The following is a 113470-nucleotide window of genomic DNA, read 5'->3' on the forward strand; positions in this document are numbered from 1 at the left end:
CCGTGGGTTACGGACGGGGCGTGGGGGGGGGAGGTGGTGGGGGCGGGGTTTTAGGGTAGGCGTGCGGCCCCGTGCACCCCGGCGGCGGGGTGACCCTCCCCCCCTCCCCCCCCCCACGGGGGTGCCGGTCCTCCGGGGCGATGGGTCGCCGGCCGTCGGTGGTGTGTTCAAGTCAGCCGTCCCGGTCGGGTGGCGGTGCCGGCCCTCCTTTGTGAAGGGTCGCCGGCCGTGGGTGCGGTCATGCCGATCGTCCGGTGCGTGGTTGTGCCGGCCGTGCCGGACGGCTGCGCTCCGATCGCCTGCGACGCGCGATGGCACCAGCGCGCGGCGGCTCCCGGTGTGCGGTGGCTGCGCTCCAAGGCCGTCCATGGCGCATGCCGGTGGTTCGCTGTGGTTCACGGCGTGCGACGGCCGGGGTCCGCGGTGGCCCGCGGCGGGCGCCGCCGCCGTGGGGTGGTCCATGACCTGTGGTGGCTGCGGTCCGTGGTAGTCCAAGGCACGCGGCGGCGACGCGACCCGTGGTGACCGCGGTCCGTGGCAGTCCTCCAAGGCGCGCGGCGGCGCCGCGACCTGTGGTGGCTGCGGTCCGTGGCGGTTCAAGGCACGCGGCGGCGCCGCGACCTGTGGTGACCGCGGTCCGTGGCAGTCCTCCAAGGCGCGCAGCGGCGCCGCGACCTGTGGTGACCGCGGTCCGTGGCAGTCCTCCAAGGCGCGCAGCGGCGCCGCGACCTGTGGTGACCGCGGTCCGTGGCAGTCCTCCAAGGCGCGCAGCGGCATCGCGACCTGTGGTGACCGCGGTCCGTGGCAGTCCTCCAAGGCGCGCAGCGGCATCGCGACCTGTGGTGGCTGCGGTCCGTGGTAGTCCAAGGCACGCGGCGCCGAGATGCGGTGGTCCACGGCCTGCGACGGCGGGGGTTCCCGATGCTCCGCGAGCTGTGGTGACTGCGGTCCGTGGCGGTTCGCGGCGTGTGGTGGCAGCGGTTCTGAGTGGTTCGCGGTGCCAGGTGGCAGAGGTCTGTGGTGGTCCGAGGGGTGTGATGGCCGGTGTTCGCGGTGGCTCACGGCGATCGGCGGCTGGAGGTCGCGGTGGTCCCCGTCCTGCGCCGGCTGCGGTCCGCGAACGTCGACGACGTGCGGCGGCAGAGATTCGTGGTGGTCCGTGAGTTGTGCCGGCTGCGGTCCGCGCCCGTCCACCAGCTGGTGGTCCGTGGCTCGTGGTGGCGGGAGTTGGCAGTGGGTCGCGGCGGTCCGCGGGCCGGGTGTCTGCGGGGCGGTGGTCATGCGGAGCGGCCGAGGGACTTGGCGGCGCGTTCGAGTTGGAGGCGGGCTATCTGGATGGCGACCTGGTCCATGGTGGTGTTGCGGCGGGCGGGAGCGATCACCTGGGCCGACCCGACCACGTCCTCGATGCGGATGAAGATGATGACGCCCTCGGCGGTGGTGCGGCCGTCCTGGGTCTGGCGGATCTCGACCGAGAGGACCTCGGAGTCGGTGACGTTGCCGTTGGGGCGGAGGAGCTCGATCTCGGTGAAATACAGGTCGATGCCGCCGCCGGCGTCGACCGGGTCGTCCTCGCAGTCCTGGACGTTGTCGCGCAGCTCGTCGAGGAAGTCTTCGGCGTCGTCGGAGTCGGTGTATGCGGCGAGGGACACCGATGCCTGTGTGACGGGGCTGCCAGGGTGGTCGAACTTGCGGACCGCGGTCGCGTCGGCGGAGGTGGCGGGCTCGTCGTCGCACGGCCAGACGCCGGTGTCGCCGGTGCCGCCGAGGGTCTTCCAGCCGGGCCCGATGTCGTCGGCGGCGATCAGGGCCTTCGTCAGGTCGCGCTCGGTGAGCTCGGACCGCGCCGGCCGGGTCTTCTTCTTCGCCGGAGACGGAGACGGAGACGCAGACGGAGAAGCAGCCGGCGAACGGGGAGCGGCGGACGATGCACGGGGAGCGGCAGACGCAGAAGCAGGAGCAGAAGCGGAGGGGGATGCGGGACCCGGCGGACCGGACCCGCACCCCGCCAGCAGCATGACAGCGCACAGCACACGCACGGGCATCTTCGGCCTCCCCACCGTCAAGGCACCGCGATGCCTCGACGGTAGAGCACAAAATCGACCGCCGTACACACTGCGAACGTCTGGTCACCCAACGTCATACAGCTATCTGTCGGTGCCGAGATGGGCCATCATCGGGGCCGGGTAGCGGGTCCCGAGAGCCGAGTCGGCGGGCACGGCCGCCTCGACGGCCGCGAGGTCCTCGGCGGTGAGGGAGACCGGCGCGAGGGCCTCGGCGAGCCGTTCGCGGGTGCGGGCGCCCACGACCGGGACGATGTCGGAGCCCTGCGCGGCGACCCACCCGATCGCCAGCTGCGCGACCGTGACGCCCTTCGCGTCGGCGACCCCGCGCAGCGCCTCGACGAGGGCGAGGTTGTGCTGCACGTTGCCGTCGGCGAAGCGCGGGCTGTGCGCCCTGAAGTCACCGGCGGCGGCGGGACGGTCGGCGCGCCAGTGGCCGGACAGCAGGCCGCGGGACAGCACGCCGTAGGCGGTCATGCCGATGTCGAGCTCCCGCAGCGTCGGCAGAATGTCGTCCTCCACGCCGCGGGACATCAGCGAGTACTCGATCTGCAGGTCCGCGATCGGGTGCACGGCGTGGGCCCGGCGGATGATGTCGGCGCCGACCTCGGACAGGCCGATCTGCCGGATCCAGCCCTCCTTGACCAGGTCGGCGAGGGCACCGATGGTCTCCTCGATCGGGACCGCGGGGTCGAGGCGGGCCGGCCGGTACACGTCGATGTGGTCCACCCCGAGCCGCACCAGCGAATACGCCAGAAAGTTGCGGATCGCGGCCGGTCGCGTGTCGACGCCGCCCCACTCGTTGGACGGGCCGCGCAGCGCGCCGAACTTCACGCTCAGCTTGATGCGGGAGCGGTCGCCGGAGCGCAGCGCGTCGCGGATGAGCAGCTCGTTGTGGCCCATGCCGTAGAAGTCGCCGGTGTCGATGAGGGTCACGCCGGCGTCGATCGCGGCGTGGATGGTGGCGATGCTCTCGGCGCGGTCGGACGGGCCGTACGCGCCCGACATGCCCATGGCGCCGAGGCCGATGTTCGTCGTCACTGAAGTCATGCCTGAAGCCTGCGCCGCCGGGGACGGAACAGGCAGCGAGCGGTCTTCGTAGGAGCGCCGGTCCCTGGCTGCGCGCCCCCGCGAGCGGCCAGGATGGAGGTATGCAGCGTGACGATCTCGCCGACTTCCTGCGCCGCCGCCGGCAGGCGATCCGCCCCGCGGACGTGGGCCTCGCCGAGGGGCCGCGCCGGCGGACCGCCGGGCTGCGCCGCGAGGAGGTCGCCATGCTCGCGGGCATGTCCACCGACTACGTCGTCCGCCTGGAGCAGGGCAGGAGCGCGCAGCCGTCGGCGCAGATGCTGTCGGCCCTGGCCCGGGCGCTGCGGCTGACCGAGGACGAGCGCGACCACCTCTACCACCTCGCCGGGGTCACCCCGCCGAGGACCGTCGGCGGGGTCACCCACCCGCGGGCCGGGCTGCTGCGGATGCTCGACCTGCTCGGCGACACCCCCGCCACGGTCGCGTCCGACCTGGGGGAGACCCTGGCGCAGAACAGGATGGCCATGCTGCTGCTCGGCGACCAGACCCAGTTCCGGGGCGACGAGCGCTTCCACGTGTGGCGCTGGTTCACCGATCCCGACTGGCGGCAGCTGTACCCACCTGAGGACGCCGACCATCATGGCCGGGTGTCCGTCGCCGACCTGCGGGCCACCGCCGCCAGGCGGCACGGCGACCCCGACGTCGACGGTCTGGTCCGCCGGCTGCTCGAGGCCAGCCCGCAGTTCGCGCGGGTGTGGAGCGAGCACGAGGTCGCCGTGCGCCGCTCGGACCGCAAACGGATCGTCAACCGGCAGGTCGGCGTCGTCCATGTCGACTGCGAGACCCTGGTGACCCCGGACCTCGGGCAGAAGCTCCTGGTGCTCACGCCGCAGCCCGGCACCGACGCCGCGGAGAAGCTCAAGTTGCTCTCAGTGGTCGGATTGCAGCATTTCAGTGCGTGAATACCCGCTGGTACAGACTTTCTTCGCGACGAAGATTGACATCTGACAGTTAGCTTTCCTATCGTTTCAGCCACCTGTCATCGTGCCGGTGGCACCGCCTTCGTTGGTCGCGGGTATCCCACCCTGCCCGTCCGCCGCCGGCCGACCATCCGAAGGAGCACCTCTTGTCCTCCTCGTCGTCGGAATCCGGGGCCGCCCGCCCCGGACGCCACCGGGCCCGCCGCTCGGCCTTCGCCGCCGGTGCGCTCGCCCTCGCCACCGCCGCCGTCGGTGGCGTCTTCGTCCTGGCCAGCTCGCCCGCCGCGGACGCCGCCGTCCTGCCCAACGGGTTCCGCAGCGTCGGCTACATGCCGTCGTGGGCCGGCAGCGCCAACAGCATCCAGTACAGCAAGCTGACCCACATCAACTACGCCTTCGTGCTGCCCAACTCCAACGGCAGCCTGCAGGGCCTCGACAACCCGAGCAAGCTGCAGTCGATCGTGTCGCTGGGCCACGCGGCCGGCGTCAAGGTCTCCATCGCCGTCGGCGGCTGGAACGACGGCAACGACTCGGGCTTCGAGGGCCTGGCCGGCAACGCGACCGCCCGGACCGCGTTCGTCAACAACATCGTGAACCTGGTCAACCAGTACAACCTCGACGGCGTCGACATCGACTGGGAATACCCGGACCCGGGCACCTCCGGCAACAACTACACCGCGCTCATGTCGCAGCTCAGCACCGCCATGCACAGCCGCGGCAAGCTGCTCACCGCCGCGGTCGTGTCCGAGGGCGGCACCGCCAACGGCGTCCAGCCGGCCGTGTTCGGCTACGTCGACTGGCTCAACATCATGGCCTACGACGGCGGCAGCCCGCACGCCAACTACGACTGGTCGATCAACGCGGTCAACTTCTGGAAGGGCCGCGGCCTGCCGGCCAACAAGGCCGTCCTCGGCGTGCCGTTCTACTCGCGGCCCGGCTACTACACGTACGCCGACCTCGTGGCCCGCGACCCGGCCAACGCCAACCGCGACTGCACCACGATCAACGGCGTGCAGGAGTGCTACAACGGCCTGCCCACCATCCGCCGCAAAACCACCTGGGCGATGGCCAACGCGGGCGGCATCATGAACTGGGAGCTGTCCCAGGACGCGACCGGCGCCAACTCCCTCGTGAGCGCCATCTACACCACGGCGACCGGCGGCACCCCGCCGACCACCACCCCGCCGAACGGCCGCACCGGCCGCATCACCGGGATCGCCGGCAAGTGCGTGGACGTGGCGGCCGCCTCGTCCGCCAACGGCACCGCGGTCCAGATCTACACCTGTAACGGCACCAACGCCCAGAACTGGACCGTCGGGTCGGACGGCACGCTGCGCGCCCTCGGCAAGTGCATGGACGTCACCAGCGCCGGCACCGCCAACGGCTCGAAGATCCAGCTGTGGGACTGCAACGGCTCGGGCGCCCAGGTCTGGCAGGCCCAGTCCAACGGCACCCTGCGCAACCCGAACTCCAACAGGTGCCTCGACGTGACGGGCAACGTCTCCACCGACGGCACCCGCCTGCAGATCTGGGACTGCTTCGCCGGCGCGAACCAGCGCTGGGTCCTGCCGTAACCGCTCCACGATGAGATGGCCGGCCCCCGGGCCGGCCATCTCGCGTTTCAGCGCAAGTGGACCGGCAGCGTCGTGGTGCCGTGGATGAGGACGCCGGGGCGCCAGATGAGCTCGGAGGCGGGGACGGCCAGGCGCATGTCCGGGAACGCGGCGAGCAGGTCGCGGAACGCGATCTGCGCCTCGAGGCGGGCCAGGGGAGCGCCGAGGCAGTAGTGGATGCCGTGGCCGAACGCCAGATGCTGGTTGTCGGGGCGGCCCAGGTCGACCGCCGACGGGTCCGGGAAGCGATCCGGGTCGCGGTCCGCGCTCAACAGCGAGATCGCGACGACGCCGCCCGCCGGGATGGTGACGCCACCGTACGTGACGGGCTCCATCGCCACCCGGAACGTGGCCGTCTCCACCGGGGACTCCAGCCGCAGGAACTCCTCCACCGCGCTCGGGATCAGCGCCGGGTCGGCGAGCAGCCGCCGGTGCTCCTCCGGGCGGGTCAACAGGGTCCACATGCCGTTGCCGATGAGGTTGACCGTGGTCTCGTGCCCCGCGATCAGCAGCAGGAACACCATCGACGTGAGCTCGTCCTCGTCGAGGCGGTCACCCTGGTCGGTGGTCGCGATCAGCGCACTGAGCAGGTCGTCGGCCGGCTCGGCCCGCTTCGCGGCGATCAGGTCCCGCAGGTAGTGCAGGAAGCTCGCGGCGGCGGCCGGCACACCGGACCGGTCGACCGAACCCGCAACGAGGATCCCCGTCCAGTGCCGGAACTCCGCCTGATCCTCCTGCGGGATGCCGAGCAGCTCACAGATGACCTGGATCGGCAGCTGGACCGCGTAGTCGTCGATCACGTCACCACGGTCGCCGGCGGCCATGCCGGCGATCAGGGCGGCGCTGAGCTCCTCCACCCGGCCGCGCAGCTGCTCCACCCGCCGGGCGGTGAACGCCTTCGCCACCAGCCGGCGCAGCCGGGTGTGGTCCGGCGGGTCGTTGGCGAGCAGGTGCCGGCTCAGCGGCGCGCTGATGGCCGGGGTGAGGACGCCGGCGTTCTGGGTCGCGCCGCCGCGCTTCGACAGCCGCGGGTCACCGAGCGCGGACCTGGCGTCCGCATACCTGGTGACCAGCCACATCTCCGCGCCCGTCGGCAGCCGTAACCGGTGCACCGGCGCCTGCTCGCGCATCGCGGCGTACATCGGATGCGGATCGTCCCAGAAGTCCTGCGTGAACATCGGCTTACCCGGCGCGGTAGTCACCCATTCACGGTAGCCACTCATCACGCGTTCCGGTGTCCCGCTGACGGTGGGTAATCACGCGCCCGGGTGTGCATACTCGAAACCATGGTCGACACGCGGGACGCCCTGCCGGTGCTGGTCATCGACGGGGCGCGGTTCTCGGACCTCGACGGGTTCGCCCGGGAGTTCTCGGCGCTGCTCGGCGGGGTCGCGTGGAACGGCAACCTGGACGCGTTCAACGACCTGCTGCGCGGCGGGTTCGGCACGCCCGAGGGCGGATGGGTGCTGCGGTGGGTCAACGCCGACCTGTCCCGGGCCGCGCTCGGCCACGAAGCGACCGTACGACGGCTGGAGCGCCTCCTCGCGACGAGCGCGCCGGAGAACCGGGCGGACTTCCAGGCGAGGATCAGCAGCGCGCGGCTCGGGATCGGGCCGACGTTGTTCGACGAGATCGTCGGCATCATCCGCCGGCACGGCGACGGCGGTGCGGAGGCCGAGGACGGCGTCGTGCTGGAGCTGCGGTAGCGGGTCAGGACCTGCCGAGCCAGTCGCCGAAATGGATGGCGCCGAGGCGGGCCGCCGGGCCCGGGGTCAGTGACGTGTCGTCCAGCTCGGCGCCGAAGTAGCGGGCGCGCGGGTCGGTGACCACCTTCCGGACCGGCTCGCTGCCCTCGTGCGCCGCGAGGAACCGGCGGACCAGGTCGTCCATGCCGACGGGCTCGGGGCCGCCCAGCTCGACGACGCCGTTGACCGGGGCGGCCTGCGCGACGTCGGCCAGGGTCGCGGCGACGTCGTCGGCGGCGACCGGCTGGAACAGGGCCGGCGGGAGGTGGATCGCGTCGCCGGCGACGGCCGACTGGGCGATCGCGTGGGTGAACTCGAAGAACTGGGTCGCCCGCAGGATCGTGAACGGCAGGCCGGCGGCGGTGATCGCGGACTCCTGGGCCACCTTGGCCCGCAGGTAGCCGCTGTCGGGCAGGCGGTCGGCGCCCACGACCGACAGGGCGACGACGTGCGAGACCCCCGCCGTGCGGGCGGCGGCCAGGACGTTGCGGGCCGAGGTCCGGAAGAACTCCAGGACGGCGGTGTCCTCGAACGACGGCGAGTTCGCCACATCGACGACGACCTGCGCGCCCTCGAACGCGGCGGGGAGGCCCTCGCCGGTGATCGTGTCGACGCCGGTCGACGGTGACGCGGCGAGGACCTCGTGACCGGCGGCGCGCAGCAGGTGGACGAGCTTGCCGCCGATGAGGCCGCTCCCGCCGATGACGACGAACTTCATGACCGCACTCCTCAGAACGTTAACTCGGACAAGTTTTGTCCGGGACGATGTCATGACCATACCCGGACAACATGTGTCCGAGTCAAGTAGGATGGGTGGGTGAAGATGTCGGGCGGGGTCGAGTGGGCGTTGCACTGCTGCGTGGTGCTCACCGCGGCGCCGGCGCCCGTGCCCGCCGCGCGCCTCGCCGAGCTGCACGACGTCTCCGGCAGCTATCTCGCCAAGCAGCTGCAGAGCCTGTCCCGCGCCGGCCTGGTGCACTCGGTGCAGGGGCACGCCGGGGGATACGTGCTGACCCGCTCGCCACGGGAGATCACCGTCCTGGACGTGGTCGAGGCGGTCGACGGTGCGCAGCCCGCGTTCGTGTGCACGGAGATCCGGCAGCGCGGACCCCTCGCCACGCCGGCGGAGGCGTGCACCGCGCCGTGCGCGATCAGCCGGGCGATGGCCGGCGCCGAGCGGGCGTGGCGGGAGGCGCTGCGCGCGGTCACGATCGCCGACCTCGCCGACAGCGTCACCGGCGACTACGGCCCCGCGACGTTCGACGGCATCCGCGCCTGGCTGTAGCGGCGGGCACTGCCGGCCGGCCGCGCGTGTGGAGCGCGGCCTGACATCGTTGACACACGGCGCATCGATGCTCTTTGCTGTACGCAGTTCGTCGGCCCGGTCCGCCAACCGCCCGATCAAGGAGCCTCTCCGTGCGTCTGCTCAGCCGTGCCCTGACGGCGGTGGTTGCCCTCAGCGCCGCCGCCGTCGTGCTGCCCACCGCCGCCGAGGCGGCCACCCCCGTCAGGATCATGCCGCTGGGCGCGTCGATCACCTGGGGCACCAGCTCCACCGACGGCAACGGCTACCGGGAGCTGCTGCGCCGGCACCTCGCCGACGACGCCGGCGTCGCCGTCGACATGGTCGGGTCGCAGCGCTCCGGCACCGCCGCGGACAACGACAACGAGGGCCACCCCGGGTACCGCGTCGACGCGGTCGCCGCCGGTGCCGACGCGTGGGTCGCCGCCGCCAAGCCCGACGTGGTCCTGCTCAACGTCGGCACCAACGACATGCTGCAGAACTACGACCTGCCGAACGCGCCGGCCCGGCTCAGCGCCCTGATCGACCAGATCCTGCGGGCCGCGCCGGCCGCGACCGTCGTGGTGTCCACGCTCGTGCCCAACCCGGACGCGACGGTGGAGGCGCGGGTCCGGCAGTACAACGGCCAGATCCCGGGCATCGTCCAGGCGAAGGCCGCGGCGGGCAAGAAGGTCCGCCTCGCCGACTTCTACGGCAACCTGACCCTCGCCGACATCGGCCCCGACCGCATCCACCCGACCGACGGCGGCTACGCGAAGCTCGCCGACGTGTGGTTCTCCGCGCTGCAGCCGGTCCTCGGCGCCGGCAAGGCATGGCCGCTGTTCCGCACGGACTTCGGGGCCGCCGCGCCGCCGCTCACGTGGACCAGCACGGTGCAGGCGTCGCTCAACGTCACCGGGTACTGCTGCGGCCTCACGTCCATGGAGTCCGCCCGCCGGGCCGAGATCGCCCGCGGCACCTACGCCCTCATGTACTCCGGCACCGACACCAGCGCGGCCGGTTCCTACTCGTACAACCGGATCTTCGACGTGCACCTGAAGCTGACGACCGGCACGACGCTCACGTACTGGATCTACCCGCAGTCGGTCAACGGCACCTTCGTGGCGCTCGACCTGGCGCTCACCGACGGCCGGTCGCTGCGCGACTCCGGCGCCGCCGACCAGTTCGGCGTCCGGGCCCACCCGCAGTTCCAGGGTGAGGGCCGGCGCCTGGTCGTCGGCCAGTGGAACCAGGTGCGGGTGAGCCTCGCGGCCCTCGCCGGCGGCACCGTCGACCAGATCCGCGTCGGCTACGACCAGCCGGGCGCCACGGGCACCTTCCGCGGCTACGTCGACGACATCCAGGTCGTCAACGCAGCCCTGTGAGCACCTTCGGCAGCGCCGACCGGGTGACGGTGACCAGGCGGTCGCGCAGGTCCTGCTTCTGCGCGGCCGTCCAGCCGGCCTTGTCCTGGCGGTCGACGGTGAGATGGGCCTCCCAGACGAGGTTGCCGTCCCGGACGCCGAGCCGCAGCGTCGTCATGGTCCTCGCCTGAGCGGTGGCGCCCTTCATCTCGAAGACGACCGCCTCGTCACCGAGGTCCGGCAGCTGTACCGGTTGCTCGTTGAGCGCGGCGTCGCCGCTGACGCGTTGCCGGTAGTCGTACTCGGCGGTCGACTGTTCCGGCGTGACCCGGACCTCGGCGGAGAAGGTGGCCCGCACGACCCCGTTGTCGTGCAGCCGCACGGCCTGGCACGACGAGCTGCCGGCCGCCGCCATCACGTTGCGCCGGGGCGAGGGGGCGGAGGCCTCCCGCTCGTACAGGGCGAAGAACGGCGACAGGTCGATGCTGTCGCAGAGGTTGTCGGGCACCTTGGCGAGGTCGTAGCGGGCGGCCGCGCCGGACGGGCCGTTCGACGGGTCGTCGTCGCCGTCGGAGGGCAGCTGGGTGAGCAGCACCGCGCCGGCCGCCACGAGGAGGACGGCCGCGGCCATCCCGGCGAACAGGCGCTTGCGCGACCGCGGGCGCCGACCGGCCATCGCCGGGACCCGGACCGTCGGCTCCTCCCCGAGGATCGGTCCGGCCGGAACCCCGGAAGGAGCCACGGAAGGAGCCACGGAAGGAGCCACGGAAGGAGCCACGGAAGGAGCCACGGAAGGAGCCACGGGACGGGCCGTGGCACGCGGGGCGGCGGCGATCAGGGCGCCCTCGGCGACCACGAGCTCCGGCTGCTCCGCCACGACCGGCGGGATGCCCAGCGCCTCGTGCAGCATCGTCGCGACGAGCGGGATCCGGCTCGACCCGCCCACCAGGAACAGCGCCGTGATCTCCGCGGGCCGCACGCCGTCCTCGGCGAGCAGCCCCTTCACCATCGCCACGCTGGGCCGCAGCACCGGCCGCATCAGCCCTTCCAGCTGCTCCCGCCCGAGCGGCACCTCCCGCCCGAGCGACGGGACCATGATGACGGTGCCGCTCGCCCGGGACAGCATCTCTTTCGCCGAGCGCACCTCGTCCCACAGCCGCCGCCGGGTCGCCGCGTCGGTCCACAGCCGCCCGTACGTCGCCTCCAGGAAGCCGACCACGGCCGCGTCGACGTCCAGGCCGCCGAGGTCGTTGAGCCCGGCGGACGCGAACGGCTCGAAGCCGTCCGGATGCCGCCGCAGCAGGGTCGCGTCGCAGGTGCCGGCGCCCAGGTCGTACACCATGACGCAACCGTGGACGGGGATCTCCCGCGTCGTGGCGAGGAACGTCGCGGCGGCCACGGGCTCGGGCACCAGACGCACCTCGCCGAACCCCGCGAGGCGCGCGGCGTCGGTGAGCAGCGCCCGCCGGCCCGCGCCCCAGTCGGCGGGGTGCGTGAGCGTGACGTCGTCGACCGGCCCGGCGACCCTGGCGGCCTCGGCCGCGACCCGGAGCAGTACCGCCGTGACGAGGTCCCGGACGCCGACCTCCGCGTCGCCGAGCAGGACCCGGCCGTCGTCGACGCGCCGCTTCGGGTTGGGCTCGAGCCGCTCCGGGAAGCTGTGCGCCAGGTGCGCCGCGTCGCGGCCGGTGTGCAGGCGGCCGTCGGGGCCGAGCAGGACCGCGGAGGCCAGCAGCGGCGAGGAGTCGAACAGCAGCTGCTGCACGCGCCCCTCGGGCCGCCGCAGCACCGCGACCGTGGTGGACGTGCCGAAGTCGATGCCCAGCCGGAACCGCGGCGCCTCGAAGCCCGCGGACGAGCCGTGCGAACCCGTCATGGCGCGCGACTCTAACGCATCCGGTGCACGGTTCGGCATACTGCAGCCATGGATCATGTGGCGCAGCGCCGGGAGATGGCCGACGCGGTCGGTGAGCAGGTCGGACCGGGCCGTGCCGTCCGCCACGTGCGGGACCTGGACGCCGGCGGGGTCCCGGTCCGGCTGTACCGCGACACCGACGCGACGACCCCGGTGATCCTGTTCGCGCACGGCGGCGGCTGGGTCGCCGGCGACCTCACCACCCACGACGGGCTGTGCCGGCTGCTCGCCGCGGAGACCGGCTGGGCCGTCCTCGCGGTCGACTACCGCCGCGCGCCAGAGGCCCCGTTCCCGGCCGCGTTCGAGGACATCGACACGGTCTCCGGCTGGCTGCGGGAGCACGGCCGGGAGCACGCCGTCGACCCCACCGCGGTCGTCGTCGCGGGCGACTCCGCCGGTGGCCTCCTGGCCGCGGTGACCGCCCGCCGCGAACGCGACGCCGGCCGGGACCTCCTCGCCCAGGTGCTCATCTGCCCCGTCCTGAGCCCGGCACTGGACTTCCCCGACCTCGGCAACGACGGCCTGCAACCCGACGAGATGGCCGGCTACTGGGACGCGTTCGCCCCGCCGGGCGTGGACCGGCACCAGCCCGACCTGGACCCGTTCCTCGCCGACCCGGCGGGCCTGCCACCGGCGGTCATCGTCACCGCGGAGCTCGACATCCTGCGGGCCGAGGCCGACCGGTACGCGACCTGGCTCGCCTCGGCCGGGGTGCCCGTCATCGCCACCCGGTGGCAGCGCACGTTCCACAACTTCCCGCGCAAGCTCGCGCTGACCCGGGACGCGGCGGTCGCCGTCGCCCACATCGCCGCCGCCCTGCGCGCACTGACGAATCCGGGGCACCCGGACGGGCGGTGCCGGCCGTAGCATCGACGGCGTGCGCTACTGGGGCGTCGTCATCGTGCTCTTCGCGGGCCTCGTCGGGGCGGCCCTCTACTTCGGCGACGAGGTCGGCCCGCCGGAGACCCGGCACCGCCCGACCGCGTATTCGGACCTCGGCGAGGGCGGCGACCCCAACACCATCATGATCGGCTTCCCGTGGACGCTCGACGGCTGGTGCTCCGGCCAGTTCTCGGTCACCGCCGCCGAGTCGCCGACCGAGGTCCGCGTGTACGACGTCGTCAGCCGCACCCCGCGGGGCGACGGCAACTGCGCCGGGCTCGGCGCCAGCAACTCCATGGCGTGGGAGGGCCTGACGCTGTCCGCCCCGCTCGGCGACCGCAGGGTCGTCTACGCCGGGGACGGTGCCGCCCTGCCGTACGCGCGACGCGGCCCCGGCTGACAGCCGCGGTTGGCATGAACGTGCGAGTCGCCCGGGCCGCGACCGGACGATGCTCCTCGGTATGGCTTACCCCACTTACCCCGCATACCCGCAGCAGCAGGCATACGCTCCGCACCCGGTGCGGACGACCGCTCCCGCCTCCCTGCACGTCGTCGCGATCTTCCAGTACCTCGGCGGCCTGCTCACCCTGGGCGTGGCCGCGCTCTTCGTCTTCGCCGCCTCCGAGTTCTCCGCGCAGCTCGGCGACCGGCTCGGGACCTACGGCTCGACGCTCACCCCGGCCGTCGCGGTCGTCGCCGGCGTCCTCGCCCTGATCGGCCTCACGGCGATCGTCCTGGGCCGCAAGGTCCAGCGCGGCCGCAACTGGGCCCGGATCGTGCTCATCGCCCTCAACGTGCTGAGCCTCGCGTCGGTCGCCTGGCAGGTGTACAGCACGTCGCTGCTCACCCCGTCGACGATCCTCAGCGCGGTCCTGCCGGCGCTGTTCCTGATCCTGCTCAACACCCGCGCCGCCCGCTCCTGGTGCCGCTACCGCACCTACTGACCGCCCACCCCGCTGGGAAATCGGTCGCCCCGGGACGGGACCGGGCGGACCATGGACGGCTTGAGCGGCTGGTACTACGAGCGACCGACCACCGTCGTGGGGGCGCTGCAGCACGGTCTCGGGCGGGGCGCGGCGCAGGCCGCCCAGGTGCCGGAGGCGGTCCTCGCCTGCGTCCGGCGCGACCACCGGTGGTTCTGGGGCGTCGACGAGCGGGCCGTGTACCTGGCCCGGCTCGTCCGCGACCTGCGGCTGCCGGTCGGGGACCTGCTCGACCTGCTCGGTGCCGGCGGCGAGGACAACGCCTTCGGCAACGCGCTCGAGGTCCTGTGCGTCCTGGCCCGGGGCGGTGACCAGGTCGCGGTCGACGGGCTGCGCGCGTACGCCGGCACCGGCCCGCGCTGGACGGACGTCCTGCAGCAGGTCGCCCGCGAGCTGCCCGCCGAGCTGTGGGACGACCTGCTGCCCGTGGCCGGCAGACGCCTCGGCCCCGGCGACGCCCTCCTGGCGACGCGCCCGTGGACGGACTGGGCCGCCCGCGACGACCGGATCGCCGCGTCGGTCGCCGCGGCCCGCCGCCCGGACCGCCGATGCGGGTGCCGCGACGACACCGACGAGCAGCTCCTCACCAGGGTCCGCACCGGCACCGCCGAGGAACAGCGGCACGCGCTGCGGGCGCTGCGGCGGCGCGGCCCGCGACCGGCGCTGCTCGACCTCGCCGACACCCTCCCGGCCGGCCTGCGCGGCCCGCTCGGCGGCGCCCTCATGGACCTCGGCGCCACGGCGGTGCCGCTCGCCCGGACCTGGGCGGCGCGGCCGCCGCACCCGATGACGTGGACCGCGTACCGGATCCTCGCCGCGCACGGCGACGAGGACGACGCGCCCACCCTGCTCGACGCGTGGGCGTGGCTGGACCGGCGGGAGGGCGACCTGTGCGGCTACGACACGCTCGCCGCCGGGCTCGCCCGCACAGGGTGTGCCGCGGCGGTGCCGAAGCTGCGCCGGGCCTGGTTCACGCCCCACTCGTTCGAACGCGCCGCCACGCTCAGGGCGTACGCGGCCCTGGACCCCGAGGGTGCGCAGCGGCAGCTGACCGAGGGGTTGTGGGACTGCGAGGCGGATGTGCGCCGGTTCGCCGTCGAGCTGGTGCCGCTGAGCCCGGCGATCCTGCACCGGATCGCCGTCCTGCGCGACGACGCCCTCGAGACCCCCGAGGTCCGCGCGGCGGCGAGGGCGAGACTGTGAAGCGGTACGGGTACGTCGGCCCGGCCGAGCACCGCGACCTGCCGCCGGTCGACGTGGGCGTGATCCGGTCCCGCGACGACCTCGGCGCGTGGCTCGCGGTGCGGTCCGCCGGCGACCTCGCCGAGCCGTTCACGTACGTCGTCGACGTGCGCGGCACGCTGCGCCTCGCACCGCGTCGCAGCGAGCACGTCGCGTGCGCCGCCGGTGAGCCGGTCCTTGCCGCCGGTGAGATGGGGTTCGCCGGGTGCCGGGTCGACAGGGTCAGCAACCAGTCCACCGGCTACTGCCCCGGCCCGGAGTGCTGGGCCGCCGTCGCCGGGGCCCTCGACGCGGCCGGCGTCCCGCACCCAGGCGGCTTCACGGACGTCGTGGTCTTCCGCCGTTGTACCGGCTGCGGCCAGCGCAACATCGTCCACGACGGCGACTACGTCTGCGCCGTCTGCGAGGCGCCGCTTCCGGGGTGACGGTGGCGGGGTGACGGTGGCGGGTCAGCCGACGGTGGCGGGGTCGGTGGCGGTCAGGTGGGTGAGGAGCTGGTCGGCGGGCATCGGGCGGCCGAAGTGGTACCCCTGGGCGTAGCGGTAGCCGATCCGGCGCAGCACCTCCGCCTGCTCCGGCGTCTCGACCCCCTCGGCGACCGCGCGCAGGCGCAGGCCGTCGCTGATGCCGATGAGGGCCTCGGCGATGACGGACCGCTCGCCCTGGTCGGTGATGTTGTCGATGAAGGACTTGTCGACCTTCAGCAGGTCGACGGGGCAGGTGCGCAGCAGGCCGAGGGACGAGTGGCCGGTGCCGAAGTCGTCGAGGGCGACGTTGACGCCGAGGCGTTTGAGCTGGTGCAGCTCCTCCAGGCCGGGGCCGCCGTCGAAGACCGCGGTCTCGGTGACCTCGACGGTGAGGTGGCCGGGGTGCAGGCCGGTGCTGCGCAGGGTGGCCTGGACCTGGGCGGCGAAGCCGGCCTCGCGCAGCTGGCGCGGTGACACGTTGACCGACACGTATTCGAGCGCGCCGTGCTCGTCGCGCCAGCGGGCGGCCTGGCGGCAGGCCTCGGTGAGGACCCACTGGCCGACGGGGACGATGAGACCGGTGCGTTCGGCGGCGGGGATGAACAGGTCGGGGCGGATCATGCCGCGCTCCGGGTGCTGCCAGCGTACGAGTGCCTCGACGGCGACGGTACGCCCGTCCGACAGCCGCACGATCGGCTGGTAGTGCAGCCGCAGCTGCCCCGTGTCCAGGGCGACCCGCAGGTCGGCGGCGGTGCGGGCCTGCTCGGCGCTGTGCCGGTCCATGCACGGCTCAAAGGTGACCCGGCGGCCCTTCCCGCGGGCCTTCGCCGCGTACATGGCGACGTCCGCGCGGCGCAGCAGCTCCTCCGACGACGTGCGCTCGCCGGCGCCGAGGGCCAGGCCGATGCTCGCCTCGACGACGAGCGCGTGCCCGGCCGCGTCGAGGGGGCGGCGCAGCTCCGTGGTCACCCCCGCGAGGACCTGCAGCGCATGGGGTTCGCCGGTGGTGCGGAACACGAGCGCGTACTCGTCGCCGCCGAGCCGGGCGACGAGGCCTCCCGCCGGGCGCAGCTGGGTGAGGCGTTTGGCGACGGCGGTCAGCAGCGCGTCGCCGACCGCGTGGCCGAGGTCGTCGTTGATGCCCTTGAAGTCGTCGACGTCGACCAGCGCGACGGCGACCGCGTCCTCACCCGCCGCTGAGACCGCTGACAGGATCTCGCCGGTGTACTGCATGAGCAGCCGCCGGTTGGCCAGCCCCGTCAGCGCGTCGTGGGTGGCCTGCCAGGCGAGGGTCTGCTGGTACTCCTCGAGCTCGTGCAGCCGGCTGTCGAGGGTGTCGACGAGGATCGCGTTGTCGCGCAGGGCGGCGGCCTGCCGGGCGGCGACGAGCAGCACCAGCACCACGGTCCCCAGCGCGACGCCGAGCACGTCGTCGCCGCCGTCGGCCGCGTCGGCGAGCAGCAGGACCCCGGTGGCGAAGACCGCGAGGTACGGGACGAACGGCCGCCGCTGCCGCCGCGCCGACACGGGTGGCTCGACCCCGGCGGCGCGCCGCTGCCGGTCGGCCGCCAGGCACAGGACGAAGCAGGTGAGGGGCAGCACGACCGGGGTGCCGTTGAGGTGCGGCCGGTCGGTGAGCAGCGGGGTGAGGGCGCCGCCGGTCGCGCCGCCGCCGCCGGCGAGCGCCAGCAGGTAGAGGGCTCTGCGGTCGAGCGGGCCGGTGCCGGTGAACGCGACCTTGACGAAGGCGAACACGCACACCGACCCGGTGGCGATCAGTGCGAGGACCGCCCAGGTGCCGGTGGTGTTGCCGCCGGACCAGCGCTCCCAGTGCCGGAAGATGAAATGCCAGGCGAAGGTGATCACGGTCACCAGGACGGTGGCGGTGTCCAGGCCGAAGCGCAGCCACTCGCCGCGGGTGCGCTGGGCGCCCGGGATCCGCAGCAGGCCCCACAGCATGACCAGCAGGCCCATCAGGTACACGGCCGCGGTGATGCCGCTGACGTGCTGCGGAGCGACGCGCTCCAGGAGCATGTCGGCGGCGTTGCTGACGCCGCCGAGCCCGATGAAGACCATGCCGAGCCCGATGTGCCGCCAGAAGCGTTTCGCGGCGGGGGCGAGGTCCGGCGCGACGCTCGTCGCCCAGCACGCGCGCACCGCCAGCCCCACGGCCAGCGGCAGCGCGATCCAGCTGACCAGCGGCGGGGTGTGGCGGGTCAGGCCGACCCCGAACCAGGCCTGCGACAGGACCAGCACGGCGGCGGCCCCGAGCAGCACGCCTGTCGGACGCCAGCCGGTCACGCTTCTCACACTGGTCGGCATCGGCACGCGGAACCCGATCGTGAATGAAAACTCAGCCGGCACTCAGCGGATCCACAGATTCGTGACGCACAGTTGAGGAAATGTCCCGCCCGGTCACTGGAGGCGTCCAATGGGTCTCGTTCTCGGCATCGTGAGTCTGGTGCTGCTGCTGGTGCAGCTGTTACTGGTCGCGCGGGCCATCCTCGACTGGAGCGTGGTCCTGGCCGGCCCGTCGGCCGAGGGCTCGGTCCGCTCGCGGCTGACGGCCGGGGTGTTCGCGGTCACCGAGCCGATCCTCGCGCCGGTGCGCCGCGTCCTGCCGCCGCTGCGGCTCGGCGGCGTCGGCATCGACCTGGCGTTCATCGTCGTCTTCCTGGCGATCATCGTCCTGCGGGCGGTCATCGGCCTGATCTAAGGGGTTCACCCGCAACGCCCGCCCGCCACCCGGCGCGGCGGGCGTTTCTGTGTCCGGATCGATGCCCATGGCAAATGTCAAGTATTGACAGAACTCGGGGGAGCGACCAACCTCTCCAGCAAGGAAGCCTCGCAACCTTCCACCAGATTCGATCGAGCTCGACTCCACCCCGGCGATCGGCGCGCCGGGACAGCGGCACGTCCCCCGTCCCCCCGCCCAACCCACCGAACCAGCCGCACACGCCACGGCGCACCGACGCGGGTGCAGCCGGCGGTCGCGGCTCGCCGGGTGGCACCTGATCGGAGCGTTCGTGAGCAGACTGAGGTTGAGGACCCTGTTGGTAGCGGTCGCGGCGGCGGTCGCCGGCCTGCCCGCGCTGCCCGCCGTGCAAGCGCAGGCGGCCGTGCCGGCGGACCTGACCACGCTGGTCAACCCGATGATCGGCACCCAGAAGGAGGGCAACACCTTCCCGGGTGCGGCGCTGCCGTTCGGCATGGTGCAGGTCAGCCCGGACACCGGGCACGGCACCGGGTACAACTACGACCACGGCAAGGTGTGGGGCTTCTCCAACACCCACCTGTCCGGCGTCGGCTGCCCCGTGCAGGGCGAGGTGCCGCTCATGCCGACGATCGGCGCGGTCAACTCCGCCGACCCCAACACCTACGGCCAGACGCTCAACCACGCGCAGGAGCAGGCGACCGCCGGCTACTACCGCCTCGCCACGCCCAACGGGGTCACCACCGAGCTGACCGCGACGCTGCGCAGCGGCTGGCAGCGGTACACCTTCCCGTCCAGCACCCAGGCCAACGTGCTGTTCAACACCGCCCAGGCCCGCGGCAGCGGCACCGGCGCGCAGTCCTCGTCGATCTCGATCGTCGGCAGCGACACCGTCGAAGGGTCCGTGACCACCGCCGGGTTCTGCGCCAACGCCCCCGCGCACACCGTGTACTTCTCGGCGAAGTTCAGCCGGCCGTTCGCGTCGTTCGGGACCTGGTCCGGCACGACGTTCACCGGCGGCAGCCGCGCCTCCAGCGGCACCGGCGCGAAGGGCGGCTGGGTCCGCTTCGACACCTCGTCGGACCGGGTCGTCACCGCGAAGGTCGGCCTGTCGTACACCGGGATCGCCGGCGCGCAGGCCAACCTCACCGCCGAGACCAGCGCCGCCGGCTTCAACTTCGACACCATCCGCAACGCGGCCCGCGACACGTGGAACGCCAAGCTGCACAAGGCCGAGGTCGACGGCGGCAGCACCGACCGGCAGGTCGCGTTCTACACGTCGCTGTACCACTCGCTGCTGCACCCGAACCTCGCCGGCGACGTCAACGGCTCCTACCGCGGCTTCGACAACGTGGTGCGGACCGCGTCCGGGTACACGCCGTACCAGACGTTCTCGCTGTGGGACACCTACCGGGCGCAGAACCAGCTCGTCGCGCTCCTGGAACCACAGGTCGCCCGCGACTACGGGCTGTCGCTGCTCGCCGTCGACCGTGAGCTCGGCTGGCTGCCCAAGTGGTCCCTCGCCAACACCGAGACCAACACGATGACCGGCGACCCCGTCACCCCGTTCCTCGTCGACCTGTGGGCGCGCGGGCTGCTGGGCGGCTACGAGTCGCAGGTGTACACCGCGCTGCGCAAGAACGCGATGGGCGTACCGACGAACATCAACGGCCGCAACGGCAACCCGTACTACATGTCGCTGGGCTACATCCCGACCGGCGTCCAGTGCGGCCCGACCCTGCCGATGGACCACGACTGCAAGTTCCCGAGCTCCGCCACCCTGGAGTACGCCGCCGCCGACTCGTCCCTGGCGATCATGGCGCGGGCGCTGGGCAACACCGCCGACGCGACGATGTTCGAGGCGCGCGGGCAGAACTACCGCAACCTGTTCGACCCGTCGATCGGCTTCTTCCGGCCGCGCAACGCCAACGGCGTCTGGGGCCCGTCCTACTCGCCGACCGACGGCGCGCACACCTTCCACGAGGCCGGCGCCTACCAGTACCAGTGGCTCGTCCCGCAGGACCCGGACGGCCTCGTGTCGCTGCTCGGCGGCAAGACCGCGGCGAACAACCGGCTCGACCAGTTCTTCGCCTACAACAACCTGCTGACCGACCCGTCGGGGACCGCGCACAACACGTGGGTCAACGGCGCCTACGACTACTACAGCTTCACCACGTACAACCCGAACAACGAGCCCGACCTGCTCGCGCCGTACACGTACCTGTGGACCGGGCAGCCGTACAAGACCTCCACGGTGCTGCGGGCCGCCTACACGCTGTTCACCAACGGCCCCAACGGCGTCACCGGCAACGACGACCTCGGCACCATGTCGGCGTGGTACGTGTTCTCCTCGCTCGGCCTGTACCCGCTGATGAACGGCGCCAACTTCTACGGCGTCAGCACGCCGCAGTTCCCGTCGGCGAAGGTCACGATCGGGTCGTACGGCAGCCAGCAGGGCGGCGTTCTCAACATCACCGCCCCGTCGGTCAGCGACAGCAACCGCTACATCGCCTCGGCGTCCCTCGGCGGCAGCGGCTTCAGCCGGACGTGGCTGTCCCAGTCGGACATCGCGCACGGCGGGAACCTCGCCTACACGGTGTCCAGCACGCCGGGCTCGTGGGGCACCGGCGCCGGCGACACCCCGCCGTCGTCGAACCACACGTCGCCGCCGGCCCCCGCGGTGAACCTGGCGCTGAACAAGGCGACGACGGGCTCCACGGCGTGCGCCGCCGACGAGTCGGCCGCGAAGGCCGTCAACGGCAGCGTCACCGGCGGCAACCCGGACAAGTTCTGCTCCACCGTCGCCGGCTCGTTCCTGCAGGTCGACCTCGGCTCCGCCGCGTCGGTGAACAAGGTCGTCATCAAGCACGCCGGCGCCGGCAACGAGCAGGCCGCCTTCAACACCAAGGCGTTCAACGTGCAGCTGTCCACCGACGGCAGCAGCTGGTCGACCCCGGTCACCGTCACCAACAACGCGGACCCGGTGACCATCCACCAGTTCGGGTCGACCACGGCCCGGTACGTGCGGGTCAACGTCACCACGCCGACGCAGAACACCGACGGCGCGACCCGCATCTACGAACTGGAGGCGTACGGCTCGGCGACCGTCCCGACGAACCTCGCCCTGAACCGGCCCGCCACCGGCTCCACGGCGTGCGCCGCGGCCGAAGGCCCCGAGAAGGCCGTCAACGGCAGCACCGGCGGCGGCAACACCGACAAGTTCTGCTCCGGTGTGGCCGGCGCGTGGCTGCAGGTCGACCTCGGCTCGACCCGGGCGCTGAGCCGCTTCGAGGTGGCCCACGCCCAGGCCGGCGGCGAGTCCGCGGACTACAACACGAAGGCGTTCACCATCCAGGTGTCCACCGACGGCACCAACTGGACCACCCCGGTGACCGTCACGAACAACACCGCGGCGAACACCACCCACCCGGTGAGCGTCTCCGGCCGTTACGTCCGGCTCAACATCACCACCCCGACGCAGACCGCCGACACCGCGACCCGCATCTACGAGCTGCGGGCCTTCGGATAACCGGACCCCCTGGGGCGGGGGAACGCCCCGGCACGATCCACCTGGATCGTGCCGGGGCGCCTCCGTCCGTGGGTCAGAGCGTGCCCTCGCGGCGGGCGCGGGTGACACCGAACGCGGCGAGCCCGGCCGCGAGGAGACCGCCGAGACCCATCAGGGCGAGGACCCCGGTCCGCGTGCGGTTGCCGCCACCGGTGCCGCCGGCGGCCGTCTCGGTGGTGGGCGCGGCGGCGGTACCGTCGGGGAGGCCGAGCAGATCGCCGAAGCTACCGGCCGTGCCGTGCTGCTGGCCGGCGGTCGCGGGCTGTGCGGTGTCGCGGCTCTTCTCGTTGCCGGTGGCCTTGCCGGTGGCCTTGCCGGTGGCGTTGTTCCGGTGCGCGGAGTCTTCGGCGGTCCGCGCGGGCGGGCCGGCCGGGTCGCGGCGGGTGAGGTCCGGGGCGACGATCTTCACGCCCGACCGGGCCTGGGCGGGCCGGGCGTCCACCGACGGCGGGGCTGCCGGGCTGGCTTGGGCTGCCGGGCTGGCCGGGCTTGCCTGGGCTGCCGGGCTGGACAGGGCGGTGCCGGCGGCGTTGAGCGCCGCCGGGGCGGACGTCTCGCTGGGCTTGGAGACGCCGGCGCCGGGGACCCCGACCGCGCGGACGACGAACGTGTAGGTGGTGCCCGCCGCCAGGCCCTTCACGGTGCAGCTGGTCGCGGCGTTGGTCGGCGTCCGGCAGGTCCTGGACCTGTCCTCGGCGGCGGTCGCCTCGAAGTGGTCGACGATGCCGGTCGCGCTGACGTCGACGCTCCACGACACCGTCAGCGCCGACGGGCCCGACACGGTGACGGTGACCGCCTTCGGCGGAGCCGGCGGCCCGACCGACACCGGGGCCATCGGCGCCACCGAGTTGTTCGGGTCGGTCGAGCTCGCGGTCCCCGGACCGCCCACCGGCGATCCGCTTGCCGACCCGCTTGCCGACCCGCTTGCCGACCCGCTTGCCGACCCGCCTGCTGAGCCGGTCGCCGAGCCTGTTGCCGCGCCGGTCGTGGGGTTGGTCGCCGGGTCGGTGGCGGCGGCCGGTGGGGTGGTGGAGGCGATCATGCCGTCGGAGGCGGGCGGGTTCGCCGCGGGCGCCTTGTGCGGGGCCTTCCACGTGGCCTTCGGCTTGGCCTTGGCGACGACCTTGTTCCGGGCGGCGACCTGGGCGTTCATCTTGGCCTTGGCCTTGGCCTTGGCCTTGGCCTTGGCCTTGGCCTTCGCCTTCGCCTTCGCCTTCGCCTTCGCCTTGCTCGTCTTGCTGGCCTTGGCGTCGGGCTTGGCGTCGGGCTTGACGTCCGCCTTGGCGTCGGCCTTGGGGCGGGCGGGTGACTTGCCGGCCTTGCGGTCGTTGGACTGCCGTTCGCCGTCCGCCGCGTGTACGCCGTGCGTCCGCACCGTCGGGCCGCCGTCCGGGCTGGGACGGTTGTACGCGAACGCCGTGCCGCCGGTCGCCCCGACGACGACGATGCCGGCGGCCGCGAGGGCGAGACCCGCCCGGACGGCTCGCCCGGGCCCGAGGAGGCCGCGGCGGGCGGGGCGCGGGACGGATCTGGTCAGCACGGGAATCGGTCCCCCTCGGGAGCATTCTGGACAATCACCTACTTACAGCAATGTAGTAGTTACTCAACGTGTCTGGGATGCATTCGCTCCTGCTGGTGCCAGAGTGAAAGGATCCGTGCCGATCGGGGTCACCATCGGGTAAAGGACGCAACCCGGGTCCGGTGCCGGAGGTCAGAGCCGGCATGAGACGCATCGGGCTGGCCATCGTCGTCGTCCTCGCCGGCTGCGGCGGCACCCCGCAGGCCCCGGCGGTGACCGCACCGTCCTCCGGCAACGCCGCGCAGGCGGCGCCGAGCCCGACCGACCGGCGCTGCGCGGACCCGGAGCTCAACGACAAGCAGGTCGCGTTCCCCGGCACCGGCGGCCACCTGACCGGCGTGCTCCTCGGCACGGGCGGCACGGTGCTCGTCCTGGCGCCGCAGGCGAGCGCCGACGCGTGCTCCTGGCTGTCCTGGGCCAAGCAGGAGGCCGCCGCCGGCTACCGGGTCCTGGCCTTCGACTTCTCCGGGGAAGGCCGCTCCCAGCGCGGCACCGGCACCGCGCCCTCCGGCGACGTGCTGTCGGCGGTGGCGTACACGCGGACCCTCCAGGGCGTGCAGCGGATCGTCCTCGTCGGTGCCTCCCGCGGCGGCACCGCCGTCCTCGTCGCGGCCGCCGCCGCCACCCCGCCGGTCACCGCCGTGGTGAGCCTGTCGGCGCCCGACACCTACGCGGGGGAGAACGCCGCCGCCGCGGTGCCGAAGATCGCGGCGCCGGTGCTGTTCGTCGCCGCGACCGGCGAGTCGTCGTTCGCGGCCGCGGCCCAGACGATGTACGACGCCACCACCGACCCGCGCCGCCGCATCGCCCTCGTCCCGGGCAGCCTGCACGGCACGTCACTGCTCACCATCGCCGCCGACGGCGCCCCGGAGGCGGCGAAGGCGGTCAGCGACTTCCTGACGGCCAACGCCGCCGCGTAGCCACGACGGCGGTCAGCGACTTCCTGACGGCCAACGCCGCCGCGTAGCCACGACGGCGGTCAGCGACCTTCTGACGGCGACCGCCGCCGTGCGGCCACGGCGGCGGTCAGCGACTGGAAGCGGCGCTCGCCCACCGGCACGACGTGGAAGTCGACGACGTCGAATCGGCGGCGGGCGAAAGCGAGGAGCTCCTCGTCGCCGCGCCACGAGAAGAACCGCGGCGGCTCGTGCTCGTCGTCCTCCACGTGCCCCTCGCCGGGCGCGGGACCCGCCCACACGCCGGCGAAGAGCAGCCCACCGGGGCGCAGCACCGCCGCGACCGCGTCCAGGACCGCCGGCAGGTCCCGGTTCGGCACGTGCAGCAGGCAGTTCATCGTGTACACGGCGTCGAACGAGCCGCCGGGGAAGCCGAGCGACAGGACGTCCCGCACGTGCGCGTCGAGGCCCTTCGCCCGGCAGTACGCCACCATCGCCGGGGACAGGTCGACGGCGACGACGTCGAGGCCCTGCCCCTGGAAGAACACGCTGTCCTGGCCGGTGCCGGCGCCGACCTCCAGCAGGCGCGCGCCGGTGGGCAGGCGGCCGGCGAACGCGGCCCGCTCGGCGACCTTCCACGGCACGGCGGCGAGGCCGTCACGCCAGCCGGCCGCCCCGTCGTAGGCGGCGCGCAGCGGGCCGAGGACGTCGCGGTACCGCATCATGCCATTGTGTCCCGGACGGGCGGGATCGGTTGCCCCATGTGGCTTGGGACAGTGGCCCGGCACGCTCACCGCCATGGACAACGTCATCGCACAGACCCGCATCCGGCCCCGGCGCGCGTGGGCGCTCACCGGCGCCGCCGGCGGGCTCGCCGGGTTCACCGGCCTCTTCCTCGGATCCAACCTCACCGCCGATGTCGACGGCAGCGCAGAAGGTCTCAAGGACAACGCCTCGCTCGTGGCGGCGATCGTCGCGCACCGGGACCTCGTCTGGGTGTACCAGGTCAGCAGCGTGATCGCGGCGGCGTGCCTGATCGTGTTCGCCGCCGGGCTGCGCCGCCACCTCGCCGTGCAGGAGCCCGCCGGCAGTCTCGTGCCGGGGGTCGCGGCCGCCGGCGTCGGGCTCGCCGCCGTGGCCGCGTTCGTCGGCGGCGGCCTGTGCACCGAGCTGTACTGGGCGCTCGGCGAACCCGACCGCTGGGACCCCGACACGATCGCGGCCATGGTCGAGATCTACAACACGATCGCCTGGCTGTGGGCGGGTGCCGGGCTCGCCGCCGCCGCGGTCGCCGCCGGCGGGTTCCGGCACGGGTCGGTGAGCCGCTGGCTGGCCGGCGTCAGCGTCGTGCTCGCGGTGCTCGTCGCCGCCACGCAGGCGTTCCCGGCGCAGTACGCGGCGCTGTTCCCCGCCGCACTGTGGGTGGTCGTCGCCGGACTGGGGCTCGGCGTGGGCGGGACAATGTCCCGGGACGCCGGGACACCCTGATCGCTAGGGTCTGAGGCGATGCACCGCGCAGCGTGGGCCACCCTTGCCGTCGCCGGTGCGGCGGGCTGGCTGGCCATCGGCAACGGCGCACCGCCGGCCGGCGTCAGCCACCTGCTGTCCGTCGCCGCCTGCGCGGTCGCCGGCGGGCTGGTGCTGCGGCGGCGGCCGGCCAACCCGCTCGGCCGGCTCCTGCTGCTCGGCGCCGCGTGCTTCGTGCTCCTGGAGGCGTTCGGCCAGTACGCGATCCGCGGCCTGCCCGGCGCGACCGCGGCGGCGTGGCCGCAGACCTGGCTGTGGGTGCCGGCGAACCTCGCCCTCGCCGCGCTGCCCGCGTTCTTCCCGTCCGGCCGGCCCGGGCGGTGGATGACGCGGGCGCTGTGGGGCGTCGCCGGGCTCGGCGCGGCCGCCGCCGTCGCCGGGGCGCTGCGGCCGGGGCACAACGACCAGGTCGGCCCCGACGGGCTGGCCAACCCCCTCGGCGTCGCCGGGTTCACCGGCGTCGCGGACGTCACCGAGGCGGCGTTCACCGTCAGCGCCGGGCTGCTGTTCGTCGCCGGCGCGGCCGGGGTCGTCGGGGCGGCCGCCACCGCCACCGGGGTCCGGCGGGCGCAGGCGCGGTGGCTCGCGTACTCGATCGGGCTCGTCGCGCTCGTCGTCGTCGGCCGGCTCGCCGCCGGGCTCACCGACGCGGACCCGGACCGGGTCTGGCCCGCCGAGGCCGGCTGGTGGGATCTCGCCGGCAGCGTCTCCCTCGCGTGCATCCCCGCCGGGATCGGCGTCGCCGTGCTGCGCCACCGGCTGTTCGACATCGACCTGCTGATCAGCCGGACCGCCGTGTTCGTCGTGCTGACCGGTGGGGTCGGCTGCGCGTACCTCGTCATCGTCGGCTGGCTGGGCGCCTCCTCGGTGGTCGCCGCGGTCGCCGCCGCCCTCGTCTTCGGCACGGCCAGGCAGCAGGTGCAGCGGCGCGTCAACCTGCTGGTGTACGGCGAACGCGACGACCCCTACACGGTCCTCGCCCGGCTCGGTGAGCGGCTCACCCAGGTCCAGGACCCCCTCGCCGTCCTCGCCACGAGCACCGCCACCGTCCGGGAGGCGTTGCAGCTGTCGTACATCCGCATCGACACCGACGACGGCCGCTCCTACGAGCTCGGCAACCGGCCACCGGCCCCGGTCGAGCTGCCGCTCGTCGCCGGTGGGGTCACCGTCGGCGCGCTGCTCATCGGCCCGCGCCCCGGCGAGGCGGCGCTCGGCCCGCGGGACCTGCGGCTGCTCACCGACGTCGCCCGGCACATCGGCCCGGCCGTGCAGGCGGGGCGCTTCGCCGCGGACCTGCAACGCTCCCGCGAGCAGCTCGTGCAGGCCCGCGAGGAGGAGCGCCGGCGGCTGCGCCGCGACCTGCACGACGGTCTCGGCCCGACCCTCGCCGGCCTGACGATGCGCGCCGAGGCGGCCCTCGCGATCGGCGCTTCCGGGGCGGCGCAGACCCTGCTCGAGGAGATCGTCCGGGACGCGGAGACCGCGGTCGCCGACGTGCGGCGGCTCGTGGAGGGGCTGCGGCCGCCGGCCCTGGACACGCTCGGGCTGCCCGGTGCCCTGACCGCCCACCTCGCCGGGTGGCCGCCCGGCGGGCCGCAGGTCGGCGTCGACGCGGTCGCGGAGCTGCCGGCGCTGCCCGCCGCGGTGGAGGTCGCCGCGTACCGCATCGCCGTCGAGGCCCTCGCCAACGCCCGGCGGCACGCGGGCGCGACCTCGGTCCGGCTAGGGTTGCGGCTGGACGGCGGCCGGCTGCGGGTGTCGGTCACCGACGACGGCCGGGCCGCGGTCGCCGCCGCCGGCGAAGGGGTGGGCATCCACTCGATGCGGGAGCGCGCCGCCGAGCTGGGCGGCACCCTCGACATCGCCTCGACCGCCGCGGGCACCACCGTCACCGCGCGGCTGCCGCTGGGACCGCCGCAGGAGGAGCCGTGACCGTACGGGTGCTGATCGTCGACGACCACGCGCACTTCCGGGCCGGGCTGCGGGCGCTGCTCGCCACCACCGGCGAGGTCGAGGTCTGCGGCGAGGCGGCCAGCGGCGAGGAGGCGCTGACCGCCCTCGCCCGCGCGCAGCCCGACGTCGTCCTGCTCGACCTGGCGATGCCCGGCATGGGCGGGATCGCCGCCACCCGGCGCATCCTGGAGACCAACCCGCACATCCGGGTGCTCGTGCTGAGCATGGCGGACGACGACGACTCGGTGTTCGCCGCCCTGCGCGCCGGCGCCCGGGGGTACGTGCTGAAGGGCGCCAGGCGCGTCGAGATCATCCGGGCGGTCCGGGTCGTCGCCGACGGCGAGGCGATCTTCGGCCCGGCGATCGCGACCCGGCTCATGGGGTACTTCACCAACGTCGACCGCGACCCGCCCGCGCCGAGCATCCCCGGACTCACGTCCCGGGAGCAGGAGATCCTCACGTTCGTCGCGCAGCACCTGACGAACCCGCAGATCGCCGCCCGGCTCGGCCTGAGCCAGAAGACGGTCCGCAACCACGTCTCCAACATCTTCGCGAAGCTGCAGGTCGCCGACCGGTCACAGGCCATCGACCTGGCACGCGAGGCCGGTCTCGGCTGACCTCAGGGCTCGTCGATTCTCAAGATCGGCGGGTGGTGGCGCCGGTAGGCTCGCTGGTGCCGGCTCCCTCCCCCTGGTCTGGACCTCGACCCACCACCCCGGAGGTCTTTGAAGCCATGCACACCGCAGCCTCGACCCCGAACGCCAACTACGGCTATCCGGTCCCCGGTCCGCAGCAGCCGACCGGCCAGGCCGTCATGGACAACGTCTTCTTCGTCGGCGCCGACGACTGGGAGCGCATCCGCGCGCAGGAGCGCTTCGACCACATCGTCATCGGCACCGGCCACTGCGGTCTCGCGTTCGCCGAGCAGGTCCTGCAGCGCCGGCCCGACGCCCGGATCCTGATGCTGGAGCGCGGGACGTTCTTCCTCGCCGAGCACTTCCAGAACCTGCCGCTGCCGTACGAGCAGACCCTCGGCGGACTGTCGGAGACGTTCCCGTGGACGCTCTCGTCCCGCACCGTCAACGGCAAGCACATCCGCTGGCAGCACGGCATGGTGCCGTTCGTCGGCGGCCGGTCCATCATGTGGAGCGCATGGTGCCCACGGCCGACGGAGGCGGAGATGGCCGGCTGGCCACGGCCGGTCATCGACGTCGCCCACGAGTACTTCGGGTCCGCGGAACGCCTCCTCAACGTGGTGTCCGCGAACGACATCGACAGCGGCCCGACGGCACCGCCGCCCGGCTCCCGGCCCGTCTTCGGCGTGCTGCAGCACCGGCTCACCGAGCGGCTCGGCGCGGAGCTCGGCCGGATCCCGGCCGCGACCCGGGTCATGGCCGCGCCCTTGGCGGTCGGCGCGCCGCAGCTGCACGGGCTGGACTTCGACAAGTTCGCCACGCCCGGGCCGCTGCTCGGGCTGGTCGACAAGCAGCGCAAGCTCGCCGTCGAGGGGCACGGCAGCCCGCTGCACATCCTCACCGACTGCACCGTGCGGCGGGTCGTCTCGCAGGACGGCCGGGCCACCGCCCTCGACACCAGCCGCGGCATGATCACCGTCGGCGACGCCGACGTCGTCCTCGCCATGGGCACGCTGCCGCCGACGACGCTGCTGCTCAACTCGTTCCCGCAGCTGCAACGGGCCGGGGAGCGCTTCACCGCGCACTTCATCAGCGCCGTCGTCGCCCGGGTCCCGCGGCAGGACTTCCCGTACGCCGACGAGATCGGCGACCTGGAGCTCGGCGCCATCTACCTGGCCGGCCTCGACGAGGGCAGCCAGGGCCAGTTCCACGTGCAGCTGACCGTCCTCGCCGACCGGGACCCGCAGAAGAACGCGCAGACCGCGGCCCGGCACATGCCGGACGTCGTCGCGACCGCCACGCCCGAGCAGCTGCGATCGTCCACCGAGCACGTGGTGTTCGTGTGCGCGGTCCTCGGCGAGCTCGACGCCGACAACCCCGACAACTGGCTGCACCGGCACCCCGACGGCCCCAACGCCGCCGACCCCACCACCAACGTGCTGCTGCAGGTCGTGCAGAACGACCGGGACGGCTCCACGTGGGACACGATGGACAGGGCGACGTTCGCGATGCTGGAGGAGGTCCTGTCGGCGAAGGGCCCCGGCCGCGTCGAGTACTGGCACGTCGACCCCGACGGCCGGCACGGCCGCTGGCTGCCGCAACGACCGTCCACGGAACAGATCCGGGTCCCGGCGCTGGTCCACGAGGGCTCCACGCTGTGGATCGGCGAGCACGACGACGCGCCCGTCGGCCTGGACTACCGCCCCCGCGGCGTCGACAACGTCTACGTCACCGGCGGGTCGCTGTGGCCGCGCAGCGGGTCGTGGAACCCGACGATGACGATGGTCGCGCTCGCCCAGCACCTCGCGGACCTGCGCACCGACGAGGCGAAGAACCGGGCCCGCGACCCTTACGGCTCCCTCGAACAACGGCACACCCCGTACACGATGAGCTGAGACCCTTATCCTGCAACGGTGAACTGGCTCGATGTCATCGGATGGGCCGGGTCGGCGGTGCTCGTCTGGTCGCTGTCCCAGGCAAGGCTCCTGCGCCTGCGCATCCTCAACCTCATCGGGTCCGTCATCCTGGTCGCCTACAACGCCGCGTTGAGCGTCTGGCCGATGGTCGGCCTCAACGCGGCGATGACCGGGATCAACGCCTGGCACCTGTACCGGATGCACAGGACCCGGCACGACGAGGCGACCTACACCGTCGTGCAGGTCGGCACCGACGACACGTTCCTCGCCCACGTGCTGCGCGTGCACTGGGCGGACCTGGCGAAGTTCAACCCGTCGTTCAGCTTCGATGACGCCCCCGGCCGCGCCGCGTTCCTGATCACCCGCGGCGACGAGGTCGTCGGCGTCCTCATCCTGCGGCCCGAGTCCCCGGGCGTGGCGCAGATCGAGCTCGACTACGTCACGCAACGCTTCCGCGACGTCAGCCCCGGCGAGTTCGTCTTCCGCAGCAGCGGCCTGCTCACCGCGCTCGGCTACCGCCGCGTCCTCACCCCGCCGGGCATGGTCGCCCCGTACTACGGCCGCCTCGGCTTCCAGCGCTCGGGCGACCACTACGAACTGGAGATCGTCGACTAGCCTTCCACCCGACGCGATCGGGGGAGGACGTCTGCATGATCGCCGCACGGGCACGAGCGGCCGTGGCGCTGCTCATCGGGTTCTACGCGATGGTCCTGGTGCTGCTGGCCGGGCTCCTCGTCGCCGGGCTCCTCGCGCTGCGGTGGTCGTCGTTGCTCTTCTGCCTCGCGTTCGCCGTCGACCTGGGCATCCTCTTCGCGGCGACGCGGGTGCTCGTGGCCCGGCCGCCGTCGCCGACCGGGGTGCGGCTCACCGAGACCCGGGCGCCCGAGCTGTGGCGGATCGTGCGCGCCCTCGGCGGCCGCGCACCGGACGAGATCCGCCTCGTGGCGACACCGAAGGTCAGGACCGTCGAGGAGGCCGGGCTGCTCGGCCTGCGCGGCGGCTGGCTCACCCTGGAGCTCGGCGCGCCGCTGCTCACCGCGACGACCGTCACCGAGCTCACCGCGACGATCGGCCACGAGCTGAGCCGCCGCACCCGCCACCGGGGCGCTGTCGCCGTCGCCCACCGCGGCCGGGTCATCGTCGACGACATCGCCGCCGTGCGGCCCCTCTTCCTGGTGTTCGCCAGGCTGTACAGCCGGATCGCCGCCCCGATCGACCAGCTGCTGGACCGCGAGGCCGACGCGGCGCTCGCCGCCCTCGCCGGGAGCGCCGCCGCGGGCACGCTGCGCCGCACCGCCTCGGTGGAGGAGTCCTGGCGGGAGTACCAGGACTTCGTCGCCCCGCTGCGCGACCGCGGCTACGTGCCGGCGGACATGTTCGACGGCTTCGCGGCGTTCACCGCGGCCCGCGCCGCACCGCCGCTGCCCGCTCGCGTCCTCGACCGGATCGCCGCGCTCCCGCCGTCCTCCGCCACCGTCGCCGCGGACACCCGCCCGGCCCGGGACCTGATCAGCGAGGACCGCGACGAGGTGCTCCACCGGCTCGAGGCCGGCGCCTTCCAGGACACGGGCTACCGCGTCATGCCGTGGCCGCAGCTGTCCGCCCAGGCCGCCACGAACGCCGCCCAACTGGCCGCCAACCGCCTCCTGGAGCCGGCCGCCGGCGACCTCGACACCGTCCTGCGCCTGTTCTTCGAAGGGCGCCCGCCACTGGCCACCGGCCTGCCCGAGGCCCTGCGCGGTCTCATCGCCGTCACCCTGCTGAACACCGGCGCCGCCACCTGGCGCCACTCATGGGCCGGCCCGCCCGACCTCGTCGACCACACCGGCCGCCCGGTCCCGCTCGACACCCTCGCCGCCCAGGGCCTCGACCCCACCACCGTCCCCGCGCTGGCCATCGCCCTGGCCGGCGCCTGACCCCGCGCCCCGCGCGTCGGCGAGCTCCTGTGCGGAGCTGACCGTGAACGGGTGCTCGTCACCGAACGCCTCCCGTCGCCGCCGCAGCACGTCCTCGAAGATGCGGATCGCGTCCTCGTGGCGTCCGGTCGCCAGACAGGCACGGGCCAGGCAGCTCGTCGTGGTGAGGGTGTCGGGGTGCAGGTCGCCCAACGCGCGCCGGTAGTCGGCGACGAGCTGCTCGTGCCGCTGGACGACACCGGCCCCGCCGAGGCGGAGCTCGATGCGGAGCAGCGTGTTGCGGCACGCGAGGGTGTCGTCGTCGTCCTCGCCCTTGACCCGCCGCAGCACGGTGAGCGCCTCCCTGGCCAGGTCCGCCGCCTCGGCCAGCCGACCGCCGTCGTCCAGCGCGTTGACCAGGTTGCCCTGCGCCGCGAACGTGTCCTCATGGTCCGGGCCCAGGACCCGCAGCCGGACGGCCAGCACCTCCCGATGCATCGCGATCGCCTCGTCGGCCCGGCCCGCGTACTGGTACGCGTACGCGACACCGATCATCGTCTGCAACGCCTCCGGCCCGTCGGTGCCGCCGGCCGCGGCGAGGGTCGCCTCCAACAGGCCGATGGCCTCGTCGAGTCGCCCGGTCATCTGGTACGCACCGGCCAGGCCGCGCCGTGACCGCAACACGAGCGGGTCGGCGCCGCCGAGCGTCGCGAGCCGCCCTTCCAGGATCTGTTCGAACATGCCGACCGCGTCGTAAGCCCGGCCGTTGAACAGCCGGAACGTGGCGCCCTCCTCGGCGAGCTGATGCAGTCGCGGGCTTCTGTCCCGGACAGGGACGTGGGACAGCAACGCATCCAGGTGCGGCAGCAGGTCGGTCCAGCGCCGCCGGCCGTCCGCGTCGTTGACCGACTCCGCAGGGACCGCGGCCGCCAGCAGCGAGACGGCGCGGTCGGCGACGGCCGGGTTGCGGCCCCAGTCGGCGGCTCTGGTCGTGGCCTGCACCAGCCGGTGGATGCTCACCCGGTCGGCGGCCACCGACACCAGGCTGTAGGACGCGAGCGCCGCGACGGCGTCGCCGACATCGGCGGGATCGGCGGCGATCGGGGTGAGGACGCCGAGCGGCAGCCCGTCCGGTCCGAGTGACGACAGCACGGCGAGGACGGTGCGGGCGAGGCCGGACCGCCCGGCGACCGCGCTGGTGCTCACGTCCCAGACGGCGAGGATCGAGCGACGTTCGTCGCCCTGATGCGCGGCAACCCGGTCGAACCGTGTCGCCAGCAGGGTGCGGTACCCCCGCAGCGTCAGGCCGTGGTGTTGTGTGACGTACGCGGCCGCCTGCTCCAACGCGAGGGGAAGGTCGCCGAGGTCGGCGGCGAGCCCGTCCGCGTCTGCCTCGTCGTCCGTCAGGCGGCGGAGCAGCTCGACGCTCGCGGCGCGGTCCAGGACGCCGAGCGGAGAACGGGCGAGGCCCGCACGTCGCCAGATCGCGGTGCCGAAGTCGCGGCGCGTGGTGAGCAGGAGGTGGCCACGGCGGCCCGCGTGCCCGAGGAACCGCTCGACATCGGCGAGGCGCTCGACGTTGTCCAGGATGAGCAGCCAGCCGGAGTTCGCCTGCAGCCAGCCCATGGCCCAGGCGGGTGCCTCGGCGAGCGCCGCGGCGGGATGTAGCCGGCGGGTCAGGTCGGCCAGACCCGCCTCGACGTTCGGGGCGGTGTCGGCGGTGACCCACCACACCAGGCTGTAGTGGCCGAGCATGCCGGCCGCGTACTGCAGGGCGAGCTCGGACTTGCCGACACCGCCGAGGCCGTGGATCGCCGCGGCGCCCTGCTCGTCGAGCAGGCGGCGCAGCGCCGGCAGGTCCCGTCCGACGAAGACGGCGGCAGGGGCGGCGAGGTTGTGGACCGCTGTGCCGTCGCCGACCCGCTGCACCGGCAGGGTCGACGCGTCGACGAAGACGTTCTGCTGGACGTTGCCGTCACCGACCTGGACTCCCGAACCGCTGACCTGCACGGCGGGCGGGTCAGGACTCGCGGGGGGCGGGGAGGCCGGCGGCGTCGGCGGCCTGGCGGGCGTGGCCGTCGAAGAGGGCGTCGCGGCCCGCCTCGTCGATCCAGTCGAAGTGGCCGAAGGCCTCCAGGGCGGCGAAGCCGTGCAGGGACGACCAGGCGTGCAGCATCGCCTGGAAGGTCTCGGGGGAGACGGGGACGCCGGTCTGCTGGTGTTTCTGCTCGGCGCAGGCGGCGATCGCGGGGTGCACGTCGCGCAGGCGGGGGCGGCCGAGCACGCCCTGGGCCTGGGCCTCGAGGAAGAGCGACGACAGCTGTGCCATGGCGCGCTGGGCGGCCTCGGTGGTGGGGCCGTCGACCGGGGCGTGGTAGCCGGCCACGGGCAGGCCGAGGATCAGCGCGAACTGCTGCGGCTCCTGCCGCGCCCACCGCCGGTAGGAGCGGGAGACGGCCATGAAGCGCCCGCCGACGTCGTCGGCGGGGACGGCGTCGCGGGCCTCGGCGACGCAGCGGCCGAGGTCGTTGTAGGCGTCGGCGATGAGGACGCTGAGCAGCTCGTCACGGTCGGCGAAGTAGCGGTACAGCGCGGGCGGGGTCATCTGCATGGCCCTGGCGATGTCGGCGAAGCGGATGTCGACGGTGCCCTGCTCCCGCATGTGTTTCAGGGCGGTGAGCTTGATCTCGTCGATGGTCGCCGCGCGCGCCTTCTCCCGCCTGGGTGTGGTGTTCATGCGTCCTCCCGATGACCGTTGCGTTAAGCATCGTTACAGAAGTGAAGGTGCTTGACAAGTGACGTGCCGTCGTGTTGGTTAATAGTCGTAACGCTACTGATGCCCATTCACGGCTGAGCCAAAACCTGAGGCAGGAACCATGACCGACCTCCCAAGCCCCGCGCTCGGACCGCTCGGGCGGCTCGCCCGGGTGACGTACCGGCGCCGCGGCCGGACCGTCGTCGCGTGGGCCGTCGCGCTCGTCGCGGCCTTCGCGCTCTCCTCGTTCTTCGGCGGCGAGTTCGCCGCCGACTACTCCGCGCCCGGATCCGACTCCAAGGCCGCGACGCAGCTGCTCGAAGAGCGTTTCACCAGCCAGTCCGGCGCGACCGTCACCGTCGTCGTCCGCGCCGACAACGGCGTCGAGGGCGCGAAGGCCGACGTCCAGGCGCTGCTGGCGAAGCTCGCCGCGGCCCCGCACGTCGCGGGCGTCGCCGACCCGTTCGCCGCGCCCGGCGGGATCTCCGCCGACGGCCGCACCGCGGTCGCCGACCTGCGCCTCGACGTCGTCAACCCGGACGACATGCCGGTCGAGGACAGCCAGCGCCTGATGGACCTGGCGAGCGAGGCCGGCCGGGACGGGCTGACGTTCGCGCTCGGCGGGCAGAGCATCCAGCGCGCCGAGCAGGGCGAGATCGGCTCGGAGGGCATCGGCCTCGCCGCCGCCATCATCATCCTGCTGCTCATGTTCGGCTCCGTGGTCGCCGCCGGCCTGCCGGTCGTCGTCGCCGTCGCCGGGCTCGCCGTCAGCGCCACGCTCACCGGGGTCCTGATCCGCTTCGTCGACGCGCCCGACTGGTCCACGTCCCTCGCGACGATGATGGGCATCGGTATCGGCATCGACTACGTGCTGCTGATGGTCACCCGCTTCCGCGAGTGGCGGGCCGCCGGGCTCGAGCCGGAGGCGGCGACCGTCGCGACCCTCGACACCGCCGGCCGCTCGGTCATGGTCGCCGGCAGCACCGTCATCGTCAGCATGCTCGGCCTGTTCGCGATGGGTCTGTCGTTCATGCGCGGCGCCGCGCTCGTCACCATCCTCGGCGTCCTCGTCACCCTCGTCGCCAGCGTCACGCTCTTCCCGGCGCTGCTCGGGTACCTCGGCAGGCACGTCGACCGGCTGCGCCTCCCGCTGGGCAAGGGCGCCACGGTGACCGTCGCGGCCGGTGGGCACGTCGAGCCGGGCCGTGGCTGGCTGCGCTGGAGCGGCCTGGTCCAGCGGCACCGCTTCGTCTCCGCGCTGCTCGGCGTGGTGATCCTGCTCGCGCTCGCCGCGCCGTTCCTCGGTGTCAGGTTCGGCTTCCCCGACGCGGGCAACAACCGCGCCGAGACCACGACCCGGCAGGCGTACGACATGGTCGCCGAGGGCTTCGGCGCCGGTGCCAACGGCCCGCTGGTCCTCGCCGTCGAGCTGCCCCGCGCCGGGGACCGCGCCGCCCTGGACAAGCTCGCCGCCGCGCTGCCTGGCGTCGACGGCGTGGCCGCGGCGATGCCCGCGCAGGTCAACCAGGACGGCACCACCGCCGTCGTCACCGTCCTGCCGCGCACCGGCCCGCAGGACGCCCGCACCGAGGACCTCGTCGAGCGGCTCCGCGAGATTCTGCCGCAGACCCTCGCCGGGACCGGCGCGACCGTCCACGTCGGCGGCATGACCGCCACCGCCATCGACAGCACCGCCAACATCGCCCGGCGGATCCCGCTGCTCATCGGCGGTGTGGTGATCCTGTCCATGCTGCTGCTCCTGGTGTCGTTCCGCAGCGTCGCGGTGGCCCTGAAGGCCGCGGTCATGAACCTGCTGTCGGTTGCCGCGGCGTACGGCGTGGTCGCCCTCGTCCTGCAGGGCGGCTGGGCCGGCCGGCTGGTCGGCATCGACACCGAGACGCCGCTGCCGGCGTTCGTCCCGGTCCTGATGTTCGCGGTCCTGTTCGGCCTGTCGATGGACTACGAGGTGTTCCTCGTCAGCCGGATGCGTGAGGTCTGGACCCGCACCGGCGACAACGGCCGCGCGGTCACCGACGGCCTGGCCGGCACCGCCCGCGTCATCACCGCCGCGGCCGCCATCATGATCGCCGTGTTCGCGGCGTTCATCCCGAGCCCCGACCTGGTCCTGAAGGTCATCGGCGTGGGCATGGCCGCCGCGATCCTGCTCGACGCGACCGTCGTGCGGCTCCTGCTGGTGCCCGCCGTGATGCACATCCTCGGCCGGGCCAACTGGTGGATGCCGGCCTGGCTGGTCCGGGTCCTGCCCGAGCTGCACGTGGAGGGCAAGGCCCAGGACCACCTGCCGGCCGAGCACAAGGAGCTCGTCTCCGCCTGACCGCTGGGTGCCCCCGCGACCCCGTGCCCCGGGGTCGCGGGGGCCTCAGCCTTTGGTGGACCCGAGGGCCAGCCCGGCGATGAACTGTTTCTGCAGGGCGATGTAGACGATGAGGGTGGGGATCGCGGCGATGAGTGCGGCGGCGGCGATCATGTTCTGGTTGGCGACGAATTGGCCTTGGAGGTTGGCGAGGGCTGAGGTGACGGGGCGTTTGTCGCCGGTGGAGATGAGGGTGATGGCCCAGAAGAAGTCGTTGTAGATCCAGGTGGTGAGCAGTGTCGCGAGGGCGGCGAGCGCCGGCCGGCACAACGGCAGGATGAGCCGCCAGTAGCGGGTCCAGACTCCGGCGCCGTCGACGATGGCGGCTTCGTCGAGTTCGTGTGGGAGGGCTTTCATGTAGTTGGAGAGGACGAAGACGCAGAAGCCGAGTTGGAAGGCGATGTTGATGGCGATGAGGCCGAGGTAGGAGTTGTACATGAGTTCGCTCTCGCTGAGCCAGTGCGGGAGCGGGATGGCGAGGTACAGGCGGAACAGCGGCGTGATGATGACCTGTTGCGGCAGCAGGTTCCCGGCGGTGAACAGGACGAGCAGCGCGATGTTCCACCGGAACCGGAGCCTGGACACCACGTAAGCGAACGACGACGCCAGGAACAGGGTCAGCAGCACCGCCGGTACCGTGACGATCAGCGAGTTCACGAAAAAGCGCCACATGTCAGATTGCGTCCACGCGGCGCGGAAGTTGTCCAGCGTCAGCCGGTCCGGCAGTGAGACGTAGCCGTGCGCGTTCGTGTCCGCGATCGGCCGCAGCGCCACGTACAGCGAGAACAGCACCGGCGTGAGCCACAACGCGATCATCGCGATCATGAAGACCTGCGCGAGCACACGGGAGGGTTTCATCGTGGTGCCTCCTCGCCCCGGAATGCCTGGACCAGGAAGATCGTGATCGGGATGAGGGAGATGACGAGGAGGATCACGCCGAGGGTGGAGCCGAAGCCGATCCGTTGGGTCTCGCCGACGATGTTCTGGGTGACGGCGACGGAGAGCAGTTCGAGGCCTTTGAGCGGGTTGCCGCCGGAGGTGATGTAGACGAGGTCGAACGCGCGCAGGGATTCGATGACGGTGACGACCATGACGACGATGTTGATCGGCCGCATGGCGGGGAACACGACCCGCCAGAAGGTCTGCCAGGCTGAAGCGCCGTCCATCAGTGCCGCCTCCCGCAGTGCTGGGTCGACGGCTTTCAGGCCGGCCAGGTAGAGGATCATGACGTAGCCGGCCTGCCGCCAGCTCGCCTCGACCAGCAACGCCCACAGGTTCAGCGACGGGTTGCCGAGCCAGTCGATGAGGTTGTCGTCGCCGGTACGGCCGAGCACCGAGTTGATGAGGCCGTAGTTGGGGGAGTAGATCAGCTCCCAGATGATCCCGATCAGCGCCAGGGACAGCATCACCGGCAGGAACAGGATGCTCTGGTAGATCCGGGAGCCGCGGATCCCCCGGTCGATGACGACCGCGAACAGCATGCCCAGGGGCGTCGCGAAGCACACGAACACCAGCAGCCAGATGATGTTGTGCTGGACCGCCGGCCAGAAGTCGGGGTAGGTGGTGAACGCCTGCTCGTAGTTGCGCACCCCGTTGAGGCAGCCGGGTTGCGGGATGCCCGGCGCCGACGGCAGCGAGTCGCAGGACTGCAACCGCACCCCGCCGACGCCGGTCCACTTCGTGAACGACAACCCGACCGAGGCCAGCGTCGGCCCCCAGATGAGGGCCGCCTCCAGCAGCAGGGGCACCCCGATCATGGCCGCGACGACGACGCCGTCGCGGCGGGTCAAGGTCCTCACTTGGTGAAGATCGTCTTCGCCTGGTCCTCCGCGCTCTTCAGGATGGAGGTGACCGTGGCCGGGCTCGGGTCGTCGATGAACGTCTGGATCAGCTTGATCATCGCGGTGGCCATGTCGGGGACGGTGTCACGGTCCATGAACTGGGAGACGTTCTTGCACTTGGCGATCTCGGCGACGGACTTCTTCTGGATCTCGTTGTACGTGGGAGCGACGAGGCCGTTGGCGAGGCCGACGTCCCAGTGGTCGTTCTCCAGGAACTTCGTCTCCGCCTCGCCGGTGCCGATGTACTGCAGGACGGTCTTCGCCGCGGCGCTGTTCTTGCCCTTCTTCGGCAGGATGAACCCGTCGGTCGGCGCGTCCATGAAGTCCTGCTTGTAGGCGGGGTTGATCTCCGGGTAGACGAAGAAGTCGAGGTCGGCGAGGTTGCCCGGGGCGTAGTTCGCGGCGACCTGGTTGGAGCCCTGGAACATCATCCCGGCCTGCTTGTTCTCCAGGGTCTTCGCCGCGTCCTGCCAGGTGCGGCCGTTGGCGCCGTTCTGCACGTACGGCATCAGCTCGCGCCACTTGTCGAACACCGCGGCGACCTTCGGGTCGGTCCACGGGACCTCGTGCTTCATCAGGGACATGTGGAAGTCGTAGCCGTTGATCCGCAGGTTCAGGATGTCGAACGTGCCCAGCGCCGGCCAGCCGTCCTTCTCCGCGAACGCGATCGGGATCAGCCCGTCGGTCTTCATCTTCTGGCACAGCGCGACGAACGCGTCCCAGGTGGTCGGCACCTGGTAGCCCTTCGCGGCGAAGACGCTCTTGTTGTAGAAGACGACCCACGGGTAGTTGTACAGCGGCACCAGGTAGTAGTGCCCGTCGATGCCCTTGGAGAGGCTCTTCGCGGCGTCGTTGAAGGTGCCGCCGATCTTCTCCCACACGTCGTCGAGCGGGGTCAGCAGGCCCTGCGCGGCGAAGAACTGCAGCCGGTACCCGGCGAACCAGGTCGCGAGGGAGTCCGGGGTGCCCTGCAGGTAGCTGCTGATGTTGTTCTGGAACGTGTTGTGGTCGGTGGTGTTGACGGTGACCGGCACCTTCGTCGCCGACGTCGCGGCCGCGCACAGCGCCGCGAACGCCTGCTTGGTGGCGTCGTCGGAGTAGTTGGAGCCGAACGTGATCGGGTCGGTCGGGGCGCCGGAGTCGGCGGTCTTCCCGTCGTCGTCATCGCCGCACGCGGCGAGGAGCGTGGGCGTGGTGAGGAGCGCGGACGCGGCGGCGAGACCCTTGAGTGCGCTGCGGCGGGACAGTCGGGCGTCTGGCATGTTCGCCTCCTGGCGGGATCCGGCGAAAAAGCAACAACTTCCAACGCGGATGCTCACAAGCCATCACAGCAAAGCCGGTCGATGTGACAGTTGTCAAGCATCGATCAACATCGCATGATCACGACGTTCAGCCGGGGTTCATCCGGCGTTCACGGCGAATCTGGGTGGCCACTCCCAGCCGGTTCCGAGGTTCGTCCGGTGACCTGTCCCCGTGCGGCTGAGCTTCGACCGGGCCGGGCACGCGTTGCGGGCGCCGAGCCTCAGCATGGAGTCGATCCGGGGCGGCGCGCTGACCGAGCTCATGTACACGGTCCGGCTCGCCAAGGGCAAGGAGCCGACCGACCTGATCGCGGCGCTCAGCGAGCGGACCGCGGGTCAGCGGGTCACCGTCCTCGCCGGCTACGACCAGACCGACCTCTGATGCGCCGGCGGCTGGTCCGGCGCATCCCGGTGCGGGTGCGGCAGTACTGGAAGCTGCTCGCCGCCTGCGCCGCGTTCCTGGCCGAGCTGACGCTCGTGTTCGGCACCGACCGGGTCCGGCCGTTCGTGACGAGCGTCGCGGCTGCCGGCGACACGTTGAGCGTCGACGTCGCCGGCAGCCGCGACCTCTTCGACCCGACCGTCGCCCACACGGTCCGGCTCACGTTCCGCGACGCGGACTACCAGCGGATGCTCGACGCGTACTTCGCCGCCGGGGAGAAGGAGTACCTGGAGGCGGACCTCGTGGTCGACGGGGTCGCGGTGCCGAGCGTCGGCATCCGCCTCAAGGGCAACTCGACCCTGGCCGGCCTGACCAGAAACGGTCAGTCCCGCCCGGGCGGCTTCCGCTCCGGCGGGGGAGGTCCGGGCGGCGGAGGTCCGGCTTTCGGCGATCCGGGCGCCGGTCCGATGCCGCAGGGCGGGCGGATGGGTGGCGGGTTCGGGCGGACCGCGCTCAAGGCCGAACAACCCGAGACCCTCCCATGGCTGATCAATTTCGACACATACGTCGACGGCCGCCGCTTCCAGGGGCACAAGGAGATCGCCGTCCGGGTCGCCGGCATGGGCGGCGGGTCCGCGGTCCTCAACGAAGCCCTCGCGCTCGACCTGCTCAAGGCGTCGGGCGAGATGACGCAGCGCTACGCGTACGGCGGCTTCACCGTCAACGACCGCCCCACCACCGCCCGCCTGCTCGTGGAGCTGCCCGCCGCGCCGGGCAACGGGCGCGGCGCGCTGTACAAGGCGCTCAGCACCAGCCAGTTCACCGACCAGGGCGACGACCCCGTCGCCTACCAGGACGACTTCAAGCAGGTCAGCGGCAAAGGCGGCTGGGACCTGCAGCCCGTCATCGGCGCGTGTACGCCGGCGCCCGGGCACTGTCCACACTGGACGCCAGCACGAAGGTCCTCGGCACGGTCGGCGGCAACGACCCGGCCACCACCGCCGCGGACGCCGAACGGCTCCGCACCCTCCTGGTCGCCCGCACCCAGAGCCTCGCCACCCACCCGGTGACCGCCGGCTGAAACCGGCCCGGTGGGTACCGCTACCTATCCCGCGGTGAGTAGCCGCACGCTGTCCCCGGCGCCCGCGGGGCGGGAGGGTGTGCGGATGAGTTCCTCGCGGAGCATGGTCCGGTGGTGGGCGACGGTCGTGGTGGGTGCCGCGGCGGCGCTGTTGTTCGCGTGGCTCGGCCGGGTCGCGGGCGTGTCCCTGCGGACGCTGGTGACGGTCGGCGCCGGGCTGGCCGCGCTCATGTGGACGGTCCTGCTCGTCACGTGGCCGTGGAACCTGTACTTCGACGCCCGTCTCGTCACGGCCGAGCAGGAGGTGTCCCGGTCGCGGGGGATCAAGGTCCCGGCCGCGCGGGACGAGGAGGCGCGGCGGATCGCCCGGTGGATGCTGCGGTTCGCGATCGCCGGGCACCTCGGCACCGCCGCCGTCACCGCAGTCTTCGCCGCCGTGACCGGGGAGCTGGTCGGGTACTGGCTCGCCGGGTTCTACCTGCTGTCCACGCTGGTGCGGCCGGCCGCGGCGTACTTCGGCCACCTGCGGGCGCGGATCACGTCGCTGCGGCGGGAGAGCACCCACCCCCGCGACGACGTCGTCACCCTCGACGCGGCCGTGGCGACACTGACGGCGGCGGTGGAGCGGATGCGGCAGGACCTCGACGAGGCCCGCACGAGCGCCGCCGGCGACCTCGCGCACCTGCGCCGGCAGACGGGCACCGACCTGACCCGCATCGAGGACGCGCAGGCCGCCGACCGGGCCGCCGCCCGCGACCGGGACGAGGCGCTGAAGGCCCGGATCGAGCAGATGGCCCGCCGCGTCGAGGGCACCCTCGACGGCATCAGCGATCACCAGGAGCTGCTCACCGGCATCCGGGCCCTGGTCCGGATGATCAGGACCGATCCGGTGTAGCCGTTCCCGGCGTCGTGAGACCGGCCGTCTGGCCGGCCGTGAAGTCCCGCCAGGCCTGGACGACGGCGGGGAAGTCGGCGTGGCCGGCGTCGGCCAGGTGCCGCAGCTTGTGCCTGGCCAGGGCGAGCCCGAGCTGGATCCCGTCGTTCAGGCGGGTGCCGTCCCCGTCGGCGAGCGCGACGATGACGCCGGCGGCGTAGACGTCGCCGGCGCCGGTCGCGTCCACGACCCGGTCCGCCGGCAGCGCCTCCTGCGGGTGGAAGCGGGCCCGCAGCAGCGGACCGGACCGGGCGAACGTGGTGACCCCCGAGGGGCGCTTCACGTGCACGACCCGGCCGGGCCGGCCGGTGCGCAGGATCCGGTCCGCGGCCCACGTGTCGTCGCCGGTCGTGCCGAGCGCCTGCAGCTCGCGCTCGTTGAGCAGGACGTGGTCGGCCATCGTGGCGAGGGCGGCGACCGGGGCGCCGCCGGTGCCCGCCCACACGTGCCCCGGGTCGAACGTCAGCAGCGTCTCCGGGCTGCGGTCCCGGACCGCGGCGAGGACGTCGGCGAGGACCGCCGGCGTGCGCGGGTCGAGGAACGACGTCACGTGCACGATCCGGGCCGCCGACAGGTATTCCACGACCGCGTCGAACTCGACCTCCAGGTGCGCGGCCATCCGGTCGTTCGCACCCGGGTGGACGAGCAGCGTCCGCTCGCCGTCCTCGACCAGCGACAGGCACACGCCGCTGAGCTCGCCGGGCTCCTCGAGCAGCAGCTCGGTGTCGACGCCGGCCTTGCGCAGCCGCTCCGCGACCGCGGTGCCGGGCACCGGCAGCCGCCCGGCTACGCCGACGTAGCCGAGCCGCAGGCCGATGCCCGTCCGCGCGAGGGCGGCGACCGTGTTGTACGCGGACCCGCCGACAGCGTTGCGGACGGCGGCGGCGTGGACCGTCCGCATCGCCGCGTCGACCGTGGCGGCGCCGACCCGGCACTCGGCGCCCCAGTCGACGGCGCCGCGCAGCAGGGACCGCGCGGCCGGCGAGACCGGGGCGATGGAGTCGAGGTTGAGGGCCCCGACCCCGACGACGTCGAACCTGAACCCCACCCGGCTCCTCAGCTCACCACGGCGACAGGTGCGGCCGACTCGACCGTGACCCGCTCCATCTCCAGGGCGAGGGCCTGGATGTCGGCGGGTGAGAGCCGGTGCGTGTCCGCGCAGATCGACACGTCGACGGCGTCCGGCGCGGCGTCGACGCTGATGTTGAGCGCGGCGTCGAGGACCTCGACCTTCCGGCTCCACCAGCTCTTCGACAGCGGCAGCGCCGCCGTGACCTGATGCGGCGCCGGCGGCTCGGCGGGCGCCGTCGCGCCGTCCCGGGTCCTGCGGTCGTTGACGATGATCGAGAAGTCTACGTCGCCGCGGTCGGCGCGCACCCGCTCCAGCAGGGTGGTCAGCGCGAGCGGGTCGAAATGCCCGTGCATGTACGCGTTCGTCGCCGCGTTCCAGGCCCGGCCGACGACCTCGTCGAACGTCGCGCCGGCCACGTCGACCGCGCAGATGCTCAGCTGCGCGAGCTGGCTGACCGAGTCGGCGCAGCCGGGCCGGAACCTGTTGCTCACCACGAGCTGCGCGACGCTCGGGTTGTGCCCGGTCAGCCCGGCCAGGGCGACGGCGTAGGCGGCGAGGACCACGTAGCCGACGCCGGCGCCGGTGCGGTGCGCGATCACCTGCATCGCCAGGTGCATGGCCGGCGAGCGGTGGGTGATCTCCCAGTACCGCGGCTCGCGGGGGTCGTCGGACGCGCGGAACCGTTGCGCCGGGATCGCCCGCAGGATCTGCTCCCAGTGCCGCAGCGACTTGTCGCTCTGCCGCCGCCCCGACGCGGTCGTCTGCTTCGCCGCCATCTCCAGCGGGGTCAGGCCCGGCACCGGCGCGCTCGTGGTCCCGGTCGCCGGGTCGAGGTTGGCCATGTCCCGGACGATCGCGTCGATGCCGAACCCGTCGACGGCGACGTGGCAGTAGATCACGACGACGTGGGTCACCCAGCCGCCGTGCCGCACCACACCCATCCGCACGGGCCATTCGGTCTCGTAGGCGAAGGGGGCTTCCTCGTACCGGCGGCGCAGCTCCTCGGCGGCCGCGGCCGGGTCCTCGCCGGCGTCGACGACGTCGAGCGGCACCTCGCCGGCCTCCGACACGACCTGGACGACGCCGCCGCCCTCGAACCGCAGCCTGGTCCGCAGCGCCTGGTGGCGGCCCACCAGATACCGCAGCAGCGTCTCCATGTCGTGCACGGTCGTGCCCGCCGGCATCGGCACGGTCCCGCCGATGTTCATGCTCAGGCCCGTGTCGCGCATCGTCTGCCAGATCCCGAGCTGCGCCCACGTCAGGTCGGCGGTCCCGGCACCCTCACCGTGGAACGGCACGAGGATGCGATTTGTGCTACTGCCCATTCGCAATGGTTCCCTTCGACGACCGCCCAGGGAAATTGTCGGCACGCATCCGGAGAAGTCAATGGCCTGAACCGGTGTCCCGCCCGCCGCCCGGGCACGGGGTGACGCGGGAGCGCGGCGCCTGGCACACTTGGCGCCATGTTGCGGGGAATGCGGTGGGTTGTCGTGCCGGCGATGGCATTTGTGGCGATTGTGGCGCTGCCCTCGGCGGCAGTCGCGTCACCGGCGGGCGGCTCCGGCGCCGCCTCCTTCATGTCCGAGCTGACCCTGCGCGACCTGACCCTGATGGTCGCCGGCGTCGGCGTCTTCGGCGTGCTCCTGATCGTCATCGGCATCCTGGGCCTGCGCCGCTCCCGCGCCGCCCGCCGGGCGTCCATCGCCCCCTGAGCCTGCGGCTGCGCCGTCCATGAGGTCGGCGGCGGTGGGGAGGGCGGTGCGGGCGCCGACGGCGCGGGTGGCGAGGGCGCCCGCGACGCACGCGAGCCGCACCGCCTCCTCCAGCAGCCTGCCCCCGTCCAGGGCCCACGCGAGCGCGGCGCAGAAGGCGTCGCCGGCGCCGGTGGTGTCCACCGCGTGGACCGGGTGCGCCGGGACGTCGGCCGTCCCGCCGGGGCGGTGCACGCGGCAGCCGGCCGCGCCGAGCGTCACCACGACCGCGCCCACGCCGGCCGCGAGCAGGTCCGCCGGCGCGCCGAGGACGGCGAGCTCGTGCTCGTTGGGGACGAGGACGTCGACGTCGCGCAGCAGCGACGGCGGCAGCGGCACCGCCGGCGCCGGGTTCACCACCACCGTCCAGCCCGCGGCCCGGGCGAGCCGGGCGGCCGCCGCGACCGTGTCCAGGGGCACCTCGAGGCTGGCCAGGAGCACCCCGGGCGGGCCGGCCGGCAGGGTCACGTCCGCGGGGGACAGGTTGGCGTTGGCGCCCGGCACGACGGTGATCGCGTTCTCGCCGTCGGCGGCGACCAGGACGACCGCGAGCCCGGTGGGCGCCGCGTCCCGGGCGACGGCGGCGTGCACGCCGGGCAGCGAGTCCGGGTCGAAGTCGGCGCCGACCCTGGCGGCGAGGGAGACGGCACCCCCGAGGCGGGCCACGGCCACGGCCTGGTTGCCGCCCTTGCCGCCGTGCCCGGTCGACGAACGGGCGGCGATGACGGTCTCGCCGGGCGCCGCGATGCGCGGCGTCTCGATCACCAGGTCGACGTTCACGGCACCCACCACGAGGACGGTCATGCCGCGATCATCCACCACCGTGAGTGCCCGGGTCATCCACCCGGCGAGGTTGCCGGGGCCGGTTCGTCGATCCCTGCGAGCGCCGGCCGGCCCGCGGCCACCCGGGCCGGCCGTCTCGCTTCCGGTGAGCTTGTGCGATCGCATGCTTCGCTTCCGGTAACACCAGTCTCAGCAATACACACGCGCACGCGGGCACGAACCGCCGCAACACCACCCGATCGATGGGACCTATCCCACCTTGAGTCCTCCGACGGTGGCGGCGAGGTCACCGGCGAGCCGATCCAGGTGGGCGGTGAGCTCCTTCGCCCGGAGGACCGTCGCGTGCGCCTCCCGGCGTTTGCGGGCGACGGCGGTCATCGTGTCGGCGATCTCCGCGGCGCCGGTCGCGGCCCGGTCGATGCCCCCGGTCATCGCCGCGGTGGTCGTGCTCTGCAGGTGTACCGCCCGCGCGATCGCCGACTGGTGCCCGCTCACGTGGCCGATCACGTCGGTGACGCGGCCGATCGCCTGGACCGCGCCGGTGGTGTCGGACTGCAGCGCGGCGATGCGGCGGGTGATGTCCTCCGTCGCGGCCGCCGTCTCCCGGGCCAGGTTCTTGACCTCGCCGGCGACGACGGCGAAGCCTTTGCCCAGCGCGCCGGCCCCGGCGGACTCGATCGTGGCGTTGAGCGCCAGGAGGTTCGTCTGCTCCGCGATCGACGTGATGACCTTGATGACCGCGCCGATCTCCGACGACGACTCGCCGAGCCTGGCCATGGTCCGGCCGGTCGCGCCGGTGACCCGGACCGCGTCGGCGGCGGCCGCCGCGGCCTCGCCGCTGCTGCGGGAGATCTCGCCGATGCTGCCGTCCAGCTGCCGCGCGCCGTCGGCGACGCCCGCGACCTGCGCGTGCACGTCCTTCGCGGCGTCCAGGACCCGTTGCGACGCGGCGACGGACCGCTCGGCCCCGACGACCATGTCCTCGACGATCCCGCCGAGCTGCCGGCCGGCGGCGCAGAGCGCGGCGGCCGACGCGGTGACGTCGCGGACCGTGCCGGCGACCCGGTCGAGGGCGCCGTTGACCGCGGCCGCCACCTCGGGCGCGCCCCCGGCCGAGACGCGCGCGGTGAGATCGCCGCCGGCGGCGCGGCGCAGCACCTCGGCCACCGCCTCCCAGCCGCCTGTGCGGCGCCTACCCGCCGCGAAACCGGCGGCCGCGCCCAGCAGCGCGCAGCCCAGCATGATCAAAGTTGTCACAGTCGCCTCCCCGGCACCTGTCATCGGCGGCGCCGGGCGCGGGAGCAGGGGTTCGCGGTGCCGCCGCCGGGAATGTGACCCGCGGCACGCGGTGCGCCCCCGCTGCGCGTACTTCTACCTATGAATAGTCGTTGATCAATGGTCGGCTGGGTGCATGACCAGTGAATCCACGCACGCGGTGGTCCTCGGCGCCAGCATCGCCGGGCTCCTCGCCGCCCGCGCGTTGAGCGACACCTTCGACACCGTGACCGTCCTCGACCGTGACGACCTCACCGGCACCGGCGTCCGCAAGGGCGTGCCGCAGGGCCGGCACGCCCACATGCTGTTCGCCAAGGGCCGCGAGATCCTCGAGGACCTGTTCCCGGGCCTCACCGACGAGCTCGTCGCCGCCGGCGCGCTCACCGTCGACATCCACAACGGCTTCGCCTGGCACAACGGCCCGCGGCCGATGGCCCGCGCCGCCTCCGACCTGACCGTCCTCGCCGTCAGCCGCCCCGCGCTGGAGGACTACCTGCGCGCCCGCGTCGGCAAGATCGCCGGCGTCGAGATCCGCGGCGGCCTCGAAGCGACCGGCCTGCTGCACGCACCCACCGCCACCGGCGCACGGGCCGGCACCGTCACGGGGGTCCGTGCCGTCGCGGTGGGCGACGGACCCGGTGGCGCCACCCAGGACCTGCGCGCGGACCTCGTCGTCGACGCCACCGGCCGCGGCAACCGGGGCACCACCTGGCTGGCCGAGCTCGGCTACATCCCTCCGGAGCAGGACAGCGTCATGGCCGGCGTCGTGTACGCCACCCGCGAGTACGAGCGCGCCCCCCTCACCAGCGGCATGCTCGGCGTGCTCACCGGCGTGACGCCGAAGCACCCGTTCGGCGCGGCGCTGCTGCCGATGGAGGGCGACCGGTGGATCCTGACCCTCGCGGGGTTCGCCGACGACCTCCCGCCGACCGACGAGGCCGGCTTCGCCGCCTACGCGACCCGCCTGCCGATCGACGACCTCGCCGAGGTGGTGCACCGGTCCCGCCCGCTCGGCCCCGCCCGGCGGTTCCGCGTCCCGGCGAGCGTGCGCCGGCGGTACGAGCGGATCCCCGGCCATCCGGAAGGGTTCCTCGCGTTCGGCGACGCCATCTGCGCCTTCAACCCGATCTACGGGCAGGGCATGACCGTCGCCGCGCTCGAGGCCGTCGAGCTGCGGGCGGCGCTCGCGGGCGGGCTCGCCGGGCTGCCCCGGCGGTTCTACGCGAAGGCCGCCACGGTGATCGACACGCCGTGGGACATGGCGGTCGGCGGCGACCTCGCGTTCCCGTCGGTGCCCGGGAAGCGGACCGCGAAGGTGCGGTTCTTCAACTGGTACATCGCGAGACTGCTGCGCGCGGCGGAGACCTCGGCGCAGGTCGCGGTCGCGTTCCACCGCACCGTCAACCTGACGGCGCCGCCGGAGACGCTCTTCGCGCCCGCGATCCTGCGCCGCGTGCTCTTCCCCGGCAGTCGGTAACGTCAGCCGAACGCTCGGATGGTGCGGTCGCCGACGAGGACGAGCCGGCCGGCGGCGAGCATGAGCTCGGCGGACGTGTCGTCGTACGCGGCGAGCCTGAGCCGTCGCACGACGTGCCCGTCGGCGGCCCGCAGCACGACGAGCTCGGTGAACTCCGACTCCGGGGTGAAGTTGCCGTGCCGCACCGCCGCGTACACGTGCCCGCCGCCGCTCACGAGCGCCGCGTGCAGCGCGTTGTACTCGTAGCCCGGCAGCGCCAGGGGAGTGGACCAGGCGGCGGTGCCGGACTCCGGGTCGTAGCGGCGCACGGTGCCGGTGAGCCCGTAGCCGAACAGCGCGCCGCCGCCGGCGGACAGGCCGTCGACCCACCCGTCGGCGGCCGCGGTCCCCCGGCACCAGCGGACCGCGCCGGTCCCCGGGTGCAGCGAGCACAGCGCGTCGCCGCCGGCGCCGGCGGCCAGCAGCGACCCGCGGTGCCCGACGAGCGAGAACCCCGGCCGGGCCCGGGTCCACAGGCGCAGGCCCGTCCTCACGTCGAACGCGAACAGCAGGCTCGCCCCGCCGCTGCCGTCACCGGTCCCGCGCACCGGCCCGTAAGCGCCCTGCACGACGGTGTCGCCCTGCACGGCCGGTGCGCCGCCCGCGTCGCCGTCCACCGCGCCGGTCCACGCGAGGGTGCCGTTGCGGACGCGGTACGCGCGCAGGTGATAGCCCGTGCACAGCTCCCGGCACTTCGGCCCGCTGGTCACCAGCACGTGGCCGGCGGCGACGGTGAAGGGCAGGATCGCCTCGTCCTCCGGCAGCGTCACCTCCCACCGGCGGTTGCCGCCGCGGTCGTACGACGCGAGCCGGCTCCGCGTGCCGTCGGCGTCGAGGCTGCGGACGTACAGGGCGCCGTCGACGTCGGCGAGCTGCAGCGGGCGGCGGCCGTGCAGGGTGCCCAGGACGGCCACGGCGCCGGTGCGCACGTCGACGCGGCGCAGCGCGCCCTTGCCGTAGGCGACGGTGAGCTTGCCGCCGGCGATCGCCGCGCCGCCGACGGAGTCGTCGCCGCCCGCCTGCCGCTGCCACACCTGGCGCCGCACGTCGAGCTTGCCGACGCCCGACTGGTAGTTGTCGTTGGCGGCGCCACCGCCGTGCTGCGGCCAGTTGCCGGGGGTGGCCGCCGCCGCGGTGCCGCCGACGCCGGCGACGAGCGCTGCCACGCACGCGGCGACGGCCGCCATCCTGCTGATCATGGGATCAGCGAACCAGGGTGAGGTTGCAGGGTGGTGAGAACCGCCGCACCTCACCCGCCCGTGTGGCCATGACCAGCGGCGCGTGCCATCATCGAGGGCGTGGCGGCGCGCGCACCGCGTCGTCCCGGACGAGTCACGTCGTACCCGGCCCGACAAGACGGCGTGGTGTCCGGGAGTGTGCCATGTTCGTCCAGATCCTCGGTTCGCTGTGCGTCCTGCTGCCCTTCGTGCTCGTGCAGCTCGGCAGGTGGTCGTCCACCTCCCGCCGGTACGTGTGGCTCAACCTCATCGGCTCCACCACCCTCGCGGTCGAGGCGGCCATCGGTCGCGACTGGGGATTCCTGCTGCTGGAGAGCGTGTGGGCGATCGTGTCCCTGCGCTCGCTGCTGCGATCCCGTCAGGATGACGCCCGTGTCCCGGCCGGCGCGTCGACTCCTGCCTCCGGCGCGTAGCTGCCGCGCCGGGACCACCGCGCCGGGCAGCCCGACGACGGGGCAGGCCGGGCCGCCTGGCGCGGTGGGGCGCGCTGCCCGGCGCGCGGTGGAGTCAGCCGTGTGGGGCCGACCTGCTCTGATTGCGATGCGTGCCGGTCCACACTCGGATGGTGACGACGATCGGCCCCGACCCGGCGACGGCTCCGCAGCAGACGCAGGGACCACGTCCCGCGCTCACCGGTCCGGCCGTCGCCCCGGGACCCGCGCTGCCCGGTGCGAACGGACCGGGCACCGTTCCACGGGCCGCGGACGGACCGGGCGCCGGGGCGTTCCTGACGATGCCGGCGCTGCGCCTCCTCCTTGCCGAGACGCTGCGCCCGGGCGCCCTGGCTACAGTCGTGGACGAACTGGTCGCGCACCTGCAACGGCTCCCGGCACGCGCGGGCGGAGCACCTCCGACGGCAGCGCCCGTCCCGCCCCCTTCCACGCCGCTGCCTTCCACGCCGTTGCCCGGTCCTGGCCAGCCGACCGTTCCAACGCCGCCGGGTGCTCCCGTGCCACCGGGGCATCTCGTGCCGCCGGACCGTGCCGCGCCGGGCCTCCCCGTGCCGCCCGGAATTCCAGCGCCCCCGGGCTCTGTGGCGCCGCAGGTGTGGGATGTGCTCCGGCAGGGCGCTGTTCCGAGTCGCTTGCTGCCCGCGCCCGGGACCGCGCCGCCGCCAACGGCACCGCCGTCTGATGGAACGCCACCGCCGGTGCCCCCGTCGTCGCCCGGGACTGCGGCGCCGCCGGCCGGACCTGTTGCATCACCGTCACCACCTGCGGGCCCGTCGTCGCCTGCGGCCCAACCGTCCGGGCCGACCCCAAGCCCGACCCCGCCGCAGCCTCCGGCGACGGGGCCGACGCCGCTGCCCGCTGTCCCGGTGCCAGGGTCGGCCCCGCCGCCCCCAGTTCCGGCGGCCGGGCCGGTGCCGCCGCCTGCTCCGGGGGCGCCGCAGTTGCCTGGGAACTTGCCGCCGGTGGGGATCTTGCCGGCGCCGTCGCCCGGGGGTTCGCCGGTGCCCGGGGGTTCGGTGCTGCCCGGGGAGCAGGTGCCGTTGCCGGGTGGGGGGTCGGCGCCGGTGCTGCCGCAGCGTGACGCGGGGCCGGTGGGGGCCGCGGTGCCTGCCGGTGGGGAGCGGGGGCGGCATCCCGTCGACGATCTGCGGGCGTTGCTGCCGGGTGAGCCGGCGGCGCAGCGGGAGGTGCTGCGGGAGGCGGTCGGGTGGCTCGTCGAGCACGTCGACCAGCCGCAGGTCCTCGCGGCCCGGTGTGCGGAGCTCGGGCCCGTCGTCGCGCAGCTCGGGGTCGCGCCGCAGCGCCTCGACAACCTTGCCGTGCTGCTCGTGGACATGTTGCGGGCCAACCCGCCGGGGGTGCACGTCCGGCGGGATCAGGAGGAGGCGTGGGCCACCACCGGGCGCCTGGTGTCGCGGTGGCTGGCGGACGGGGCCGCGGCCGGCGGTCATGAGCCGGCGGAGTGGAGCGGGCGGGTGGTGCACCACGAACGGCGGGGGCAGGACGCGGCGGTGGTGGGGGTGCGGACGTACCTGCCGTATCCGTGCCTGCCGGGGCAGCTCGCCGTGGTGGGGTCCCCGTGGCTGCCGGGACACTGGCGGCGCTGCTGGGTCGGCAACGTCCCCGCCGCCGGCAACGTCGTCGAGCTGCACGTCGTCCCGCACGGCGTCGATCCCGTCGCCGCGGCGCTGGTCGAGCGGACCGGGGTCGGCGGCGTGGTGTCGCTGCGGCCGGCGTACGGGCCGCCCGCCGTCGACCCGTCCTCCGCCCGGCCGCTGCTGGTGGTGGCGGCCAGGGACGCGGTCGCTCCGGTGCGGGCGCTGCTCGGCGCGCTGCGCGGAGCCGGGGACCGGCGGCCGGTCACGGTGTTCTGGCCCGCGGCCGTGGAACGCGACCTCTACCGCCTCGCCGACCTCTCGGCGGAGGGCACCGTCGTCGTCCGGGACCGGTTCACCGCGGCCGGCGGGGACGACTGGACCGGCCACGACGCGTTCGTCGCGGGAGACCCGGCCGCCGTCGCCGACGGCGTCGCCCGGCTCCTCGCGGCGGGCATCCCGGCGACCGGCATCCGCACCGCCGAGGCGTGAGCCACCGCCGAGCGGCGGCCGGCGTCTGCACGCCCGAGGCGTGAACCGCCGCCGGACCGTGTGCGGCACCCACACGTGGTCCCCCGAACGGGTGACGTCGGCGGCCGGAAGGAGGCGCGGTAGCGCGTGTCGTAGCGCAAAAATCGCCCGGAAATGCGAGTTTTGTCAGATTGGTGTCAGCGACAGGGCGGTCCTTTAGTTTCGGCTCATCTGCCCTACTTCGTGGAGGTGAGATGGGAATCCGGAAGGGTGTCGCCGTCGCCGTGGTGGCGGGCGCCGTCGCCGCGGGAGCTGCCGTGCAGGCGGTGCCGGCGTTCGCGGCCGACTACGGCGTGATCCGCGGCGTGGTTTCCTTGACCAACAGTGCACGTGCCCGGGCGGGCTGCGGGCCGGTCACGTTGAGCCCGCGGCTGAGCTACGCCGCGTGGCTGCACTCGAGGGACATGGCGGACCGTGGCTACTTCTCGCACGGCTCGCCACGGGGGAGCGGTCCGGGCAACAGGGTGGCGTCCGTCGGCTACCGGTGGTCGACCTACGGCGAGAACATCGCCTGGGGCCAGCGCAGCGCGCGCGAGGTCATGAACGACTGGATGAACAGCCCCGGTCACCGGGCCAACATCCTGAACTGCCGGTTCCGCAACGTCGGGGTCGCGGTGGCGTACAACGGCCGCGGGGTGCCCTACTGGACCCAGGACTTCGCCAGCCCACGCTGAGGAGCGGGACGAGTGTTCCCGCGGGCACCGACGACCGCCCGCGGGAACCTCGCAGGTGTCAGAGGCCGAGCTGCGCCGACGCGAGCGCCACACCTTCGACCCGGGCCTGGATCTTCCGGAAGGCGATGTCCCGGGCCGCGTCGGGCGAGCCGTGCTTCGGCTTGTGGTCGGTGCTGAACGGGGAGAAGCCGCAGTCGTCGGTCGCGCCGAGCCGCTCCCGCGGGATCGACGCGGCGGCCGTGACGAGCGCGTCGCGGACCTGCTCGGGCGTCTCGACGACCGGGTTGAGCGGGTCGGTCACGCCGATGAAGCAGACCTGCGAGTCGGTGCTGTGCTCGCCGATCAGCTGATAGACCCGCTCCTTGTCCTTCTCGCTGGCCAGCTGGATCAGGAAGTAGCCGGCCCGCATGCGGAACATGTGCGGCAGCAGCTCGGCGTAGTCCACGTCGCTGCTGTGCGCGGAGTCCAGGTCACCGCCGGGGCACGTGTGGATGCCGATGTCGCGGCGCTCCTCGGCGGTGAAGCGGTCCAGGACGCGGTTGTTGAGGTCGATGAAGCCGCCGAGCAGGTCGCGGCCGGTCCACGGGTTGCGGGGGTCGTTCTTGCGGGCGAGGCGGCCCTCGGTGAAGTCCATCGAGACCCGGGCGGCGCCCGCGGCGAAGCACTGCCGGATGTCCTTCTCGCACTCGTCGACGAGGTCGTCGTGGAACTGCTCCCGCGAGTAGCCGTCCACGGTGGCGTCGAGGGGATACAGCAGGGAGAGCATCGACGGGGCGATCACGGCCTGTTTCAAGGGTTTCGTCGCCATCGGCACCGACTGCCGCAGGTAGTCCGCGGCGTACGCGCGGTAGCGGAACGGGCCGCGCGCGAGGCGGGGCAGGTGCCGGTCGTGGCCGTCGTCGAAGATCGCGAAGCACTGCCCGCCGCCGGCGAGGGTGTCGGCGAGGCCGGTGCCGGCCAGGGTTTCGGTGAGCGGATAGGTGGCGAAACTCGACACGCGTTGCTCCCCGTCGGACACGACCGGCGCGCCGGTCGCCTCCATCCGGGTGATCGAATCGCGGCACGCGGCGTCCTGCTCGGCGTGCAGCTCCTCGATTCCGATCTCGCCGGCGTCGTATTGCGCGATCTTTTCCTGCAGGCGCATCGGGCGAGGCAGGGAGCCGACGTTCTCGGTGGGAATTGGCATGACGCACTTTCCTCCAAACGTCGCCGAATCGGCGTTGAGAAAGCAACGAGAAAACCATAACAGTCGATCTTGTTTGAGCACGACAGTGGAATTGGCGGGGACCGCAAGATCTGTAAGACCGAAGGGGTTGCGCGGGAGATCTTGCTGCATTCAGCCAGTTCACAGCCAGGGTTCACCACGTGTTGCCCGGCCGGGCTGGACAGAACGGGCGCCGGGCCGCCTAATGGAATGCACCCCGCCGGCCCGCAACCCGGCGGTCATCGCAACACACCCGCCACACCCGCACACCCCGCCGTTCGCCGCCACCACAGCCGCAGTTTCCAGCGTTTCGCGCATCGGATCGACCATGCCGTCCGCGGGCCCCGCCGGCCCGCCGGACCGGACAACCGAATCCCGTGCCGCACGCGTCACTCAAGTCAACCGCAACACCACCCTGGGTAGCACGCACCCTTTGAACGGGAGGCCGCAGTGAACGACATCCTCACCGAGGCAACCGCCGCCGCGTATGTGGCCGCCGCCGGGTTCCGGGTCGGTCCTGTCGGGCGCGTCGGCGTCGAGCTCGAATACTGCGTGCGGGACCTGAGCAAGCCGATGCACCGGCCCGAGCCCGAACGCCTCCTGAGCATGCTCGCCCACCTCGGCAACCCCCTGCCCGGCGGCAGCGGCGTCACGATCGAGCCCGGCGGCCAGCTGGAGCTGTCCTCCGCCGTCGGCGCGTCGATGGCCGACTGCGTCGCCGCGCTCGCCGGCGACCTCGCCCTCGTCCGCGCCGTCCTCGCCGCCAACGGCCTGGTCCTGGACGGCACCGGCCTCGACGACGTCCGGGCGCCGCTGCTCGTCACCGACCACCCGCGGTACGTCGCGCTCGCCGAGTACCACGAGCGGGCCGGGTCCAAGGGCATCACCGTCATGTGCAACTCCGCGTCGATCCAGGTGTGCCTCGACGCCGGCAGCGACGACCCCGAAGACTGGAGCCACTACCGGCGCCGGTGGTGGCTCGCCGACGCGATCGGCCCGGTCGTGCAGGCCGCGTTCGCCAACTCGCCGCACCGCTCGAAGTCCGGCCGGCGCTGGGTGTCGCACCGGCAGGGGCTGCGCTTCGGCACCGACGCCAGCCGCACCCGCGCGCCGCGCCGCGACGACGACCCGCGCGCCGCCTGGTCCCGCTACGCCCTCGCCGCGAAGGTCGCCATGGTCGCCGGTCCCGGCCGCTGGCACGTGCCGGCCGGGCTGACGATGCGCGACTGGCTGCGCGGCCACGGACCCCGCCCGGTGACCCTCGACGACCTCGAGCGCCACCTCGGCACCCTCGTCCCGCCGGTGCGCCCCCGCGGCTACCTGGAGCTGCGGATGATCGACCAGCAGGCCGGCGACGGCTGGGTCGTGCCCGTCGCGGTCGTCACCGCCCTGCTCGACGACCGGGACGGCGCGGAGGCCGCGGCCGCCGCGACCGAGCCGCTGCGCTCCCCGCTGCGCCGGCACCGCGACTGGGTCGGCGCCGCCCGCGAAGGCCTCGCCGACCCGGCGCTCGCCGCCGCGGCCCTCGCCTGCTTCACCGCCGCGGGTGACGTCCTGCGCCGGCAGGGCGCGCCCCTCGCGGTCCGCGACGCCGTCGCCGAGTTCGCCGACCGGTACGTCGCCCGTGGCTCCTGCCCAGGCGAGGACCGTCGCGAGCAGAGCCGGAAGGTTCGCGTCGGCGCCGGCGGATGACCGGTGCGCCGTGTGGTATCAAGGGCATGAGGAGAGCCCGACCACAGCTAGGAGCCGGACCAGTGCGGGACATCGCCGTGTTCAGTGGCAGCGCCCACCCCGAGCTGGCGGAGGAGATCTGCCACCAGCTCGAGGTGCCGTTGCTGCCCGTGCGGGTCGACCGCTTCGCCAACGACTGCCTCGAGGTGCAGCTGCAGGCCAACTGCCGCGAGCGGGACGTGTTCCTGATCCAGCCGCTCGTCCCGCCGGTGCAGGAGCACCTGGTGGAGCTGCTGCTGATGCTCGACGCCGCCCGGGGCGCGTCCGCGGCCCGCACGACCGTCGTCATGTCGCACTACGCCTACGCCCGCTCCGACAAGAAGGACGAGCCGCGCATCTCCATCGGCGGGCGGCTCGTCGCCGACCTGCTCAGCGCCGCCGGGGCGTCGCGGGTGCTGACCCTGACCCTGCACTCGCCGCAGGTCCACGGGTTCTTCAGCGTGCCGGTGGACCACCTGCACGCCCTGCGGGAGCTCGCCACCCACTTCCGCGGCCTCGACCTCACCAACAGCGTGGTCGTCTCGCCGGACCTCGGCAACGCGAAGGTGGCCTCCGCGTTCGCGCGGCTGCTCGGGGTGCCGGTCGCCGCCGGCGCCAAGCAGCGCTTCAGCGACGACCGGGTGGTGATCAGCGCCGTCATCGGCGACATCGAGGGCAAGGACGTCATCGTCCTGGACGACGAGATCGCCCGCGGCAGCACCGTCGTCGAGCTCATCGACCGGCTCCGCGAGCGCAACGTCGCCAGCATCAGGGTCGCCTGCACGCACGGCCTCTTCACCGACGGCGCCCTCGACCGGCTCGCCGACCTGCCCGACGTGCTGGAGATCGTCTGCACCAACAGCGTGCCCATCCCGAAGCAGAAGTGGGTGCCGAAGCTGCGCGTGCTGTCGATCGCGCCCGCGATGGCCGAGGCGATGCGCCGCATCCACAACGGCGAGTCGGTCAGCTCGCTGTTCCACTGAGCCCGCTCATGCGCACAGAACAGTCCGGCACGCCGGTCGTCGGGGTCCTCGGGCCGCTGCGGGCCGGGATCGGCGGGCGGCCCGCGGACCTCGGCGGGCCGCGGCAGCGTGCGGTCCTCGCCCGGCTCGTCGCCGCCGGCGGGCACGTCGTGCCGACCGACCGGTTCGTCGACGACCTCTGGCAGGGCGTGCCGCCGCCGAAGGCCCTCGCCGCGCTGCAGGTGTACGTGTCGAACCTGCGCCGCGCCCTCGAACCCGGCCGCGCGCCGCGCACCCCGGCCACGGTCCTGGTCACGGCCGCGCCCGGCTACGCGCTGCACCTGCCGCCGCCCGCCGTCGACGCGTGGCGCTTCGAGGCGCTGCTGCGGGAGGGGACCACCCTCGCCGAGCGCGACCCCGGGCGGGCCGACGGGCTGCTGCGGGAGGCGCTGGCGGCGTGGGAGGGCCCGGCGTATGCGGAGTTCGCCGACGAGCCGTGGGCCGTCCCGGAGGCCGGCCGCCTGGAAGCGCTCCGGCTCGCCTGCGTGGAGGCCGGGGGCCGGGTCGCGGTGCGGCTCGGCCGGGCCGCGCTGGTCGTGCCCGCCCTGGAGCGGCACGTCACCGCCCACCCGCTGCGGGAGGAGGCGGTGCACCTGCTGGCTACCGCGCTGTACGCCGCGGGCCGGCAGAGCGACGCGCTCGCCGCGCTGCGCGAGGTGCGGGCGAGGCTGGCGGGGGAGCTGGGCGTCGACCCGGGGCCCGGGCTGCGGGCACTGGAAGCCGACGTCCTCGCCCACGCGCCGCACCTCACGCCCGCCCAGCCGGTCGTCGGCGCGCAGGGCGGCGCGGCGGCCGTCGCACCGGATGGACCGTCGCGGGAGGAAACCCTCGGCACGGATCCGTCCGGGACGTCACCGGGGGCGTATCCGTCCGAGCCGGTGGGCGGTACACCTGCCGCCGACGACAAACCGGGAGCGTTCGGGCGGGACGTGGAGCTCGCGACCCTGGGCCGGGTCGCCGAAGAGGTGTCGCGGGACGGGTTGCGGGTCGTCTGGGTCGGCGGGGAGGCGGGCGCCGGGAAGACGACGTTGCTGCGGATGTTCGCGGCGCGACTCGGGTGGCGGGTCGCCTGGGGCCGGTGCCCGGAGGTGGACGGCGCGCCGCCGGCCTGGGCGTGGAGCGAGGTGCTGCGCGGCCTGCCGGGCGACGGCGACGACTCGCGGCTCGCCCCGCTGCTGGCCCAGTCGTCCGGGCCCGCCGCGGCCGGTGGCGGGCAGTTCGCGCTGGCCCAGGCGGTCGGGGAGCGGCTGGCCGGGTCCGGTCCGCTGCTGGTCGTGCTCGACGACGTGCACCGCGCCGACGGGGAGACGCTGCAGGTGCTGCGGCACGTGGCGGTCGCGTTCGCGGAGCGGCCGCTGCTGCTCGTCGCCACCCACCGGCCGGGGGAGTCCCGGCCCGACCTCGACCCGGTCCGGGCGGCGCTCGCCGGGCACCGCGCCGTCGACATCGACCTCGGCGGGCTCGACGCCGACGCGGGCGCGGCGCTGCTGCGCCACCTCGGCGTGCCCGGCGACGCGGTCGGCGTCGTGGTCGAGCGGACCGGGGGCAACCCGCTGTTCCTCACCGAGACCGCCCGGCTCGTCTCCGCCGAGGGCGCCGACAGCGCCGTGCGCGCCATCCCCTCCGGGATCGGGCACGTGCTGCGCCGGCGCCTCACCCGGCTGCCCGCCGTCGCGCAGACGGTGCTGCGGCACGCCGCGGTCCTCGGCCGGGACGTCGACATCGACCTGCTCGTCGCGGCCGACGGCGGCGGTGAGGACGCCGTCCTCGACGGCCTGGAGGCCGGCGTCGTGTCAGGGCTGCTGGAGGAGCCGGCGGCGGGACGGGTCAGGTTCACCCACGCGCTGCTGCGCGACGTCCTGTACGACGACATGCCGCTGCTGCGCCGGCGCCGCCTGCACGCCCGCATCCTCGCCGCGCTCGAGGAGCAGGCCGGCGAGCCGACCACGGCCGGTCAGCACGGTGCACCCGCGGAGCATGCGCTCACCGCCGCGCTCGGGCACCACGCGCTCGCCGCCGCGACCCCCGCCACCGCGGCGAAGGCCGCCGGGTACGCCGCCGCGGCCGCCCGCCAGGCCGCCGCCCTGTACGCGCACCGCGAGGCCGCGACCCTCTTCCGGGGCGCGCTCGACGCCGGACCGCTGCCGCCGGCGCAACGCCACGACCTGCTGTGCGGGCTGACGTCCGCGCTCGCCAACAGCGGTGACGTCCTCGCCGCCCGCACCGCCCGGGCCGAGGCCATCGCCGCCGCCGCGCTCGCCGGGGTGCCCGCCGAGACCGCCCTGACCGCCTACGACGCGCCGGTCGCCTGGACGATCCGCACCGACCGCGCCATCGACACCGGCCTCGTCGCCGACCTCGAAGCGGCGCTCGGCTCGGCCGCCCCCGCCGTCCGGTGCCGGCTGCTCGTCGCGCTCGTCTACGAGCTCGAAGGCGACGACCTGGAGCGCTGCGACGCGGCCAGCGCCGAGGCGCTCACCCTCGCCGGCGACGACCCGCTGCTGCGCTGCCACGCGCTGAACGCCCGCTACTTCGCGGTGCTCAACCCGGCCCGCCGGCACCAGCTGCCCGCCATCGGCGCGGAGCTGCTGGAGGTGGCGACGGCGGCGGGCCACGTGGAGTTCCAGGCGCAGGCGCACCACGTGCTGTTCCAGGTCGCGCTCGAACGCAACGACCTCGCCGCCGCGCAGGACCACGTCGACCGGGCCGTCCGGCACGCCACCGCCGGGCAGCTCGGCGTCGCCCTGTCGGTGATGGCGCTGTTCGCCGCGGTCCGGGCCGTCTTCGCCGGGGACCTCGGCACCGCCGAACGGCTGTACAACGACCTCACCGCCCGCATCGCCCGCACCGGCCAGCCGAACGCCGCGCTCGTCGGCGTCGCGGGCGTGTTCTTCGTGCACCTCGCGGACGGCACGACCGACACCCTCCTGCCGATGCTGCAGCCGGTGTACGACCGTCTCCCCGACGCCCTCAACGACTTCATGGTGCGGGCGCTGCTGGACGCCGGCCGGACCGAGGAGGCCGGAGCGCTCTGGACCCCCGGCACGGTCGCCGTCCGCGAGGACTACTACTGGCTCGCGTGGACGGGCCTGCGCGGGCTCAACGCCACCGACCTGCGCGACGTGCCACGGGCCCGCGAGTACTACCCGGCGCTGCTGCCGTGGGCGGGCCAGTTCGTCGGCCTGGCCAGCGGATCCCTGACGGGTCCGCCGGTCGACCTGGTCCTCGCCGGTCTCGCCGACGTCCTCGGCGACACCGCGGCGGCCGCCGGGCACCGCGCGGCGGGACACGCCCTGGCCGCCGCGGCGGGGGCCGTCCCCTGGAGCGCGGCACCGTAGCGCCGCGGCGCGCAGGCCGTGGACGGCGCCTCAGGCCGCGCCGAAGATGACGGCCTCACGCTTGGCGAACCCGCGCCTGGTCGCCGCGAGCAGCACCCGCAGCATCGGCCCCGCCATCCGCTTGAGCTCGGCGAGCTCGGCCGGGGTCGCGTACCGCTCGATGCGGGGCAGCTCGAAGCCCATCTTGCCGCCCTTGCGCACCGCGGTCTCGACCTTGTTCCAGTCGGCGTCGGACACGTACCGCAGGATCACCGGGAACACGGTGCGCTCCTCGTCGTCGATGTGCTCGTCGAGGATGTCCCGCAGCGTGCCGAGCGCCCCGGCGAGCCGCTCCGCCGCGTCCCGGTCGCCCGGCGCGGCCGCGAGCGCCCGGGCGTCCCGGCGGATCGCGTCGAGCAGCGGGTCCAGCTGCCGGTGGTCCTCGGTGAGCTCGCGCAGGTCGACCTCCGCCCCGGCGCTGGCCTCCAGGACCGGCCACAGCACGTCGTCCTCGGCCTGGTGATGGTGGTGGATCCCGTCGCACAGCGTCTCCAGGTACGCGGCGACCGCCTTCGCCCGCGCGGGTGTGTTCGGCGTCCGGCCGTCGGCGATGTCCCGCAGCAGCCCGGCGAACCGGCGCGCGTCGCCGCGCATCGAACGGTGGTTCACGGTGATCCCGACAAGGTTCGGCATGATGGCTCCTCTGATTGAAGTGCCTTCAGCACACCGCGCCGCACTTGGCCGCGACTTAACGGCGGCCAATAGACTGCCGCCATGGCGGAGCTGGCCTTCCCCGACCCGGAGCTCGGCGACGGGTTCGTGCTGCTGCGGCCCTGGCGGCGGCAGGACGCCCCGCAGCGGTTCGCGGGGTTCTCCGACGAGCTGTGCCTGCGGTTCTCGTGGCCGGGGGTCGAGCCGCCCACCGAGCAGGACGTGCTCGGCGCCTATGAGCGCAACGAACGGGACCGCCTCGCCGGGCAGTCCCTGAACCTCGCCGTCGTCGACGCCGCGGACCCGGCCCGCGTCTGGGGAGCGGCGTCGGTGTACGACGTCAGCGCCCCGGACGAGCGGGCCGCCGTCGGTTACTGGGTCGCGCCCTGGGCCCGTGGGCGCGGCGTCGCGACCCGGTCGCTGCGGCTCCTGGCGGCGTGGGCGTTCGACGGGCTCGGCGTGCGGCGGCTGGAGCTGACCTGCGAGCCGGCCAACGTCGCGTCGGCGCGGGTCGCGCAGCGGTGCGGGTTCGTGCGCGAGGGCGTCCTGCGCTCCAACGTCCGGTTCAAGGACGGCCGCCGCGACACCGTCATGTACGGCCTGCTCCCCGGCGAGCTGACCGGGCTGATTTAGGCGCGGGCCAGCTGCCCGGCCGTGCCGGCGAGGTCGAGGAGGTCCTCTACGGAGGTACGGATGCCGAAGCGGAACGCCCGGTCGAACACCGCGCCCGGCAGCTCGGCGTGCAGCGCCTCCTCCGTCGCCTGCCGGGCCGGCAGCTCGCAGGCGGGGGTCGGTGCGCCGATCTCGTGCCGGATGACGTCGGCGGCGCCGAGCAGGGCGGCCGCGTGCGCCGGGTCGCCGAGCCGGCGGCGGGCCTCGGCGAGGGCCTCCAGGACGCTGGCGGAGCGCCACCGGTCGCCGACCCGCCGGTGGATCGACAGGCTGGCCCGCAGCCGCTCCGCCGCCGAGGCGACGGCGGAGTCCGCGAGGTCGACCCGGCCCAGGAGGTCCTGCGCCCAGCCGATCCCCTCCGGGAACGACAGCTCGGTGTAACGGTCCAGGGCGTCGACCAGGTGCCGGCGGGCGCCCGGCTGGTCGCCGCCGAAATGCGCGACGGCGCCGAGATGGGTGAGGGTCGAGGCGACCGACTCGTCGTCGGCGAGGTCGCGGAACGCCACCAGGCTCGCGTCCAGCAGCGCCGCCGCGCCGGCCAGGTCGCCGGACAGCCACGCGGTCGCGCCCGCGAGCTGGGCCGCGCGGCCCTCACCCCAGGCGTCGCCCGCGTCGCGGTACAGGGTCAGCGCCTCCTCCAGGAAGTGCCGCGAGCGGCGGTAGTCGGCGCGTTCCCGCTCGACACTGCCGAGCAGGGTCAGCAGCCGCCCCCTCGCCGGGCCGCCGGGCGAGCCGCCCAGGGCCTGCTCGGCGAGCGCGGCGGCGGCCGGGTAGTCGCAGTCGAGCATCGCGAGGGTCGCGGCGGCCGCACCCGCCGCGGCCCGCAGCTGCGACGGCGCGTCCGGCCGGCGGTCCAGCGCGCCCGACAGCCAGTCGCGGCCCTGCCGGTACACCCCGGTGAAGTGCAGGAAGGGGGCCAGCGCCGTCGCCAGGCGCAGGTCCTCGGCGCCGGGGCGGGTGGACAGCCAGGTCATCGCGGCGCGCAGGTTGTCCTGCTCGACGGTGAACGTGCGCAGCAGGTCCCGCTGGCCGGGGCCGCGGATGCCGTCGGCGGCCCGCTCGGCGAGGTCGAGGTAGCAGCGGGCGTGGGCGTCTCGGGCGGCGGCGGCCTCGTCGGGGACCTCGGCGAGCCGGGCGGCCGCGTACGCCGCGACGGTCTGCAGCATCCGCCCCCGCGGGTCGCCGGTCGTGTCGATCAGGCTCCGCTCGGCGAGCGCGGCCAGGAGGCCGGGCCCGTACGCAGGGAGCGTCGTCGCCGCCGCCGGGCTCCACCCACCCTGGAACACGGCGAGCTGCCGCAGCATCGCCTGCTTGTCCGGCGACAGCAGCTCGTAGGACCAGTCGAGCGCGGCCCGCAGCGTGCGGTGGTGCTCGGGCCCTTCGGTCTTCGCGTCGGCCAGGACCCGGAAGCGGTCGGCGAGCAGCCGGCGGACCTCCGGCACCGACAGCAGCGCGGCCCGGGCGGCGGCCAGCTCGACCGCCAGGGGCAGGCCGTCCAGGGCGCGGCAGATGGCGGCGGCGCCGGCCCGGTGCCCGTCCGGCAGCGGCCGTCCGGTCCGCTCGAACATCCGGGTCTCGAACAGGCGCAGCGCCGTCCCGCCGTCCAGCGGGGCGACCGGCGTGACCGTCTCGCCGGCGAGTCCGAGCGCCTGGCGGCTGGTGACGAGGAGCGTCAGGGCCGGGGCCGCGTCGAGCAGCCGGGCGGCGAGACCGGCGACCTGGGTGGTGACGTGCTCACAGTTGTCGAGGACGAGCAGCGCGGGCGCCTCGCCGAGCGTGGCGAGGAGGGTGCCGGTGGCGTCGAGGTCGGGCCTGCGCGCCACCGCGAACGCGTCCAGGACGAAGCCGGCGGCGTCATCGGCCTGCATGGTGGTCAGGTCCGCGAACCAGACGGGGGTCGTCACCGCCGCACCGACCGCGATCGCGAGCCGGGTCTTGCCGCTCCCGGCCGTCCCGACCAGCGAGATGAGTCGATGGCCGGCGGCCAGCAGCCGGACCGTGCCGCGCACCTCCGCGTCCCTGCCGACCAGGCTGGTCAGCGGGGCCGGTAGCGCCGCGGCGGACTCCATCCGCGCACTGTACCGGCCACATCCAACCCACTGGCATCATCGAACCGGCTACCTCACCAGGCGAAACGGCCGCGCCTGCGGGTGTGGCGGCCGCTGGCTGGGTACCGTCGGGACCGTGGCCTTTCTGGTGGAGATGCCCGACGGTGGTTTCCTGGAGGTCGAGGAGCGCGTCGACGTGGCACCCGACGACCTGTCGGTGATCGGCATCCTGGGCGCGTCGCCCCTCGAGGGCACGGGGCTGATCACGTTCGGCGCGGTGATCCGGGCCGGTCTCGACGAGGACCAGCAGGACGAGTTCGCCGACTGGATCTTCGACCGGGTGCTGCTGTTCGCGGAGCTCGGCGGCGAGGCCGACGGCTGGGAACGCCTCGACGACGGCACCTGGCGGGTGGAGTCCCGCCGCCCGTGAGCACGGTGCGCATCGGCGCCGCTACAGGCGCGATGCAAGTTTCGGTTGCGTGCCGACGGTGAGGTGTCCGGCACATGAACCCGGGTCTCTTTCGGGGCCGCCCCGGGTTACGCTCAACGTCGATGACGATCGAGGTCCAGGGCGCCGGGCGCCTACTGCAGGTCGGCACCGCCACCGACATCGGCCGGCGGTATCCGGCCAATTTCGACGTGCTGCACACCGCCGAGCTGCAGCGCCGCCCCGGCCTGTGCGCGGTCGTCGCCGACGGCATGGGCGCCGGTGAGGGCAGCCGCACCGCCGGCCGGACCGCCGTGGACATCTTCACCACCGCCGTGCAGGAGCACCGCGGGCCGTTCGCGCCGCCGCCGCTCTTCGCCGCGGTCGCCGACGCCCAGCGCCAGGTCCGCGCCGCCGGCAAGACCCTGCGGGAGCTGACCGGCTGCACCCTCACCGCCCTCGTCGCCGACGCGACCGGCGCGTGGGTCACCCAGATCGGCGACTCCCGGGTGTATCGGCTGCGCGGCGGCCTGCTCGAGCTGCTCACCATCGACCACACCGAGGCGTGGCTCGGGGCCGTGCACGGCTGGTTCCCCGCCGACTCGCCGCAGGCGGAAGCGGCCCGCTACCAGCTGCACCGCTTCATCGGCCACCCCGGCCTGCCCGAGCCCGACGTCCTGAGCGTCACCATGTTCCCCGGCGACGTCTACTGCCTGTGCACCGACGGGATCGCCGAGCAGGTGCCGTATCAGCGGATGGAGGCCACCCTGAGCTCCGGCGCGCCCCCGGACGCGATGGCCTCGGCCCTGGTCGCCGCCTCCCTGGAGGCCGGCGGCCGGGACAACGCCACCGCCGTCGTCGTCAAGGTCTTCTAGCCCGGCATCTCTCAGGGTCCTCAGATGACGAGCTCGGCGGCGGGGCGCTCGGCGGTGACCGTCAGCGCCTCGACGTGCCGGTGCGGCGCGGGCCCGTCCGCGTCCGGTGCGGCCTCGGCCTCCCCGGCGACGACGTCGAGCGCGTCCCACAGCGCCGTGAGCGCCTCGGCGGACCCGCTGACCTCGAGCGTCGGGCCGCCGCGCAGCGCGACCCGCACCGGCCCGCCGGCCCGCAGCTGCGTCAGGGCGCCGTTGAGGATGCGCTGCTCGAACACGTCACCCGCGGCCCGCAGCCGGGCGCCCAGGTCGCGCAGCGCGGCCGGCGGCCCGGCCAGGTCGAACACATCACCCGCGACACGCAGGCGGCAGGCCAGCTGATCATCCACGCCGACCAACCTAACCCACGGCCCCGCGCCACCCGATGCGGCGGTCCCGGCCGGCCAGCACCGCGAACACGGCGGTGACCGCGATCAGGGCGCACAGGACGGTCATCGGCAGGGTCCAGGACCCGCCGGCGTCGTGCAGGGCGCCGAAGAGGACCGGCCCGGTGGCCGCGAGCGCGTACCCACCGGTCTGCGCCATCCCGGACAGCGTCGCGGCCTGGGCGTGGTCGGCGGTGCGGAGGCTGAACAGCGACAGGCACACGACGAGGACGCCGCCCGCGCCGAACCCGGCGACGACGACCGAGACGAGGGTCCACGCCGGCGTCCACGGCAGCCACTGCAGCCCGGCGGTGCCGAGCCCGATGCAGGCGACCCCGGCGAACCCGACGAGCCGCTGGTCCCGCCCCCGGTGCAGGGCGACGGGCGCGGCGAGGTTCGCGACGACGGCCGCGGCGAGGTAGGCGAACAGGTGCCACCCGGCCGCCTGCGCGGGAATGCCGTGGTCCCGCTCGATCGACGGCAGCCACGTGATGAGCACGTAGAACGCCAGGGACTGCAGTCCCATGAACACGGTCACCTGCCATCCGAGCGCCGTCCGCCACGGTTTCCTGGGGCTTCCCGGGTCTGCCGATGCCGCGCCGGTACCGGCGGCAGCGGCGGCAACGGGCAGCGGGCGCAGCACGCGGGGCAGCCAGGCGGCGGCGGAGCCGGCCACGAGCGCGAGCCAGCAGGCCAGCGCCGCGCGCCAGCCGCCGGTGAGCGCGGCGAGGGGCACCGCGGTGCCGGACGCGACGGCCGCGACGACCGCCTGCGCCGCGGAGTACCCGCCGGACAGCTGCGCGACCCGCGCCGGGTGGTCGCGCTTGACGAGGCTCGGCAGGAGCACGTTGAACCCGGCGATCGCCGCGCCGACGGCCGCCGTGCCCAGCCACAGCGCGGCCGGCACCGGGGCGGAGCGCACCGCGATGCCCACGGCGAGGACGGCGACCGCGAGGCCGAGGGCGCGCTCCAGGCCGATCCGCCGGGCGGCGAGCGGCGCGACGGGGGAGAAGCCGGCGAACGCCAGCAGCGGCAGGGTGGTGAGCAGCCCGGCGGCGGCCCCGGACAGGTGCTCGGTGGCGCGGATGTCGGCGACGAGCGGCCCGACCGCGGTCAGCGGCGCCCGGCCGATCGCGCCCAGCAGCAGGATGCCGCCGACGCGGCGGGTCACAGCGACGCGGCGATCATCCGCAACGCCTCGGCGAGGTCCCGGCCGCTCGGCGCCCGTGAGGGGTCGATCAGCCACTGGGTGAGCACGCCGCTGATCAGGGCCTGGTAGAACGAGCCGAGCTGGAACGCCTTCTCCGGCTCGGCGACGGGGTCGATCCCGTGGAACACCGACGCCCACAGCCCGCGGGCGTCCTGCATGCCCTCGGAGATCATCGTCCGGATCGCGGGGGCGTGCTCCATCTGCACGAACGCGTCGAACGACGCCATGAACGCGGGCCGGTGCGTGGCGAGCGAGGCGATGACGCTGCTCCAGTACGCCTCGAAGCGCTCCAGGCCGGCGAGGCCGTCGGCGTCGGTGGCCAGCAGCGCGGTGGCCATCTGCATGCCCCAGTCCTCGAGGGCCTTCTCCAGGGCGGCGTTGAGCAGCGCCTCGGTGGAGCCGTAGTGGTAGCCGATCGAGCCGAGGTTGGTGCCGGACGCGGCGACGATGTCACGGGCGGTGGTCCGCCCGTAGCCCTTCTCGTAGATGCAGCGCACGGCGCCGTCGAGGAGGTCCTCGCGATGTCCCATGGTCCAGATCCTAGGGTCTATACAAGCGTATAAGACGAATGTATATTTCCGTGCCATGGACATCCTCATCTCCGGCGCCAGCGTCGCCGGTCCGTCCCTCGCCCTCTGGCTGCACCGGCTCGGCCACCGCGTCACCGTCGTGGAGCGGGCGCCGGCGCTGCGCGGCGGCGGCTACGCGGTCGACTTCCGCGGCCGGGTCCACCTGGAGGTCCTGCGCCGGATGGGCCTGCTCGACGCGATGCGGGCGAAGGCCACGCACATGGGCGACATCGCGATCGTCGACCGCGACGGCCGGCGGAAGGCGGCCCTGCCGTCGGCGATCTTCAGCGGCGACCTGGAGCTGCTGCGCGGGGATCTCGGCGCCGTGCTGTACGACGCCACCCGCGACCACGTCGAATACGTCTTCGGCGACTCGATCGCCACCATCGCCCAGGACCCCGACGGCGTCGACGTCGCCTTCGGGCACGCCCCGCCGCGGCGCTTCGACCTGGTCGTCGGCGCCGACGGGGTCAACTCGAAGGTCCGCGACCTGGTGTTCGGCCCGGTCCCGAAGCGGTCGCTCGGCGTGTACGGCTGCATCTTCACCATGCCGAACGAGTTCGGTCTCGACCGCACCGCGCTCATGTACAACGAGCCGCGCCGCACGGTCACGATCGGCGGCGTCACACCCGACAAAGCCGTTATTTCATTGTTTTTCACATTGGAGCGGGAGCCGGTGATGAGCCGGGAAGGGGAGCAGCAGCGGCGCATCGTCGCCGACGCGTTCGAAGGCGCCGGCTGGCGGGTGCCGCGGCTGCTGGAAGCGATGCGCGACGCGCCCGACTTCTGGTTCGACTCCACCACGCAGATCCGGATGGAGCGCTGGTCGCGCGGCCGGGTCGGGCTGCTCGGCGACGCGGGCTACGCCGGTGGGCCGGGCGGCAACGGCACCGGCCTCGCGGTCGTCGGGGCGCACGTGCTGGCCGGTGAGCTGGCCACGCAGCCGTTCGACCGGGCCTTCGAGGCGTACGAGCGGCGCCTGCGGCCCTACGTCGCCACCTGCCAGCAGTAGGCGTCCGGCGGCGCGGACTTCCTCGTCCCGTCCACCGACCGGAAGATCGCCCAGCGGGACCGCTTCTTCCGCGTGATCCGCTACCTGCCACCGGTGAAACACCTGTTCAAGCACCTTGCGACGCGGACCGCCGAGGCCTTCGACCTACCGGACTACGGTGGCCTGGGTCACATGCGGGACCTTTCTGGGAACAGAGGGAACGCTTTGTAACTTAAGCCTGACACGCTCAACCTCATCCTGATGGCAGGTGTCAGACATGGCTACTCTCCCGGTTCTTCCACTGACCGACGACGTCCTGCTCCCCGGCATGGTCATCCCCGTCACGCTCGACGCCACCACGCAGGCGGCCGTCGACGCGGCCCGTTCCACGGGTGACAAGCGGGTCCTCGCCGTCCCGCGCGTCGACGGCGCATACGGCTCGTTCGGCGTCGTCGCCGTCCTCGAGAAGGTCGGCCGGCTGCCCAGCGGCGAGCCCGCGGCGGTCGTGCGCGGCGTCTCCCGGGCCCGCATCGGCGCCGGCGTCCCCGGCCCCGGCGCGGCGCTGTGGGTCGAGGCCACCCTGCTCGACGAGCCCACCCCCGCCGGCAGGGCGAAGGAGCTCGCCCGCGAATACAAGGCGCTCGTCATCGGCGTGCTCCAGGAGCGCGGCGCGTGGCAGGTCATCGACACCGTCGAACGCATGACGGACCTGTCCGAGCTCGCCGACTCCGCCGGCTACGCGCCGTGGCTCACCCTGGAGCAGAAGATCCAGCTCCTCGGCGCCCCCGACGTCACCGCCCGCCTGGAGCTGCTCGTCGAATGGGCCCGCGCCCACGCCGCCGAGCAGCAGGTCAACGAGAAGATCAACCACGACGTCCGCGAGGGCCTGGAGAAGACCCAGCGGGAGTTCCTGCTGCGCCAGCAGCTCGCCGCGATCCGCAAGGAGCTCGGCGAGGACGAGCCGTCCGGCTCCGCCGACTACCGCACCCGCGTCGCCGAGGCCGTCCTGCCAGACGTCGTCCGCGAGGCGGCGGAGCGCGAGGTCGGCCGGCTGGAGCGGGCCAGCGACCAGTCACCCGAGGCCGGCTGGATCCGCACCTGGCTCGACACCGTCCTCGAGATGCCGTGGGACGTCCGCACCACCGACAACACCGACCTGGCGCAGGCCCGGGCGATCCTGGACGCCGACCACGCCGGCCTCGCCGACGTGAAGGACCGCATCCTGGAATACCTGGCCGTGCGCAACCGGCGCGCCGCGCTGGGCAAGGAGGTCGTCGGCGGCCGTGGCTCCGGCGCCGTCCTCGCCCTCGCCGGCCCTCCCGGGGTCGGCAAGACCAGCCTCGGCGAGTCCGTCGCCCGGGCGCTGGGCCGCAAGTTCGTCCGGGTGTCCCTCGGCGGCGTGCGCGACGAGGCCGAGATCCGCGGCCACCGCCGCACGTATGTCGGGGCGCTGCCCGGCCGGATCGTCCGCGCCCTGCGGGAAGCCGGCTCGATGAACCCGGTCGTGCTCCTCGACGAGGTCGACAAGCTCGCCGTCGGCTACGCCGGCGACCCGGCGGCGGCCCTGCTGGAAGTCCTCGACCCGGCGCAGAACCACACGTTCCGCGACCACTACCTCGAGGTCGACCTCGACCTGTCCGACGTGCTGTTCCTGGCCACCGCCAACGTGGTGGACACCATCCCCGGCCCGCTGCTGGACCGCATGGAGCTGGTGACCCTGGACGGCTACACCGAGCAGGAGAAGATCGCCATCGCCCGCGACCACCTGTGGCCCCGCCAGCTCGACCGGGCCGGCCTCACGCCCGCCGAGGTGAGCATCTCCGACGCGGCGCTGGGCGCGATCGCCGGGGAGCACACCCGTGAGGCCGGCGTCCGCCAGCTGGAGCGGGCCCTGGCGAAGGTCCTGCGCAAGGTCGCCGTCGCCTACGACGACAGCCCGGTGCACGTCGACGACGTCGTCAAGTACCTGGGACGGCCCCGGTTCACCCCGGAGTCGGCCGAGCGCACCGCCGTCCCCGGCGTCGCGACCGGCCTCGCCGTCACCGGCGCCGGCGGTGACGTGCTCTTCATCGAGGCCACCTCGATGGAGGGCGAGCCCGGCCTGACCCTCACCGGCCAGCTCGGCGACGTCATGAAGGAGTCGGCGCACATCGCGCTGTCCTACCTGCGCTCCAACGGCCGGCGCCTCGGCATCGACCCCAACGAGCTCGCCGGCCGCCGCATCCACCTGCACGTCCCGGCGGGCGCGGTGCCGAAGGACGGCCCCAGCGCCGGCATCACGATGGTCACGGCCCTCGCGTCGCTGGCCACCGGGCGGCCGGTGCGGCCCGAGTTCGGCATGACCGGCGAGGTCACCCTCGCCGGCCGGGTCCTGCCGATCGGCGGGGTCAAGCAGAAGCTCCTCGCGGCGCACCGGGCCGGCCTCACCGAGGTCGTCATCCCGAAGCGCAACGAGCCCGACCTCGACGACCTGCCGGAGGAGGTGCGGTCCCAGCTGACCGTGCACGCCCTCGCCGACGTCGCCGACGTGCTCGCCCTCGCCCTGCGCCCCGCGGACGTCTCCACCCTGGTCCCGTCCGCCTGACCCCCGACCGGACCCGCCGCCTCCCTACAGGGGCGGCGGGTTCGTCGTGCGGATCTCCTCCAGCATCCGCCGCCGTCTCCCGGGCTCGAACCCGCGGGCGTCCGTGGTGACCATCGACCAGGGGTCCGGGCAGTCACCCTCGTGCGACGCGTCCGGGCACAACGCGTCGACGATCCGGTCCGTGAGCGCGTCGAGCTCCGCCGGGTTCACCAGCACGTTGATCCGGATCTGGTACAGCCGGTGCCCCGGCGGGACCGCGTGCGCCTCCGGACGGGTCCGCGGCACCCGCTGCTTCCTCGCCATGTGCGTCCTCTCGCCCTCGCGGTCCGCCGACGGTAACAGCCGGGGCGCCCGCGAGGCGGACCTCCGCGACGGCTCCGGCGACGTAGGCTCGTCACCGTGCCGAGCCGGAACACGACCCCAGCAGCCGAGCCCACCACCGCAGCGCCCGTGAAGAAGGCCGTGGCGAAGAAGGCCGTGGCGAAGAAGGCCGCCGCGCCGAAGCAGGCGATCGCCGCCAAGGCCGTGGCGAAGAAGGCGACCCCGGTCAAGAAGCCCTCGAAGACGGCCGTGGTCCACGTGCCGGCCGGGCCGGACCTGGAGAAGACCAGACAGGCGCGGCGCATCCTGCGGCTGCTCACCGCCAGATACCCGGACCCGGTCCTCGAGCTGGACTTCGCGTCGCCGCTGCAGCTGCTCTTCGCCGCCGTCCTCGCCGCGCAGACCCTCGACGAGCGGGTCAACCTCGTCACCCCGGTCCTGTTCGCCAAATACCCGACCGCCGCCGACCTCGCCGCCGCCGAGCCCGCGGAGATGGAGGAGATCCTCCAACCGGTCGGGTACTACCGGAAGAAGACCCAGATCGTCATGAAGCTGGCCGCGGCCCTCGTCGAGCGGCACGACGGCGAGGTGCCCGGCACGTTCGAGGAGCTCGTCGAGCTGCCCTGGGTCGGCCGCAAGACCGCCAACATGGTGCTCGGCAACGCGTTCTCGGTCCCGGCGATCTCCGTCGACACGCACGTCGAGCGGGTCGCGCACCGGCTCGCCTGGGGGCCGGAGCGCGACGTCGAGGGCACCGAGACCGACGTGGCGGCGCTGTTCGACAAGAAGGACTGGGTCTCGGTCAACCTGCTGCTGATCCTGCACGGCCGGCGCACCTGCCACTCCCGCAAGCCCGCGTGCGGCGCCTGCCCGCTCGCCGAGGAGTGCCCGTCGGCCGGTCTCGGCGGCAAGGGCGAGCTCGACCCCGAGAAGGCCCGGGCGCTGCTGAAGTGACCGCCGGTGGCAGACTGCTCCGGTGCGATTCGCCGACTTCGACGTCCTGCTGCGGCAGGCGTTGCGGCGCTACGCGGCCCTCGAGCGCGACGGTGACGTCGCCGTCTTCGACCACTGGCGGGCCACCGAGGCGGACCTGGTGCGGGTCCAGCGGCGGCTCGGCGTGCGGCTGCCGGAGCAGTACCGCGGGTTCCTGCTGCGGTACGGTGCCGGCCGCTTCCTCTTCGTCGAGCTGCTCCCCGCCGACGAGGGCCGCCGCTGGGTGGAGACGCTGCTCGGCGCCAACGAGCCCGCCGACGAGCACGGCAGCGGGTTCGTCGCGGTCGCGCCCGTCGGCACCGGCGACTACTGGGGCTTCGTGGTCCACAACGGGATCTGCGAGGACGCCGTGAGCTTCCGCTACCACGAGGACGGCGACGTCGAGCACGCCGCCGACGACTTCCTGGAGTTCGTCGCCGCGGAGGGCCTGCGCGTTGGCCGGTGAACCGTTCGGCATCGGCTCCGACGTGTGGCCCGGCGTGGCGAAGGTCGCGGAGGAGGCCGGCGAGCTGCTCCAGGTCGTCGGCAAGCTGATCGCCACCGGCGGCCGTCCAGCGCACCACGACGGCTCCGACCTGCGCGAGCGGCTCGTCGAGGAGTGCGGCGACCTGCTCGCCGCGATCGGGTACCTCACCGCCGCCAACGGCATCGACGACGAGGTCGCGCGGCGTGCGGCGGCCAAACGCGAGACCTTCGAGCGCTGGCACCGGGCCGGCGGGTGATCGTCGGGCCCCCTCGTTCCTGACGATCACCCGGCCGGTCAGCGGTAATCGATGTACGAAGACCAATGACCTCCGAAGCGGAAACCGGGTTGCGTCGCAGGTCCAGAACGACACAGCATTGGCATCGGCCGCTATCCCAGGGCGGGCTGGCGTGACTCGCGTTGCGCCGACTCCACCACCTCACCGCGCGTGTCGCCGAGCCACACGACCGAGCTGACCGGCGTGCCGACCCGGCTGAGCAGTCCTGTCTCGTCGGTCCACGCGACCAACGGCACCGGCTGCACGTGCTCGGTCTGCCAGCCGATGACCCGGCCGGCCTGGATCTGGTCGTCGGCGGCCGTGGCCAGCCACAACACCTGGGTCTGCGCAATGATCGTCATGCTGTGAGTGATTCCCCTGCCACGGAAGGTGCAACCACGTCATGCCAGAGTTCGAGACGCTCCTCGCCGAAGGCGCGACCGTGCCCGTCGAGGGCTGGGACTTCTCCTGGTTCCACGGCCGCGCGACCGAGGAGCGGCCACCGTGGGGGTACGCGGACCTGCTGTCCCGGCGTTACCGGACCGCCGGCGCCGCCCTGGACGTGCAGACGGGCGGCGGGGAGGTCGTCACGTGGGCCCTGCGCCGCGCCGGCACCACCCCCGAGGTCCTGGCCGCCACCGAGTCCTGGGCCCCGAACGCCGCACTCGCCGCGCGGGCGCTCGCCCCGTACGGCGGCACCGTTGCCCACGTCGCCGACGAGGACCCGCTGCCCTTCGGCGACGACACGTTCGACCTCGTCAGCAGCCGGCACCCGGTCGTCACCGGCTGGCCGGAGATCGCCAGGGTCCTGCGCCCGGGCGGCGCGTACCTCGCCCAGCACGTCGGCGTGGGCAGCGTCCACGAGCTCACCGAGGCGATGCTCGGCCCGACCCCGGTCGGCCAGGGCCGCCACCCGGACGCCGCGGCGGCCGCCGCCCGCGCCGCGGGACTGGCGGTGAAGGAGCTCCGCGAGGTGAGACTGCGGATGGAGTTCTCCGACGTCGCCGCCGTCGCGGTCTTCCTCCGGAAGGTCATCTGGATCGTGCCGGGCTTCACCGTCGACGCCTACCGTGAGCAGCTGCGCGCCCTGCACGACCGCATCCAGGCCGACGGCCCGTTCGCCGCCTCCACGAGCCGCTACCTGATCGAGTGCTACAAGCCACATCAAAACGGCGGTGAGTGAACGGTCGTTGGGGGCCAGGGATAGTTTGTGGGGACAAGCACACCCGCCGCTGCCGCAGGAGAAGTCTGATGAGCGAGTCCGTGAACGTAACCGTGACCGGTGCCGCCGGCCAGATCGGCTACGCGCTGCTGTTCCGCATCGCGTCCGGTCAGCTGCTCGGTGCCGACACCCGGGTGAAGCTGCGCCTGCTGGAGATCCCGCAGGCCGCCCGCGCCGCCGAGGGCACCGCGCTGGAGCTGCAGGACGGCGCGTTCCCGCTGCTCGCCGGGGTCGACGTGTTCGACGACCCGAAGCAGGCGTTCTCCGGGGCCAACGTCGCCCTGCTCGTCGGCGCGCGGCCCCGCACCAAGGGCATGGAGCGCGGCGACCTGCTCGAGGCCAACGGCGGCATCTTCAAGCCGCAGGGTGAGGCGATCAACGCCGGCGCCGCCGACGACATCCGGATCCTGGTCGTCGGCAACCCGGCCAACACCAACGCCCTCATCGCCCAGCGCAACGCGCCGGACGTGCCGGCCGACCGCTTCACCGCGATGACCCGCCTGGACCACAACCGGGCGGTCGCGCAGCTGTCGCAGCGGCTCAGCGTGCCGGTCTCGGAGATCCGCAAGGTCACCATCTGGGGCAACCACTCCGCGACGCAGTTCCCGGACATCCTGCACGCCGAGGTCGCGGGCCGTAACGCCGCCGAGGCCGTCGGTGACCAGCAGTGGTATGCCGACGAGTTCATCCCGCGGGTCGCCAAGCGCGGCGCGGAGATCATCGACGTGCGCGGCGCGTCGTCGGCCGCGTCGGCGGCGTCGGCGGCCATCGACCACGTCTACGACTGGGTGAACGGCACCGCCGAGGGTGACTGGACGTCGGTGGCGCTGCCGTCCGACGGCTCCTACGGGGTGCCGGAGGGCCTGATCTCCTCGTTCCCGGTCGTGTCCCGCGGCGGCAAGTGGGAGATCGTCCAGGGTCTGGAGATCGACGACTTCTCCCGGGCCCGGATCGACGCGTCCGTCGCCGAGCTCGCCGAGGAGCGCACCGCGGTGGAGCGGCTCGGCCTGATCTGATCTGATCTGATCATTTCGTGCACGCCGGCCCGCTCACCCCGCACGGCGAGCGGGCCGGCGCGTCTTCGCGGCGCGCCGCGTGGTCCCGCGTGGCTCCGGCGCGGCGCGCGGCATCGGCGAGGCGAGGCGCGTGGTGTCAGTGCGGAGTGCGGCCGAGCTCGTGCCAGCTGTGCTCCGACAGCTCCACCTCGTAGTGCTTCGCCGCCACCGTGAGATTCGCGAAGGCGAGGTCGCGGTCCTTGTCGTTGACGCCGCGGACCTGGTCGAAGCGGGCGACCGCGTTGCGGACGTGCTTGGCGTCGGTGAGCGGCAGTTTACGCTGCTCAGGGAACGCGTAGACGCTGTCGGGCAGGCGCTCGCGGGTCTCCTCCGACAGCGTGCCGTGTGCCTCGAAGGGCCTCCATGTCGTCTCCATGCCCGTATTTCTTCCCTGGTGACGCAGTCGTGACACACCGATCCCCGGCATCGTTCGCCGTGGGCTGCTCGGGACGGTACCGTCTGGTCCGACGGACACAGGCCGAAGGAGATCACGAGTGAAGGTGGATGCCGAGGCGAGGCAGCGGTTGACCGCGTTCCTGGCCGCGCACGAGGAAGCGATCGTGCGGCATTGGACGGAGATCGCGACCCGCACGCTGCGCGGCCGGCTCACCAGCAACGAGCTGACCCGGCAGGTGCGCGACATCCTCGGTGCGCTCCAAGCGGTGCTGAGCGAGCAGGGTGTCGGCGACGTCGCCGGCACGGACAGCGGCGAGTCCCGGGCGGCGCTGGCGGACCTGTCCCGGGCGTGGGCGCGGCAGGGCTTCACGCCCAGCGAGACCGCGAGCCTCGTCTTCGCCGTGAAGGAGGTCGTGCTCGGCCTCACCGAGTCCGGCACGGGCGACCTGGCGACCACCGACTTCCTGCTGCTGTCGCTGGTCGTCGACGACATGGGGCTGTTCACGTTCGAGAGCTACACCAAGACCCGCGAATCGGTGATCGCCGACCAGACCGAGCAGCTGCTGGAGCTGTCGACGCCGGTCGTGAAGCTGTGGGACGGCGTCGTCGCCGTGCCGCTGGTCGGCACGCTGGACTCGGCCCGCGCCCAGGTGGTCATGGAGAAGCTGCTGCAGACCCTGGTCGACACCGGCTCCGGCTACGCGATCGTCGACATCACCGGCGTGCCGGCGGTCGACACGCAGGTCGCCCAGCACATCCTGAAGACGGTCGTGGCGGCCCGGCTGATGGGCGCGGAGTGCATCATCTCCGGCATCCGGCCGCAGATCGCGCAGACCGTCGTCGCGCTCGGCATCGAGTTCGGCGACATCGTGACGAAGTCCAACCTCGCCGACGCGCTGCTGCACGCCCTGCGTGCCAGCGGCGTCGAGGTGGTCCGCCGGGCGAGCCGCGACAAGGCGGTCTGATGGACCGCGTGCCCGTCCTGAAGATCGGCGAGATCCTGCTGGTCTCGATCCAGATCGACCTCGACGACCAGACGGCGCTGCAGCTGCAGGAGGACCTGTCCGACCGGATCGTGGAGACCGGCGCGCACGGCGTGGTCATCGACATCTCCGCGCTGGAGATCGTCGACTCGTTCATCGGCCGGATGCTGTCCACGATCGCGTCGGTGTCCCGGGTCCTGGACGCGGAGACCGTCGTCGTGGGGATGCGCCCGGCCGTCGCGATCACGCTGGTCGAGCTCGGCCTGTCGCTGCGCGGGGTACGCACCGCGCTCAACGTCGACAAGGCGCTGGAGATCCTCGCCGAGGCCAAGCAGGTCCGCGGCGTGGGCGTGCTGAGCGTCCGCGGCTCCGACGACGTGCCCCTATGACCGATCATGAGTCGCAGCGGCTGCCGATCACGGACGACAAGGACGTCGTCCGGGTGCGGCAGGCCGTCCGGGTGATCGCGCTCGCCGCGAAGCTGCCGCTGGTCGACCAGACGAAGCTGGTCACCGCGGCGAGCGAGCTGGCGCGCAACACCCTCATCCACGGCGGCGGCGGGCATGCCGTCGTCGGCCAGGTGCACAACGGGCGCCGCGCCGGGGTCCGCGCCGAGTTCGTCGACACCGGGCCGGGCATCGCCGACCTGGAGCTGGCGTTCACCGACGGCTACACCACCGGCAGCGGCCTCGGGCTCGGGCTGAGCGGCTCACGCCGCCTCGTCGACGAGTTCGAGATCGACACCGCGGCCGGGGAGGGCACCCGGATCACGGTGACCAAGTGGGCACGGTGACGCCGCCGGTCCAGGTGCCCCTGGTCGAGGAGCTCGGCTGGATTCCCGTCGACGAGGCGGGCGCCGCGGGTGTCGCCCGCCGCGTCGCCGTCGACTGCGCCCGCCGGCTCGGATTCACCGACGAGCGCGCCGGCGAGGTCGCGATCGTCGCCGCCGAGCTGGCGAGCAACCTGCACCGGCACGCCGACGTCGGTGCGCTGTCGGTGCGCTGCCTGCGTGCCGGCGGCGACGGCGGGGTCGAGCTGGTCGCCGTCGACAGCGGTCCCGGCATGGCCGATCTGGTCTTCAGCGGCTCCGACGGTACGTCCACCGCCGGCACCCTCGGCATCGGGCTCGGCGCGGTCCGCAGGCTGTCGAGCCACTCCGGCGGCTACTCGCTGCCGGGTCGCGGCACGGTGCTCACGGCGCAGCTGTGGGCCGACCGCCGCGAGGTCGACGTCCCGGTCGTCGGGGGCCTGACCCGCCCGATCACCGGCGAGACCGAGTGCGGGGACCGCTGGGCGGCGCGGACCCGGGACGGGGCGTTGCTGCTGCTCGTCGCGGACGGTCTCGGGCACGGCGCGCTCGCCGCCACGGCTGCCAACGCCGTCGTCGACGCGTTCCTCGGCAGCGACCTCGACGCGCCCGGCGCGATCGTCGAGCACGTGCACCGGGTCGTGTCGCACACGCGGGGCGCGGCCGTGTCGGTCGCCCGCGTCGAGGGCGACGCGGTGCGCTTCGCCGGTCTCGGCAACGTGGCGGGCACGATCGCGTCGCCCGGCGGGGAGCGCCGCGGCATGGTGAGCATGCCGGGCATCGTCGGGCACCAGGCCCGCGGCGTCCGCGAGTTCTCCTACGACCTGCCCCCGGGCGGCGTCGTGGTGCTGCACTCCGACGGCGTGTCGGACCGCTGGACGCTGCGGGACTATCCCGGCCTGAGCCGCCAGGACCCGCTGCTCATCGCCGGCACGCTCCTGCGCGACGCCGGCGTCCGCCGCGACGACGCCTGCGTGGCGGTGGTGCGCCCGTGACCGCCTGCCGGCCGGCAACGGCCACCGTGACCGCCGATCAGCCGCCGGTCGCGACTGCCGACCGGCCCACGGCCGTGACCGCCGATCGGCAGCCGGTCGTGACCGCCGATCAGCCGGCGGCCGTGGCCGGTCGCGGGCCGGCGGCCGGGTCCTGCGCCCGGACGGTGGTGGTGCGGTCGTGACCGGTGGGCGGGACCCCGAGCCCGGCGCCGGGCCGGAGCCGCTGCTGCGGATGACGCTGCACAGCGAGCAGGACGTGTTCGTGCTGCGGCAGCGTGGCCGGGAGACCGCCGCCGCCCTCGGCATGGAGCACCAGGACCAGGTCAGGGTGGCTACCGCGCTCAGCGAGATCGGCCGGCACACGATCGGCGCCACGGTGACCTTCACCGCCGAGGTTTCCGCGAGGCCCAGATTGGTCATCGTGGTAGAGGCGGACGCCATCGGGGCCAGTCCGCCCGAGGGCACGGCCGCTGCTGGCCGGCTGATGGACGAGGTGTCAGTGGAACGGGACCGGATCAGCCTGACGCGCAGGCTGCCCGCCCAGGTCGACCACGACCGGCTCGACGCGGCCCGGCAGGAGCTCGCCGCCAGCCGGCCGACGACGGCGCTCGACGAGCTCAGCGTGCAGAACCGGCAGCTGGTCGCCGCCCTGGAGGAGGTCCAGGCGCACCGTGACGAGCTGCTCACCCTCAACGCTGAGCTGGAGGAGACCAACCGCGGCGTGATGGCGCTGTACACGCAGCTGTCCGAGGAGCTGGAGCAGACCAATCAGGGGGTCGTCGCCCTGTACGCGGAGCTCGACGAACGCTCCGCCCAGCTGCGCGAGGCCAACGAGGCCAAGAGCCGCTTCCTGGCCAACGTGTCGCACGAGCTGCGCGCGCCCGTCACCGCGATCATCGGGCTGTCCCGGCTGCTGCTCGACCCGCGCTCCGAGCCGCTCACCGCCGACCAGACCCACCAGCTGGACCTCGTGCAGGGTTCCGCCGCCGACCTGCTCGCCCGGGTCAACGACCTGCTGGACCTGGCGAAGGCCGAGTCCAACCGGATCGAGCCCAACTGGGCGCAGGTCGACCTCGGCGCGGTCTTCGGCCAGCTGCGCGGCACGCTGCGCCCCCTGGCGAAGCCCGGCGTGCAGTTCGAGATCGCGGACCCCGCCGAGCCGATCGACCTGGTCACCGACGAGCTGCTGCTCACCCAGATCCTGCGCAACCTGCTCACCAATGCGTTGAAGTTCACCGACGCCGGCAGCGTCGCGATGGGCGCGCTGGTGCTGGACGGCCGGCTGCACATCGCGGTCGCCGACACCGGCATCGGCATCCCGTACGCCGAGCAGCGCCGCGTCTTCGAGGAGTTCCATCAGGTCCGCGGCGCGCACCAGACGGGCGGGACCGGGCTCGGGCTGCCCTACGCGCGGCGGCTCGCGACGCTGCTCGGCGGCGGGCTCAGCATGGTCAGCGAGCCGGGGGAGGGCAGCACCTTCACCCTCGACGTGCCGTTGCGTCCCGCGCCGGAGGACGACCTGGACCTGCCGCACGTGCCGGTCGTGCTCGTCGTCGACGACGAGGCCGCCGCCCGGCAGGTCCTGCGCGAGCACCTCGCCGGGATCGCCGAGCACGTCCACGAGGCCGCCGACACCCGCTCCGCCCTCGCCATCGCGACCCGAGAGCACCCGTCGCTGATCTTCCTGGACCTGCGGCTGCCCGGCGGTGACGGCGGCGAGCTGATCGCCGCGATGGCCGGTGTACCGGACCTGCGCGGCGTCCCCGTCGTCGTGGTGACGGGTGCGGACGCCGCGCACGTGCCCGGGGCCGCGGCCGTCCTGGCGAAGTCGGCGCTGACCCGGCGGATGGTCGCCGAGGTCGTCGCCCGGGTCACCGCGTGAGCGGCCCGCGGCGCGGGGGCGAAGCGGCGGTGCCGGCGTGATCGGCGAGGCCGCGGCGGACATCCTCGTCGTCGACGACAGCCCCTCGAAGCGGTACGTCATCACCAGCTGGCTGCGCCGCGACGGGCACCGGGTCATCGAGGCCGCCACCGGCCTCGAGGCGCTGCGGCTGCTGCACGGCGACCCTGACGGCACCCCCCTGCACGCGGAGCTGGTCGTGCTCGACGTGCGGCTGCCGGACATCGACGGGTTCGAGGTCGCCGAGCGGATCAAGGAGGACCCGCGGACGACCGCGATCCCCGTCATCCACATCTCCGCGACCGCCGTCCACGTCGTGGACCGCACCCAGGGGCTCAACCGCGGCGCCGACGCGTACCTCGCCGAGCCGATCGACCCGGACGAGCTGCTCGCCACGGTCCGGGCGAAGCTGCGCGAGTACCGTGCCCGCCGCCGCGCCGAACGCCTCGCCGGCCGGCTCACCCGGCTGGTGGCCACCACGACGGCGTTCAACGCCACGACGAGCCTGACGGACCTGCTGGTGGCCGCCGCGACCGGCGCCGCCCGGGTGTTCGAGGGACCGGCCGCCGTCGCCGCCGGGTCCGAGGAGACCGGGCCGATCGCCGTGCAGGTCGACGCCGAGGACGGCGTGCCCCACCTGCGTCCCGCGATGCGTGAGCAGTACGACCACGACCCCCTCGACGGGCAGGCCGGCACGGTGCTGTTCCGGCAGGACGACGGGCCGTGGTGGCCGGGCGCGGTGTGGCGGATCGTCGCGCGGGCCAAACCGGGCCGGGAGCCGCTGCACGTCGCCGTGCCCGAGGAGGGCTTCAGCGACGACGACGCCGACCTGCTGCGCCAGTTCGGGCAGGCGGTCGCGCTGGCCGTGGAGGCGTTGCGCAGCTACGACGAGGAGCGGCGCACCGCGCTGACCCTCCAGCAGAGCATGCTGCCGCAGCACGTGCCGTCGGTGCCGGGGGTGCAGCTCGCGGTGCGCTACCAGCCGGCCAGTGAGCACGCGTCCGTCGGCGGCGACTTCTACGAGCTGCTGCTGCTGGACGGCCGGCTCGTCGCGGCGATCGGCGACGTCGCCGGGCACTCGCTACGGGCCGCCACGATCATGGCGGAGGTCCGCCACGCGCTGCGCGCCTACCTGGTGGAGGACGCGTCGCCGGGGCCGAGCATGGAGCGGCTCAACCGGATGATGCTTCGGCTGCTGCCGGAGGAGATCGCCACGATGTGCCTGCTGAGCATGGACCCCGCCAGCGGCGAGGTCCGGCTCACCAACGCCGGGCACCCGCCGCTGCTGCGGGTCCACGAGGGGCGGGTCAGTCTGGTCGAGGGCCGGGTCGCGCTGCTGGGCGTGCCGACCCCGCACGACGAGGAGATCCGGCTGACCCTCGCCCCCGGCGAGACGCTGATCCTGGTCACCGACGGGCTCATCGAGGCGCGCGGGCACACGTTCAACGAGGGGCTCGAAGCGCTGTGCGCCGCCGTCGGCGCCGTCGACGCCGACCTGGAGCACTTCTGCGACCGGCTGCTGAGCGCGCGGTCGCGCGACGACGACATCGCCCTTCTGGTGATCCGCCGGGTGGATTTCGCCTGAACCGGTTGCGCCGCCCCCGCGAAGCGAAGACGCTGCGGTGACAACGAACGGGGGGCATCATCATGGCGGTCTGTGAGACCTGCGGCAACGACTACTACATGGCTTTCGAGATCCGTACCGTCGGCGGCGACGTGCACGTGTTCGACTCCTTCGAATGCGCGATCCACCGGCTCGCCCCGGTGTGCGAGCACTGCGGCACGAAGATCGTGGGGCACGGCGCGGAGGTGTCCGGCAGCTTCTACTGCAGCGCCCACTGCGCCCGCTCCGGCGACGACGCGCTCGGTCCGGAGATCCGCGACGCGGTCGGTGCATACCCCGGGTGATCCTTGTCCGTGCCCCGCATGATTGGGTCATCCTGCAGCAGGGCATCGGACGAGACACATGAGGGAGCAGCTGTGGTGGTCCTGGGTATCGACATCGGCGGTTCGGGCATCAAGGGGGCGCCGGTCGACCTGGCGACCGGCGAGTTCACCGCTGATCGGCACCGCATCGAGACCCCGCAGCCCGCGGACATCACCGCCGTCGTCGACACGGTCGCGGCGGTCGTCGCGCAGTTCCCGCCGGCGAGCAGCGTCGGCATCACGTTCCCGGCCGTGGTCCAGCACGGCGTGACGAAGACCGCCGCCAACGTCGACTCCTCGTGGGTCGACGCGCCGGCGGAGCAGCTCTTCAGCGACAAGCTGGGCCGGCCGGTGACGGTCCTCAATGACGCCGACGCCGCCGGGGTCGCCGAGGTCGAGTACGGCGCGGGCAAGGGCGTCGAGGGCCTGGTCGTCATGGTCACCCTCGGCACGGGCATCGGCAGCGCCCTGTTCATCGACGGGAAGCTGGTGCCCAACACCGAGTTCGGCCACCTGCAGCTGACCGGCCTGCACCTGCACGGCGGCGACGCCGAGGACTACGCCTCGGACCGCATCCGGGAGGCCGAGGAGCTGAGCTGGCCCGACTGGGCCGAGCGGGTCCAGGTCTACCTGCGGCACCTGCACGCACTGCTGTGGCCGGACCTGATCATCATCGGCGGCGGGGTGAGCAAGAAGGCGGACAAGTGGCTGCACCACGTCTCGGTGCCCACGAAGGTCGTCCCGGCCACCCTGCAGAACAACGCCGGCATCGTCGGCGCGGCACTCCTGGCGTCACGAAGGGCGCACTGAGCCCATTCACGTGCGGGCATAAGGCACGATAGGTGCCATGGGGGACGTGCCCGCGCCGTTGCGTGCCGGGGACCCGGCCACGGTCGGGTCCTACCGGCTGCTCGGCGTGCTCGGCGTCGGCGGCATGGGCACCGTCTATCTCGCCGCCGGCCCCGACGACCGCCGGGTCGCCCTGAAGGTCATCAACCCGGCCTGGCACGGCGACCCGCAGTTTCGGCAGCGGTTCGCGGCCGAGGCCGCCGCCGCGTCCCGGGTCGCCGGCTTCTGCACCGCGCGGGTGCTCGACGTGGCCCTGGACGGCCCGGTGCCGCACCTGGTGACCGAATACGTGTCCGGGCCGTCCCTGCACGAGTATGCGACCGTCAACGGCCCGCTCGGCGGTCAGGTCGAGGCGGTCGCGGTCGGGGTCGCCGCGGCGCTCACCGCGATCCACGCGGTCGGGCTCGTGCACGCCGACCTGAGCCCGCGCAACGTGCTGCTGTCCCCGTTCGGCCCGAAGGTCATCGACTTCGGCGTCGCCCGCCTCCTGGGGCACTCAGGACCCGTCGGGCAGTTGTTCGGCACGCCGGGATGGCTGGCGCCCGAGCAGGAGCGCGGCGCCCCGCCGAGCCACGCCTCCGACGTCTACGCGTGGGGTGTCCTCGTCGCGTGGGCGGCCACCGGCGTGATGCCGGCCGGGACGGTCCCGCCGGGCCTGGCGCAGACCCTCACCCCGGGCATCGCCGAGATCGTCGCCCGGGCGTTGCGGACGGACCCGGCGGCCAGGCCGACGGCGCGGCAGCTGCTCCTCGCGCTCGTCGGCGACGACGACCCCGCGGCCGTCCACGTGACATCCCCCCGAGCCGATAGGAAAACCCGCCCGGATCCGCGGCCCCGCGGCGGGCCCGGGCACACCGCGACGATCCGCGGCGCGGCGCCGCCGAGACCGCCGGCGGGCCGGTTCGCGCCAGGTGCGGCACCCGTCATCCCGGTCTCGCCGACCGCCGTGCACGGGGTGCCCGGGGTGCACGGACCGGTGTCGCCGTCGCCGGTCAGCCCGACGATGCTCGATCCCACGGGACGGTCCCAGTATGTGGGGCACAGTCGGCCGCTCCCGCCGGTGCCGCCGCCGCCCCGCCCGGCGCCGCGCGGGATGGGTCGCGGGGTCGCCGCCGTCATCGCGGTGCTGATCGTCCTCGGCTGCCTGTGGGGCGTGTTCAACCTCGCCGACTCGGCCGGCTCCGGCGACCCGCAGGCCGGTCCGAGCACCGCGGCGCCGGCCAGCAAGGCACCGTCGAAGAAGCCGAGCCCGGTCGGCACCGACGGCGGGGTCCGCTTCACCGTCACCGGCTTCGAGTGCGGCGTGAAACGGATCGGCGAGTGGCCGCTCGTCAAGGACGCCGTGGGGGAGTACTGCCTGGTCGACGTGCAGGTGGAGAACCTCGGCACCGGCGGCACCCGCATCTGGCAGGGCTCGCAGCGGCTGCGCGACACCGACGGCAACGACCACAAGCCCGACGACTGGTCGTGGCTCTACAACGCCGAGACCCGGCCGCTGTACGGGGAGATCAAGTCCGGCCGTCCGGTCACCGGCACGCTCGTGTTCGACGTGCCGAAGGGGCTCAAGTTCGACGTCCTGGTCGTCAAGCAGCAGCCGCTGAGCGACGGCACCGTCATCCGCCTGCCCGGCCGGTAGAGCGCTTTCGCGCGAGCCCGGAGGGCAGGGGCGGGTGCCGCTGCGACCGCAAGCGCACCGGGCTGCTGCCGAGCAAACACGACCTCCTGAGGCTTGGCAAGGTTTTCGGCGACGTTAAGTTTCGTTACCACCGTGTTATTGACACCACAGTCCGCAATCGGATTTAGTGTGCCGGAACCGGTTGCGGAACCGGTTCCAGAAAACGCTCTCTTGCCAGAAAGCGCTCTCACAGAGAGGATGCCGACGTGCCGATCACCATCGCCGACGTCGCGTCCCGGGCCGGGGTCAGCAAGACCACCGTCTCGCGGGTGCTCAACGGCAAAGGGGAGGTCGACGAGTCGACCGCGGCACGGGTGCGGAGGGTCATCGACGAGCTGGGTTACACGCCCAGCGCGCGGGCGGTCAACCTCGCCCGCGGCCACACCAGGGTCATCGGGATGCTGGTGCCGTCGCTGATCTGGCCGTGGATGGGCGAGATCGTGCAGGGAGCGGTGGATGTCGTCGAGGCGGAGGGTTACGGGTTGCTGCTGTTCACGTGCAACCGTGGCGCCGAGTCGATGCGGCAGTTCTCCGCGCAGGTCTCCGGCAAGGCCTTCGACGGCCTGCTGGCGATCGAGCCGGAAGGCACCCTGGACTACCTCGCCGACCTGTATGCCGGCGGTCTGCCGGTGGTGCTCATCGACGACCGCGGCGACAAGCCGCTCATGCCGTCGGTCGGGACCACCAACCGGGCCGGAGGGGCCCTCGCCGCGCGGCATCTCGTCGAGATCGGCCGGCGGCGCCCCCTGGTGATCACCGGATCCGAGAAGTTCGGCTGCACACAGGACCGGCTCGGCGGCTTCACGGACGTGTTCGCCGCCGCCGGGCACCCGGTCGACCCGCGTTTTGTGATGGAGGGCGACTTCACGTACGACTGCGGCTCCCAGGCCGTCCGGCGCGCGCTGGACCTGGGGCTGGAGTTCGACGCCGTCTTCGCCCACAACGACCTGTCCGCGGCGGGCGCCCTGCAGGGGCTGCGCCAAGCGGGCCGCGCGGTGCCGGAGGATGTCGCCCTCGTGGGCTTCGACGACATCGTCCACGCCGCGCACACCGAGCCCCCACTCACGACCATCCGCCAGCCGATGCGGCAGATGGGCGAGATGGCGGCCCGGCGGCTCATCGCACACTTCGACGGCACGCCGTTGACGAGTGAGCCCAACATCCTGTCCACCACGCTCGTCGTGCGGTCCTCGACCGCCCCGGCGCAGCCCTAGCGCACCATCCCCGCACAGCCTCACCGCACCGACGCACGACCAGCACCACCGACACCGCACCAAAGGGCGGGACCTGCCGCAAGAAGGCCCCGTCGTCATACCCCGAATGACCGCCCCACCTGTCGATCCAGGTACGTAAGGAGACACCCCCGTGCATACCAGACGCTCCGTTGTGCTCGGCCTCGCCGGGTTGCTCGCAGCCGGCTCACTCGCCGCCTGCGGCGAGTCGAAGAACGAGCAGAACGCCAAGACGGGCGTGACGGTTCTCAACGTCGGCATGCCGAACGGCCCGCAGACCGAGAACCAGAACCCGTTCCTCAGCACGTCAGCCGCTTCCAAGTCGGGTTACCGCTGGGCGCTGTACGAGCCGCTGATGATGTGGAACCCGGTCAAGCCGGCCGACCCGATGAAGCCGTGGCTCGCCACCAAGGCCGAGTGGTCCAAGGACTACACGTCGGTCAAGGCCACCATCCGTGACAACGCGGAGTGGTCGGACGGCCAGAAGGTCACCGCCGAGGACGTCGCGTTCACGTACAAGCTGCTGCGCGACAACGAGGCGCTCAACACCGGTGGTCTGACGATCTCCGACGCCAGCGCCAGCGGTGCGGACGTGACCATCACGTTCAAGAACCCGCAGTTCGTCAGCCAGCACAAGGCCATCGCCCAGGTGCCGATCGTCCCCAAGCACATCTGGGAGAAGGTCTCGGACCCGAAGGCGGAGCTCGCGAAGGACCCGATCGGTTCGGGCCCCTACAAGCTGAAGTCCTTCACCCCGCAGACGGCCACCCTGGTCGCCAAGGACAAGGGCTACTGGCAGGCGCTCCCGGCGGTCAAGGAGCTGCGGTACACCTCCTACACCGACAACAACGCGCAGACCACCGCGCTCGCCAACGGTGAGTCGGAGTGGAGCTTCGTCTTCATCCCCAACGTGAAGACGGTCTTCCTCGACAAGGACGCCGCGCACCACAAGATCTGGGCCCCGCCGGTCCTCGGCATCCACGGCCTGTACATCAACACCACCAAGGCGCCGTTCGACGACAAGAACCTGCGCGTGGCCATGAGCATGGTCATCGACCGTGACGACATCTTCAACACGGCCGAGGCCGGCTACTTCCACCCGCTGGTGAAGAGCGTGACCGGTCTGCCCAGCCCCGCCGGCGACGCGTTCCTCGCGCCGGAGTTCAAGGGCAAGGACTACAAGATCGACGTCGAGGGTGCCAAGGCGCTCCTGACCGCGAACGGCTACAAGTACGAGGGCACCACCCTGAAGGACAAGTCCGGCAAGGCCGTCACGCTCACGCTGACCGACCCCGCCGGCTGGTCTGACTACCAGACCTCGCTCGAGATCGTGAAGGCCAACCTGCAGAAGATCGGCATCGAGGCCACGGTCGAGAAGGCCAACCAGGACGCGTGGTTCAAGAACGTCGAGGCCGGTCAGTTCGACGCGGGCTTCCGGTGGACCAACGGCGGCAACACGCCGTACGACATCTACCAGACGATCATGGACGGCGACCTGCTCAAGCCGATCGGCACCGCCAGCCCGGCCGGTAACTTCGGGCGCTTCAACAACCCCGAGGCCACCAAGGCGCTGCGCGACTACCAGTCGGCGACCGAGGACTCGGTCCGTGTCGAGGCGATGAACAAGCTGCAGAAGATCTTCGTCGAGTACATGCCGATGATCCCGGTCGGTGCCGACAACGTCGGTGGCGCGTACTCCACCAAGAACTGGACCGGCTGGCCGGACGACGCCAACCCCTACGGCGCCGCTCAGCCCACCCAGGCCAACGCGATCGACGTGATCCTGCACCTCAAGCCGGCTTCCTGACCGGTCGCAAGTGACACCGCTCCCCGGGTGGCCCGCGAGGGCCGCCCGGGGAGCGGCACCCCGTGATCACCCCTAAGACAGGACCATCGGCATGACGTTGAGCGAAAGCACGGCGGCGCCGGTCGGCGAGGTGGTGCTGGAGGCCGTGGGCCTGACCAAGCATTTCCCCGTTCGCAGGCGGCTGAGTGATCTCTTCTCCGGCACCAAGCTAGCCGTCCACGCGGTGGACGACGTCTCCTTCACCTTGCGACGGGGCAAGGTCACGGCACTGGTCGGCGAGTCCGGCTCCGGCAAGTCCACGGTCGCCCGGCTGCTCGCGCAGCTCTACCCGCGCACCGGCGGCGACATCCTCCTGCACGGCGAGTCGACGAAGGTGAGCGGCGGCCGTCGCTTCCGTGCCTACGTCCGGCGCGTGCAGCTCATCTTCCAGGACCCGTTCGGATCGCTCAACCCCGTGCACACCGTGCGCTACCACCTGACCCGCTCGCTGAAGATCCACGGCAACGCCGGCAAGACTTCCGCCGACCTCGAAGAGGCCCTGGCGAACCTGCTGACCCGGGTCAGCCTCACCCCGCCCGAGCGGTACATCGACAAGTTCCCGCACGAGCTGTCCGGCGGTCAGCGCCAGCGTGTCGCGATCGCCCGCGCCCTGGGCGCGGACCCCGAGGCCCTGCTCGCCGACGAGCCGGTCTCCATGCTCGACGTGTCGATCCGGCTGGGCATCCTCAACCTCCTGCGTGACCTCAAGGAGCGGCTGAACCTCGCCATCCTGTACATCACGCACGACATCGCCTCGGCGCGGTACTTCGCCGACGAGACGATGGTCATGTACGCCGGCCGCATGGTCGAGGGCGGCGACAGCGAGACCGTGACGCAGAACCCCGCGCATCCCTACACGCGGCTGCTCATCGAGTCCGCGCCCGACCCGGACCGCATCGAGGGCGTCGCCGACCCGACGAACATGGACCGCGGCAACGGCGAGCCGCCGAGCCTGATCCGGCCCCCCGCGGGCTGCCGCTTCAGCCCCCGCTGCCCGCACGTCATGCCCCGCTGCAAGGTCGACCTGCCCGTGCGGATCGAGATCGGCGACCGGGACGGACACTGGGCCGCCTGCTGGCTCTACGACGCGGAAACCGTCGCCAAGGAAGGCATCGGTTCCGCCGCCAACGGCTCCTCCGCCGACATCCCCACGCCGCCGGCTCTGACGCTGACGGAGGAGGCACGATGAAGTTCCTGCTGCAACGCATCGCCTTCTACCTGTTCACACTGTGGGCGGCGATCACCCTCAACTTCTTCATCCCCCGGATGATGCCCGGTGACCCGGTCAGCTCGCTGATCTCCAAGAACCAGGGCCGGATCACCAGCGACGCGATCCACTCCCTCGAGGTCCTCTTCGGTGTGGACAAGAGCCAGAGCCTGTGGGACCAGTACGTCAACTACTGGAACCAGCTGCTGCACGGCGACCTCGGCCTGTCGTTCACGTTCTACCCGACGACGGTCTCCGAGGTGATCAGCAAGAGCCTGCCGTGGACGATCGGCCTGGTCGGCATCACCACCATCCTGAGCTTCCTCATCGGCACCGCCCTCGGTGTCGGCGCCGGCTGGAAGCGCGGCTCCTGGATCGACAGCCTGCTGCCGGCGACCACCTTCCTGTCCTCGGTGCCGTACTTCTGGCTCGGCCTCGTCGCGATCGCCGTGTTCGCCGGTCCGGGCAGCTGGTTCCCCTCCTCGGGCGGCTTCACCCCCGGCCTGGTGCCGGCCTGGGACGCCTACTTCATCCCGAGCGCGCTCAACCACAGCATCCTGCCGGCCGCGACGATCCTCGTCTCCTCGATGAGTGGCTGGATCCTCGGCATGCGCAACATGATGGTCACCGTCTCCTCGGAGGACTACATCACGGTCGCGCACGCCAAGGGCCTGTCCGACCGGCGCGTCGCGTTCAGCTACGCCGCCCGCAACGCGCTGCTGCCCAACGTGTCCGGCTTCGCGCTGTCGCTGGGCTACATCGTCGGCGGCACCCTGCTGGTGGAGATCGTGTTCTCCTACCCGGGCGTGGGCTACCAGCTCTTCCAGGGCGTCCAGGCCTACGACTACCCGCTGATGCAGGGCATCTTCCTGTGCATCACGATCTCGGTGCTGGTGGCCAACCTGCTGGCCGACGTGGCCTACCTGCTGCTCGACCCGCGCACCCGAAAGAGTGGTTGAGATGACCGTCACCCCGTCCAGCATCGAGCAGGTGATCCCCGGCCAGGGCTCGATGGCCCAGCCCAGCGTGAAGCCGAGCTCGAAGGCGAAGCGCAAGCGGTTCCGGTTCGTCTCCAACGCCAAGGCCGCGACCGGTCTCATCGTGCTCGGCATCTACGTGCTGATCGCGATCATCGGCCCGTGGATCTCCCCGTACGACCCGGACCTGCTCACCAACGACAAGCTGCAGCCGCCGTCGGGCGCGCACTGGTTCGGCACCGACCACCTCGGCAAGGACATCTTCAGCCAGATCCTCGTCGGCGCCCGCGGCGTCGTCGTGGTCGGCGCGATCGCCGGCATCGTCGCGACGATCCTGTCGGTGCTCATCGGCGTCACCTCCGGCTACCTGGGCGGCGCGGCCGACGAGAGCCTCTCCGCGTTGTCCAACGTCTTCCTGGTCATCCCGGGCCTGCCGCTCATCATCATCGTCACCTCGATCATCACCAACGCGGGTGACATCATCGTGGCGCTGGTCATCGGGTGTACGTCCTGGGCGTACGGCGCCCGGGTGCTGCGAGCACAGACGCTGTCGCTGAGACGGCGGGACTACGTCGAGGCCTCCCGGGCGACCGGCGAGCAGACCTGGCGGATCGTGCTGTTCGAGATCCTGCCGAACCTGACCGCCATCATCGCCTCCAGCTTCGTCGGCACCGTCATCTTCGCCGTCATGTCCGAGATCACCCTGGCCTTCATCGGCATCTCGTCGGTGTCGACCTGGAACTGGGGCACCATCCTGTTCTGGGCGCAGGGCCAGCAGGCCCTCGCGCAGGGCGCCTGGTGGTGGTTCGTGCCGGCGGGTCTGGCCATCGCGTTGCTCGGCACCGCGCTCAGCCTCATCAACTTCGGCATCGACGAGTTCGTCAGCCCGCGGCTGCGTACCTCCGGCGCCGGCTCCCGCCGCGCACCCAACGGCGACAAGGTCACCATGCGGGTCGGGTTCACCCCCGTCATCCGCGGCCGTGCCGACGCCACCCCCAAGATCGAGATCAAGCACGACGCCGCCGATGGAGCAACGCGATGACCCAGGTGCTGACCCGGCCGCTGCTGGAGATCAAGAATCTCGACGTCGACTACGGCCTCGGCGAGGAGTCGGTCAAGGCCGTCCGCGACGTCAGCCTCACCATCCACCGCGGCGAGGTCGTCGGCCTCGCCGGGGAGAGCGGCAGCGGCAAGTCCACGCTCGCCTACGGCGTCACCCGGCTGCTCCCGCCGCCCGGCGTCGTGTCCAACGGCTCCGTCGTCTACCACCCGCCGACCGGTGACCCGTACGACGTGCTCAACCTCTCCAACGAGGAGCTGCGCAAGTACCGGTGGGCGGAGACGTCGATCGTGTTCCAGGGCGCGATGAACTCGCTCAACCCGGTGCACAAGGTCTCCGTCGGGCTCATGGACGCGATCAAGGCGCACGACCCGAAGTCCAGCAAGGCCGCCCGGCTCGCCCGCGCCAAGGAGCTGCTGCGCCTCGTCGGCATCGCCGAGGACCGGCTCGACGCGTACCCGCACCAGCTGTCCGGCGGTATGCGCCAGCGCGTCATGATCGGCATGGCACTCGCCCTGGAGCCGCAGCTGGTGATCATGGACGAGCCGACCACCGCGCTCGACGTCGTCATGCAGCGGCAGATCCTCGGCCAGCTCGTCGAGCTGCGCGAGCGGCTCGGCTTCTCCGTGCTGTTCATCACGCACGACCTGTCGCTGCTGGTCGAGTTCTCCGACCGGATCGCGATCATGTACGGCGGGCGGATCGTGGAAGAGGCGCCTTCGGCGGCGATCTACCGCGACCCGAAGCACCCGTACAGCGCGGGCCTGCTGCGCTCGTTCCCCGCGCTGCGCGGCGCCCGCCGCGAACTGGCCGGCATCCCCGGCTCGCCGCCCGACCTGCGCGGCATGCCCTCAGGCTGCGCGTTCCACCCGCGCTGCCCGAAGGCGTTCGAGCCGTGCTCGACCGAGCTGCCGATCCTGGGCAAGCCCGACGATCACGTCGGTGAGCCCCGCTCCGTCGCCTGCTGGCTGCATCCGGTCACCGCCGGCTGAGCCTGCGATTGGCGCAACGTCCCAGTTACTGATAACCAGGAGAACCATGGACACGACCGCGACACCCCTCGATGTGCAGAACCCGATCGCCACACTCCCGCCTGCCTTCCGTTGGGGAGTGGCGACCTCGGCCTACCAGATCGAGGGCGCGGTCGACGAGGACGGGCGGACCCGGTCCATCTGGGACACGTTCTGCGAGGTGCCCGACGCGATCGACAAGGGCGACACCGGCGAGGTCGCCTGCGACCACTACCACCGCATGCCGCAGGACGTCGCGCTGATCCGCGACCTCGGTGTCGACCTGTACCGCTTCTCCGTGGCGTGGCCGCGGGTGCAGCCCCGCGGCCGCGGCCCGGTGAACCCGGCCGGGCTCGGCTTCTACGAGCGGCTCACCGACGAACTGCTCGCCCAGGGCGTCGAGCCGTGGATCACCCTGTACCACTGGGACCTGCCGCAGGAGCTGGAGGACGCGGGCGGCTGGCCCGTCCGCGACACCGCCTACCGGTTCGCGGACTACAGCATGCTCGTCTTCGACGCGCTCAAGGACCGCGTCAAGACGTGGACGACGCTCAACGAGCCGTGGTGCTCGGCGATGCTCGGCTACGCCTACGGGGTGCACGCACCGGGCCGGCGCGACTTCGGCGCCAGCATGCACGCCGTACACCACCTGCTGCTCGGTCACGGTCTCGCGACCCAGCGGATGAAGGAGGCGGCGGCTGCGCACCACGAGTTCGGCATCACGCTGAACATGGGCGTCAGCACCCCCGAGACCGACAGCGAGGCCGACCGCGACGCCGCCCGGCGCAGCGACGCGCTCAGCACCCGCATCTACCTCGACCCCCTCGTCCACGGCCGCTACCCCGCCGACCTGGTCGCCGACCTCGCTGCGCAGGGCATCGAGCTGCCCGTGCAGGACGGCGACCTCGAGATCATCAAGACCCCGCTCGACGTGCTCGGCGTCAACTACTACTTCAGCGAGACCGTCTCCGGCGTCGACGAGGACGGCAACACCCACGACGCCACCGGCCTGCCCGTCAGCCGCCCCATCCCGACCGGGCGCCCGATCACCGCGATGGGCTGGGAGATCGTCCCCGAGGGCTTCACCCAGCTGCTGGTCCGCCTGTGGGAGGACTACCGGCTGCCGATCTTCGTCACGGAGAACGGCTCCGCCTTCCACGACGAGCCCGACGAGACCGGCTTCGTCCGCGACGACGACCGCATCGCCTACTTCGACTCGCACATCGGCGCGGTCGCCCTGGCCCGCCAGCAGGGCGCGGACATCCGCGGCTACTTCGCGTGGTCGCTGATGGACAACTTCGAGTGGGCCTACGGCTACGACAAGCGCTTCGGCATCGTCTACGTCGACTACGACACGCAGGAGCGCACCCCGAAGCAGTCCGCGCTCTGGTACCGCGACACCATCCGCACGCTGCGCACGTCGTAGCTGTCCGGGCCGGCCGGGCAGCAGGGGCGTTGTGGGCCCCCTGCTGCCGCTGTGCTGGCTGCGGCGCAAGCGCCGCGGCGGGGGATTCTCACCCCGCACCCCCAATGCTCGCTGCGCTCGCACTGCCTGCGCGTGCCGCGCGGCAGCTTTCGCGCGTGCGCGCCGCATCCGGCGGCATCCCGCCGTCGCAGCGGTGTGCGGGCGCTTTTGCATGTGCCGGCAGCAGGTGTCGCCGAATGTGGCAGCGGCCGGGATCGATCGCGGTCCTGACCCGCTGCCGTCTCGTGAATCCGGCAGCAACGGCGTCGCGGGGTCCCTGCTACCGACGCAGTGGGGGATTTCCACCCCCGCGCGTCCCCGATGCTCGCTGCGCTCGCACTGCCGAGCGCGTGCGCGCCGCGTCCGGCGGGTTCCCGTCGTCGCCGAGTGTCGCTGAATGCGGTAGTGGCCTCCGGACCGCTGCCCGTCCGGTCAGTCGGGTAGCAAGGGTGTCGTGGGGCCCTGCTGCCGGCCCAGCAGTGACGCCCTCGTGAGCGCGGCGGAGCCGAAGCGGTCGCGGACCTGGTCCATCGCGGAGTCGAGCTCGCCGCCGGTGTGCGCGTGCAGGGGCAGCTCCAGCTGGACCGCGCCGTCGCCGTCGAGGTTGGCCACGGCGATGCCTATGAGTGTGAGGCCCCGCTGCGCGATCAGGCTCGCCGACTCGTGGTGCAGCAGGTGCGCCGCCCGCAGCACGGTCGCGGTGTGCCACGTCTCCTTGGCGAGGGTGTGCGACCGGGTGACCTTCGTGAAGTCCGCGAACCGCAGCCGCAGCACCACCGTCCGCCCGCCCCGCTCGGCGGCGCGCAGCCTCCTGCAGACCCGGTCGACCAGCTCGGCGAGGACCGCTTCGACGAACGCCGGCTGGTGCGGCCCCCGCCCCAGCGCCCGCTGCGCCCCCATCGACCGGCGTCTCCTGCCCACCTGGACCGGCCGCGGGTCCCGGTTGTGCGCGAGCGCGTGCAGGTGCCGGCCGGAGCCCTCGCCGAGCATTGACACGAGCGTCGCCTCGCCGAGCCGCGCGACCTGCCCGACCGTCGTCACCCGGTGCGCGTGCAGCTTCGCCGCGGTGACCGCCCCGACGCCCCACAGCCGCTCGACCGGCAGCGCGTGCAGGAACGTCAGCTCGTCCGGGGGCTCCACGACGAGCAGCCCGTCGGGCTTGGCGACCCCGCTGGCGACCTTCGCCAGGAACTTCGTCCGGGCCACCCCGACGGTGATCGGCAGCCCGACCTGCCGCAGCACGTCCGCCCGCAGCTGCTGCGCGATGCGCCGCGGCGTCCCCGCGATCCGCCACAGCCCCCGCACGTCGAGGAACGCCTCGTCGATCGAGATCCCCTCCACGACCGGCGTCGTGTCCCGGAACACCTCGAACACCCGCTTGCTTGCCTCGGAATACGCCCGCATCCGCGGCGGCACCACGATCGCGTCCGGGCACAGCTGCCGCGCCTGCCGCCCGCCCATCGCCGTGCGCACCCCGCGACGCTTCGCCTCGTAGCTGCACGCGAGGACCACGCCACCGCCGACGATCACCGGCCGCCCCCGCAGCCGCGGATCGTCGCGCTGCTCCACCGACGCGTAGAACGCGTCGAGGTCAGCATGCAGGATCGAGGCCGCTTCGGACACGAACATATGTTCGCATGACCCGCCCTTACCAGGGCAAGGATTCACGCCTGCGGCGGACGCCCGGGAAGGAAATGCGGTGCGTGGCGCGGGGCTGGTGGCGTAGAACTGCCGGGTGTTGCGACTCTGGGTGGCGGTGCTGCGGTGGCCGTACGCGAAGGCGCTCGTGCTCGCGAACCTGCTGACGCGGCTGTCGGCCGGGGCGGTCGCCCTGGCGCTGGTCCTGCTCGTGCAGCAGGAGCGTGGTTCGTTCGGGGCGGCCGGGCTCGTCGCAGGGGTGTTCGCCGTCGGCACGGGTGCCGCGGCGCCGGTCGTGGGGCGGCTCGTCGACCGGGTGGGTCAGACGGCGGTGCTGCTCGCGACGGCGGGGGTGCACGGCGGGGCGCTGCTCGGGGTGGCGGCGTGGCCGTCGGCGCCGCTGTGGGTCCTCGCCGGGCTCGCCGGGGTCGCGGGGGTGGCCCGGCCGCCGGTCGCGGCGTGCATGCGCGGGATCTGGGTCGCGATGCTCGACGGGCCGCGGCTGCGGGCGTCGTACCGGCTGGAGAGCGCCGTCCTCGAGGTCGGCTTCGTCGCGGGGCCGGTCGTCGCCGGTGCGGTCGTCGCGATCGGGCGGCCCGCGCTGGGCCTGGCGCTGACGGCGGGGCTGGCGGTGGTCGCGACGGCCGGGTTCGCGCTCCTGCCACCGGCCAGGGCGTGGCGGCCGGCGGCGAAGGCGGGTGGCGTGCTCGGTCCGCTGCGTTCCGCGGCGGTGCTGGCGCTGGTCGGCTCGCGGGCCGCGCTCGGCGTCACGGTCGGGGCGGTGCAGGTCGCGGCGGTCGCGTTCGCCGTCGCGGGTGGGCGGGCCGGTTTCGCCGGGGTGCTGCTCGCCGGGTTCGCGGTCGGCAGCCTGCTGGGCAGCCTGACCCCGCACGCGTCGCTGACGCTGCTGTCGGCGGCGATGTGTGCCGTACTGGCGCCGCTGCTGCTGCCGGTCGGGCTGTGGTGGCTCGCCGGGTTGTTCGTGCTCGCCGGGGTGCCGCTGGCCCCGTCGAACGCGATCGCCTACGAGCTCACCGACCGTGCCGCGCCGCCGGGCACGGCCACCGAGGCGCGGATGTGGACCAGCACCGCGACCGCGGCGGGCGCCGCCCTGGGCAGCGCCCTCGCCGGCGCGGCCGTCGACGGGGCGTCGGCCGGGTCGGCGGTCGCCGTCGCCCTGGCCGGCGCGGCGGCCGCCGCCGTGGTCACGCTGCTCAGCCGCCGGACGGTGGCCGAGCCGGCGCCGCCCGTGCCGGCGGCGGCCCCGTCACGCGGTGGGGACGGGCTCGGTCAGGGGGAGCAGGACGACGAAGCGGGTGTCGCCCGGCGTTGACGTGACCCGGATGTCGCCGTGGTGCTTCTTGACCACGATGCGGTACGAGATGTCCAGGCCCAGCCCGGTGCCCTCACCGACGGGCTTGGTGGTGAAGAACGGCTCGAAGATGCGGGGGCGGACGTCGGCGGGGATGCCGGTGCCGGTGTCGGCGAACTCGACGGCCAGGCAGTCGCCGTCGCGGGACGTGGTGATCGTCAGGGTGCCGTCGCCGTGCATGGCGGCGACCGCGTTGTCGATCAGGTTGGTCCACACCTGGTTGAGCTCGGCGGCGTACGCGGGGATCGGCGGCAGGTCGTGGTCGTAGTGGGTGACGACCCGGACGCCCTGCTTGGAGATCTTCGCGTTGAGCATGATGAGGGTCGCGTCGAGCAGCTCGTGGACGTCGACGACCTGGAACGGGCCGCGGTCCAGCTGCGAGTACTGCTTCGCGGCGCTGACCAGGCCGGAGATGCGGGTGACGGCGTCGTCGATCTCGCCCATGAGCAGCTCGGTCTCGATCGTGTACACCAGCCAGCGGACCGCGGGCTCCAGGTCGAGCTTGCCGACGCAGAGCTTCACGTCCTCCATCCACGGCACGTCGACGCCGCCGGCGACCAGGGTCGGGGCGAGGTCCCAGGCGCCGTTGACGCCGCGTTCGTCGAGCCAGTCGCCGATGGCGTCCTCGGCGTCGCTGGCGTCCAGCGCGGACCGCTTCGGCGCGGTCGCCGCCAGCTTCACGGCCCGCTCCTGCAGCTCGACGAGGCCCTGCAGGTGCTCGCCGTCGAGCCGGCCGTCGGCGATCATCGCGAGCTTGTGCCGCATGCCGGCGATCCGGTCGCGGAGCACGGCGGTGGCCCGCACGGCCGCCGCGGCCGGGTTGTTGAGCTCGTGCGTCAGGCCGGCGGACAGGGCGCCGAGGGCGAGGAGCCGCTCGCGTTCGGCGGCGGCGTTGTTGCTGTTGCGCATGCCGAAGAACAGGCCTTCGAGCAGGTGCATCGCCATCGGGAACCACTCACGCATCGCCGCGCCGAGCTCGACGGCCGGCAGCTCGTACACCTCGGTCTCGGTGATCGCGTGCATCGTGTTGTTGTAGAGCTGCGGGACGCGCTCGCCGAGATACGCCTGGGTGGCGCCGCCGTAGACGCCGACCTGGTCGGTGCGGCTGATCTCGACGTCGTCGCCGCGGACGTTCCGGCTGAGGCTGACCATGCCGCTGAGCAGCACCACGAAGCAGGTCGCGGCGTCGCCCTCGCGGTACACGGGCTGGCCGGCCTCATAGCGCACGGCGGCACCGCGCGAGGCGAGCCACTCCAGTTGCTCGTCGTCGAGGGCTTCGAAGAGGAACAGGTTCCGCAGCTCTTCATGAGCAAGCCGTCGGCTCATGCCGTCACCTCCGCCGCGCTCCGGCGCCGGCCTGAGCTGGACCTGCCATCCCGATGAGCGGCCACTCCGCTGCGCTCCAGACCGCTCATTGCCCCTCCACCAGGTACCGGTGCACCAGTGACACCGCCATCGCGCCCTCGCCGACGGCCGACGCCACCCTCTTCACCGAGTCTGCGCGTACATCACCCGCGGCGAACACTCCGGGGACGCTCGACTCCAGGTGATAGGGGTCACGGCCCAGCGTGGCGTGGTCGCTGCCGGCCTCGACGTCCGGCCCCGTGAGTACGAACCCGCGGGCGTCGCGCTGCACGACCCCGTCGAGCCAGTCGGTGCGCGGCTCCGCGCCGATGAAGATGAACAGCCAGGAGCTGTCGACGATCCGCTCGGCGCCGCCCTCGACGGACCGCAGCGTGAGCCGCTCCAGGTGTTCGTCGCCCTCCGCGCCGACGATCTCCGTGCACGGGTGGACCTCGATCGTCGGCACCGCCGCGATCTGCTCGATCAGGTACCGCGACATCGACGCGTCCAGGCTGGGCGCGCGGATGACGAGGTGGACTTTGCGCGCGTAGCGGCTGAAGAACATCGCCGCCTGCCCGGCCGAGTTCGCCCCGCCGACGATGTAGACGTCCTGGTCGGAGCAGCTCGGCGCCTCCGTCGACGCGGAGCCGTAGTAGACGCCCCGGCCGTGGAACTGCTCCAGGCCGGGTGCGCGCAGCCGCCGGTACGCCACCCCGGTCGCCAGGATGACGGAGTGCGCGGCGATCGTCGTGCCGTCCTCGAAGTGCAGCACGCGCGCCGAGCCCTGCACGGCGAGGCGGGTGACCTTGCACGCGGTGAGCAGCTCCGCGCCGAACTTGACCGCCTGGCGGCGGGCCCGGTCGGTGAGCTGCGCGCCGGAGACGCCGTCGGGGAAGCCGAGGTAGTTCTCGATCCGGCTGCTCTGCCCGGCCTGCCCGCCGGTCGCCCGCTCCTCGAGCAGGACCGTGCGCAGGCCTTCGGAGGCGCCGTACACCGCCGCGCCGAGGCCCGCCGGGCCGCCGCCGACGACGACGAGGTCGTAGAAGTCCGACGCCGGGGTCGTGGTCAGGCCGACCTGCACCGCCAGCTCGGCCTCGCCCGGCGCGACCAGGGTCTTGCCCTCCGGGGTGACGACGAGCGGCACGTCGGCCTCGGACAGCCCGGCGGCCGTCAGCAGCCGCTGCCCTTCCGCGTCGTCGGTGGTGTACCACCGGTACGACACCATGTTGCGGGCCAGGAAGTCCCGGACCTTGAACGACGGTGCCGACCACCGGTGCCCGACCACCTTGACGTCGCCGACCTGCTGGTCGGGGGCGGCCTTCCACGCCTCCAGCATGGCGTCGATCACCGGGTACAGCTTCTCCTCCGGCGGATGCCACGGCTTGAGCAGGTAGTGGTCGAGGTCCACGACGTTGATCGCCTGGATCGCGGCGTCGGTGTCGGCGTAGGCGGTGAGCAGCACCCGCCGGGCGCGCGGGAACAGGTCCATCGCGTGCTCGAGGAACTGCAGGCCGGTCATGTTCGGCATGCGGTAGTCGGCGAGTAGCACCGCGACCTGCTCGCCGCGCAGCTTCAGCTCCTTGAGCGCGTCGAGGGCCTCCTGACCGGAGTCGGCGCGGATGATGCGGTAGTCCTCGGCGTACTGCTTGCGCAGATCACGGGCGACGGCCCGGGAGACCGCGGGATCGTCGTCAACGGTCAAGATCGCTGGCTTGGCCATGGACCCAATCCAACCACGCGTTTCGCCGATCAACGAACACCGCCCGGCGGCTCGCCCTCGCCGTGGTCGCGGACCGGATACGGTGTGACCCGTGAGCAACCCGTGTGAGCACCTCGACCTCATCAACGACGTCCAGCCCGGTGCGGACGGCTGCGAGGACTGCCTCGCCGCCGGTGGTCGCTGGGTGCATCTGCGGCTGTGCCTGACCTGCGGGCACGTCGGCTGCTGCGACTCCTCGCCGGCGAAGCACGCCACCGCGCACTACAACAGCGTCGGCCACCCGCTCGTCCAGTCGTTCGAGCCGGGCGAGGAGTGGGTGTGGTGCTACGCCGACGACGCGCTGCTCAAGGTCGACGGTCTGCCATCACGCGCGCACCCCTAGTCGTCCATTTTTTCGCGTCCTAAAGTAAGTGGATGCGGGTGACGTTCGAGGGTGACGGGGCCGGCTCCGGCCCGCTGTCGTGGGGGCAGCTGGACATCTGGCTCAAGATGAGCGCCATCGGGCAGTCGATGGCGATGGGCGGGGTCCGGCCGCTGCCCGCCGGCACCACCCTCGACGACGTCGCCGGCGAGCTGCGGTATCTCATGAGCCGCTACGGGAGCATGCGGACGCGGCTGCTGCAGGACGGCGACGGACCGCCGTCGCAGGTCGTGGACGGCTCCGGCGAGATCGAGATCGAGGTCCTCGACGACGTGGACCCGGCCGGCGTCGAGGCCCGCTACCGCGACGTCCCGTTCGACCACGCGCACGAGTGGCCGGTCCGGATGGCCGTCGTCCGCGCCGCCGGCGAATGCACCCACGTGGTCCTGGTCATGTCGCACCTCGTCATGGACGGCGCCGGCGCGGTGCTGATGATGGCCGAGGCCGACGCCCGCACCGACGCCCCGCACGAGGGGCTCTCCGCGCTGGAGCAGGCCCGCCGGCAGACGTCGCCGTCCGGGGCGCGGCAGAACGCGGCCGCGCTGCGGCACTGGGACTCCCACCTGCGCGCCATCCCCGTCCCGCGGGTCCCCCCGTCCCGCGACGTGCGCCGCCCCCGGCACTGGACCGGCGTGCTGCACTCCACGGTCCTGCCGTCGGCGCTGCGCTCGGTGGCGCTGCGCGAGGGGGTCGAGCCGGCACCCGCCCTGCTGGCCGCGTTCGCCGTCGCGTTCGCGGAGGTCACCGGCGTCGGCGTGCTGCCGCTGCGGCTCGTGTCCAGCAACCGCTTCCGGGCCGGGCTCGGCGGCGTCGTCGCCCCCGTCTCGCAGATGGGCCTGTGCGTGATCGACACCGCCGGCTCGTTCGCCGACGTCCTGCACCGCACGCGGCCGGCCGCGATCACCGCGTACAAGTACGCGTACTACAACCGCCTCGACCTCAACGCGGTCATCGCGGGCGTGGTCGCCGACCGGGGCCCGCAGTTCGCCCTGGACGTCAGCGTCAACGACCGCCGCCTCGGCGGCGCGCTGCAGGACGTGCCCCGCCCGGCCCGCAGCGAGTTCGCCTGGGTCGCCAGCGGCGACGAGCCCTCCTCGGCCCTGTTCGTCAACGTCGACGGCTCCGACGAGGCGGTGGCGGTCACGGTCTACGTCGACAGCCACTTCCTCGCCCCCGCCGACGTCGAGGCCGTCCTGTGGGCGATGGAGCGCATCGCGGTCCACGCCGACGCGCGTGTCGAGGAACGCGTGGCGGCTCCGACCAGCTCGTGACAGCGTCATCGTTGCGTTCTGCTTGGAGAGTCATGCGATTCGAGGACCACCGCGGGTGGATCGTCACCCAGACCGAACAGCTCGTCGCCGGCCTCGGCCCGGACGCGTCGCAGGCCGCGCCCGTGCCGTCGTGCCCCGGCTGGACCCTGGGCGCGCTGCTGCGGCACATCGGCGGCGGGCACCGGTGGGCCGCGCAGATCGTCCGGACCAGGGCGACGCGCTTCCTGCCCGACGGCATCGTGCGCGACGTCGACGGCGACGACACCGGGCCCGTCCCGGCCGGTTGGCTGCTCGACGGCGCCCACGAACTCGCCGGCGCGCTGGCCGCGGCGGGCCCGGACGCGCCGGTGTGGACGCCGTTCGACGCCGGCGGGATGCCCTTCTGGGCGCGCCGCTTCGCGCACGAGACGCTCATGCACCGCGCCGACGCGTGCCTGGCCGCCGGGGTGCCGTTCGACGCCGGCACGGACGTCGCGCTCGACGCGCTCGACGAGTGGATGGAACTCGACGCCCACCCGATCCACTTCGACCTCGACCCGGCCAAACGCGACATCCTGGGACCCGGCCGGACGGTCGCCCTGCACGCCCCCGAAGGAAGCTGGCTCGTCGACCTGACCGGCGACGTCAACACCTGGCGCCGCGGCACCGGACCCGCCGCCGTCACCGTGCGGGCGCCGCTCAAGGAGCTGCTGCTGCTGGTGTACCGGCGGCGCGACCCCGACGGGCTGCTCGTCGAAGGCGACGCGGGCGTGCTGCACCACTGGCTGCGGCACGTCGCCTTCGGCTGAGGCGGGTCAGGCCTCCTCCACCTCGAGGCTCCCGTTGACCTGCAGCTTGCGGCGGGCCCGCTCGTAGAAGGTGGTGTAGCCGAGGCGCACCACCTTCGCCGCGGCCGGCGCCGCCGACACGGTCAGCAGGTCGCCGGGCTTCAGCTCCGCGCCGAGGATCCCGTCGACCTCCATGACCAGCCGGCCGCTGGACGGCAGCAGCTCCAGGTCGAGGTCCTCGTCGGGGGACAGCACCATCGCCCGGTTGAACGCCGAGTGCGCCGCCGCCGGCACGACCAGGATGCCCTCGACGTTCGGCGACACGATCGGCCCGCCGGCGGAGAAGCTGTACGCGGTGGACCCCGTCGGCGTCGCCACGATGAGGGCGTCGGCGGAATACCGGACGAACGGGTAGCCCTGCATGGAGATGCCGATCGCGGCCAGTCCCTGACCGGGGACCCGGACCAGCGCGATGTCGTTGAAGGCGGTCACGTCGCTGCCGTCGGGGAGCCGGGTGCGGATCGCCATGCGCGGCTCCACCGTGTAGCGGTGGGCGTCGATCGCGCTCAACGCCGCCGGCAGGTCGTCGACGGCGACCTCCGCGAGGAACCCGAGCCGGCCGAGGTTGACCCCGAGCACCGGCGTCGGCTTGCCCGACAGCAGCCGCATGCTGCGCAGCATCGTGCCGTCCCCGCCGAGGCTCACCACCAGCGACGCGCGGCTCACCAGCTCGTCGGCGTCGACCGCGACGGCGGTGCAGTCGATGCGGTCGACCTCGTCGGGCAGCCCGAGGACCGTCACCTCGCGGGTCCTCGCCCAGTCGATGATGGCGTCGATCGCCGGCTTCGAGTCACGCCGGGGGTGCAGGACCAGCCCGACCGTGTGCACCATGCCCATCCCGCAACTGTACGACCGCTCACAGTCGGGCAGGCGCTTCGGCCGGGCCGCTGGCACGTTCGCGATGCCTTGGCGGCGGCGTGGACGCGGCGGGCGGCCGCAACGATCCCACCACGAGGGCGACGGCAACCAGCAGGACCGCCGGTAGCGGCCCGATCCACGGCACCCGCTCGACGACCAGCCCGGCGCTCAACGCGCCGACCGCGATGCAGGCGTACGGCAGCACAACGTCCAGCGTGCCCCGCTCGCCGGGCTTCTCGCCGGCTTTCTCGCCTGCCACGGCGGCGTGCTGCAGGCCCGTGGCGATCGCGGCGAGCGCGAGCAGCGGCAGCTGCGTGACCCCGCGCGGGTCGTGGGCGGTGACCATCCAGCCGCCGCACAGGGTGCACAGCGCGAGCAGCGCGCCGACGAGGCAGCGGCTCGGCGCGACCCGCCGGGCGAGCAGCACGGTCCCGCCGTACACGGCGACGGACAGCGCCGCCCGCAGCGCGGTCTCCGGCAGCCGCTGGACCCCGGCGACCCCCAGGACGACCAGGTTGCCGGCCACGACGCTGCCGAACACGCCGCCGAGAAACAGCAGGCATATGCCGTCGACGTACCCGGCCGCGAGAGCCAGCAACCACTGTGTTCGCCGCATTGCAGACCCGTTCCCAGATCCACGCGACCCACCCTCACCCGCACCGGATGAGGATTCTTGCCGTGTGACAAACATGAAACAGGTGGTGCTGCGGGTACGGTCGCTGCAGACTACGACAACAGGAAGGGGGCGACGACCAGGTGTCGATCGCGTTGCGGCTCGCGCTGCACCTCCCGCGGGATGCCGCGACGGTCCCGATGGCCCGCCGCCTCCTCGACCAGGCGCTGCAGACTCTCGGCGTCGAGCCGGGCTGCCGCGACGACATCGGCCTGATCCTCACCGAGGCCTGCGCCAACGTCATCGAGCACGCGCGCGACATCGACGACTACGAGATCAGCATCGACGTCACCGACGTCCGCTGCGTGATCCACGTCGTCAACGACGGCTCCGTCATCGACCCGGCCCGCCTCGTCCTGGCGACCGAGATGACCACCAGCGAGCTCGCCGCCCTGGACCTCGCGGTCCTCGACGAGCACGGCCGCGGCCTGCACATCATCCGCGCCCTCGCCGACGAGCTGTACCTGACCCCGGCCAAGGGCGGCGGCCTCGTCCTGCAGGCCGTCACCACCCTGCGCTGGACCACCGGCGCCGAGATCTGGCAACGCCGCTGAGCTAGCTGCGTCAGCAAGCTGCCGCGGCGGGGGATTCTCACCCCGCACCCCCAATGCTCGCCGCGCTCGCACTGCCAGCGCGGGCGCGGCAGCTTTCGCGCGTGCGCGCGGCATCCGGTGGCTTGCGTCCGCCGCCGGGTTCGCTCGGATGGTGACGGCATCGGGCCGTCCGACGCGAGATCCGGCTGCGGCGTCCGCGCCGCAGCCGGCCCGCATCATCGCTGACTATTTCCACCCTCGCGCCATGCCCACCCTCACGGCCGTGAATTTCCAGACCCTCGACGGCGCGACGGCGGGTTTCGGGCTGGCCGGACGCGCGAAAATGATCCAGCGACCGAAATACGATCCGCCGAGGCCCCGGCTCGCAGCAGGCAAGTCTGAATTGCGCTCCGCTCATCACGTGCCCGCGCGGCCGTCATGCGGCTCGGGCGGACGAGGCCGCGGCGATCGAGCAGCTCCGCGCGGACCGCATTTCGGTCGCTGGATCGCTTTCGCGCGTCCGGCGGGCGCGGCCGGGCGCGGGCTCAGCGTGGGCGGGTTCGACCTGCTGCTCCGGCTGAGCATGAGCGGAGGAGGCGCCGTGCCGCTCGGCGAGCTGGCGCAGGCGCTCAATGTCACTCCGCGCAACGTCACCGGCCGCGCACAGCCGACAGTCGAGCCCGCCGCGCCCAGCCGACCAGTGCCGCCGGACCGCCGTGCGCAGCCGTTGGGGGCGCGAAAGGCCGACCGGCGGTCATACACCACGCGGCGGGCCGGCGGTTGACTGGAACGGCTCGTGCGCAACTCTGGGGTGTCGACCTCGTCCAGACCCCGGGTCCGGCGCAATCCGTGTGACGGCCGGGCCGTGTGACGGCCGCGCGGACGACGTGACGGGCGCGGGCGATCACGTCGTCCGGGAGTGATTGGGTCGACCAAGGCCAGCGAGCCGGGCCGCAGGGGAGCCGGCGACGCCTCCGCGTCGCCGGACGACACCCCGGATCGGCGCCGACCGCTTTACAAAAGCACCGTACCTCAGCCCACCTAATCGATCTTCAGTCGAGTAACGAGACCGTCGCCATCCGTGATATTTGCTGGTGGGGAACGCCACCGGATGCCGCGCGCACGCGCGGAAGCTGCCGCGCGGCACGCGCAGGCAGTGCGAGCGCAGCGAGCATTGGGGGTGCGGGGTGAGAATCCCCCGCCGCGGCGCTTGCGCCGCAGCTGGCACAGCGCCGCAGCTAGCGCTGCTGGATGCGGATCAGGTTGCCGGCGGGGTCGCGGACGGCGCAGTCGCGGACGCCCCAGTCCTGGTCGGTGGGTTCCTGGACGATTTCGGCGGCGGAGGACTGGAGGCGGGTGAAGAGGGCGTCGAGGTCGGTGGTGGCCAGGTTCACGCCGGAGTAGGTGCCCTTGGCCATCATCTCGGTGATGGTGCGGCGTTCGTCGTCGGTGACGCCGCTGCCGGGGACGGCGACCGGCTCGAGGACGAGGGCGGTGTCGGGCTGGCCGGCGGGGCCGACCGTGATCCAGCGCATGCCTTCGTGGCCGACGTCGTTGCGGACCTCGAAGCCGAGGAGGTCGCGGTAGAAGGCGAGGGACGCGTCAGGGTCCGTGTGGGGCAGGAACGAGGCCTGGATGCTGATGCTCATACCGGTCACGCTAGGCGGGCGGCGCCGGCCGCGGCTTCTTGATTCCTGACGGGGTTCCTGACCGGACGAGGGTTCCTGACCGGCCGGGTCACCCGTTTGGCGACGCACGGGGGCAGGCCGGACGTCGCGAGGGCCGCGCGGGCCCGGTACGCGCTGGGCGGCATGCCGACGAGCTCGGTGAAGCGGGTGCTGAACGTGCCCAGCGACGAGCAGCCGACGGCGAAGCACACCTCGGTGACGGTGCGGTCGCCGCGGCGCAGCATCGCCATCGCGCGTTCGATGCGGCGGGTCATCAGGTACGAGTACGGCGACTCCCCGTACGCCTGCCGGAACGCGCGGCTCAGGTGCCCGGCGGACATGTGCACGCCGCGGGCGAGGGCCTCCACGTCCAGCGGCTGTGCATACTCCCGGTCGATCCGGTCGCGGACCCGCCGCAGCAGGGCGAGATCCCGCAGCTGAGGGGACGTCATCGTGCCACAGTAGCGGGATGCCCGACGCGATCTTCGCCCATCCGAGGCTGGCCGCCGTCTACGACGCGTTCGAAGACGACCGGCCGGACCTGGACCTGTACGTGGCGGTGGCGGACGAGTTCGGGGCCGCTCAGGTGCTCGACGTCGGCTGCGGCACGGGCGAGCTCGCGCTCCGGCTGGCCCGCAGCGGGCGCACGGTGACGGCGGTCGACCCGGCCGGGGCGTCACTGGACGTGGCGCGGGGGAAGCCGGGTGCCGGCGCCGTCACCTGGATCCACGGCGACGCCACCACCCTGACCGGGATGTCCGGGAAGGCCGACCTGGCGACGATGACCGGCAACGTCGCCCAGGTCTTCCTCGACGACGACGCCTGGGCGGCCACCGTCCGGGGCATCCACGACGCCCTGCGCGACGGTGGCGTCTTCGTGTTCGAGACCCGGCGGCCCGAAAGGCGCGCCTGGGAGGGCTGGGCGACGGACTGGGTGCCGGTCGAGCGGGACGTGCCCGGTGCCGGCGTCGTCCGGCAACGGTGCGAGGTCACCGCCGTGGCCCCGCCGCTGGTGTCGTTCAGCTGCACGTACACCTTCGGCGACGGCGAGACGCTGCGCTCCGACTCGACGCTGCGCTTCCGGGACCGCCCCGAGATCGAGCGGTCCCTGGAGGCGGCCGGGTTCGCCACGGGAGACGTCCGCGACGCGCCCGACCGCCCGGGGCTGGAATACGTGTTCGTCAGCCGGAAACGCGCACGGTGACCGTTTTCGGGCGCTGGTACTCCGTGAGCGCCAGGACGCTCAGGTCGGTGCCGTGCCCGGAGCCGCGCCGGCCGCCGTGGGGCAGCTCCGCGGTCTGCTCCAGGTGGCAGTTGACCCACACCTCGCCGCAGTCGAGTCGCTGCGCGAGCCGCAGTGACGGCCCCACCGCCGTCCCCCACACGCTCGCCGCGAGGGCCTGCGGCACCGAGTTGGCGAGGGTGACCACCCCGTCGAGGTCGTCCGCCGCCTGTACGGTCAGCGCGGGCCCGAACATCTCCCCGGTCACCGCGGGGTCGTCCGCCGGCAGGTCCGCCAGGATCAGCCCGGCCCGCCAGAACCCTCCGTCCTCACCGGCGCCGACCGCCAGGGGACCGGCGACCCGCGTCCCGGCCGCCGACGAGGACACGATCGCGTCGAACCGGGCCACCTGTGACGGGTTGTTCAGCGGTCCGAAGTCGGGACCGGCGCGCCGGGCCCGCATCGCGTCGGCGAGGCGCGCGACGGTCTCGTCCAGGTGGGAGCGCAGCGTGATGACGCGGGCCGGCGCGGCGCAGCTCTGCCCGGCGTTGTACGTGCACGCCCCGACCAGCGCGTCATACGTGTCGGCGGGCGCGTCGGGCAGGACGACCGCGGCGCAGTTGCCGCCGAGCTCCAGGCTGACCCGCCGCAACCCGGCCCGGGCGACGACGTCGAGCCCGCCGGCCTGGCTGCCGGTGAACGCGACCGCGTCGACCTGCGCGCCGACGAGGAGCCTGCCGGTGTCCCGGTCGCCGGGCAGCGCGACCAGCACGCCCGCGCCGAGCGTCGCATCGGCGTGCGAGGCCAGCAGGACCGCCGTGTCGGGGGTCGTCTCGGCCGGCTTCAGCACGACGGCGTTGCCGGCGGCGAGCGCGGGCCCGAGCCGCCACGCGGCCATGAGCAGCGGATAGTTCCACGGTACGATCGCCGCGACGACCCCGAGCGGCTCCCAGCGCACCCAGCTCTCCCGGCCCGGCAGCAGGTGCCCGGCGGCCGGGGTCAGGTCGGCGCGGACCGCCCCGGCGTAGAAGCGCAGCACGTCGGCGGAGTTCAGCACCTCGGCCCGGGCGTCCGCCGGGGACTTCCCGGTCCCGGCGATCTCCGCCCGCACGTAGTCGTCGAGGTGCTGCTCGACGAGCGCGACCAGCGCGAGGAGCCGGTGCGACCGTTCCTTCGCGGTGAGCGAGGCCCACCCGGGCGCGGCGGCGCGGGCGGTGGCGACGGCGGCCGTGACCTCGGCGGGGCCGCCGCAGCCGAGGCTGGTGCGGACCTGGCCGGTCCGGGGGTCGGTCAGGTCAACGAAGTTCACACCACATCGTAGGCACGCAGCCAGAGCTCGAGCGTGAGCACCAGCCACACCTTGCCGCCCTGGCGGGGCAGCAGCGCACCCTCGCCGCGCAGCCACGCGCGGATGGTGACCGGGTCGAACAGGCCGCTGGTGCGGCTGCCGAGCAGCACGTCGTCGGCGAGCTCCCGCAGCGGCCCGCTCAGCCACTGCTGGACCGGCACCCGCATGCCGCTCTTCGGGCGGTCGATGATCGTCGCGGGCAGCAGGTCCCGGACGGCCTCCTTGAGGATCCACTTCTCGTCGGTGCCGGCGAGCTTCAGCCGGGGCGGCACGGTGAACGCGTGGTCGATCACCTGCCGGTCGAACAAGGGTGCCCGCCCTTGCAGGCCGCGGGCGGCGGTCAGCCGTTCGACCTTGGTCAGGATGTGGTGGGCGCCCTTGGTCCGCAGGTTGCAGTGCAGCAGCCGGTTGAGGTGGGAGCGCATCGTGCCCGGCGACAGGTACGGCGCGACGAACCGCTCCGGCCCGGGTTCGGCGTCCAGGGCACGCAGCGTGTCCCGGGTCAGCAGCGCCGGCAGGTCGCCGTAGCACTTGCGGTAGGACCGCAGGTAGGCCAGGGACCGCGCGGCCGGTGCCGGGTCGTCGCGATGCAACTCGTACAGCAGCATCGGCAGGTTCTTCGGGCCGCCGAACACGGGGTCGCCGCCCTCGCCGTTGAGCACGACGCTCATCCCGTCGCCGGCGACCGCTTCGGCGAGCATCAGGTTGGGCACGGTGAGCGGGTCGCCGACGGGGCTGTCCAGCAGCGCGACGGTGTCCGCGAGCCGGGCGGCGACCGCGTCGCCGGAGACGCTGAGCACCTGGTGGCGGGTGTTGCAGTGGGCGGCGACGAGCCCCGAGTACGCCAGCTCGTTGGGCAGCTCATGACCGAAGCTGATCGAGTAGGTGCGGACCTCCTGGTCGTGCAGCTTCGCGGCGAGGGCGGTCACGAGGCTGCTGTCGACGCCGCCGGACAGCAGGACCGCGGCGGGTTCGGCGGCGGGCAGCCGGATGCTGGTGGCCCGCTCCAGCAGCGCCCGCAGGGTCGCGGCGTGCCCGCCGGCGGTGGTGGCCTCGTCGACGGCCTCGGTGGCCTCCCAGAACACCTCCTCGTGGGCGGTGCCGCCGGCGCGCAGCCGCACGATCCTGCCGGGGAGGACCTCGTGGACGCCGCGGAGGAGGGTCTCGTCGCCGGGCAGATAGGCGAAGGTGAGGAACGACCGGACCGCGCCCAGGTTGAGGCCCGTGTCCAGGCCCGGCCAGTGCCGCAGCGCGCGCAGCGACGTCGACGCGGCCCACGCGCCGCCGGCTCTCGCGTGGAAGACCGTCCGGGCGCCGACGTGGTCGCGGATGACGACGAGGTCCGGGCCGTCGGCGACGAGCATGACGAACATGCCGTCGGCGGCCCTGACCCCGCCGGCGCCGAGACTCCGGTACACGAGGAGCAGCAGCAGACCGTCGGGCGTCTCCGGCGCGGCGGGGTCCCCGGCCCTGGCGAGGGCGGCGAGCAGCTCCGCGCGGTTGTGCAGGACGACCTCGCCGACCGCGTGCAGCGGCCCGGCGGTCCAGGGTCCCTCGGCGAAGCCCGGCTCGCCGTCCACGAACCCGAGCGCGGCGGGGCCCGCCACGGTGACCTGCCGGGCGCCGAGAGCGGTCAACGCCCCCGGGTCGCCGAGCGTCGCTGCGATGCGTGGCACAGGAGGACCCCCGATCAGCCGAAGTCGTCGTCGGAGCCGCTGTCGCCGTCGACGTCGTCGTTCCAGCTGCCGCTGTCGCCGCCGCCCCCGTCGTCACCGCCGTCGCCGCCGCCGTTGTTCTGCTGTTGCTGCTGGGCCTGGCGGCGCAGCTCGTCCTCCTCCATGGGCGACATCATCAGCGGCGGGGCGATGACCGCGCCGAGCAGCGCCCCGGCGCCGACGGCGGCGAGGATGGCGCCGGTACGGCCACCGAACGACGTCCGGTTGACCGTCAGCGTCCCGTCGCCCCACGCGGTGCGGCCGTAACCCTGGTCCCGGCCGTAGACGACCTGACCGGTCGTGTACGTCCGTTTGATGATGCGGTCGCCGAGGATCTCGTCGACGCCGCTGCGGCCGGAGTTGTCCTGCCACTGCACGTAGTGGTCGCCGGCGCGGCGGCGCCACTCCTGACGGCCGTCGGCGAAGCGGCGGTGCACGCTGCGGTCGGCGAGGAGCTCGTCGGTGTACTGGATCTCCCGGTACTGGCTCACAGCACTCCTGTCATGCGGCCGGTCATGCTGCCGGCCAGGTCATGAAGCCCGCGGCCTGGAGCTGGCGCAGGCGGGTCCTGCGACGCGTCCGGGACTGGCCCCGGACGAGGCGGTGCACGGTGCGCAGCAGCCGGGCCGGGTTGACGGCGGCGACCTCCACGGTGTGCCCGGCCCGCAGCCGGCGCACCTCCCACGGCTCCAGCCCGGCGGGCAGCTCCGGGAGGTCGGCGCGGTCGCGGGCGCCGGCGGTGAGGTGCAGCGCGGCGGCGTGCGCCGGGCGCAGCCCGAGCGGGTGGACCCGCAGGTCACCGGCCCACCGGCGGACGTCGTCGACGGCGGTGTAGCCGGCGGCGCTCGCGTCGTGCAGCACGAAGACGGTGGCGTCGCCGGTGCGTCGCAGCGCGGCGGTGAGGCGCGGGTCGAGCGGCAGGTCGCGCAGCGCGAACACCGGGCACGCCGACTCCATGTGCAGCTCGTTGGCGAGCAGCATCCCGGCGATCCCCGCGTCCTGGCAGACCAGCAGGCGGGGCAGGCCGTAGTCGTACAGGTCGGGCACGTCGTCACCCGCTGCCGGTGGCGCGGCCCGGGTCGCCGGGTCGTCGAGGAGCCCGGGGACCGGGCCGTGCCGCTGCAGGGCCGCCAGGAACCGGGCGTGGCCGACCGGGGCGGGCAGCGTGAACCTGACCCGGCGGGGCAGCCGGTGCAACGGCATCAGGCCGCGGCACAGCTCGTAGTACAGCTGCCGGCGGGTGAACCGGATCCGTCCCGGGGCGCCCGCGCGTGCGACGGCCGCGGCGAGGGCCCGGTCGACGACGCTCACTGTCCGGGCCAGGTCATGAAGCCGACCGCCATGGCGGCCTTCTCGTCCCGGTCGGGCGTGCTCGCCTTGCGCAGGTGCGCGGCGACCTTCTCGACCCGTGCGAGCAGCTGCGCGGGGCGCAGCGCCGCGACCGGCGACGACCAGCCCTCGCCGAGCCAGTCCAGCTCCTTCGGCGTCAGGTCGGTCTGCGTCCTGAGCCACGCGATCCGCTCCGGCTGCCGGGCCTTCGTCCGCAGCTTGAACGGGTCCTTCGCGGCGAGGATCGCGCGGGGGCGCAGGCCGAGGTCGACGACGCGGCGGCCGCGCAGCTCGTGCTTGGCCGTCGCGAGGAACACCTCACCGTCGAGGCTCGCGTCGTGCAGCACCGCCACCGGTGTCCCGGCCGGCAGCTCGGCGACGTTCGCGGCGAGCGCGGCGGCGAACCGGCGCTCGACGTCGTTGACCCGCAGGCAGGCGAGGACCGACAGGTCGGGGCAGAGGATCGCGAACGCCGGCTGCGCGGGCGGCGGGCCCGGCCGCACGTGCGGCTCGTCGACGATCCCGCCGGGCGGCTTGCCGTAGACGCGCGCCCAGCCGCCGATGATCTCCTTGCGGAACTCCTGCAGCGGCATCTTCACCGCCACCTCGCGTTTGAAGACGCCGGCGAGCCGCAGCCCGATGACGGTCGCGCTGATGAGCAGCAGCACCACCCCGACGACCGCCAGGGGGGTGGGGCCGCCGGTGAGGCCGACGGCGAGCAGTACCGATCCGATGATGATCGGCACGACGATCCCGCACCCGGCGCCGCTGCCCGCGCCGCCCTTGTTGGTCTTGCGGGCGGCGGCATACCAGAGCTGGGTCGTGGTGTACCAGTGGCCGCCCTCGCCGAGCTTCGCGGTGAGCCGCCGCACCTTCACGTCGTGCAGCGCGAGGGTGTTGCCCTTCGGGTCGAACACGAACGGCTTCTTGCAGCTGCCGCAGCGGCTGCCGGTGCGGTCGCGGCGCTTGAGGTTGGTGGTGCAGTGCGGGCAGATCATGCCGATCCCTCCAGACGCACGGCGAGACGGCGGGCGGCCCGGGCCGCGCGCTCCCGCCAGCTCATCCCACCTGGTGCCCGCCGCTCACCGACGGCGCGCAACGCCTTCGCGAGCGCCGGGAAGTCCGGTCCGCCGCCGTCGGCGGGCTCCGCGGCGGCGCGGCGCTCGGCCTCCTCGGCGGTGATCGCGTAGTCCTCGTGGTCGATGCCGAACCCGGTGTTGGCGGCCAGGATCAGCAACCGGCCGTCGCCCCGGTTGGCGAACGAGTGCGGCAGCAGCGCCGGGATGCGGATCATGACGCCGGGCGTGA

At 73.2% G+C, this 113470-nt stretch carries 102 protein-coding genes and 1 riboswitch (1 of these 103 running past the window's edge); of the genes, 62 read left to right on the plus strand and 40 right to left on the minus strand.

Annotation, left to right across the window (positions count from 1 at the left end):
- Positions 1 to 1277: 1277 nt before the first annotated feature.
- Both ACZ6TV_RS23280 and ACZ6TV_RS23285 read right to left on the minus strand, forming a co-directional pair.
- Positions 1278 to 2045: a hypothetical protein gene (locus ACZ6TV_RS23280; protein WP_465299326.1), complete on the minus strand. Its 768-nt coding sequence runs from the start codon at positions 2043 to 2045 to the stop codon at positions 1278 to 1280.
- Between the two features lie 102 nt (positions 2046 to 2147).
- Positions 2148 to 3113 carry an aldo/keto reductase gene (locus tag ACZ6TV_RS23285; protein WP_465299327.1) on the minus strand — a complete coding sequence of 322 codons (966 nt, stop codon included), beginning with the start codon at positions 3111 to 3113 and terminating at the stop codon, positions 2148 to 2150.
- Between the two features lie 101 nt (positions 3114 to 3214).
- Between ACZ6TV_RS23285 and ACZ6TV_RS23290 the strand changes: the two genes are divergently transcribed.
- Together ACZ6TV_RS23290 and ACZ6TV_RS23295 are read left to right on the plus strand one after the other, a co-directional pair.
- Positions 3215 to 4054, plus strand: coding sequence for a helix-turn-helix transcriptional regulator (locus ACZ6TV_RS23290; protein ID WP_465299328.1), 840 nt, complete (start codon positions 3215 to 3217; stop codon positions 4052 to 4054).
- A 164-nt stretch (positions 4055 to 4218) separates the two neighbouring features.
- On the plus strand, positions 4219 to 5646 hold the full coding sequence (locus ACZ6TV_RS23295) for a glycosyl hydrolase family 18 protein (protein WP_465299329.1): 1428 nt from the start codon (positions 4219 to 4221) through the stop codon (positions 5644 to 5646).
- Positions 5647 to 5693: 47 nt separating this feature from the next.
- On the opposite strand, the gene ACZ6TV_RS23300 is transcribed toward ACZ6TV_RS23295, so the two are convergent.
- Positions 5694 to 6887, minus strand: coding sequence for a cytochrome P450 family protein (locus ACZ6TV_RS23300; RefSeq protein WP_465299330.1), 1194 nt, complete (start codon positions 6885 to 6887; stop codon positions 5694 to 5696).
- An 84-nt stretch (positions 6888 to 6971) separates the two neighbouring features.
- Here ACZ6TV_RS23300 and ACZ6TV_RS23305 point away from each other — a divergent pair, with 84 nt between their 5' ends.
- Entirely contained in the window at positions 6972 to 7391 is a 420-nt protein-coding gene (locus tag ACZ6TV_RS23305) for a barstar family protein (protein WP_465299331.1), read from the plus strand.
- A 4-nt stretch (positions 7392 to 7395) separates the two neighbouring features.
- On the opposite strand, the gene ACZ6TV_RS23310 is transcribed toward ACZ6TV_RS23305, so the two are convergent.
- Positions 7396 to 8148: an SDR family oxidoreductase gene (locus ACZ6TV_RS23310; RefSeq protein ID WP_465299332.1), complete on the minus strand. Its 753-nt coding sequence runs from the start codon at positions 8146 to 8148 to the stop codon at positions 7396 to 7398.
- Between the two features lie 105 nt (positions 8149 to 8253).
- Here ACZ6TV_RS23310 and ACZ6TV_RS23315 point away from each other — a divergent pair, with 105 nt between their 5' ends.
- Both ACZ6TV_RS23315 and ACZ6TV_RS23320 read left to right on the plus strand, forming a co-directional pair.
- Positions 8254 to 8715, plus strand: a complete 462-nt coding sequence (locus tag ACZ6TV_RS23315) for an RrF2 family transcriptional regulator (protein WP_465299580.1) — start codon at positions 8254 to 8256, stop codon at positions 8713 to 8715.
- Between the two features lie 131 nt (positions 8716 to 8846).
- Positions 8847 to 10097 (plus strand): SGNH/GDSL hydrolase family protein, encoded by a 1251-nt coding sequence (locus ACZ6TV_RS23320; protein ID WP_465299333.1) that lies wholly within the window; start codon positions 8847 to 8849, stop codon positions 10095 to 10097.
- On the opposite strand, the gene ACZ6TV_RS23325 is transcribed toward ACZ6TV_RS23320, so the two are convergent.
- Entirely contained in the window at positions 10081 to 11952 is a 1872-nt protein-coding gene (locus ACZ6TV_RS23325; RefSeq protein ID WP_465299334.1) for an Hsp70 family protein, read from the minus strand. The two genes, ACZ6TV_RS23320 and ACZ6TV_RS23325, sit on opposite strands and share 17 nt — an antisense overlap.
- Positions 11953 to 12000: 48 nt before the next feature.
- Here ACZ6TV_RS23325 and ACZ6TV_RS23330 point away from each other — a divergent pair, with 48 nt between their 5' ends.
- From ACZ6TV_RS23330 to ACZ6TV_RS23350, 5 genes are all read left to right on the plus strand, one after another.
- Positions 12001 to 12858, plus strand: a complete 858-nt coding sequence (locus ACZ6TV_RS23330) for an alpha/beta hydrolase (RefSeq protein ID WP_465299335.1) — start codon at positions 12001 to 12003, stop codon at positions 12856 to 12858.
- Positions 12859 to 12868: 10 nt separating this feature from the next.
- Entirely contained in the window at positions 12869 to 13273 is a 405-nt protein-coding gene (locus ACZ6TV_RS23335; protein ID WP_465299336.1) for a hypothetical protein, read from the plus strand.
- A gap of 61 nt (positions 13274 to 13334) precedes the next feature.
- Complete coding sequence (locus tag ACZ6TV_RS23340; RefSeq protein ID WP_465299337.1) at positions 13335 to 13817, plus strand: hypothetical protein; 483 nt, start codon at positions 13335 to 13337, stop codon at positions 13815 to 13817.
- 60 nt (positions 13818 to 13877) lie between these two features.
- Positions 13878 to 15059 (plus strand): hypothetical protein, encoded by a 1182-nt coding sequence (locus ACZ6TV_RS23345; RefSeq protein ID WP_465299338.1) that lies wholly within the window; start codon positions 13878 to 13880, stop codon positions 15057 to 15059.
- Positions 15056 to 15523, plus strand: a complete 468-nt coding sequence (locus ACZ6TV_RS23350) for a hypothetical protein (RefSeq protein ID WP_465299339.1) — start codon at positions 15056 to 15058, stop codon at positions 15521 to 15523. Before ACZ6TV_RS23345 ends, ACZ6TV_RS23350 begins: the two co-directional genes overlap by 4 nt.
- A 24-nt stretch (positions 15524 to 15547) precedes the next feature.
- Here ACZ6TV_RS23350 and ACZ6TV_RS23355 read toward each other — a convergent pair whose 3' ends face one another.
- A complete protein-coding gene (locus ACZ6TV_RS23355) occupies positions 15548 to 17866 on the minus strand; it encodes a putative bifunctional diguanylate cyclase/phosphodiesterase (protein ID WP_465299340.1) in 2319 nt (772 codons plus the stop codon).
- Positions 17867 to 17996: 130 nt separating this feature from the next.
- Between ACZ6TV_RS23355 and ACZ6TV_RS23360 the strand changes: the two genes are divergently transcribed.
- Both ACZ6TV_RS23360 and ACZ6TV_RS23365 read left to right on the plus strand, forming a co-directional pair.
- Positions 17997 to 18281, plus strand: coding sequence for a YggT family protein (locus ACZ6TV_RS23360; protein WP_465299341.1), 285 nt, complete (start codon positions 17997 to 17999; stop codon positions 18279 to 18281).
- Between the two features lie 310 nt (positions 18282 to 18591).
- A complete protein-coding gene (locus ACZ6TV_RS23365; RefSeq protein WP_465299342.1) occupies positions 18592 to 21807 on the plus strand; it encodes a GH92 family glycosyl hydrolase in 3216 nt (1071 codons plus the stop codon).
- A 73-nt stretch (positions 21808 to 21880) separates the two neighbouring features.
- Here the strand turns inward: ACZ6TV_RS23365 and ACZ6TV_RS23370 are convergent, their stop codons facing one another.
- A complete protein-coding gene (locus ACZ6TV_RS23370) occupies positions 21881 to 23386 on the minus strand; it encodes a fibronectin type III domain-containing protein (protein ID WP_465299343.1) in 1506 nt (501 codons plus the stop codon).
- 182 nt (positions 23387 to 23568) lie between these two features.
- On the opposite strand from ACZ6TV_RS23370, the gene ACZ6TV_RS23375 reads away from it, so the two are divergent.
- Positions 23569 to 24345: an alpha/beta hydrolase family protein gene (locus ACZ6TV_RS23375; protein WP_465299344.1), complete on the plus strand. Its 777-nt coding sequence runs from the start codon at positions 23569 to 23571 to the stop codon at positions 24343 to 24345.
- 59 nt (positions 24346 to 24404) lie between these two features.
- Here the strand turns inward: ACZ6TV_RS23375 and ACZ6TV_RS23380 are convergent, their stop codons facing one another.
- A complete protein-coding gene (locus ACZ6TV_RS23380) occupies positions 24405 to 25043 on the minus strand; it encodes a class I SAM-dependent methyltransferase (protein ID WP_465299345.1) in 639 nt (212 codons plus the stop codon).
- A 76-nt stretch (positions 25044 to 25119) separates the two neighbouring features.
- Here ACZ6TV_RS23380 and ACZ6TV_RS23385 point away from each other — a divergent pair, with 76 nt between their 5' ends.
- The 5 genes from ACZ6TV_RS23385 (at position 25120) to ACZ6TV_RS23405 (ending at position 30967) form a co-directional block, all read left to right on the plus strand.
- The gene (locus ACZ6TV_RS23385; protein ID WP_465299346.1) at positions 25120 to 25809 is read left to right on the plus strand and encodes a hypothetical protein; all 690 of its coding nucleotides are present in this window, start codon (positions 25120 to 25122) and stop codon (positions 25807 to 25809) included.
- An 18-nt stretch (positions 25810 to 25827) separates the two neighbouring features.
- The gene (locus tag ACZ6TV_RS23390) at positions 25828 to 27780 is read left to right on the plus strand and encodes a sensor histidine kinase (RefSeq protein WP_465299347.1); all 1953 of its coding nucleotides are present in this window, start codon (positions 25828 to 25830) and stop codon (positions 27778 to 27780) included.
- Positions 27777 to 28418, plus strand: coding sequence for a response regulator (locus ACZ6TV_RS23395; protein WP_465299348.1), 642 nt, complete (start codon positions 27777 to 27779; stop codon positions 28416 to 28418). Before ACZ6TV_RS23390 ends, ACZ6TV_RS23395 begins: the two co-directional genes overlap by 4 nt.
- A 116-nt stretch (positions 28419 to 28534) precedes the next feature.
- Entirely contained in the window at positions 28535 to 30331 is a 1797-nt protein-coding gene (locus ACZ6TV_RS23400; protein WP_465299349.1) for a GMC oxidoreductase, read from the plus strand.
- 18 nt (positions 30332 to 30349) lie between these two features.
- The gene (locus ACZ6TV_RS23405; RefSeq protein ID WP_465299350.1) at positions 30350 to 30967 is read left to right on the plus strand and encodes a hypothetical protein; all 618 of its coding nucleotides are present in this window, start codon (positions 30350 to 30352) and stop codon (positions 30965 to 30967) included.
- Between the two features lie 1175 nt (positions 30968 to 32142).
- Here the strand turns inward: ACZ6TV_RS23405 and ACZ6TV_RS23410 are convergent.
- The gene (locus ACZ6TV_RS23410) at positions 32143 to 34257 is read right to left on the minus strand and encodes a tetratricopeptide repeat protein (protein ID WP_465299351.1); all 2115 of its coding nucleotides are present in this window, start codon (positions 34255 to 34257) and stop codon (positions 32143 to 32145) included.
- Positions 34258 to 34267: 10 nt separating this feature from the next.
- A complete protein-coding gene (locus tag ACZ6TV_RS23415) occupies positions 34268 to 34984 on the minus strand; it encodes a TetR/AcrR family transcriptional regulator (RefSeq protein WP_465299352.1) in 717 nt (238 codons plus the stop codon).
- Between the two features lie 139 nt (positions 34985 to 35123).
- Here ACZ6TV_RS23415 and ACZ6TV_RS23420 point away from each other — a divergent pair, with 139 nt between their 5' ends.
- Entirely contained in the window at positions 35124 to 37337 is a 2214-nt protein-coding gene (locus ACZ6TV_RS23420) for an MMPL family transporter (RefSeq protein WP_465299353.1), read from the plus strand.
- 45 nt (positions 37338 to 37382) lie between these two features.
- Here the strand turns inward: ACZ6TV_RS23420 and ACZ6TV_RS23425 are convergent, their stop codons facing one another.
- From ACZ6TV_RS23425 to ACZ6TV_RS23435, 3 genes are read right to left on the minus strand one after another with little or no spacing between them, the layout of a single operon-like run.
- The gene (locus ACZ6TV_RS23425; RefSeq protein ID WP_465299354.1) at positions 37383 to 38234 is read right to left on the minus strand and encodes a carbohydrate ABC transporter permease; all 852 of its coding nucleotides are present in this window, start codon (positions 38232 to 38234) and stop codon (positions 37383 to 37385) included.
- Complete coding sequence (locus ACZ6TV_RS23430) at positions 38231 to 39175, minus strand: carbohydrate ABC transporter permease (RefSeq protein WP_465299355.1); 945 nt, start codon at positions 39173 to 39175, stop codon at positions 38231 to 38233. Before ACZ6TV_RS23430 ends, ACZ6TV_RS23425 begins: the two co-directional genes overlap by 4 nt.
- Positions 39172 to 40479 carry an ABC transporter substrate-binding protein gene (locus ACZ6TV_RS23435; RefSeq protein ID WP_465299356.1) on the minus strand — a complete coding sequence of 436 codons (1308 nt, stop codon included), beginning with the start codon at positions 40477 to 40479 and terminating at the stop codon, positions 39172 to 39174. Before ACZ6TV_RS23435 ends, ACZ6TV_RS23430 begins: the two co-directional genes overlap by 4 nt.
- Positions 40480 to 40690: 211 nt before the next feature.
- Between ACZ6TV_RS23435 and ACZ6TV_RS23440 the strand changes: the two genes are divergently transcribed.
- The 3 genes from ACZ6TV_RS23440 to ACZ6TV_RS23450 all read left to right on the plus strand — a co-directional run bounded on the left by ACZ6TV_RS23440 (position 40691) and on the right by ACZ6TV_RS23450 (position 42876).
- On the plus strand, positions 40691 to 40900 hold the full coding sequence (locus ACZ6TV_RS23440; protein WP_465299357.1) for a hypothetical protein: 210 nt from the start codon (positions 40691 to 40693) through the stop codon (positions 40898 to 40900).
- On the plus strand, positions 40900 to 41970 hold the full coding sequence (locus tag ACZ6TV_RS23445; RefSeq protein WP_465299358.1) for a CotH family protein: 1071 nt from the start codon (positions 40900 to 40902) through the stop codon (positions 41968 to 41970). The genes ACZ6TV_RS23440 and ACZ6TV_RS23445 overlap by 1 nt, the downstream gene beginning before the upstream one ends.
- Before the next feature lie 96 nt (positions 41971 to 42066).
- Positions 42067 to 42876 (plus strand): hypothetical protein, encoded by an 810-nt coding sequence (locus ACZ6TV_RS23450; RefSeq protein ID WP_465299359.1) that lies wholly within the window; start codon positions 42067 to 42069, stop codon positions 42874 to 42876.
- On the opposite strand, the gene ACZ6TV_RS23455 is transcribed toward ACZ6TV_RS23450, so the two are convergent.
- From ACZ6TV_RS23455 to ACZ6TV_RS23470, 4 genes are all read right to left on the minus strand, one after another.
- On the minus strand, positions 42857 to 43963 hold the full coding sequence (locus tag ACZ6TV_RS23455) for a carbohydrate kinase family protein (RefSeq protein WP_465299360.1): 1107 nt from the start codon (positions 43961 to 43963) through the stop codon (positions 42857 to 42859). The genes ACZ6TV_RS23450 and ACZ6TV_RS23455 overlap by 20 nt on opposite strands.
- An 8-nt stretch (positions 43964 to 43971) precedes the next feature.
- On the minus strand, positions 43972 to 45312 hold the full coding sequence (locus ACZ6TV_RS23460) for a condensation domain-containing protein (RefSeq protein ID WP_465299361.1): 1341 nt from the start codon (positions 45310 to 45312) through the stop codon (positions 43972 to 43974).
- 219 nt (positions 45313 to 45531) lie between these two features.
- Entirely contained in the window at positions 45532 to 46542 is a 1011-nt protein-coding gene (locus tag ACZ6TV_RS23465; RefSeq protein ID WP_465299362.1) for a ribokinase, read from the minus strand.
- Positions 46543 to 46770: 228 nt separating this feature from the next.
- Positions 46771 to 47778, minus strand: coding sequence for a methyl-accepting chemotaxis protein (locus ACZ6TV_RS23470; RefSeq protein ID WP_465299363.1), 1008 nt, complete (start codon positions 47776 to 47778; stop codon positions 46771 to 46773).
- A 154-nt stretch (positions 47779 to 47932) separates the two neighbouring features.
- Here ACZ6TV_RS23470 and ACZ6TV_RS23475 point away from each other — a divergent pair, with 154 nt between their 5' ends.
- The gene (locus ACZ6TV_RS23475; RefSeq protein ID WP_465299364.1) at positions 47933 to 49273 is read left to right on the plus strand and encodes an FAD-dependent oxidoreductase; all 1341 of its coding nucleotides are present in this window, start codon (positions 47933 to 47935) and stop codon (positions 49271 to 49273) included.
- A 2-nt stretch (positions 49274 to 49275) separates the two neighbouring features.
- Here the strand turns inward: ACZ6TV_RS23475 and ACZ6TV_RS23480 are convergent, their stop codons facing one another.
- Positions 49276 to 50511, minus strand: coding sequence for an outer membrane protein assembly factor BamB family protein (locus ACZ6TV_RS23480; protein ID WP_465299365.1), 1236 nt, complete (start codon positions 50509 to 50511; stop codon positions 49276 to 49278).
- A 99-nt stretch (positions 50512 to 50610) separates the two neighbouring features.
- Positions 50611 to 50678, plus strand: a riboswitch (guanidine-III (ykkC-III) riboswitch).
- Positions 50679 to 50693: 15 nt separating this feature from the next.
- Between ACZ6TV_RS23480 and ACZ6TV_RS23485 the strand changes: the two genes are divergently transcribed.
- The 3 genes from ACZ6TV_RS23485 to ACZ6TV_RS23495 all read left to right on the plus strand — a co-directional run bounded on the left by ACZ6TV_RS23485 (position 50694) and on the right by ACZ6TV_RS23495 (position 53802).
- Positions 50694 to 50963 (plus strand): CBU_0592 family membrane protein, encoded by a 270-nt coding sequence (locus ACZ6TV_RS23485; protein WP_465299366.1) that lies wholly within the window; start codon positions 50694 to 50696, stop codon positions 50961 to 50963.
- Between the two features lie 1040 nt (positions 50964 to 52003).
- Entirely contained in the window at positions 52004 to 53089 is a 1086-nt protein-coding gene (locus ACZ6TV_RS23490) for a hypothetical protein (protein WP_465299367.1), read from the plus strand.
- Between the two features lie 233 nt (positions 53090 to 53322).
- A complete protein-coding gene (locus ACZ6TV_RS23495; RefSeq protein WP_465299368.1) occupies positions 53323 to 53802 on the plus strand; it encodes a CAP domain-containing protein in 480 nt (159 codons plus the stop codon).
- A gap of 58 nt (positions 53803 to 53860) precedes the next feature.
- On the opposite strand, the gene ACZ6TV_RS23500 is transcribed toward ACZ6TV_RS23495, so the two are convergent.
- Positions 53861 to 54988 carry a uroporphyrinogen decarboxylase/cobalamine-independent methonine synthase family protein gene (locus ACZ6TV_RS23500; RefSeq protein WP_465299369.1) on the minus strand — a complete coding sequence of 376 codons (1128 nt, stop codon included), beginning with the start codon at positions 54986 to 54988 and terminating at the stop codon, positions 53861 to 53863.
- 468 nt (positions 54989 to 55456) lie between these two features.
- Here ACZ6TV_RS23500 and ACZ6TV_RS23505 point away from each other — a divergent pair, with 468 nt between their 5' ends.
- The 3 genes from ACZ6TV_RS23505 (at position 55457) to ACZ6TV_RS23515 (ending at position 61076) form a co-directional block, all read left to right on the plus strand.
- Entirely contained in the window at positions 55457 to 56698 is a 1242-nt protein-coding gene (locus ACZ6TV_RS23505) for a glutamate-cysteine ligase family protein (RefSeq protein WP_465299370.1), read from the plus strand.
- A gap of 62 nt (positions 56699 to 56760) precedes the next feature.
- The gene (locus tag ACZ6TV_RS23510) at positions 56761 to 57699 is read left to right on the plus strand and encodes a ribose-phosphate diphosphokinase (RefSeq protein ID WP_465299371.1); all 939 of its coding nucleotides are present in this window, start codon (positions 56761 to 56763) and stop codon (positions 57697 to 57699) included.
- An 8-nt stretch (positions 57700 to 57707) separates the two neighbouring features.
- Positions 57708 to 61076, plus strand: a complete 3369-nt coding sequence (locus tag ACZ6TV_RS23515) for a BTAD domain-containing putative transcriptional regulator (protein WP_465299372.1) — start codon at positions 57708 to 57710, stop codon at positions 61074 to 61076.
- Positions 61077 to 61106: 30 nt separating this feature from the next.
- Here ACZ6TV_RS23515 and ACZ6TV_RS23520 read toward each other — a convergent pair whose 3' ends face one another.
- The gene (locus ACZ6TV_RS23520) at positions 61107 to 61748 is read right to left on the minus strand and encodes a hemerythrin domain-containing protein (protein WP_465299373.1); all 642 of its coding nucleotides are present in this window, start codon (positions 61746 to 61748) and stop codon (positions 61107 to 61109) included.
- An 81-nt stretch (positions 61749 to 61829) separates the two neighbouring features.
- Between ACZ6TV_RS23520 and ACZ6TV_RS23525 the strand changes: the two genes are divergently transcribed.
- Complete coding sequence (locus ACZ6TV_RS23525) at positions 61830 to 62399, plus strand: GNAT family N-acetyltransferase (protein WP_465299374.1); 570 nt, start codon at positions 61830 to 61832, stop codon at positions 62397 to 62399.
- On the opposite strand, the gene ACZ6TV_RS23530 is transcribed toward ACZ6TV_RS23525, so the two are convergent.
- Positions 62396 to 64507, minus strand: a complete 2112-nt coding sequence (locus ACZ6TV_RS23530; RefSeq protein ID WP_465299375.1) for an ATP-binding protein — start codon at positions 64505 to 64507, stop codon at positions 62396 to 62398. The genes ACZ6TV_RS23525 and ACZ6TV_RS23530 overlap by 4 nt on opposite strands.
- A gap of 115 nt (positions 64508 to 64622) precedes the next feature.
- Between ACZ6TV_RS23530 and ACZ6TV_RS23535 the strand changes: the two genes are divergently transcribed.
- Both ACZ6TV_RS23535 and ACZ6TV_RS23540 read left to right on the plus strand, forming a co-directional pair.
- Positions 64623 to 64916, plus strand: a complete 294-nt coding sequence (locus ACZ6TV_RS23535) for a hypothetical protein (RefSeq protein ID WP_465299376.1) — start codon at positions 64623 to 64625, stop codon at positions 64914 to 64916.
- Positions 64917 to 65038: 122 nt separating this feature from the next.
- Positions 65039 to 65788 carry a PP2C family protein-serine/threonine phosphatase gene (locus ACZ6TV_RS23540; protein WP_465299377.1) on the plus strand — a complete coding sequence of 250 codons (750 nt, stop codon included), beginning with the start codon at positions 65039 to 65041 and terminating at the stop codon, positions 65786 to 65788.
- 20 nt (positions 65789 to 65808) lie between these two features.
- Here the strand turns inward: ACZ6TV_RS23540 and ACZ6TV_RS23545 are convergent, their stop codons facing one another.
- The 3 genes from ACZ6TV_RS23545 to ACZ6TV_RS23555 are packed head-to-tail and all read right to left on the minus strand — an operon-like array spanning position 65809 to position 67950.
- Positions 65809 to 66174 (minus strand): hypothetical protein, encoded by a 366-nt coding sequence (locus tag ACZ6TV_RS23545; protein WP_465299378.1) that lies wholly within the window; start codon positions 66172 to 66174, stop codon positions 65809 to 65811.
- A gap of 10 nt (positions 66175 to 66184) precedes the next feature.
- Complete coding sequence (locus ACZ6TV_RS23550; protein WP_465299379.1) at positions 66185 to 67381, minus strand: MFS transporter; 1197 nt, start codon at positions 67379 to 67381, stop codon at positions 66185 to 66187.
- The gene (locus tag ACZ6TV_RS23555) at positions 67378 to 67950 is read right to left on the minus strand and encodes a TetR/AcrR family transcriptional regulator (RefSeq protein WP_465299380.1); all 573 of its coding nucleotides are present in this window, start codon (positions 67948 to 67950) and stop codon (positions 67378 to 67380) included. Before ACZ6TV_RS23555 ends, ACZ6TV_RS23550 begins: the two co-directional genes overlap by 4 nt.
- Positions 67951 to 68005: 55 nt before the next feature.
- Here ACZ6TV_RS23555 and ACZ6TV_RS23560 point away from each other — a divergent pair, with 55 nt between their 5' ends.
- Complete coding sequence (locus ACZ6TV_RS23560) at positions 68006 to 69001, plus strand: FAD-dependent monooxygenase (RefSeq protein WP_465299381.1); 996 nt, start codon at positions 68006 to 68008, stop codon at positions 68999 to 69001.
- A gap of 256 nt (positions 69002 to 69257) precedes the next feature.
- Positions 69258 to 71564 carry an endopeptidase La gene (gene lon / locus ACZ6TV_RS23565; protein WP_465299382.1) on the plus strand — a complete coding sequence of 769 codons (2307 nt, stop codon included), beginning with the start codon at positions 69258 to 69260 and terminating at the stop codon, positions 71562 to 71564.
- A gap of 24 nt (positions 71565 to 71588) precedes the next feature.
- Here the strand turns inward: lon and ACZ6TV_RS23570 are convergent, their stop codons facing one another.
- Positions 71589 to 71867 (minus strand): hypothetical protein, encoded by a 279-nt coding sequence (locus ACZ6TV_RS23570; protein ID WP_465299383.1) that lies wholly within the window; start codon positions 71865 to 71867, stop codon positions 71589 to 71591.
- A 96-nt stretch (positions 71868 to 71963) separates the two neighbouring features.
- Here ACZ6TV_RS23570 and nth point away from each other — a divergent pair, with 96 nt between their 5' ends.
- From nth to ACZ6TV_RS23585, 3 genes are read left to right on the plus strand one after another with little or no spacing between them, the layout of a single operon-like run.
- Positions 71964 to 72839, plus strand: coding sequence for an endonuclease III (gene nth, locus ACZ6TV_RS23575; protein WP_465299384.1), 876 nt, complete (start codon positions 71964 to 71966; stop codon positions 72837 to 72839).
- A gap of 22 nt (positions 72840 to 72861) precedes the next feature.
- Complete coding sequence (locus ACZ6TV_RS23580; RefSeq protein ID WP_465299385.1) at positions 72862 to 73323, plus strand: SMI1/KNR4 family protein; 462 nt, start codon at positions 72862 to 72864, stop codon at positions 73321 to 73323.
- Positions 73313 to 73600 carry a nucleoside triphosphate pyrophosphohydrolase family protein gene (locus ACZ6TV_RS23585; RefSeq protein WP_465299386.1) on the plus strand — a complete coding sequence of 96 codons (288 nt, stop codon included), beginning with the start codon at positions 73313 to 73315 and terminating at the stop codon, positions 73598 to 73600. Before ACZ6TV_RS23580 ends, ACZ6TV_RS23585 begins: the two co-directional genes overlap by 11 nt.
- A 131-nt stretch (positions 73601 to 73731) precedes the next feature.
- Here the strand turns inward: ACZ6TV_RS23585 and ACZ6TV_RS23590 are convergent, their stop codons facing one another.
- Complete coding sequence (locus ACZ6TV_RS23590; protein WP_465299387.1) at positions 73732 to 73980, minus strand: hypothetical protein; 249 nt, start codon at positions 73978 to 73980, stop codon at positions 73732 to 73734.
- Positions 73981 to 74021: 41 nt separating this feature from the next.
- Between ACZ6TV_RS23590 and ACZ6TV_RS23595 the strand changes: the two genes are divergently transcribed.
- Together ACZ6TV_RS23595 and ACZ6TV_RS23600 are read left to right on the plus strand one after the other, a co-directional pair.
- Positions 74022 to 74801 carry a methyltransferase domain-containing protein gene (locus ACZ6TV_RS23595; protein WP_465299388.1) on the plus strand — a complete coding sequence of 260 codons (780 nt, stop codon included), beginning with the start codon at positions 74022 to 74024 and terminating at the stop codon, positions 74799 to 74801.
- Positions 74802 to 74869: 68 nt separating this feature from the next.
- The gene (locus tag ACZ6TV_RS23600) at positions 74870 to 75856 is read left to right on the plus strand and encodes a malate dehydrogenase (protein WP_465299389.1); all 987 of its coding nucleotides are present in this window, start codon (positions 74870 to 74872) and stop codon (positions 75854 to 75856) included.
- Positions 75857 to 75992: 136 nt separating this feature from the next.
- Here ACZ6TV_RS23600 and ACZ6TV_RS23605 read toward each other — a convergent pair whose 3' ends face one another.
- Positions 75993 to 76271: a DUF6582 domain-containing protein gene (locus ACZ6TV_RS23605; protein WP_465299390.1), complete on the minus strand. Its 279-nt coding sequence runs from the start codon at positions 76269 to 76271 to the stop codon at positions 75993 to 75995.
- Between the two features lie 118 nt (positions 76272 to 76389).
- On the opposite strand from ACZ6TV_RS23605, the gene ACZ6TV_RS23610 reads away from it, so the two are divergent.
- The 16 genes from ACZ6TV_RS23610 to ACZ6TV_RS23685 all read left to right on the plus strand — a co-directional run bounded on the left by ACZ6TV_RS23610 (position 76390) and on the right by ACZ6TV_RS23685 (position 94185).
- Entirely contained in the window at positions 76390 to 77256 is an 867-nt protein-coding gene (locus ACZ6TV_RS23610; protein WP_465299391.1) for an STAS domain-containing protein, read from the plus strand.
- Positions 77256 to 77663: an STAS domain-containing protein gene (locus ACZ6TV_RS23615; RefSeq protein WP_465299392.1), complete on the plus strand. Its 408-nt coding sequence runs from the start codon at positions 77256 to 77258 to the stop codon at positions 77661 to 77663. The genes ACZ6TV_RS23610 and ACZ6TV_RS23615 overlap by 1 nt, the downstream gene beginning before the upstream one ends.
- Positions 77660 to 78067, plus strand: coding sequence for an ATP-binding protein (locus ACZ6TV_RS23620; RefSeq protein WP_465299393.1), 408 nt, complete (start codon positions 77660 to 77662; stop codon positions 78065 to 78067). Before ACZ6TV_RS23615 ends, ACZ6TV_RS23620 begins: the two co-directional genes overlap by 4 nt.
- Positions 78055 to 79077, plus strand: coding sequence for an ATP-binding protein (locus ACZ6TV_RS23625; protein ID WP_465299394.1), 1023 nt, complete (start codon positions 78055 to 78057; stop codon positions 79075 to 79077). Before ACZ6TV_RS23620 ends, ACZ6TV_RS23625 begins: the two co-directional genes overlap by 13 nt.
- A gap of 178 nt (positions 79078 to 79255) precedes the next feature.
- On the plus strand, positions 79256 to 80959 hold the full coding sequence (locus tag ACZ6TV_RS23630; RefSeq protein ID WP_465299395.1) for an ATP-binding response regulator: 1704 nt from the start codon (positions 79256 to 79258) through the stop codon (positions 80957 to 80959).
- 37 nt (positions 80960 to 80996) lie between these two features.
- A complete protein-coding gene (locus tag ACZ6TV_RS23635) occupies positions 80997 to 82562 on the plus strand; it encodes a SpoIIE family protein phosphatase (RefSeq protein WP_465299396.1) in 1566 nt (521 codons plus the stop codon).
- A 62-nt stretch (positions 82563 to 82624) separates the two neighbouring features.
- The gene (locus tag ACZ6TV_RS23640; RefSeq protein WP_465299397.1) at positions 82625 to 82885 is read left to right on the plus strand and encodes a Prokaryotic metallothionein; all 261 of its coding nucleotides are present in this window, start codon (positions 82625 to 82627) and stop codon (positions 82883 to 82885) included.
- Positions 82886 to 82957: 72 nt separating this feature from the next.
- Positions 82958 to 83713: a polyphosphate--glucose phosphotransferase gene (gene ppgK / locus ACZ6TV_RS23645; RefSeq protein ID WP_465299398.1), complete on the plus strand. Its 756-nt coding sequence runs from the start codon at positions 82958 to 82960 to the stop codon at positions 83711 to 83713.
- A 37-nt stretch (positions 83714 to 83750) separates the two neighbouring features.
- On the plus strand, positions 83751 to 85388 hold the full coding sequence (locus ACZ6TV_RS23650) for a protein kinase domain-containing protein (protein ID WP_465299399.1): 1638 nt from the start codon (positions 83751 to 83753) through the stop codon (positions 85386 to 85388).
- Between the two features lie 245 nt (positions 85389 to 85633).
- On the plus strand, positions 85634 to 86641 hold the full coding sequence (locus ACZ6TV_RS23655; protein WP_465299400.1) for a LacI family DNA-binding transcriptional regulator: 1008 nt from the start codon (positions 85634 to 85636) through the stop codon (positions 86639 to 86641).
- A 151-nt stretch (positions 86642 to 86792) separates the two neighbouring features.
- Positions 86793 to 88466 (plus strand): ABC transporter substrate-binding protein, encoded by a 1674-nt coding sequence (locus ACZ6TV_RS23660; protein ID WP_465299401.1) that lies wholly within the window; start codon positions 86793 to 86795, stop codon positions 88464 to 88466.
- A 91-nt stretch (positions 88467 to 88557) separates the two neighbouring features.
- Positions 88558 to 89694: an ABC transporter ATP-binding protein gene (locus ACZ6TV_RS23665; RefSeq protein ID WP_465299402.1), complete on the plus strand. Its 1137-nt coding sequence runs from the start codon at positions 88558 to 88560 to the stop codon at positions 89692 to 89694.
- Positions 89691 to 90671: an ABC transporter permease gene (locus tag ACZ6TV_RS23670; RefSeq protein WP_465299403.1), complete on the plus strand. Its 981-nt coding sequence runs from the start codon at positions 89691 to 89693 to the stop codon at positions 90669 to 90671. The genes ACZ6TV_RS23665 and ACZ6TV_RS23670 overlap by 4 nt, the downstream gene beginning before the upstream one ends.
- A 1-nt stretch (position 90672) precedes the next feature.
- Entirely contained in the window at positions 90673 to 91731 is a 1059-nt protein-coding gene (locus ACZ6TV_RS23675) for an ABC transporter permease (RefSeq protein WP_465299404.1), read from the plus strand.
- Positions 91728 to 92741: an ABC transporter ATP-binding protein gene (locus tag ACZ6TV_RS23680; protein ID WP_465299405.1), complete on the plus strand. Its 1014-nt coding sequence runs from the start codon at positions 91728 to 91730 to the stop codon at positions 92739 to 92741. Before ACZ6TV_RS23675 ends, ACZ6TV_RS23680 begins: the two co-directional genes overlap by 4 nt.
- A 46-nt stretch (positions 92742 to 92787) precedes the next feature.
- Positions 92788 to 94185, plus strand: a complete 1398-nt coding sequence (locus ACZ6TV_RS23685; protein ID WP_465299406.1) for a GH1 family beta-glucosidase — start codon at positions 92788 to 92790, stop codon at positions 94183 to 94185.
- Positions 94186 to 94656: 471 nt separating this feature from the next.
- Here the strand turns inward: ACZ6TV_RS23685 and dinB are convergent, their stop codons facing one another.
- Entirely contained in the window at positions 94657 to 95847 is a 1191-nt protein-coding gene (gene dinB, locus ACZ6TV_RS23690) for a DNA polymerase IV (protein WP_465299407.1), read from the minus strand.
- Positions 95848 to 95959: 112 nt separating this feature from the next.
- On the opposite strand from dinB, the gene ACZ6TV_RS23695 reads away from it, so the two are divergent.
- Entirely contained in the window at positions 95960 to 97195 is a 1236-nt protein-coding gene (locus tag ACZ6TV_RS23695; RefSeq protein WP_465299408.1) for an MFS transporter, read from the plus strand.
- Here ACZ6TV_RS23695 and ACZ6TV_RS23700 read toward each other — a convergent pair.
- On the minus strand, positions 97130 to 98560 hold the full coding sequence (locus ACZ6TV_RS23700; RefSeq protein WP_465299409.1) for an ATP-binding protein: 1431 nt from the start codon (positions 98558 to 98560) through the stop codon (positions 97130 to 97132). The genes ACZ6TV_RS23695 and ACZ6TV_RS23700 overlap by 66 nt on opposite strands.
- Positions 98561 to 98645: 85 nt before the next feature.
- Positions 98646 to 100298, minus strand: coding sequence for an NAD(P)/FAD-dependent oxidoreductase (locus tag ACZ6TV_RS23705; protein WP_465299410.1), 1653 nt, complete (start codon positions 100296 to 100298; stop codon positions 98646 to 98648).
- A gap of 91 nt (positions 100299 to 100389) precedes the next feature.
- Between ACZ6TV_RS23705 and ACZ6TV_RS23710 the strand changes: the two genes are divergently transcribed.
- Genes ACZ6TV_RS23710 through ACZ6TV_RS23720 form a run of 3 tightly spaced genes read left to right on the plus strand, consistent with a single transcriptional unit; the run spans position 100390 to position 102778 of the window.
- Entirely contained in the window at positions 100390 to 100680 is a 291-nt protein-coding gene (locus ACZ6TV_RS23710) for a UBP-type zinc finger domain-containing protein (RefSeq protein WP_354781259.1), read from the plus strand.
- Positions 100681 to 100712: 32 nt separating this feature from the next.
- The gene (locus ACZ6TV_RS23715; RefSeq protein WP_465299411.1) at positions 100713 to 101990 is read left to right on the plus strand and encodes a condensation domain-containing protein; all 1278 of its coding nucleotides are present in this window, start codon (positions 100713 to 100715) and stop codon (positions 101988 to 101990) included.
- 32 nt (positions 101991 to 102022) lie between these two features.
- A complete protein-coding gene (locus ACZ6TV_RS23720; protein ID WP_465299412.1) occupies positions 102023 to 102778 on the plus strand; it encodes a maleylpyruvate isomerase family mycothiol-dependent enzyme in 756 nt (251 codons plus the stop codon).
- A gap of 6 nt (positions 102779 to 102784) precedes the next feature.
- Here the strand turns inward: ACZ6TV_RS23720 and ACZ6TV_RS23725 are convergent, their stop codons facing one another.
- A complete protein-coding gene (locus ACZ6TV_RS23725) occupies positions 102785 to 103654 on the minus strand; it encodes an NAD(+)/NADH kinase (protein WP_465299413.1) in 870 nt (289 codons plus the stop codon).
- A 19-nt stretch (positions 103655 to 103673) separates the two neighbouring features.
- Positions 103674 to 104291, minus strand: coding sequence for a YoaK family protein (locus tag ACZ6TV_RS23730; RefSeq protein ID WP_465299414.1), 618 nt, complete (start codon positions 104289 to 104291; stop codon positions 103674 to 103676).
- Between the two features lie 140 nt (positions 104292 to 104431).
- Here ACZ6TV_RS23730 and ACZ6TV_RS23735 point away from each other — a divergent pair, with 140 nt between their 5' ends.
- Positions 104432 to 104902 carry an ATP-binding protein gene (locus ACZ6TV_RS23735; RefSeq protein WP_465299415.1) on the plus strand — a complete coding sequence of 157 codons (471 nt, stop codon included), beginning with the start codon at positions 104432 to 104434 and terminating at the stop codon, positions 104900 to 104902.
- 244 nt (positions 104903 to 105146) lie between these two features.
- A complete protein-coding gene (locus ACZ6TV_RS23740) occupies positions 105147 to 105665 on the plus strand; it encodes a hypothetical protein (protein WP_465299416.1) in 519 nt (172 codons plus the stop codon).
- 454 nt (positions 105666 to 106119) lie between these two features.
- Here the strand turns inward: ACZ6TV_RS23740 and ACZ6TV_RS23745 are convergent, their stop codons facing one another.
- Together ACZ6TV_RS23745 and ACZ6TV_RS23750 are read right to left on the minus strand one after the other, a co-directional pair.
- Complete coding sequence (locus ACZ6TV_RS23745; RefSeq protein ID WP_465299417.1) at positions 106120 to 106530, minus strand: VOC family protein; 411 nt, start codon at positions 106528 to 106530, stop codon at positions 106120 to 106122.
- A gap of 5 nt (positions 106531 to 106535) precedes the next feature.
- Positions 106536 to 107000 carry a helix-turn-helix transcriptional regulator gene (locus tag ACZ6TV_RS23750; protein ID WP_465299418.1) on the minus strand — a complete coding sequence of 155 codons (465 nt, stop codon included), beginning with the start codon at positions 106998 to 107000 and terminating at the stop codon, positions 106536 to 106538.
- 17 nt (positions 107001 to 107017) lie between these two features.
- Here ACZ6TV_RS23750 and ACZ6TV_RS23755 point away from each other — a divergent pair, with 17 nt between their 5' ends.
- Positions 107018 to 107752 (plus strand): class I SAM-dependent methyltransferase, encoded by a 735-nt coding sequence (locus ACZ6TV_RS23755; protein WP_465299419.1) that lies wholly within the window; start codon positions 107018 to 107020, stop codon positions 107750 to 107752.
- On the opposite strand, the gene ACZ6TV_RS23760 is transcribed toward ACZ6TV_RS23755, so the two are convergent.
- The 6 genes in view from ACZ6TV_RS23760 to ACZ6TV_RS23785 are tightly spaced (at most 22 nt apart) and all read right to left on the minus strand, a layout consistent with a single transcriptional unit that may run on beyond the window.
- The gene (locus ACZ6TV_RS23760) at positions 107730 to 109079 is read right to left on the minus strand and encodes an aldehyde dehydrogenase family protein (protein WP_465299420.1); all 1350 of its coding nucleotides are present in this window, start codon (positions 109077 to 109079) and stop codon (positions 107730 to 107732) included. The two genes, ACZ6TV_RS23755 and ACZ6TV_RS23760, sit on opposite strands and share 23 nt — an antisense overlap.
- Positions 109076 to 110794 carry an asparagine synthetase B family protein gene (locus ACZ6TV_RS23765; protein WP_465299421.1) on the minus strand — a complete coding sequence of 573 codons (1719 nt, stop codon included), beginning with the start codon at positions 110792 to 110794 and terminating at the stop codon, positions 109076 to 109078. The genes ACZ6TV_RS23760 and ACZ6TV_RS23765 overlap by 4 nt, the downstream gene beginning before the upstream one ends.
- 14 nt (positions 110795 to 110808) lie before the next feature.
- Positions 110809 to 111324: a hypothetical protein gene (locus ACZ6TV_RS23770; protein ID WP_465299422.1), complete on the minus strand. Its 516-nt coding sequence runs from the start codon at positions 111322 to 111324 to the stop codon at positions 110809 to 110811.
- Between the two features lie 22 nt (positions 111325 to 111346).
- On the minus strand, positions 111347 to 112144 hold the full coding sequence (locus ACZ6TV_RS23775; RefSeq protein WP_465299423.1) for a hypothetical protein: 798 nt from the start codon (positions 112142 to 112144) through the stop codon (positions 111347 to 111349).
- Entirely contained in the window at positions 112141 to 113160 is a 1020-nt protein-coding gene (locus tag ACZ6TV_RS23780; RefSeq protein ID WP_465299424.1) for a hypothetical protein, read from the minus strand. Before ACZ6TV_RS23780 ends, ACZ6TV_RS23775 begins: the two co-directional genes overlap by 4 nt.
- Positions 113157 to 113470 carry the end of a cupin domain-containing protein gene (locus ACZ6TV_RS23785; RefSeq protein WP_465299425.1) on the minus strand. 337 nt of this gene lie beyond the right edge of the window, so 314 of the gene's 651 nt are visible here — the last part of the coding sequence; the start codon falls outside the window, past its right edge; its stop codon occupies positions 113157 to 113159. Before ACZ6TV_RS23785 ends, ACZ6TV_RS23780 begins: the two co-directional genes overlap by 4 nt.

The sequence above is a fragment of the Dactylosporangium sp. NPDC051087 genome, assembly GCF_055586325.1.

Excerpts from the sequence above, each read along its gene's own strand:
- ACZ6TV_RS23280 (WP_465299326.1), bottom strand. The coding sequence starts at position 2,045 with ATGCCCGTGCGTGTGCTGTGCGCTGTCATGCTGCTGGCGGGGTGCGGG.
- ACZ6TV_RS23285 (WP_465299327.1), bottom strand. The coding sequence starts at position 3,113 with ATGACTTCAGTGACGACGAACATCGGCCTCGGCGCCATGGGCATGTCG.
- ACZ6TV_RS23290 (WP_465299328.1), top strand. The coding sequence starts at position 3,215 with ATGCAGCGTGACGATCTCGCCGACTTCCTGCGCCGCCGCCGGCAGGCG.
- ACZ6TV_RS23305 (WP_465299331.1), top strand. The coding sequence starts at position 6,972 with ATGGTCGACACGCGGGACGCCCTGCCGGTGCTGGTCATCGACGGGGCG.
- ACZ6TV_RS23310 (WP_465299332.1), bottom strand. The coding sequence starts at position 8,148 with ATGAAGTTCGTCGTCATCGGCGGGAGCGGCCTCATCGGCGGCAAGCTC.
- ACZ6TV_RS23315 (WP_465299580.1), top strand. The coding sequence starts at position 8,254 with ATGTCGGGCGGGGTCGAGTGGGCGTTGCACTGCTGCGTGGTGCTCACC.
- ACZ6TV_RS23325 (WP_465299334.1), bottom strand. The coding sequence starts at position 11,952 with ATGACGGGTTCGCACGGCTCGTCCGCGGGCTTCGAGGCGCCGCGGTTC.
- ACZ6TV_RS23330 (WP_465299335.1), top strand. The coding sequence starts at position 12,001 with ATGGATCATGTGGCGCAGCGCCGGGAGATGGCCGACGCGGTCGGTGAG.
- ACZ6TV_RS23340 (WP_465299337.1), top strand. The coding sequence starts at position 13,335 with ATGGCTTACCCCACTTACCCCGCATACCCGCAGCAGCAGGCATACGCT.
- ACZ6TV_RS23360 (WP_465299341.1), top strand. The coding sequence starts at position 17,997 with ATGGGTCTCGTTCTCGGCATCGTGAGTCTGGTGCTGCTGCTGGTGCAG.
- ACZ6TV_RS23375 (WP_465299344.1), top strand. The coding sequence starts at position 23,569 with ATGAGACGCATCGGGCTGGCCATCGTCGTCGTCCTCGCCGGCTGCGGC.
- ACZ6TV_RS23380 (WP_465299345.1), bottom strand. The coding sequence starts at position 25,043 with ATGCGGTACCGCGACGTCCTCGGCCCGCTGCGCGCCGCCTACGACGGG.
- ACZ6TV_RS23385 (WP_465299346.1), top strand. The coding sequence starts at position 25,120 with ATGGACAACGTCATCGCACAGACCCGCATCCGGCCCCGGCGCGCGTGG.
- ACZ6TV_RS23390 (WP_465299347.1), top strand. The coding sequence starts at position 25,828 with ATGCACCGCGCAGCGTGGGCCACCCTTGCCGTCGCCGGTGCGGCGGGC.
- ACZ6TV_RS23400 (WP_465299349.1), top strand. The coding sequence starts at position 28,535 with ATGCACACCGCAGCCTCGACCCCGAACGCCAACTACGGCTATCCGGTC.
- ACZ6TV_RS23415 (WP_465299352.1), bottom strand. The coding sequence starts at position 34,984 with ATGAACACCACACCCAGGCGGGAGAAGGCGCGCGCGGCGACCATCGAC.
- ACZ6TV_RS23420 (WP_465299353.1), top strand. The coding sequence starts at position 35,124 with ATGACCGACCTCCCAAGCCCCGCGCTCGGACCGCTCGGGCGGCTCGCC.
- ACZ6TV_RS23425 (WP_465299354.1), bottom strand. The coding sequence starts at position 38,234 with ATGAAACCCTCCCGTGTGCTCGCGCAGGTCTTCATGATCGCGATGATC.
- ACZ6TV_RS23435 (WP_465299356.1), bottom strand. The coding sequence starts at position 40,479 with ATGCCAGACGCCCGACTGTCCCGCCGCAGCGCACTCAAGGGTCTCGCC.
- ACZ6TV_RS23445 (WP_465299358.1), top strand. The coding sequence starts at position 40,900 with ATGCGCCGGCGGCTGGTCCGGCGCATCCCGGTGCGGGTGCGGCAGTAC.
- ACZ6TV_RS23450 (WP_465299359.1), top strand. The coding sequence starts at position 42,067 with ATGAGTTCCTCGCGGAGCATGGTCCGGTGGTGGGCGACGGTCGTGGTG.
- ACZ6TV_RS23460 (WP_465299361.1), bottom strand. The coding sequence starts at position 45,312 with ATGGGCAGTAGCACAAATCGCATCCTCGTGCCGTTCCACGGTGAGGGT.
- ACZ6TV_RS23465 (WP_465299362.1), bottom strand. The coding sequence starts at position 46,542 with ATGACCGTCCTCGTGGTGGGTGCCGTGAACGTCGACCTGGTGATCGAG.
- ACZ6TV_RS23475 (WP_465299364.1), top strand. The coding sequence starts at position 47,933 with ATGACCAGTGAATCCACGCACGCGGTGGTCCTCGGCGCCAGCATCGCC.
- ACZ6TV_RS23480 (WP_465299365.1), bottom strand. The coding sequence starts at position 50,511 with ATGATCAGCAGGATGGCGGCCGTCGCCGCGTGCGTGGCAGCGCTCGTC.
- ACZ6TV_RS23485 (WP_465299366.1), top strand. The coding sequence starts at position 50,694 with ATGTTCGTCCAGATCCTCGGTTCGCTGTGCGTCCTGCTGCCCTTCGTG.
- ACZ6TV_RS23495 (WP_465299368.1), top strand. The coding sequence starts at position 53,323 with ATGGGAATCCGGAAGGGTGTCGCCGTCGCCGTGGTGGCGGGCGCCGTC.
- ACZ6TV_RS23500 (WP_465299369.1), bottom strand. The coding sequence starts at position 54,988 with ATGCCAATTCCCACCGAGAACGTCGGCTCCCTGCCTCGCCCGATGCGC.
- ACZ6TV_RS23515 (WP_465299372.1), top strand. The coding sequence starts at position 57,708 with ATGCGCACAGAACAGTCCGGCACGCCGGTCGTCGGGGTCCTCGGGCCG.
- ACZ6TV_RS23520 (WP_465299373.1), bottom strand. The coding sequence starts at position 61,748 with ATGCCGAACCTTGTCGGGATCACCGTGAACCACCGTTCGATGCGCGGC.
- ACZ6TV_RS23525 (WP_465299374.1), top strand. The coding sequence starts at position 61,830 with ATGGCGGAGCTGGCCTTCCCCGACCCGGAGCTCGGCGACGGGTTCGTG.
- ACZ6TV_RS23530 (WP_465299375.1), bottom strand. The coding sequence starts at position 64,507 with ATGGAGTCCGCCGCGGCGCTACCGGCCCCGCTGACCAGCCTGGTCGGC.
- ACZ6TV_RS23540 (WP_465299377.1), top strand. The coding sequence starts at position 65,039 with ATGACGATCGAGGTCCAGGGCGCCGGGCGCCTACTGCAGGTCGGCACC.
- ACZ6TV_RS23555 (WP_465299380.1), bottom strand. The coding sequence starts at position 67,950 with ATGGGACATCGCGAGGACCTCCTCGACGGCGCCGTGCGCTGCATCTAC.
- ACZ6TV_RS23560 (WP_465299381.1), top strand. The coding sequence starts at position 68,006 with ATGGACATCCTCATCTCCGGCGCCAGCGTCGCCGGTCCGTCCCTCGCC.
- lon (WP_465299382.1), top strand. The coding sequence starts at position 69,258 with ATGGCTACTCTCCCGGTTCTTCCACTGACCGACGACGTCCTGCTCCCC.
- ACZ6TV_RS23570 (WP_465299383.1), bottom strand. The coding sequence starts at position 71,867 with ATGGCGAGGAAGCAGCGGGTGCCGCGGACCCGTCCGGAGGCGCACGCG.
- ACZ6TV_RS23590 (WP_465299387.1), bottom strand. The coding sequence starts at position 73,980 with ATGACGATCATTGCGCAGACCCAGGTGTTGTGGCTGGCCACGGCCGCC.
- ACZ6TV_RS23595 (WP_465299388.1), top strand. The coding sequence starts at position 74,022 with ATGCCAGAGTTCGAGACGCTCCTCGCCGAAGGCGCGACCGTGCCCGTC.
- ACZ6TV_RS23600 (WP_465299389.1), top strand. The coding sequence starts at position 74,870 with ATGAGCGAGTCCGTGAACGTAACCGTGACCGGTGCCGCCGGCCAGATC.
- ACZ6TV_RS23605 (WP_465299390.1), bottom strand. The coding sequence starts at position 76,271 with ATGGAGACGACATGGAGGCCCTTCGAGGCACACGGCACGCTGTCGGAG.
- ACZ6TV_RS23615 (WP_465299392.1), top strand. The coding sequence starts at position 77,256 with ATGGACCGCGTGCCCGTCCTGAAGATCGGCGAGATCCTGCTGGTCTCG.
- ACZ6TV_RS23620 (WP_465299393.1), top strand. The coding sequence starts at position 77,660 with ATGACCGATCATGAGTCGCAGCGGCTGCCGATCACGGACGACAAGGAC.
- ACZ6TV_RS23640 (WP_465299397.1), top strand. The coding sequence starts at position 82,625 with ATGGCGGTCTGTGAGACCTGCGGCAACGACTACTACATGGCTTTCGAG.
- ACZ6TV_RS23650 (WP_465299399.1), top strand. The coding sequence starts at position 83,751 with ATGGGGGACGTGCCCGCGCCGTTGCGTGCCGGGGACCCGGCCACGGTC.
- ACZ6TV_RS23665 (WP_465299402.1), top strand. The coding sequence starts at position 88,558 with ATGACGTTGAGCGAAAGCACGGCGGCGCCGGTCGGCGAGGTGGTGCTG.
- ACZ6TV_RS23670 (WP_465299403.1), top strand. The coding sequence starts at position 89,691 with ATGAAGTTCCTGCTGCAACGCATCGCCTTCTACCTGTTCACACTGTGG.
- ACZ6TV_RS23675 (WP_465299404.1), top strand. The coding sequence starts at position 90,673 with ATGACCGTCACCCCGTCCAGCATCGAGCAGGTGATCCCCGGCCAGGGC.
- ACZ6TV_RS23680 (WP_465299405.1), top strand. The coding sequence starts at position 91,728 with ATGACCCAGGTGCTGACCCGGCCGCTGCTGGAGATCAAGAATCTCGAC.
- ACZ6TV_RS23685 (WP_465299406.1), top strand. The coding sequence starts at position 92,788 with ATGGACACGACCGCGACACCCCTCGATGTGCAGAACCCGATCGCCACA.
- ACZ6TV_RS23700 (WP_465299409.1), bottom strand. The coding sequence starts at position 98,560 with ATGAGCCGACGGCTTGCTCATGAAGAGCTGCGGAACCTGTTCCTCTTC.
- ACZ6TV_RS23705 (WP_465299410.1), bottom strand. The coding sequence starts at position 100,298 with ATGGCCAAGCCAGCGATCTTGACCGTTGACGACGATCCCGCGGTCTCC.
- ACZ6TV_RS23715 (WP_465299411.1), top strand. The coding sequence starts at position 100,713 with ATGCGGGTGACGTTCGAGGGTGACGGGGCCGGCTCCGGCCCGCTGTCG.
- ACZ6TV_RS23720 (WP_465299412.1), top strand. The coding sequence starts at position 102,023 with ATGCGATTCGAGGACCACCGCGGGTGGATCGTCACCCAGACCGAACAG.
- ACZ6TV_RS23725 (WP_465299413.1), bottom strand. The coding sequence starts at position 103,654 with ATGGGCATGGTGCACACGGTCGGGCTGGTCCTGCACCCCCGGCGTGAC.
- ACZ6TV_RS23730 (WP_465299414.1), bottom strand. The coding sequence starts at position 104,291 with ATGCGGCGAACACAGTGGTTGCTGGCTCTCGCGGCCGGGTACGTCGAC.
- ACZ6TV_RS23740 (WP_465299416.1), top strand. The coding sequence starts at position 105,147 with ATGCCCACCCTCACGGCCGTGAATTTCCAGACCCTCGACGGCGCGACG.
- ACZ6TV_RS23745 (WP_465299417.1), bottom strand. The coding sequence starts at position 106,530 with ATGAGCATCAGCATCCAGGCCTCGTTCCTGCCCCACACGGACCCTGAC.
- ACZ6TV_RS23750 (WP_465299418.1), bottom strand. The coding sequence starts at position 107,000 with ATGACGTCCCCTCAGCTGCGGGATCTCGCCCTGCTGCGGCGGGTCCGC.
- ACZ6TV_RS23755 (WP_465299419.1), top strand. The coding sequence starts at position 107,018 with ATGCCCGACGCGATCTTCGCCCATCCGAGGCTGGCCGCCGTCTACGAC.
- ACZ6TV_RS23780 (WP_465299424.1), bottom strand. The coding sequence starts at position 113,160 with ATGATCTGCCCGCACTGCACCACCAACCTCAAGCGCCGCGACCGCACC.